Here is a 115,343-nt window from a genome sequence, read left to right as displayed (position 1 = left end):
CCATGCCAAACAGCCTAAAACCAACGGCACATTCAGAGAGAGGAGAAATCATGGCGCTTGAACATGTTTCTCACCCGACCTTTGGCATGCAATTCCACCCAGAATCGATTCTCACTGACTGTGGTCATCAATTGATCCGCAATTTCCTGGAAATCACTCATGCAAAAGCCAGATCCTAAAAGGGCTATATCTCACGCTATCTGCCTCAATGGTCAATGCTTCGTGGATCAAGATAGCCAAGCAGCAATGATATCGGTGACAGACCGAGGTTTGCTGTTGGGAGACGGCCTATTCGAGACCCTGCCAATCCTCAACGGCCACGCACTATGGTGGGAGCGGCATCAGAAACGCCTAGTTAAAAGCGCCAATGAAATCGGCCTCCCCCTCGACACCAAACAAATCACCGAGAGTGTCAAAAAACTATGCGAAATCAGCCAAGGTTCCAATTCTATACTCAGGGTAACAGTCACACGCGGTTCCGGTGGCCGCGGATTGTTGCCAGCACCAAATCAAAGCCCGACCATACTGGCAAGCCTTGCCCCCTTACCCGCAAATTTGGCATATCAAGAGGCAAAACTGATCACCTGCAACATCCGCCGCAATGAGCAGTCACCAACCTCCCGCATCAAAAGCCTGAACTATCTCGATAATATTTTGGCCAGCCAAGAAGCCGAGAGACATGGGGCAGACGACGCCCTGATGCTCAACACCTGCGGAATGGCGACTTGCAGCACAATAGGCAATCTTTTTGCTGTATTTGGCAATCAGATTGTCACCCCGCCCATTTCTGACGGCGTGCTGCCGGGTATCCTGCGCGGTCAATTGCTCGAACATTCCTCAAAGTGGGGCCATGAATTGAGTGAAGATAGCCTGACCTCAGATCAACTAAAAAAGGCTGATGGCCTTTTTCTGACCAACAGCCTTCGTATTATGCGGCGGGTCATCCAGCTGGACGGCCGCATCTTTACCAGACGCGATGCACCCGAAGACCTCATCAGCAATCTTCAAGCCAGAATGAACACCCTAATTTCCATTGAAACCGGCATCACCCTGGCCTGATAGTCGATTAGTCAGCAACCCAATCAGCACAACGTGGCGCGTCATTGTCGCCCCATGGCATAATTGGCACAGTCGAGGTTGAGTTTTTCGGACTTCCTTCGATGAGTTTGTCAGAATAAATCAAATAAACCAACACATTACGGGTCTTGTCGCATCCGCGCACGATACGCGTCTTTTTAAACATAATGGAGCGACGCGTCCGGAACATCTCGTCGCCTTGCTCAAATTTTTCCTTGAACGCAACGGGCCCAACCTGACGACAGGCCAATGAAACATCGGAAGTTTCCTCGGCGACGCCGAACATACCGGAAATGCCGCCCTTTTCAGGCACCGTGAAATGGCAAGCCACCCCTTCAATCAACGGATCATCAATAGCATAGGTTGCAAGCTTGTGGTCCGGTGTCAGGAACTTCCACACGGTGGATTTTTTAAAAATCAATTCCGGGTCATCAGCTGCGACTGCAACCGGAACCCCAAGCGCAGGGATAACAACAGCAAGAGCGAGACAGACGCCCATCAATTTGCGAAACATAGTAATATCCTGTTTTCCAGTCTTGTTCGGGCTTTCTTGGCCCCAATGACCAAGCCATATAAGATTGGCGTGCAATTGGCCGCATTGTATTTGCCTATATCACGGCCCATTGCATAACACGACCAACGCTCTCCACCTTGAGAGATATAAGTCAATTTGCAGCAAATACGACCCTCATAAGCCAGATAGCAGGGTTTTAGTGCATAAAGGATGGCCGCAAAACGCCATACGCGGCTCAACCTTGCAGCCACAATATACCGTCAAAAGCTTGCTTTTTGACAGACACTGGGCTAAAAGCGCGTCAAATATACGTTCTTTTTCGGACGAGTCAGACACATCCCGTTCTGATCCAGATTGACCCGATCACAGCCACAAGTTTCCATTAGGACCCATTTAATGACGACCAAGACCTCCTCCCCGTCCGGGATAGGAGCACAATTGCGCAGTGCCCTATCAGTAAACCAAATCAAGACAGACACTCTCTCCGGTCTAACCGTTGCCCTAGCCTTGGTACCAGAGGCTGTCGCCTTCGCCTTTGTTGCCCAAGTCCACCCCCTTGTCGGCCTTTACGCCGCTTTCATCGTTGGTCTCATCACCGCACTCTTTGGCGGGCGCCCGGGAATGATTTCCGGTGCAACCGGTGCACTTGCTGTTGTTATGGTTGCGCTTGTTGCCAACCACGGTGTCGAATATCTATTCGCTACTGTTGTTCTGATGGGTGTTTTGCAGATTTTCGCAGGGGTGATGCGGTGGGGGAAATTCATCCGCATGGTGCCGCATCCCGTGATGCTCGGCTTCGTCAATGGCCTTGCCATCGTCATTGGCCTTGCGCAACTGGGCCAATTCAAGGTCAAGGATGCTGCAGGCGATTTTGTCTGGATGACCGGCGCACCGCTTTATATGATGCTTGGCTTGGTGTTGTTGACCATGGCCATCATTTGGCTTTCACCCAGACTCACCAAAGCGATTCCTGCCCCGCTTCTGGCCATTCTCGCTGTCTCGCTAATTGTTATTGGCTTTGATCTCAACATTCCACGCGTTGGCGATCTGGCCACGATCGCAGGTGGCTTGCCACAATTCCATATCCCCATGGTTCCGTTTGATTTGGAAACGCTGAAAATCATTTTCCCTTACGCGGCTATTCTGGCAGCGATTGGTTTGATCGAAAGCCTGCTGACCCTCAATCTTGTCGCTGAAATGACGGATACCCACGGGGGCGCATCCAAAGAGAGCATCGCTCAGGGTGCTGCCAATGTGGTCACCGGTTTCTTCGGCGGCATGGGTGGCTGTGCCATGATCGGCCAGTCCATGATCAACGTTAAATCTGGCGGACGCACACGCTGGTCTGGCGTGTCCGCCGCCTTATTCTTGCTCGCATTCATCCTATTCGCATCTGGCTTGATTGAGCAAATTCCGCTTGCCGCGCTGGTGGGTGTGATGTTCATGGTTGTCATCGGAACCTTTGCATGGCGCAGTTTGCAAATCATGACAAAGATCCCGCGGGCCGATGCCTTTGTCATCGTGCTGGTCACAGCCGTCACCGTATATTCTGACCTTGCCGTCGCTGTGATCGTTGGTGTTATTGTTTCCGCGCTGGTGTTTGCTTGGCAAGCAGCAAAACGCATTGACATCCATGTCAGTACCGAAGAGCACGGCTGGAAGGTGTATGAGCTCAGAGGGCCACTGTTCTTTGGCTCAACGGCCAATTTCCATGACTTATTTACCCCAAAAAGCGATCCGGAAGACGTGGTCATCGAATTTAAGGAAGCACGCGTTTGGGACCACTCTGCCTTGCAGGCCATTGATAGCCTCGCGACCAAATACGAAGAAGCAGGCAAAAAACTGCATTTGCGTCATTTGTCGCCTGATTGTCAAAAGCTGCTGAGAAAGGCCAACAAATTCATGGAAGTATCTGTGATTGAAGATCCGCACTATGAAGTAGCCGTGGACTATTCTGAGTTGTTTGGTAACAAAGAAGCACCTGAAACAGACGCTCCAAAAGCGTAAGATCAGCCTTCTGTTCCAATATAAAGCCCCTGACCTGGTATTTAAGGTCAGGGGCTTTTTAAATTCACGAACACAATCAAAAAATACTAGTCTTCGACCAAGGCACCAACAGCCTTATAATTCCCCGAGTGATAAAGCAGTGGCTCGCCGTCCTTATGGCTGATATCAATGACACGGCCGATCAGAATAATATGATCGCCACCCTCAACAATATTTTCCACCTGACAATCAATTTGGGCAAGAGACCCATCAAGAACAGGTGCTCCGCTTTTGCCGCTTCCCCATTTCACATCAGCAAAGCGGTCTTCCACAAAAGAAGCAAAGCGATCGGAAATTTGTTTTTGTGATTGCGCCAGAATATTCACCGCATAGAAACCGCTTTTGCTAAAAATCTCAAGCTGATGCGAACGTTTGTCGAGCGACCACAGAACCAGCGGCGGGTCGAGCGAAACCGAGTTAAAGCTATTGATTGTCAAACCATGTGGTGTGCCAGCTTCATCAAGCGTAGTCACAACAGCGATTCCAGTTACAAACTGCCCAAGGGCTTGGCGAAACTGCTCTTCTTCAATCATCAACTTTTCCATCACGGTGGGAAGGCAAACGGCAAAAACCGCATCAAACTGACCTCGATAGTATAGATGGTCCGTTAATTAATCCTCTCAAAGCACCAAAACCAATGAAGAATCAAAGTGGCACTGCGTAAATGTCGATCATCATTTCCGACACTCATAACCGCAGGTCCCCAACCAGGCGGGCAAAATTTTGAAATCCAATTGCATGGGAAACGCATTGGTGAAAGAAAGAGGCAATAATTTCGCCTTATTCTAGGGTGATTCTGGGCGTTGTCCTGTTAGATTCCCCATCGCGCGATTTTGGCAGGCCAATGACCGGTAAATACACGGTTGCTCAGCAACTGACTTCAAATGGGTTTGGGACCTACAGTATGAAAAGTCGTGCAGTTTTAGCCGGACTAATCCTTGCGTCCTTGCTTGCGACACCCGCAGCACAGGCCCAATCCTCCAGATCCCAAAATGCCAGATATTGCGCAGAGTTAGAGGGGGAGCTGGCCCGACTGCAGCGCTCGGGAAACACACGCTCCAACCGAAATTTCGAAAAATATGATGCTGCCGTTCACAAACAACAGGCACAGATTGACAGTGCCAATCAACGCGCCAAACGCGACAGTTGTTTTGGTGGACGAGGGTTTCTTTTCAAACGGACCCCAAAGGCGACCTGCCCCGCCTTGCTCAAACGCATTGATAAGATGGAGCGCAATCTCGTCGCCTTGCAAAAGAAACGCGGGCGTTACCCTGCACCGTCCGGAAACTCAAATCAATTGAAAGCAAATATTCTGGACCAGTTGGCACAGGCGCGTTGCGGCGAACAATATGAGCGTTTCGCCCAGCCAGCGCCAACAAGACGCCAAGGCCTCTTTGCCAAACTGTTCCAACCCCGTTCAACCGTACGCGAATACAATCAACAATATGATATTCCCGAAATTGGGACCTATCGCACGGTTTGTGTACGTGCCTGCGACGGGTTCTTTTTCCCTGTCAGTTTCTCAACAACAGAAAGCAACTTCGCCCGCGATGACAGTGTCTGTCAGGCCAGTTGTCCAGGCACCTCTGCCGAACTATATGTTTACCAAAACCCGGGTCAGTCAGAAGAAGAAATGGTATCCCTGGGTGGGAGACCCTACCAGTCTCTGGAAACGGCATTTCTGTATAAGAAGCAATATGTTCCCAATTGTTCCTGTCAGGCACCGATTAGCCAGCTGACCGCTCTTACAACAAGCGACCAGCCACTTTCTACCCCCAGAACAGAACAAGTCATGCCCGTCAACAATAGCCCAATTGTGCCACTCCCTCTGCCAAAACAAACGGTGATGGTTGATCCGGACACACTGGCAGTTGAACGCCTCGGCATGACATTCAAACCCTATCGCCCGCCGGAGGTTAGCTCCGACAAGGGCCTTGTTCATACGGCGGACGGCCGCTCAATCAGGATAGTCGGTCCGAAGTTTTTTGGTAACCAAGAATAGGCAAAAACGCTGCCAACTCGGGGCCATGTGACCGACCGGTGAGTGCAACACGCAAAGGCATAAAGAGCCCTTTACCCTTGCGACCAGTCTCCGTTTTAATCGCCGTTGTCCAGCTTTTCCACGTTGTATTATCCCACGGCTCCCTAGGCAGCAATTCTAACGCCTTGGCATAAAAATCGGCGTCGTCCTCAGACAAGGCAATCGCGTCATCAGGCAACCCAACTTCAACAATATCCCACCAGTCTTTCACTTCTGGCAAGCGTTCGATGTTACCGCGCACCGCGAGCCAAAAAGCTTCGCCACCGGTCACAGCCAAACCAGCCAAACGATCAGCAATCACATCATAGTCGGTTTCGTGTAGAATGCGGGCATTGAGATGCCCCAAATCTGCCAAATCAAACTTGGAAGCCGAGCGAGATACTTTGTCCAGCGCGAACAGATCAGCAAGCGCAGCCATATCGGCAAGAGGATGCACCGGCTCTGACGTGCCGATCAAGACCGCAAAAATGGCAACAGACAGCGCCTCATAGCCATCTTCACGCATGGAGCGCAAAGACATCGAGCCAAGCCGCTTGGAGAACCCCTCTCCTGAGCTGCTGGTTAGAAGATTGTGGTGAGCAAAAGCAGGAACCTTGTCCGACAACAGTTCAAACAGCTGGATTTGTACCGCAGTATTCGTCACGTGATCATCCCCACGGACGACCATGGTGACTCCCATCTCGATATCATCAATCACTGAGGGCAAGGTATACAGATAAGTGCCATCACCGCGTATGAGTACGGGATCAGACACGCTATCGCACTCTATGCTCTGCGCGCCGCGTACACCATCGTTCCAGGATACGGTTTTCTGATCCAGTTTGAAACGCCAATGAGGCTTACGCCCTTCTGCTTCATACTCGGTCATTTGTTCAGCAGTCATATCGAGGGCCGAGCGATCATAAACCGGTGGCAGCCCACGCGCCCGCTGGCGTTTGCGTTTGCGATCCAGCTCGTCCGCGCTTTCATAACAAGGATACAAACGCCCAGACGCTTTCAGCTTTGCAGCAACGGCATCATAGGCAGCCATGCGCGCAGACTGTTTCTCGATACGATTGGGCTTGATACCCAACCACTCAAGATCCTTGGCAATGCCCTGAGCAAACTCATCACGGGAGCGCTCTTGATCCGTATCATCATAACGCAGAATAAATTCCCCGCCGGTTTTAAGCGCTAGCAGCCAGTTGATCAACGCAGTACGAGCATTGCCGATATGGATATTTCCCGTAGGTGACGGGGCAAAACGAACGATTTCGGCCATCTGGCAGAATTCCCTTCAGATCAAAACTTACAATTGTGACGAGCGCTTAATCGCGATCCCGAAAGCCATTAGTGATTGGATAACGGCGATCACGCCCAAAATTCTTCGCGGACAGTTTAACTCCCGGCGCTGATTGGCGGCGCTTATATTCAGCAATATAGAGCAGATGCTCAATCCGGTGAACCAACGCTTTGTCGTGCCCCCGCGCAACGATGTCCTCAACACCCATTTCCTTTTCGACCAAACATTCCAGAATGTCATCCAGAACCGGATATTCAGGCAAACTGTCTTGGTCGGTTTGATTCTCGCGCAGTTCGGCTGTTGGCGCCTTGGCGATGATGTTCGCTGGGATCACTTCGCCACGAGGCCCCATGGATCCCGCAGGGACATGTGAATTGCGCCAAGCCGACAGATGGTAGACATGCATTTTATAGAGGTCTTTAATGGGGTTAAAACCTCCGTTCATATCGCCATAAAGCGTGGCGTAACCGACCGACATTTCAGATTTATTGCCTGTGGTGACGACCATATTGCCAAACTTATTAGAAATTGCCATGAGGATGACACCACGAGAACGAGACTGCAAATTCTCTTCCGTCACCCCTTGTTCGGTGCCATCAAACAGGCCAGACAAAGCATTGGCAAATCCATCAACAGGCTCCGCAATATCTACAATATCATACCGCACTCCAAGCGCAGTGGCACAATCAGCTGCATCTTTGAGGCTTTCGTCCGACGTGTAGCGATAGGGCAGCATGACACAATGCACTCTTTCAGCACCCAAAGCATCTACAGCCATGGCCGCGCAAATTGCCGAGTCGATACCACCAGAAAGCCCCAAGACAACGCCGGGGAACCGGTTTTTGTTGACATAATCACGCAATCCCAAGACACAAGCAGACCAAGCACCGGCGTCGCGATCCATCACCGGCTCGATATCACCGGACAGCTGCCATTTGTCATTGAGCCGGCGCACCGTCAAAGGACGTTGGTCTTCAACAAACCCGGGCAATTGCATCGCTAACGAGCAATCACCATTCAGCGCAAAAGACGCACCGTCGAAAACAAGTTCATCCTGCCCCCCCACCTGATTGAGGTAAATCAGCGGCAACTGGGTCTCAACAACCCGCTGCAGAGCCACTTGTTGGCGAATCTCCCACTTATCCAGATTGAAGGGAGACCCATTTGGCACCAGCAAAAACTCAGCCCCAGTCTCCATCAGACATTCACAAACCTCACTGTCCCAAATATCTTCGCAAATCGGAACACCAACGGCCACGCCACGAATATTGATTGGGCCAGGCAAGGGACCGGCTTCAAACACGCGTTTTTCGTCAAACACCCCATAGTTGGGCAAATCGACTTTAAAGCGTACCGCTTTGACCACGCCATCATCGAGCAAACAAACAGCATTGTAGAGTTTGCCGTGTTCAACCCAAGGCGCACCGATCAGAATAGCAGGCGCGTCCCCTTGGGTGAGGACAGCAAGTCCTTCAACCTGTGCACGGCAAGCTTCTTGAAAAGCCGGTTTAAGCACCAAATCCTCTGGTGGATAGCCAGAAATAAACAATTCACTCAGAACCAGACAATCTGCACCCTGCTCCGTGGCCACGCGGTGTGCAGCGCGGGCTTTGTCCGCATTACCGGAAAGATCACCCAAAATGGGATTGAGCTGCGCAAGGCTGAAAACGAGCTTATCGGTCAATGGTATCATCCTGTCCTACCTAGAGCCTGTGTCTGCGGTTTCACATCGCAAAAGGCTCTATGGATACATCCTAGATCCCGCGCAGTGTAAACTGACGCTGGTTTAAGAACAGATATAATGGCAGCGCCTGCGAGAATCCAACGCAAAGTGTGCATGGCACAAATAGCCACCAGTTGCGCACAAGTGAATGCCACTCACCCCGAGCACAAAAGACAACAAAAAAGCCCGACCGTAGGGCCGGGCTTTTGCTTCAAGAGATCCTAACCCTAGGTTCAGAACATTGGCTGATCGCTCTGTTTGCGGCCAGCACGCCCTTTTTTGATATTGTCAGCAATCAGGAACGCCAACTCAAGCGCCTGATCCGCATTGAGACGCGGATCACAAACTGTGTGGTAGCGATTGGACAATTCATCCTCGGAAATAGCGTGCGCACCGCCGGTGCATTCAGTCACATTCTGACCAGTCATTTCCACATGTACACCACCGGGATAGGTGCCTTCGGAGTGATGGACAGCAAAGAAACTCTCGACTTCCTTCAAGATGCGCTCAAACGGGCGTGTTTTGTAGCCGTTGTTTGCCTTAACGACATTGCCGTGCATCGGATCACAAGACCAAATAACCTTGCGTCCTTCGCGCTTAACAGCCTTGACCAAAGCAGGCAAGTGATCAAACACCTTGTCCGCTCCAAAGCGGGTGATCAACGTCACACGTCCGGCTTCGTTTTTGGGATCAAGAACATCAAGCAAATTGAGCAGATCATCCGGCTCCAATGACGGACCGCATTTCAAACCGATCGGGTTTTCAATGCCACGGAAGAACTCGACATGCGCATGATCAATCTGACGGGTACGATCGCCAATCCACAACATGTGGCCGGACGTTGCATAATAATCGCCAGATGTGGAATCAACCCGCGTGAAGGCTTCTTCATAGCCAAGCAACAAAGCTTCATGACTGGTGTAAAAATCAGTCGAACGCAAGCTTTCTGTCGACGCAGGATCAACACCACAGGCGCGCATGAAATCCAATGCTTCGGTGATACGGTCAGCCAATTCCTGATAACGATGGCCTTGAGGGCTATCATTCAGAAAGTCCATGGTCCAACGGTTGACATGATCCAGATTGGCAAAACCACCTTGTGCAAATGCGCGCAGCAAGTTCAGCGTCGCAGCGGATTGGCGATAGGCCTTGACCATATTTACAGGGTCGGGAATACGCGCTTCCGGCGTGAATTCGGTGCTGTTGATGATATCTCCGCGATAGCTTGGCAATTCCAAGCCATCAACGGTCTCCATCGGTGCCGAGCGCGGCTTGGCGAATTGGCCCGCAATGCGGCCAACTTTGACCACCGGCGACGCTGCAGCATAAGTCAGCACAGCCGCCATTTGCAGGAACACGCGAAAGAAATCACGAATATTATCAGGATGATGCTCCGCAAAGCTCTCGGCACAATCGCCACCTTGCAGCAAAAATCCATTGCCCTCAGAGACCTGAGCCAGCTGTTTGCGCAATCTGCGGGCTTCTCCAGCAAAGACCAAAGGTGGATAGGTGGCAAGGCGACCTTCAACAGACTTCACTGCCTCTTGGTCGGGATAATCCGGAACTTGCATAATCGCTTTTGATCGCCAGCTGTCCGGGGTCCATATCTTGCTCATTTTACCCTCTTTCACTTTACTAAGCATATTCACAATCAGACACTTTCCAAATGACGATGCCTGATTGCGACAAAAATATGCGGCAAACACAACTCAGAGCTCTTCAAAGAAAATTTGAATACACTCTGAGAACTGGGAAACCCAGTAAACACAAAAACCGGCCTGATTATCCTAACGTCAAAAGGGCCGATCGAATGGAGTTATACACACCTGCTCTTGGGGTTGCCATACAGATTTGCGCAAAACTATGGAAAAACCCGTCATCCTATGGTCATAAAACCACAAAACAGCGGTATTTTTCCAAACATTATTACGCAGGAGCGATGCGGCGATCATGCAGACCATGATCGCCTTTTGATTTTAGTGAATTTTTCTTTTTGCAGCTTTTGCAGCATAAGGATTTTCACCCTTACGCATCAGCATACGCACCGGCACCGCAGGAATTTTAAACGTAGCCCGCAAATCATTGAGCAAATAACGCGTATAGCTCTCAGGCAACGCATCAGGTCGCGAGCAAAACACCACAAAGGTCGGCGGACGCGCCTTAATTTGGGTTGCGTAGCGAATTTTGATGCGGCGACCTGCCACGCCGGGCGGCGGATGGTGTTTGGTTACATTCAGCAGCCAGCGGTTCAGGCGCGATGTCGAAATGCGCATATTCCAGATTTCGTAGATATCCAGAACAGATTGCAACAAACGATCCAAATTTTTGCCGGTCAAACCGGAAATAGGCACCAGTGGCACGTTGCGCATTTGCGGCAAAAGTCTGGTGGCCTTCTCACGCAATTCGGCAAGTTTTTCCTGCGGATTGTCGACCAAATCCCACTTGTTGAGCGCTATGACGATAGCTCGCCCTTCACGGCCCACAAGATCTGCAATCTGCAAATCCTGCTTTTCAAACGGGATCGTCACGTCAAGCGTCACCACAACCACTTCAGCAAACTGGATGGAACGCAGAGCATCAGATACGGAAAGCTTTTCCAACTTTTCCTGAACACGCGCTTTCTTGCGCATGCCGGCTGTATCAAACAATTTGAATTTACGGTCGTTCCATTCCCAATTCACCGAAATAGAATCGCGCGTAATGCCCGCCTCGGGTCCGGTCAACAGACGTTCTTGGCCAATAATATGATTGATTATCGTTGATTTACCAGCGTTCGGACGACCGACAATCGCAACACGCAGAGGCTTGGTCGGATCGTAAAGTGGTACTTCCGACTCGCCATCTTCGATGCTGACGTTGACCTCTGGGCCATCATCCATGGCCAACAACTGCATTTCTTCGTGCGAGATGCCAAGCTCTTTGAGCTTGATTTCTTCATACTTGACCAGCTGCTCATAGAGCTCGGACATGCCGATACCATGCTCGGCAGACAACGTAACCGGATCGCCTAGCCCCAACGAATAAGAGTCATAAAACCCTGCATCAGCTTTGCGCCCCTCGGATTTATTGGCAAGCAAAATGGTTGGTTTGCCAGATTTACGCGCCACGTTGGCAAAATACTCATCCATCGGCGTGATACCGGCGCGGGCATCAATCATAAACAGAATGACATCCGACATAGCGACTGCTTCTTCGGTCTGAAGACGCATACGCGTTTCAAGAGCATCCTCGCCCGCGACTTCAAGTCCGGCCGTATCAATAATATTGATGGTCATATCACCCAGACGTGCTTCGCTTTCGCGGCGATCACGCGTAACCCCCGGCCGGTCATCCACCAGAGCCAGCTTTTTGCCAACCAAACGGTTGAACAGGGTCGATTTACCAACATTCGGTCGGCCAACGATGGCCACATTCAGTCTCATCACACTTAGTCCAATATGGCGCAATCAAAACCAATATACGCAGGACCGGCTTCAAACAGCACGTCCAGCTTGCATGATTACGCAAAGGGGCAGGTAGAAATCAACGCATTTCTTATGCCCATCAAATAGCACAGAACCCCGGACATGACGAAGCACGTCCGGGGCAATAAGGTAGATCCATATATAGGTCGCTGCAGGCCTAATTAAAAGCGGACAGCTTGCCAGAACCACTCAGCGTGATCAAACGACCACCCACCGCAATCGGAGCAATAAAGACCGGATCATTGATATCTTTTGTCAGTTTGACCTGACCGGACTGCGGGCTCATTGCGGCCAACTGTCCTTCACTGGATGCAAACCAAAGGCTGCCACCGGCAAGCACGGGCCCCGCCCAGCTGGATCTCTTTTTCTTGCTTCTAACGGACGGAAGCTGACTTGACCAGCGAATTTTGCCCGTTTTCCGGTTGAGCGCAATCACGTTGTCATCCAGATCAACCACGAAGACGGTGTTGCCAGACACGGCAGGAGCATGCATTGAACCGATTGACCGATCCCAAACCCGCTCGCCATCCTTGACGCGCAAGGCAACAAGTTTACCACTGACGCTGGCGACATAAGCCACACCATCAGAGACGACCGGACCACCCGCAATAGACGATATGCCAGAAACAGCAAAGCGGCGGCTGCCCTGAACAACACTATCAGACCAGCGCATATCGCCGGTTTTCAAGTCAAGCGCCACCAACTCGCCCGATGAGCCAGAGAATAACACGAGATTGCCACTCACAGCAGGAGACCCCGACCCAATAAGGCCGGCACCTTCAGGGATACCGTTGAATGACCAGATTTCGGTTCCGTCCGATACATTGACAGCATAAATGGAATTGGTCGCCGTCACGGCCAACACTTTTCCGCCAACCACAACAGGCGCACCACGCGCAGGTGCATCCAGCTGGAATGTCCAGAGCCGACGACCCGAGCCGCCTTCCAGCGCAACAAGTTCGCTGAAGCCTGTCGAGGCATAAACGCGCGAACCGTCGATTGTCACAGCACCGCCAGGGGCAATGCCTTTTTCATTCTGAGGTCGCACAGATACAGACCAAACGCGCCCTCCGTTTGAAGCATTGAAAACAGAAACCTTGCCGTCAGGACTATAAACAGCAACCCGACCGCCAATAGAAACCGGACGGGCTCCTGCCCGCTCATCACTTTCGCCACCACTAACAGCAGCATTGGTGCTCCAGATCCGCGCGCCCTGCCCGCTATAGGACACATGCGGTGGATTATTGCCGAGTGGTCCCCCAGCCTGCACCCAAGACGAAAATGCCACAGCACCCGAAATTGATACAGGGCTGGAATCTTCCGCTTTTCCCACAGCAGCATTCTCAAATAGCGTTTTGCGCTCACCTGGCAACTGCGTTTCTTTAGCCTTGAAAGGATTTATGTCTCCCGCAAGGTCCCCCACACTGGAGCATCCCACCAGAGCACCAGCAAGCATGATCACCGCCAAAACCAAAGGTCCTTTGGTCTGACATCCGTTGGATTTGGTGCGGCAATGCGTCATCATTGAGCGGACTCCTTGGAATCGACAACAATTTTTGATCTGATATAGCTGGCATATACTTCAGCTCGTTGCCGAAGCTGCGTTGGCGTTTCTGCGTCGGCGACAACACGATCCGCAATAGGCAGGGCTTCCGCAAATGCTTTGTTTTCCAGATAAGCCAACAGCACAAGTTCACGAGCGGTATGGCGGAAAGCACCGCCATCCATCTGCCCGGACAATTGCAAGATCACATCGTCGGCCTTGCCTTGATCAAGCATCAGGACATTGGCGCGAATCCGAGCCAAATCCTGAATAACGACGTCATAATCGGCATTGTTTGCAACAGATGAGTAGAGCGCGATTGCATCATCAACATCCCCCATTGCAGACTTTTCCGCAGCAATGCGCATTTCAGCCAAGAGGGGGTAACCGCCGAAGCCGGATGTCTTGAGGGTTTCGAGCGCAGCAATTGCCTGTTCCGAATTACCACTGTCTGACAATGCGATCGCTTCGATGAAAGCATCCCCTGATTTGGCTGACTGGGTGGTGCGCCAATAGTCATACCCCTTACTGGCAGCAGTCCCCAGAACGATCAACAACGCAAAACCAATAACGTATGGCCCGAATTTATCCCACATTTTCTTGAGCTGCTCGTTACGCATCTCTTCATCAACTTCACGAATAAAATCGGACTCAGACATTCTTCCTCGCTTACAGCGAAACTGGATTTTTCAATCACATTTCGCATTCATCTTGCTTTTGCACGTAAAGGCTCTGTGACTTATAAAGTCACACAAATTCCAACACGCTATAACACCGAAAAAATTTCGGCAAAACTGCATTTCTTTCGGCGGACATTAACCGGTCCAAAAGCACGACGCAATCACTGCTCTGCGTTTCTGTGAGGATACTGCCCTATAAATGCCTCTACTGCACATTTCCTGTCCAATAGAACAGGTCAAACCCGAGCATTCAGCGCACATATACCCACTTCATTGCTTACATCCATGGGCAATGTGGCAGCAATTGGGTTGCACACAGATATAAGCCCCAACCGTCAACCAAAAAAGCAGCGCTAGAAAAGAGGACTGACATCAAAGGCCCACTCATGCAGCCAAAGCACCATCACCGCATAGAACGCCAGTCCAAGCACAACAGCATAAGCATCATACAGCCAACGCCCCTTGGGAATGGACACCAAGCCAGCTTTAATGCGCTTCTTCAGGGAAATCCGGTAGGAAACAGCAAACAGCAAGAAAAAGCCAAACAGAATAACGTCAGCGAGTGTACCATTGGCGATCAAATGGGAAAACGCCCATATTTTCAAAGCGACAGACAGCGGAGATGTCAGTTTTTCCTTGATCTTTCCCGAAAAGGGAGCCGCAAAAACAAGGATTGAAGCAATCAACATCAATGTTGCCGCCAGATGACGGGTCCAATAAGGCGGATACCATAAATCCACTTCACCGCGCGCTTCAAAATAACCAACAACAATCAGGACGACAGAAACCAGCGCAACCACTCCATGCAGACCGCGATAGCCGCCAGTTCCGAGTTTGGCAATCAAGGAAGCCTTCAAGTCCGGCTTCTGAGGAACCAGATGTATGGCCAAAAACAGAACAATTCCAACAAGCAACATGAACATACGGATCTCCAAATACAGCTAAGCAGACAAACGAACAAAGGAGGCAATCACACTCGTCTCTTTCATTGCAGAAAAGCGGTATCCATTGACTTGCCATAAGTCAATTGTTGAAGCTTCAACTCATGAAATTTTCCCAATCGAGTGACGCTTCAACCTCGCTACCCCAGCCTTCCCAAAAAAACACCACCGATCACCAAAAACCGAAAGCAATTGACCTTCCACAGTATCTAGCCCACCCTATGGGAAAGTTCACCGGGATATTTGTAAGTAAAAACGATCAAAAGCTTCAATCTGTCAAGTAGACCTTCCTGTCTATCAATGCTTTATTGCCAATACCATATCTTTGCAACACGGGAGATATTCATGCCCATTTCGCCGAAGACCGCACTGGATTTATTGGAAGGCAAACGCATCGAAATAGTCGCATCAAGCGACCTATCAAAGGATTCCCGCACTGTGGTATCTCTGGACCAACAAAGTGTCGGTCGCCTGTCTCGAATGGATGCATTGCAAGGCCAAGCCATGGCAGAGGAAGCCGAAAGGCGCCGTGTGCTTGAGTTGCAACGGATTGAGCAAGCTGTCAAACGGTTGGAACAAGGCGATTTTGGCTATTGCATTGAATGTGATGCAGAAATTTCATTAAAGCGATTAGAAATAGATCCCGCAGCATCCCACTGCATAAGATGTGCCGAGTTGCTTGAAAAACAGAAGAAAAAATGAACTGGCGATCCGTCAGGTCTCTCCATGCATTTACTTTAGGCTTTTGAGAAACACAGCCACATTAACTCACCATTTTATGATTTGCATTAAGTGTAATTACGAGCTTTTATAGCTTAAGGTTCATTGGAATAATTCTTGATAATCATCCAATCGGTTCAATTCCATTGACAGGTCCATATTTAGAGGCTTGCCCGCTAGGCATCGGATTTTAAAGCATGAACTGAAAGCACATAGACCATGTTCAATTTGATTGCTCTCAAGCACTTTCAAAGACAGTGTAAATCCTCAGTTCAAGTTTTAACACGCGCTACAGTGGGACTGGTTTGCTCAATCTTTCTTTTGGTATCGGCCAACACAGCAACGGCGGGTACGGTGCGGGTCAAAATCGACATTTCGAGCCAGAAAATGTATGTGTCAGTCAATGGTGGACGCAAGCACAGCTGGTCTGTCTCGACCGCCCGTCGAGGCTATCGCACACCCACGGGAAACTTCCGCCCAACTCGGATGTATAAAAGATATTTCTCCAAAAAATACCATGGCTCTCCCATGCCCTACTCAATTTTTTTCTACGGTGGCTATGCCATCCATGGAACAAATGCCACCAAACAATTGGGCAGACCCGCTTCCCACGGCTGCATTCGCCTGCACCCCAAGAATGCGCGCCAGCTTTTCGCACTTGTTCAGGCAAATGGGCCCAAAAACACCAAGATAACCATTCAAAGATAGTAAAATCTTGATAAAATCAGGCTCCCCGAACCAAGTATAACGAAAGCGATAAACAAGGTTTTCTTAACCAAAACCGCAAGAATATAGCGCCAATTTCGACTTTTCACCTTGCCATTCAATCAATATTTAGCGCGCGCCCTGACAGTGTTCAAAAGGAACCCGCAGCATTCAAATAGGGAGGTTGGACCATGTCATTGAAAATTGTTACATCGTTATTTTTTGTTTTGGCCCTTACTGGGCAGGCGCTTGCCACAACATCGAAGGCACCTGCAGCGGAAACAGATATCAACAAACCCGCCAACAGCCAACCAGCCTTGCGCGGATCATTGACACTGCTTGGCAATTCGGCATCCAAAGACACCAGCATTCCAGAAGCCCCCGTTGTTGCAAGGATTGACATTTCCGAACAGCGCATGAATGTATATGTAAATGGGCTCATTACACACAGTTGGAAAGTCTCCACGGGTGGGCGCGGATATTACACACCACGCGGCCAGTATGCTCCCTATCGCATGCATACAATGTGGCGTTCGCGCAAATATAACAATGCGCCGATGCCCCACTCTGTCTTTTTTCATAAAGGATGGGCCATTCATGGCACCAACGCCATCTCGCGTCTGGGCCGCCCAGCGTCCCACGGCTGCGTTCGATTGCATCCCAAGAATGCCAAAATCTTGTTCAATCTGATCAAACGATCTGGCGGCATGAAAGCAGCCAGCGTGGTCATCTCAAACTAACCCGAATTTTGTCGAACGGCGATCGACTTCCTCCCTTGATCGAACCACCGAGCGACAAATGCAAAGCGCGACCCGGGTTCCTCCCTCGGGTTCGCGCTTTTTCTTTGGTGCGCGGAACAATGAATGTGTCTGAACGCTACAAAACAGGTCTGTCCTTCAGTCCATCAGTCGGAGGAACTGGGCAACAAAAATCCACGTGCAACAGACTCTTCAATGAGCCTTGTCACAAGCCCGTGCAGCAGAGTAGATCCATCAGCAATCACAGCCATGCGCTTTTGCACTTGATCAGCCGTCACACCGTGATGCTTCCAAGAGTGACCGCCCGTAAAGACATTGTGGAGAAATGGCTGCATACGGTCCATCGTGCGTGCAAAGCGTGCGTCTGGACTTTGATGGGCCTCAAACTCATCCCACAATGAACGGAACTCGACCGCTTGCTCCTTTGGCAGCAAACCAAACAAGCGATCTGCCGCTTTCTGTTCACGCTCCTCCTGCCCTGCCTCGGCTGTCGCGTCATACAAAAAGGTATCGCCTGCATCGATCTCAACGATATCATGGATCAGTACCATGCGCAGAACACGCTCAAGACGCACGTCCGGCGCAGCATATTCAGCTAACATCATCGCCATCATCGCCAAATGCCAAGAATGCTCAGCATCATTCTCGCGGCGTGAAATGTCGAGTAAAGGTGTTTGACGGATGATCGTTTTGAGCTTGTCGATTTCTAGCACAAACCGCAATTGATCGGACAGACGAGGCGTTACCGTCTGTCCAATAAGATCAAAAATCTCGTCTTTGGTTTCCGAGCTTAGCATCAACGTTACCTTCCAAACGCAGCACCACCCAAGCACCCAACCCGCGCCACTACACTTGGGCCTCAGGGGTGGCGACAAACAATCCTGTTAGCTTCTTTCAGGAATAAGCCTATTCCCACTCAATGGTGCCAGGAGGTTTGGAGGTGACGTCATAGACCACACGATTGATGCCTTTGACCTCATTAATGATGCGGGTTGCGGCCTTGGAAAGAAAGTTCATATCAAAATGATAGAAATCGGCGGTCATGCCATCAACGGATGTGACCGCACGCAAAGCACACACAGACTCATAGGTCCGGCCGTCGCCCATCACACCAACGGTCTGAACAGGCAGCAGCACAGCAAAGGCTTGCCAGATAACATCATAAAGGCCCGCCTTGCGAATTTCATCAAGATAGATCGCATCAGCCTGACGCAGAATATCAAGCTTCTCGCGAGAGATTCCACCCGGGCAACGAATTGCAAGGCCCGGTCCAGGGAACGGATGCCGTCCGACAAAGTCACTTGGCAGACCCAACTCGCGGCCCAGTGCCCGCACTTCATCCTTGAACAGCTCACGCAGCGGCTCGACCAGTTCCATATTCATGCGTTCGGGAAGGCCGCCCACATTGTGGTGCGATTTGATCGTAACCGAAGGCCCGCCGGTAAAAGACACAGACTCAATAACATCGGGATAGAGTGTTCCCTGCGCCAAAAAGTCAGCTCCACCGATGCTTTCGGCTTCATCTTCAAACACGTCAATAAATAAGCCGCCAATGATCTTGCGCTTGCGCTCAGGATCAGACTGGCCTTCAAGTGCAGTAATAAAGATTTCGGATGCGTCCACATGCACCAGCGGAATATTGTAATGCTCGCGGAACAATGAGACCACTTGTTCGCTCTCATTCAAACGCATCAGGCCAGAATCGACATAGATGCACGTCAGCTGCTCACCAATCGCTTCATGGATCAAAACCGCGGTGACGGAAGAATCAACACCACCGGAGAGCCCACAAATCACCTTCTTGTCGCCGACCTGATCGCGGATTTTTTTGATGGCATCAGCACGGAAATGCGCCATGGTCCAATCATTGGCGCATCCACAAATGTGATGCACGAAGTTGGATAGCAGCTTGGCCCCATCTGGAGTGTGCACCACTTCGGGGTGGAACATCACACCATATTGGCGTTTTTCTTCGTTAGCATAAGCAGCAAAAGGGGCATTCTCCGATACACCAATGACTTCAAAGCCCTTGGGCAATTTAACAACCCGGTCGCCATGGCTCATCCACACTTCGTGGCGGGAGCCGATTTTATCCCAAACACCCTGAAACAGCGGGCTCTTGCCAACGACTTCAACATAGGCCCGTCCAAACTCACGATGATCCGACCCTTCGGCTTTGCCTCCGGATTGGACACAAAGCGTCATCTGACCATAACAAATGCCAAGGATAGGAACACCGGCCTCAAAAATAGCCTGAGGTGCACGCGGAGAATCAATGTCTGCTGTTGAAGCGGGTCCGCCCGAAAGAATCACACCTTTTGGCTTGATCTCATGAAAGGCTTTTTCAGCGCTTTGAAACGGTACGATTTCGGAATAAACACCTGCCTCACGCACGCGCCTTGCAATCAACTGCGTAACTTGTGAGCCAAAGTCAATGATGAGAATTTTATCCGTCATGCGTCTCAATCCTGTCGTTCAAGATGCTCACTTATCTGAGCAATTTCCTAACTTCTTAAGACGAAGCCAGCGCAAAGGCAATCAAACATGTCACGATTGCAAAGAGGTGAGGCAAAAAAGCAATTTTTTCCAGCCTACACGACGAGCGTAGCCGCGTCTGTCCCTCAATGGAGTACAGTGACGCGGGCGATGTCTACAAAATACAAAAATACAATTAGAACCAAAACGGCACCTCAAAGCCAACCCTTGCATGAGTGAAAGCAAGGCGTCCCGAGCAAATCATTGGTCTCGAGGAGAAACTCAGGTCAATGATTTGAGCAGTTGGGACAGGCGAATACGATCTTGGACATTCATACCCTTGAGGAAATCGGACTCCATATCCATCACGCAATGGCCAATTTCAGCGGCGATATCACGCCCCCTTTTTGTGGTTTTGAGAACCACAAGCCGCTTATCCTGCTTGTTCACATCCCGCTTGATCAGCTTTCGGTCCGTCAAACGCTTGGCAGCACGAGAGACGGCAACCGTATCCAATAAGGTGCGCGGCTCAACCTCACGCACAGACACAGCACCATCCCGCGCCAGACTGGCCAGAACTTGCCACTCAGCGACGCTCATATCCCACTCGTCGTGCAAAACCTTGCCGACGCGCCGCGAAATCCCCTGAGCCACTTCCAAGATCCGGTAGGGCAGGAAGTTTTCAAGCGTAAACGCCTCTTCGCTGGCGAGCGCTGTTGCCGGAGTGGAGCGTTTTTTCACTTTTGCAGGCTTGGCAACATCCACTTGAAACGGCCCAACGTCCGCAGCAGGCTTGGGCTGCGGCGGGGCCATATCAGGCAGGGTATCAAACATCGAAACCTGAAAAGAATCGCTGTCGCTCGCCATCACGTCATTTCCTTTGTCATGATTCAAAAAGATCACGACAAAGGAATACTACAGCGGATCAAAAATTTCAATTCACTGGACATGAAATTGAGTCAAGGTGTTGATATAAAAGCACAAGACCAAATTTAACCCTGATGCCGCTCCAAAACACTGAAGAAAAACCCATCAGTCTGAGTGGAGGCTGGAGTTAATGTCACGCTCATCATATCCGATGACCATGGCTGTGGTGCTTCGAGCCCATACAGATCTTGCCAAACTTCACCGGCAGACACCAACTCAAAGTCGGGGTTATTGGCAATGAAATGATAAATCTGATCTTCATTTTCAGCAGCCAGAACCGAACAGGTAATATAAATCAGATAGCCACCGGGGCGAACGAACTGGCGCGCTTGTGCCAAAGCCAGCTGCTGTTCTTCAACCCGTTTTTCCAATTGCTCTTCGGTCAGCTTCCACTTGGTCTCGGGCCGGCGGCGCCATGTGCCCGTACCGGTACAAGGAGCATCCACGACAACACGATCCATACGCCCCATAAGATCATCGAGAGCGCCATCGTTGGGCGTTCTGGTCTGGGCATTACGCACCCCTGCCCGCGTTATCCGGTCCACAATCGGGGCCAACCGCGACGCATTCATATCATAAGCGTAGATCTGACCTTTGTTTTCCATTTGCGCGGCCATCGCCAATGTCTTGCCACCAGCCCCTGCACAAAAGTCCAGAACCTGCTCACCCGCACGCGGATAAATCAAACTGGAAACAATTTGACTGCCCTCATCCTGAACTTCGTAAAAGCCTTTGCGAAATGCTGGATCACCCTGAATATTGGGCTGACGCGAGTCGCCCTTACCGGCAGGAAAACGCAAACACGTCTTGCTCAATTTGGTGGGTTTGGGATCAAAACGGGATAGTTCTTTTTGAACTTTCTCAACGGTAGATTTGAGGGTGTTAACACGGATGTCAACCGGAGGACGGCGAGAGAAAGCCTTGGCTTCCATATGCGCATCTTCCTCAAAGGCTTCAAGAAAAGCCCCTTCAACCCATTCCGGAATATCGCCTTTGACCCAAAAAGGCGCGTCTTTCAAAGATTTTGCTTCAATTGCAGCAACTTCAGCATCGTTCAAAGCCTCAGGGGCATGCGCGTCATCAGCAATGGCAGCGGCCAATTGCTCGGGGCTGTTGTTCCAATCAAAGGCGAGCGTACCAATAGCCAAAGCGCGCGGGGTATCTTCGCCCATGCGCCAAGCAATCGATGCACGAGAGCGCATGGCATCATAAACAATGTTACCAATCGCAGATCGATCTCCAGATCCGGCAAAACGATGCGTTCGCCCCCAATCCTTCAGCGCTTCGGCAACAGGACGTTTACGCCCCTCAACCTCTTGTAGCACTTCGATTGCAGCTTGCAGACGACCACCAAGTTTCATTGTCTTGTCCCAAATTCAGTTCAAATATGCAGAGGCGATGATATAGACGATCAATCAAGATGCGCCAAGCAGAATCTAGAGAAAGTGCGGCATTGTTGCCGATGCACATCAATTGAACCGGAATAGTCACTTCAGTCGTCGAACACTTGCGCTGTTCTTGCTGATCACACGCACAATTTTGCCGAAAAGCAGCGCAGTTGATCCAACAGGCCTTATCCGTTCCAAATCTACTGCAAACACCCTGCCACAGACTTGTGAAAGCCATTTCAAGGAATAGATAAAAAACCCATGGATAATGCCAATCACACATCCCCACCAACCACAGCTCGAATGACTTGTTTCCCGCTCATCTTTCCGTGCTGCCTGCTTCGAAGGGAACTTTTTTTCGTTTCAACCGTTGGCTCTGTAATAACTTCTCAAAGACAAGTCAGCGAGCCCCAACCATGCAAACACCAGAAATTGCGAAAGACAATCCAACCGGATCAGATAGAGTCTTGGCGCGCCATGCCCATCTGGCCCTGCTCTTCATTGCTCTCATTCTGATGTTTGTGGTGCTGCATATCGCACAGACAATTCTGGCTCCGCTGACCTTGGCCATCATCGTTGGGCTGGTTTTTGGTCCACTTGCTGATCGGGTTGAAGCAATTGGCATTCCGGCATGGATTTCGGCGCTCCTCACGGTTAGCCTTTTTATCGCTATCATTGCGATAGCAATTGCAGGCTTTGCCATGCCATTGTCTGAATGGATGGACCGCCTGCCCGTCATTTGGTCACGATTGCAAGCGGAGCTGGTCAATTGGAAGGGTCCCATAGCCGCCATAACCAGTCTGCAAGAGCAGTTCAATGAAATTGCGGGCCGATCATCCGCGGATGTGACAGTGAGCGTTTCCGAGACAAGCACCGTCACACAAGTGGCCTATTTGGCTCCGTCCTTGATGGCACAAATCATCCTGTTTCTCGCAGGGCTATTCTTTTTCACAGCTACACGTCATCAGATAAAAGAGAGCGTGCTTGCCAAACTGACAACAACAAGTCAGCGCAAAAAGCTTGTGAACATGTTCGACACCATAGAAATGCAGGTTTCCACCTATTTGCTGCATATCTCAGGCATCAATTTGCTGTTGGCCGCGGTGGTTACTGGGGCCATGTGGATGATTGGCGTACCGTCCCCTATCCTATGGGGCCTCTTGGCCGGTGTGCTCAATTTTGTAATCTACATTGGCCCCGCAATGATGACCCTGATCCTGCTTGCCGTTGGCTTGGCAGTTTCGAGCCAATTGGGCAGTATTGTAACACCTGCGGCTGTGTACTTGTTAATCAACTTTATTGAAGCGCAATTTCTGACCCCGATGTTGCTGGGCAAGATCACAACGATCAATCCCTTCGCAATCTTCCTGTCACTCATTTTCTGGATATGGCTTTGGGGTCCAGTGGGAGGCTTTGTTGCCGTACCCATCCTTATGATTGGCTATGCGCTCGTCAAAAACAGCCCTCTGATCTCCTCTGCTTTGGCGCCAAGCGATCGCGACCCAAACATTTAAAACCAACAATTCCAAAGCCCAAAAGCAAAAAGCCCAGATTTGATCTGGGCTTTACAGGCATGGTTTCTCAAGGCAGGGCACCCGCGAACAAGCACTTAATCCCGTTCAACAAGCTTTTCGTTTTTAACCTGCCCCCACGCCATCAAGGTGAAGATAGCCGTGCCGCCAATCACATTCCCCAATAAGGCAGGAAGAATGAAGCCCAGAATGGCGTTGGCAAAGGTTTGCTCCCCTGTAACCGCCAAATAGAACACCTCAACACTGCCAGCAACCACGTGAGAAAAACCTGCCAGGGAAATCAGATAGGTAATCACGGAAATCACCAAAAATACGCTGTTCGTCGTCGGCATAATCCAGACCAGAGCCGCGATCAATATCCCCGCAGGAATTGCTTTTACAAACACCTCATACCAAGCATAATCAAACAAATGGTTGGAAATATCGGCAATAATGTCTTTAACCGGCTCGCCCAATGCACTGGTATAAGCCATGAAGCAAGCGGCGATTAATGCTCCAACCAGATTTGCCATAAAAACCACAGACCAAAGCCGGCCGACCCGAGCGAGACCGGATAACGAGAAGGAATGATAAAGCGGGATGACCGTGGTGATGGTATTCTCGGTGAAGAGCTGCATCCGCCCCAGAATGACGAGTAAAAATCCGAAACTATAGCCAAAATTCTCAACAAGCGGACGCCATTCCGTATCCGGCAGATAACGGCGGAACAAGGCAAGCCCCAAAACCGAAAAAGAAATCATCAAACCGCCGGCAATGCCAGACCAGACCAATGAAGAAACGGGGCGGGACAATTCCTCATTGCCATCACGCCGGATCACTTCATAAACCAGCTTTGCTGACAAACGCGTCGCTTCGCGAATTGATTCACGCGTCTGAATGGCCTTGGTTGGCGGTCGTTTCGGGTTTTGTGATCGCATGGACCTGTTCCAAATATAGCTACAGCGGCAAAATCGGTCGATCCAATTTGGTCCGCCTCTGTGAAATGGGAATTATGTTGAGTTAAGGATTGTTTGAAAACACGTTGGGCCACACATCAACAGATATGCGGCCCACTGCGCAGGCTACCTGGCAACCCCGACGTCACGGTCGCTGCTGTAGTCACTTTCAGAATAAGCTCTCTGCGCCTTCAACTGTCCTTCAGTGTAAGGGGTGTAAATATGCAAATCCCCTTTAGCATCTTTGTAAACCGTGAGAGCATCGATATCCATTGCCACTGGTTTTTCGCCAATACCTAAGAAACCACCCACGTCAATAATATAAGCCACCACTTGGCTTTCAGAACTCAGGATCACATCGCTGATTTCACCGATTTCTTCGTCATTGGAACCATAAACAACGGTTCCAATCATATTTTCGGCACTCAGATTGGACTGATCAACAACCAGCAATCCTTCACGATGAATAAGATTGAGTGCTTGACGCATAAAGACGGGCGCCTCGGTCAGCTCCTCCTTAGACGCGTGCAAAACCAAATGACGTTCACCATCCCAGCTCATCCAGCTGATGCGCTTGAAATCGACAGCCACATCTTTCTCGCCAATACCAACAAAGCCACCGACACCGATGATGGCCGCCTTGAATGATCCATCCGGCGCCATCACGAGATCATTGACATCACCCACAGCATCTTTTTCTGGTTTACCCGGCTCATAGGTATAGACCGTCTTCCCCATCAGACTGCTCGCAAGAATCTGGCCAAACTCGGCAGAAATATATCCGCCCTCATTGACAACCATCTGGTCGGTAGTCTCAGAGGAGAAAATATTAAACTGCACTTTTTCCTGCGCTGAGTGTTCGACATCGTTGCTTGCAGCAAAAACAGATGTAGAGACGATAACAGCCAAGGCTGTAGTAGTAATAAAATTGAATTCCATAACAATATTCTCCTACTCCATCTTTTTGCACTACATACAAGCACATACAAAGAGGAAAAAAGTCTTGAAGGACTGCATCCTCCATTCACTTAGACAACGCAGGAGATATAAATATGTTCCATTTATACTTATAGAAATTCAAAAACAGGAAAATAATTTCATTGATATTTCAGAGGGATAGAAATATCAACCGCAATACCTTGTGACGCATAATCAATATGCACACGGCTTCCAACAATCTTATTCAAGCTGCTGCGAATGAGAAGGCTGCCAAACCCTTCTGTTGCAGGCCTAGTTATGCCAACACCGCCAGTTTCACGCCAAAGCAAATTAAGCCAATTGCCTTTTTCAGTGACCTTTTGCTCAATAAAGACCTTCACTTTACCGTCTCTTTTTGAAAGAGCGCCGAAGCGAAGAGCATTGGTTGCAAGCTCATGGAACACCAGTCCCAACGCAACTGCAACATCGGCATTCACCAACACAGCAGGTCCGTTAATCTCAACCTGATTGCTATAATCCTGCGTATAAGGCAAAAGCTGAATTTTAAGCAGAGCATAAACATCTGTATCATCCCATTCTTGATCTGAAAGCAGAGTATGGGACGCGGCCAAAGCTTGGAGCCGCCCGGAAAAAGCTCTGGTGAACTCTTGCGCAGATTGCGTATGACGCATGGTCTGCCCTGCCAAAGACTGGAGAATCGCGAGCATATTTTTTGCACGATGATTCACTTCTCTGAGTAACAGCCGTGTCTTGGCTTCGGACTTTTTGCTCTCGGACAAATCAATAGCAACCCCAAGAACATGCAGAGGTTCACCGTCATCAGACCGCTCAAACACATGCCCGATAATCAGAATATAAGTTCCGTTTTGCAACTGAAACTCGGTGAAAAAATCCTCATCAGACAACAACGCGGTTTGGATCTCGTCTTTCACCCGGCCAATATCATCGGGAATAATCCTCTCAAAGAGGGTGCTTGAACGGAGCTTGTCCTTGGTTTCAAGATCATAAAAATCGAGCAAGCCTTGGTCACAGTCAACCACATCCTCACGCAGATCCCAGCCCCATGTCGCTATGCCGCCCGCCTTGAGTGCCAACGCGTGCCGCATGTTGGCCTGCGACAAGTTAAGTTCGGACAACACATGGTTCTTAGCCGCATGCTTTAATTCATAAAGCGAAGCTGCCAATTTGGAACAACGCGCCAAGACATCCCTGAATCCTGAGCTTGTAACGGGTGCATCATTGATCAAACATAGACTACCGACAGTCACACCATTCACAACCAAAGGCACCCCGCTAACATGGATAGATGCGTTGGTAGAATTGAATTTATGGGTTTCATACTTGAGTATATTTGGCGAAAATGCAGACACAGGAACCCATGAGCATTTCTCCTCAAGACAAGATATGCTGATGAAGTCGGTCAAGACAGCAGAATAAGCTCCCTCTCCGGCTTTGCTCTGATACCAAACATCACGGTCCGTTACGATCGCAACAAACGCAAGCTTGGCTTGTGTTTGTGCCAGCAACATGTCTATCAGGGTATCAAAGTCAGGGTCCCTAAACACATCAGGTCCGACAGACCGGAACACGGCCTCAACACGCGCAGGGTCTTGCACCAAAGCGCACATGTCTTTGGCGAGATACCGTATGGCGATCAATTCTGCTTTGTTTGATTTGAGAGGCAATGCTTTACTCTTTGGTCATGCGATTGATGTGTTTGTAAGAATGGTATCCTATTTGCGATCTTTCAACTGCTTTTCTGGCCCGTCGCAGATGGATAGACAATCAACTGTCTGTGAGGATACGGAATAGAAATACCCGCAGCATCCAAGGCTTCCTTGATTGCTTGCAACACAGCAAGTTTGGTTGAATAGACATCATCTGTGGTGGTCCACCAGCGTGCGCGTAACAACACAGAAGACGCCGCCAAATCGGAAACACCGATATCCGGCTTTTTATCATCAAAAACCGCATCGATCGACTCCACAGCATCGAGAATAACCGATTTTGCCTGTTCCAGATCGGCGTCATACCCTACCCCAATTTCATAATCTGTGCGGATCATGAAATCTTTGGTCATAACAGTGACGGGGTCTTTAAAAAGCTCGCCATTGGGGATGGAAATATCGCTGCCATCAAAGGTTTTCACCCAAGTCGAGCGGGTTGAAACCTCCTGTACTGTCCCCTCAAAGCCACGAAACTGAATCCAATCTCCTGCCACAAAAGGTTGTCGCAAAAGAAGCAAGAGACCAGCAAGAAAATTCTGCAATATATCGCGAAAGGCAAAGCCAATGGCAACCGACCCAACCCCGAGGATCTGCAACAACTCAGCAGCACCGACACTTGGCGCCACGATGGCAACCGACACCAAAAGGCCGACAAAAATAATCACCAACTGCACGATCCGACCAAGTGCGATGCCAACACCGGAAGAAGCCCTCGACGTGAGAATGCGCTTTACAAGCGCCTTCACAATCGATGCGACAACCAACATTAGGATAAAGAGCACCAGTGCAATCACGACTTTGGGCAACATAGAAAAGAAGCCCTCTATCAAACCGTCTACTGTTGCAACAGCTGAACCGAGGTTTTCTGTTACAGCATTTTCATCACTAGGCATATCGAGAGCTCCTTAGTCTGATGGCCTTTTATTTTGTCGCAGACAGAATGCACACAGAAGCGGGACAACGCTCAAGCAAACGACATTTCTCATCTTCGATAATTTGGTCCTCGTGTCTCAACGCACCAGAGCCAGGTTTGTTCCGTAAAACTTAAATATTTTTTCTGCCCGGTTTTTCCGGAACCATTCCCCCGTCAGATCATTGGTTAGGTATCACTCGAACAACAATGGAGATGACAAATGCCAGCCAACAATACAGTAGCAAACAAGACCAAAGCGCCCACTCTTGAAGAACTGGATGGACAGGTTTTACAGATCCGCGACGATATTGCGAGTTTGACAAAAATGCTATCAAATGGCGGCGCATCAAAGGCCGATGAATTGAGCAATCAAGCAAAACAGACTGCTCAGGCTATGGCCGAAAAATCACAAGAAGCCATCAAGGCCCTCAATACAGAAGCAGGTGAACTGGAAGCAAAGCTTATGCTTCAGGTGCGCAAAAAGCCTCTTGCTGCCCTTGGAATAGCAGTCGGCGCTGGTTTTCTGGCCGCGATGCTGGTGCGTAAATAAATGATTGGCCCTCTCTTTTCAATCATTGCAGGACAGGCTAGCACCAAGGTCAAACAGAAGGTCAAGCGCACCTATCAGGACAGCCTGTTCATAGCCTTTGCAGGCTTGGCGTTCCTGACCTGTTACCTGTTTGGCATGGTCGCTGTCTTTGTTGCTCTGATGGAAGAGTACGGGGCAGCGCCGGCTGCACTGGCCCTGTCTGCGGCCTCGCTGATGCTCGGAGCTGCAATGCTCTTAGGGCTCAAGATCATTCGCCATCAACGCAAAAAACGCGACCAACAAGTCCAGACAAATGGTTCGGATATTGTTGCGACCGGAGCGTTGATCGGCGCCTTTTCAAAATCGCCAACCATGATGATGGTTGCGGGGGCAGGTCTTTTGGGTGCCGCATTTTTGCTGCGCAAAAGCACCTCTGATGACCAATAATCCGCCCAAACAAGTACCTCGCGAACATCATCAAAACCACTTTTCAGAAAGGACGAGCTGTGTCTAAGACTAGCGAAATATTGAAATCAGAAACCAAACCGTCAGACATGAACATTGGTTTGAGCGACAAATATCGAAAAGACACCGCAAAAACCCTGTCCGACATCCTGAGTTCAACATATCGGCTAATGATTACCAGTCATATATATCACTGGAATGTTGTTGGCCCCTTATTCAAGCCACTGCATGAGCTGACCGAGGCGCATTATAATGATCTGTTTGCCGCCACGGATGTGATTGCGGAACGGGTTAGAGCGTTGGGCCATCTGGCACCAGCAACATTCTCTGATGTTAGCTCATTTTCCCCCAGTAAACAGAGCGTCAACAACACGCAAGCCGGTGACATGGTCCATGACCTGATTGCACTGCACGAAACAGTGGTCCGTAAAATCCGCAAAACCGCCAGAAAGGCCGGGGATGCAGGCGACATGGTGACCGAAGACATGTTGACAGCTCGTTTGACATTTCATGAGCAAGCTCTTTGGATGCTCCGCTCTGTAATCTCATAACAGATGCACGCCACCCCTTACTAAAACAGCCACACCGGTGGCGGGAGCAAACCATTTTGCTCCCGCATGATAAGAATGCAAGAACAGAGAAACCATTATCATGACCACCACAGTCAAAAATAAAATCGACAGCCTGGTTTCCTCTCCATCACACTCGCGTCAATATATCGTCGAACAGCTCAAACAAATGCTATTTGACGCCAGCGCTGAGTCCACAGCTTTAGCAAAAAGCACGGGAATTGAGGATGACGGACAAGACAACGACCCACGCCTAATCGAGCTTGCGCTTCAAGACCAAGGCGTCGATCCGGCAACGAGCTAGAGCGGATTAACAGCCTCTCTCTGATGCCGTGCCTGTCGTCGCAGATGTCAGACAAAAGACAGGCCAAAACAAAACCCATCCCCCTCATCTGCCAAAAGGCGTGAGGGGGATGGGTTTTTTATGAATCGATATAGAGCAAGCTTAGCTGGAGAAAGCTTGCGAAGTTACAGACGCTGACGTTTCATCCGGCAGATAGCTGGTGTCACCATCCAGTTTCAGCAATTCTTGCAGACGGCTGCGGGCACGATTGACCCGGCTCTTAATCGTGCCAACGGCACAGTCGCAAACCTCTGCAGCCTCTTCATATGAGAGCCCGGATGCTCCCACAAGAACAATCGCCTCTCTCTGGTCATCGGGCAATTCCGCCAGTGCTTTGCTGAAGTCTTGCAGATCCATTCTTCCGTGCTGTTCTGCATGAATAGCAAGATTATCGGTAAAGGCACCGTCGGGATCCTGGACTTCTCGCCCTTTTTTGCGCATCTGGCTATAAAATTCATTACGCAATATCGTAAAGAGCCATGCGCGTAAGTTGGTGCCAGGCTGAAAGCTTGACTGTTTGGCCCATGCTTTCATCACAGTGTCCTGTACCAGATCATCTGCCTTGTCGTGATAATTACACAGCGACATAGCAAAGGCTCGAAGGCTGGGCAGTTGAGCGAGCAAGTCGCGTTTAAAACTGCCAGTCGGAGATTGCACTGAAGCGCTCATTTTTCCTCGGAGGGTTTGCTCGCACGCTCAACTTCATCCAGCTTTTCCAACAGGTCCAGAAACCGGTCTGGTATAGCCTGCTGTTCAGCCTGTGAATAAAGGGCTTTGAGTTTTTGCGAAATAGCATCATTTGGATCGAGCCCACCCGCATTTGGGGCTAAAAGGTCGTCGAAACCACCGGGAGCCGGATCCAATCTTTTATGATTGTTGTTCACCATCTATACGCCTGTCATTTTGTCGTGTTCGTAATTAAAACGCATCAGATCCAAAAAAGTTCCAATCACAAGGAACTTTTTTTTATTTGGTGCGTTTCCCTCTATAATAGCAGTTCAATGCCCATAATGGAGAGGCTTTTTAGATGACGTTATCTACTCGTGTTGCAGCACATCTTCCTTACCTGCGACGATACGCACGCGCAGTAACCGGATCACAATCTTCTGGAGATGCCTATGTGGCAGCAACCCTTGAAGCACTGATCGCCGACACATCCATCTTTCCTGAGACAGGCAATGATAGAGTGTCGATCTACACATTGTTTGCGCATATCTATCGTAGCAGCGCTGTTGATGTGCCTGAAGTGCAATCTCCCTTTGGATGGGAAAGGCGCGCAGCCAAAAATCTGCAAAATGTGTCCCCTGCCGCGCGGCAGGCCTTTTTGCTAACCTCAGTGGAAGAATTCAAACCCGACGACATCGCCACCATCCTTGGTGTGGACGCAAGTAGTGTGTCTGATCTGCTTGCACAGGCTTCGATTGAAATATCGAAACAGGTTTCGACCGACATATTGATTATTGAGGATGAACCCCTGATCGCCATGGACATCGAACATATGGTCGAGAGTTTGGGCCATACGGTGACCGGCATAGCACGCACCCACACTGAAGCCTTAGAGCTGTATAACCAAAGCAAGCCCAAAATGGTGCTTGCTGACATTCAATTGGCAGACGGATCATCCGGTATTGATGCCGTAAAAGACATTCTCAAAGACAGCGACATTCCTGTAATCTTTATCACCGCCTTCCCCGAGCGTTTGCTCACCGGAGAGCGCCCCGAGCCAACCTTCCTTGTCACCAAACCCTTCAACCCGGACATGGTAAAGGCCCTCATCAGCCAAGCCCTGTTTTTCGAACAGAAAGAAGCATAAAAGAACCAGTTTCATTGGAACCAATCTCCGCCCTAACCGTTTATATAATATAGGGAAAAGGAGAAATGAAATGCTTTATTATGCTCTAGTATTCTTCGTGATCGCCTTGATCGCAGGCGTGTTGGGATTTGGTGGTATTGCAGGTGCCTCTGTCGGTATTGCCCAAATTCTGTTCTATCTGTTCTTGTTCTTTCTGGTAGCATCTTTGATTATGCACCTTGTTCGGAGACGATAGAAACGAGTTCAAAATAATTAAAAAACGGCTCCATTTGGGGCCGTTTTTTTATGCAAATTTCAACCACAAGACTCCAATACCTACAGAGCGCGGCCTCCCCTCACACACACCCGCCAATCGATCGTGCAAGCAGACAAAAAAAGAGCCCCCTTACGGGAGCTCCATATTCGCCAATTCTGAGGCGCATCAGTTTTTGGAAAGCCAGCCATCAATTTCCTGATCAACTTCTTCTTCCGCTTTGCCGTAGCGTTCCTGAAGCTTGCCCGCAAGCAGCTTACGATTGCCAGCAATGACGTCCATATCGTCGTTGGTCAACTCGCCCCACTGCTTCTGCACTTCGCCTTTGACCTGTTCCCAATTGCCTTCAATCTGATTCCAGTTCATCATTTCACTCCAGTGTAAATTTGCGTTTCAGATCAATCATCTGATCTATAAGTAAAACGCCTCTACACGTGATTTTGTTCCCTTGTCGAAACAAATTATTTAATTAATTTTGACTGGGCGAGTGCAGCCCGTAAGATCACAAGCAAGCGCGGAAAAGCAGCGAACAGGAAAAGACCCATGCTATTGTCGACCTATCACAAGCCGCTTCTTTTGCTGATCACAGTGCCAGCATTGATATCTCTTGGCATTGGCCTGATGCCCTTTGCGACCCTGCCGCTAGAAGAAATACTGCAAGGCTCGTCCTATTCTCAATTTATCTCTATCCAGACAACAGATCAGGCGCGTTCCCTTCTCAGCGTGATCGCCACGGGAGCCATCACCACTTTAAGCCTGACCTACTCAATTGTTCTGCTTGTGTTCACCCTTGCAGCTGGAAATATAGGCCCGCGCTTGCTCAGGCGCTTTTCATCAGATCTAGTCAATCAAATCACCGCGGGGCTTTTTGGCGGCACCTTTCTCTATTCCATCATTGCGCTCTACAGCATTGACTCAGACTTCGTTCCCAATGGCACCATCTCCGGCGCGGTTATCCTCGCAGCGTTGTCGGTCTTTCAATTGATTTATTTTGTCCGCCATGTGGCAGAGACCATCACGATTGACGATGAAATAGCCAAAATCAGCAAAAACTTGCAACAGAACCTATCAGAATTGGCCGACCAGACGCGTGCAAACCAAGGCCTGCCAAGCCAGAATGAAACGAGCAAAACCACCACCTATAAAGCCCACAGAACGGGATATATTGGCGATATCAACCTGAAACTCTTGATCGAATGGGCGCATAAAAACGACGCTATCATTCATTTCACATGCGCTCATGGAACCTTTGTGCACAAAGGCGACGACATCGCAAAAGTAGATATGCATGCCAATACCGATACGGATTTGGATTGCGAGTGCCTTTCCGGTTTTATCGAGATTGATGATGTGCGCTCTGAGGCAGGAACCATTCAGTTTGAAATAAATCTACTGATCGAAATTGCCCTGAGAGCACTCTCCCCCAGCGTGAGCGATACCTTCACTGCGATTGCCTGCGTAAACAGCCTGTCGGCGGCCTTTGCGGTTATGGCCCGCGAGAATATCCACATTTCAACCCAAGCCGACCACAACGGCGACATTCGCTTGGTTTTGCATGGATTGTCGCTACGCCAATTGTTTGGTCAAGCCTACCACCCCATTCGGCGTGCTGCGACCAATAATATACTCATGGCGCAAGGGCTTGCGCACTCATTGAAGCGACTGTCCCATATCGACAATGATGACCTCTGTGATCTGGTGGCCAAACATAGCCAGCTACTGATTGACCAGATTGAACACTACAAGCCGCTGGCAGCAGACATAGAAAGCGTGAAAGAATTACTGCCGTCGAGACAATCCCCAAAAGACCATAATTGCGATCAATAACAGGAAAAGAGAGATCAAGGTTACATGCGTCTTGGCAAGACATTATGGTCAAACCCGCCTATAAAGCCTTGATTTTGCGTAGTTCTACCAAATTTATAATTTATTTGATCAGTACATGCCCCAATATTTTAAGCATGACCTGTTGGTATGCACAGCAAGACGCCTGAGTGTAGGTAAATCGCTTTGCACGCGTGCCAACATCAATCATAGTGAATAGTCAAATCAACTAGGAACGATCGCCACATGCACCGTCTTCTGTCGCCCATTGTGTTTTGTACCGTTTGTACAATTGGTTTGGGAATGTCCTATACACTGCGTGAAGCAACCCAAACATCCAACCACGCAGAAGCCGAACTCATTGCAGACGAGGCCGTAGACCGGGTTGCGGCGCGGTTGGGTCAGCACATGTCATTGCTCCGCGCGACCAGATCTTTCTTTGCAGCGGGAGATCAGATGGTTTCCCGCGCTCGATTCAATACATTCGTATCTGGGCTGGAAATGGACGAGCATTACCCAGGCGGTCAGGGTATCGGATTTGCAGAGCTGATCAGCAGCGGGCAAGAACAACAGATAGAAGATAATTTAATCAAGAATTACGCCATAGATCGTCCGGTATGGCCCACGACCGATCAACCCCTTAGAACACCCATCACCCTAATCGAACCACTTGATCCTCGCAACAACGCCGCCCTTGGCTTTGATATGTTCCATGAGCCTATCCGTCGAGGCGCTATGGAATCAGCCCTGTTAGCAGGCAATGTGACAGCGACAGGGCCCGTAGAGCTTGTTCAGGAGATCGGGTCCGAAAAGCAAGCCGGATTTTTGGTTTATGTGCCTCTACACCACCCTGACGACAGCATCGATGACACGGAAACAATCCAACCCGAACAACCCGTTAAGGGCTTCATATATTCTCCATTCAGAGCGGGAGACTTTTTCACGACGGCCCTCACCCGAAGACCACTGCTGCCGATCAAGTTAAAAGCTTATGATAAAGAGAGGCCCGAATACCCTCTATATACGAGCGAAGGGTTCGAGGAATCCGAAAGTCAATTTGAATTTCTAATTGACCGCGAGATGGATTTTGCGGGTCGAAAATGGATTTTTGAGATTGGTACCCTTCCCGAGGGAGCATGGACGGTTGAAGACATCACCCCCTATGTGGTTGGTTCGATTTCGATCCTGCTGGCTTTACTACTGGCCTTCATGACACGATCCCAGTTGCGAGCATTGGATTCAGCGCACAAACTTCAGGCCCTCTCGGAGAAAAGCTTGAAAGACAAAGAACTGCTGCTTGGAGAAATGAAGCACCGCATCAAAAACTCAATTGCACGCATTATGGCAATCAGTCGGCAGACTTTGTTGCATTCGGATTCATTGGACGCCTTCTCCACCTCATTTAACGCCCGCCTGCAAGCCATGGCCAACGCGCAGGACGCTTTGACACGATCGCATTGGCAAAGGGCAGAATTGCTGGATCTGCTTGCCAAAGAGCTGGAGCAGGTTTTGGGCGAATACTCCTATAAGGATCAGGTTTCAGGCCCGAAGGTGGATTTGAACGAAGCCACAGCGCAAGCGCTAGGGCTTACATTCCACGAGTTGGCAACCAATGCCTTGAAATATAGTGATGTTGCAAACTCCAAGGACACCCTGTCCGTCACTTGGACCGTGACAGAAGACAACCAGCGTAAAGTCCTGAAAATACTATGGAGAGAAACAAACCAGAAAACAGTAAAGGCCCCAACCCACAAGGGGTTTGGGACCAAGCTTATCGATGCTAATATTTTGGGCGAATTGCAGGGGGAGATTGAGCGCCAATATTCCGAAAATGGCTTGCTCGTCAAAATAACCATCCCCCTTAAAAGCAAAAACAAGAAGAAGCTAAAGTGACCTAGAGCCTTTCGGGCCAGCAAAGAACCAAACAATCAGTCCAATTAGCGGGAAGACCAAAACGCCAAGGGTCCAGAGAATTTTCGACCCAGTGCTGGCGCCACTGCCCAAGATTTTAATCACGGCATAGATGTCAGCGATCAAGATCAATAGACCCAAGATTCCATATTCAAACATATTGCTTTTCCTTTCATCGCTCCGGTCGGGACAAGTCACTCACGAAGCTCTTCATTTCATATTTTCAATGTTGGTAAAGGGTTAGACCGCCACTAGTCGACAATTGAGCGTAGCTCGACCTGACCAATCGCCAGAGCAAAGTTCAGCCCGGTTTGCGTCGACACGCTTAATGGCTGCAAAGCTATCGTCTCACCAGATCCACCCAACAGAACATTGGCACCCAAACCCACACCAACCGTTGTTTGGGCACTCACCCCCCGATAGGTGCCAGCCAGAGCCCCCGGCTCGCGAATATCGGTGGTCGGGGCAAGCACAGCCCACGAAATCACCCCATTGTCGGTGGTGCCGATATCAATGCCGAATTTACTGATCGCCCCGAAATAGGGCTCATCTGACCGAGCGCCGTCGGCAGGTTTAAATCGGCAAGACAAATCTTTGGTCGACTGGAAAACAAAACCACCGCCGCCCTTAACGGCGCACTCAAGAACCCCCACCTCGATACGGTCCACATCAGCAGCCTGCACTGTTGATGTCACTAAGGCCAAAGGCAAAGAGACGGCCATCAAGAATTTGGTCAAGCGTGCCATGATTTGGTTTCCTTCTTTCGAAATCATTTGAGAACAGTGTTTTACTGAAGTCGAATGAGACACCAATCACCGTTCCTATCTTACCAACGGTTGAAGCCGCATTTGGTTCCAATTTTTCCCGTTTATCGAACTGCAGCAATTCAGGATCAGTCACCTTTTGACCGGTTGCCTTTTCCAAGGTCCCGTTCTGCGCGCACATCCTTATCAAGCTTCTCAAAACTCTCGATCACGCCGTCCGTTTCCAGCTTCACATCAGGCACCGCTTGACGCTGATTGCGCACCTGAGACTGATCATTGCCTTGCAATCGATTGTTACCCATTTTGTCTTGAGCAAGATCAGCTTCAACAATGTTTGTATTGTCAGGTCTTGGTGAGTTGATTTTTGTTGTGTTGGACATAGTGTTTCTCCATTTTTCAATGTTCATCGGACCAACGAACGCACTAGAACAACGCGCCAGAGACTGTTTTGGTTCCATTCTGGGGCGGATTACATAGTCCCGAGGGCAAAGCATGCCAGGTCCGACTTGCTCTGGATCCGCAAAACTAGCCATCGTCGGCAGCAACAAAAAAGGCGCCTTGCACAATACAAGACGCCTCTGATTAGCTAATTGTCAGATTGGTGAGCACTGATATTACAGTAACGCCACACCACTCATGGAAAACGCCATTTATGCGCGGTTATGAGCCTTTATACTCCGGCTGGGCTTCGAGCGCTTTCTGCGTCGCATTGATGTAGACCTTCACTTCGCCACCATCATTCTGACGCAAGATTTTCAATTCATCCATAGTAACTGCGATGCGGTGCTCGCCGATACCAAGAAAGCCACCAATATCCAAAATCGCTTTTTCAATTTTGCCTTCATCATTGAGGATCAAGGCATCAATTTCACCAATGTCTTCATCATTGGCACCGTAAACTCGCGCACCGCTCAGATCATCGGTGGTGAGATCGGTGATCACAGCACTGTTCCAGCCGTCACGAACAACATCAGGCGCCATCAATATGGTGCGTTTTGCTTCATCCGTAGCCGCAGCCATTTTATTTTTGGCATCAGTTGCAACGATCGTCATTTTATCTTTGGCGTTGCTCATCGCACCGCTGGCATCATTTGCCAAACCTTCCGCATATTCCTTGACGGATTTACCGGTTTGCGATGCAAAAGTGGCGCCCTCTTCCATGGCCCTCTCAAAGGAAGGTGCATCTGAAAGCATATCCCGATCGGTTTTCACCACCAGAAAGAAATCATCTTCATCGTCAGTTTCATTGACAATCTTGATGCTACTCATATCGACGGCGACATCTTTTTCACCGACACCCAAGAAGCCACCCACACCGAGAATGACTGCCTTGACCTTGCCATCGCGGCCCAGAATGATGTCATTGACTTCGCCAATATCATCCCACTCCTGCTCGGCTCCTTCGTTGACACGGCTGTTTGCATCAAAGGCGTCATAGTCTTTCTCGGCAGAGTAGATGCGCATACCAATGAATTCGGATGCGTAAATATCTTGCACGCCCTGAACGTCATAAGTTGTAAAAGCGGACATATGATCATCCGCAAAAGCTGCAGTACTCAGAAAAAGACTCATAGCGGTTGTTGCAAGAATGCGTTTCATTTGGCAATCTCCTCATGTTGTAAGGTTAGATTTGAAACTGCACGTGACCTTCGAACTCCACGTTCCAGTTATCTAATCAACGATAAACTGGCGAATGGGTTCCTGATTTTATAAAAAAATTTGGAGCTTATTCGCTGGTGTCAGCTCGACCGCTCGGCTAATGCAGGTGATATCACGCACAACGTGAGAGACCTAAGCCTCTGAAATATTTAATTAATTACAAATAAATCACATACATAACGCTGCGCCAATACAAGAGAAAACATCGCCTCTTTAATATCTGCTGTGCCCGATAAACTGTAAAACGAAAAATGCCAACTGCACCATAAAACATGATGCAGTTGGCATTTTTTTACGCGTTCAGACCTTTAGCTCTCTTTTGTTTTGCTCCCAAACAGTCCTCTAACGAAGACATAGAACAGAGGGATCAAGAAGATGCCAAGGAACGTGGCAGAAATTGTGCCTCCAAGGACGCCAGAGCCGATTGCCGTGCGTCCGCCAGATCCTGCACCGGTACTGATCACCAGAGGGAGCACCCCAAGCGAAAATGCGATAGAGGTCATAAGAATGGGACGGAAGCGCTGTCGTGACGCTTCAACGACAGCCTCGAACAGGGATTCGCCAGCGGCCTGTCGATCACGGGCAAACTCAACGATCAAAATCGCATTTTTACCCGTTAGCCCAATCACAGTCAGCAACCCGACCTGAAAGAAGACCCCGTTTTGGAAGCCGCCAAGCCAAGCCCCGAGCAACGCACCCAAAACACCAATCGGCATAGCGAGCATGACAGCAACAGGAATAACCCAGCTTTCATAAAGAGCAGCAAGGCACAAGAACACAGCCAAAAGTGAGAGCGAATAAAGCAATGGCGCTTGATCGCCGGACTGCTTTTCTTCTAGCGACAAACCTGTCCAAGACAAATTATATCCCACGGGAAGCTGGCCAGCGAGACGCTCCATCTCGGCCATAGCTGCGCCCGAACTCACACCGGGAGCAGGAGAGCCCTGAATCTGCATCGAAGGAATACCGTTGTATCGTGAAATTCCTTGCGGACCGAACTTCCAGGATTCCGTTGCAAAGTTGGAAAAAGGCACAAGTCCACCGCTTTTGTTGCGGACCCGCCATTTTTTGAGGTCTTCGGGTGTTGCACGCGCAGACGCTTCGCCTTGTACATAAACCCGTTTGATACGCCCCCGATCAACAAAATCATTGACGTAACGGCCAGCCCAGGCAATGGACAACAATTGGCCCACATCGGTTGCCGATATGCCCATGGCACCAGCTGTGCGCCAATCAATGCTTAGGTTATATTGTGCAGCATCCTGCAAGCCATTGGGACGCACCGAAGCAATCAAAGGACTTGCCGCTGCCATACCCAGAAGCATATTGCGCGCTTCGAGCAATTGCTCATGGCTCTGTCCGTTGCGCGCTTGCAAGTAAAAATCAAAGCCACTGACATTGCCCAATTCAATAACAGATGGCGGCACAATCGGAAAAACCATTGCATCACGTATCTGGCTAAAGGCGCCATAAGCACGTCCCGCTATTGCCTTTACACTTTGCGCTGGAGATACACGCTCGGACCAATCCTTGAGCAGAACAAAACTCATACCCATATTCTGGCCTTGCCCACCAAAGCTAAAGCCAACAATGTCAAAGACCGATTTAACATTCTCAGCTTGGTCGTTGTTGAAATGCTGCTCAATCAGGTTCGTTACCTTCTGTGTCCGCTCAGCAGTCGCCCCGGAAGGGCCCTGAATGAGCGTAAACAGAATGCCCTGATCTTCATCTGGCAAGAACCCAGTCGGTGTTTGCGTGTAAAGCCAACCCATTCCGCCCACAAGCGCCAAATACACGACACCGATGCGCAGTGGCCGACGAATAATCCAGCTCACACTCGACGCATAGCCGCCCTGGGTTTTATTGAGCCCTTTGTTGAACAAGCCAAACAATCCCCGTGAGCTGTGATGGGCATCTTTATTCCTCAGGAGTGTGGCACACAAAGCAGGCGTAAGCGTCAGAGCAACCACAACGGACAGCAACATGGCTGAAATGATGGTGACTGAAAACTGTTGGTAAATAACGCCTGTTGATCCGCCAAAGAAAATCATAGGAGTGAAAACGGCAGACAAAACCAGCGCAATACCAATCAAAGCCCCGGTAATCTGCCCCATGGATTTGCGGGTTGCCTCAACCGGAGAAAGCCCTTCCTCTTCCATGATGCGTTCAACATTTTCCACCACAACAATCGCATCATCGACCAACAAGCCAATCGAAAGAACCATCGCCAACATTGTTAATGTATTGATGGAATATCCAAAGGCTGCAAGAATGCCAAGAGTCCCCAACAGAACGACAGGCACGGCAAGAGTGGGGATGAGGGTTGCTCTCAAGTTTTGCAAAAACAGCAACATCACCAAAAACACCAAAATGATGGCTTCGAACAGGGTTTGCACAACCTCTTCGATAGAAATTTTCACAAATGGTGTCGTGTCATAAGGAACGACATAGCTCACATTCTCTGGGAAAAACGAAGACAGTTCTTCAATCCGCGCTTTCACCTTTGTGGCTGTATCAAGCGCATTGGCTCCCGAAGCAAGACTAATGGCCATCCCGGTCGCTGGCTGACCATTGAACCGCGCAATGGTCTGGTAGTTTTCAGCACCAATTTCAATCCGCGCAACATCTTTGAGAAGAACAAGCCCACCGTCAGTTTCAGCACGCAGTACAATTTGTTCAAAATCTTCCGGCGTATTAAGCAGGGATTGCGCTGTAATTGTCGCGTTTAACTGCTGTCCTTCGACTGTTGGCAAATAGCCAAAAGAGCCTGCCGAAATCTGGGCATTCTCATTGGAAACAGCCGAAACAATGTCGGAGGGTGTCAGCTCATAGGTAGCAAGTTTTGACGGGTCAAGCCAAATACGCATGGCATATTGCGCACCAAAAACCTGCACTTCCCCCACGCCTTCAATGCGGCTGAACTCATCAACCAGATTTGAAACCATGTAATCGGACAAATCAACTTGCTGCAAGGCACCATCGTCGGAGATCAGCCCGATAACCATCAAAAAGCTGGCTGATGACTTGCGAACACGAACACCTTGCCGCTGCACCGGATCAGGCAAAAGGGCTGTCGCCTGATTGAGCTTATTCTGCACCTGAACTTGAGCGATATCGGGGTCTGTTCCCGTTTCAAAGGTCAGGGTAATGCTCGCCTGCCCTGAGGCAGATGACGTTGAACTGAAATAACGCAAGCCATCAAGGCCGGTCATTTGTTGCTCAATAATTTGCGTCACCGTGTTGGCAATGGTTTCTGCCGATGCACCGGGATAGCTTGCATTGATGCTGACAGTAGGTGGGGCAATCGTTGGATATTGCGCCACCGGCAGGGTATAAACCGATAAAAGACCGATCCCCATAATGATAATTGAAATCACCCAGGCAAAGATAGGCCTGTCAATAAAGAAACGCGCCATGGATTCTCTCCGTCTTGGGTTTAATTTTGTTCAGAAACTGGGGCAGCAGATCGTTCTTGAGGTTGAACGGTCGCTTTTGGCGCAATTTTTTGCAAGCCTTCAACAATCACACGATCCCCATCGACAAGACCTTTGCTGACCACCCATTGGGCCCCGTGGGCGCGCAAGACAGTCAAGGCACGTTGTTCGACAACATTGTCCTTGTTGACCACCATAGCAATGGGATTGCCGCGGCGATCTCTCGCCACACCCTCTTGCGGTGCAAGAACAACATTCTGAGCAATGCCTTGAGGCATATCGACTTGAACATACATCCCGGGCAGCAACAACCCATCTGGATTTGGGAAAGTCAAACGCAGAAGAATAACCCCAGTTTGCTCATTAACATGGGGTTCTGCCGCAGTCAGCGACCCTTTAATCTCATAAGGCAAACCATCTGCCAAGGTGACCACAATAGATTGGTCCATCGGCGATGGAGCTTCTGGTTCGGTCTTCAATTTGCGTTGCCATTGCAGCATGGCCGCAGCCGATTCTGTAACATCGACATAAACAGGATCGAGTTTTCGAATGACAGTGAGAGGGGCAGATTGACTGGCTGTTACCAAGGCACCCTGCGTTGTCAAAGACAAACCCACTTTACCAGACAATGGCGCGCGGATGGTGGTCCGGTCCAAATCAATATTCGCCGTAAGCAATTGGGCCTTTGCAACATCAAGGGCAGCTGCTGCGACGGCTTCATTGGACAGGGCTGTATCAACCGTTTGCTGAGAGGTCACTTTGCGATCCAACAAAGCCTTCTGCCGTTTAGAAACTTTTTGTGCGGCATTGAGACTGGCCTGCGCTTGCTTAACCGCGGCTTTCGCAGCGGCGACACGGGCCTGATAGGTCGCTGGATCGATTTTATAGAGGGCGTCACCCAATTCAACACTTGCCCCTTCTTCATAAAGGCGCTCGGTGATGATGCCCGCCACCTGCGGCCGCACTTCAGCCACACCGGATGCAACGACACGGCCGGGCAGTGTGGACGTAAGAGTGATATCCTGAGCTTTCACGGTAACAACCGTCACGCTCGCAGGAGGTCGCTCCTGAGCGACTGCGTTGCCAGTGCACACCACCGCAGAGGCAATGACAACAGCCAAACGAAACAGACGAATGGAGCGAACCGGAGAAAGGCGTGTCATGAAGACCATCCTGAGTGAAATGAGTGTTGGAAAAATGATAAAATCGAACAAAGAAAGTTACCTTCTAGACAAAATTATATATTTTGTAAACCGCATTTTGGTCCACGCTGAAATTCACCTCATGAACGCCTTGTTTCACAACACGCTTATTGCCAAGTAGAGTATTCTGCGTACAACTTTCAGCGCAAAGATGTATATCACCCCTCCCCTGGACCACAATAAAGAATTACCATTCAGCTTCAAAGTAGCCAACTCCCTCCAGGCATCCAAACTAAGCACCCCATAAGCACCTTTAGAACGAAAAAAGCGGAATTCGGGGTTACCTAGAGGAACCTCGAATCCCGCAGAAATCCGCCAATATCAACGATTTAAGACGTCTATCAGCTTGACGTTCCGTAATTGGGTGCCTCACGCGTGATCGTCACATCATGGGCATGACTCTCTCGCAGGGATGCAGGTGAGATGCGCACAAATTTGGCGCGGTCGCGGAAGTCAGCCAAATCTTTTGAACCAGTATACCCCATAGCAGCGCGTAACCCGCCTGCCAGTTGGTGCAACACGGCTGCGACTGGGCCTTTATAGGGCACCTGGCCTTCGACCCCTTCTGGCACTAATTTTAATGTGTCACGCACTTCTGCCTGGAAATAGCGATCGGCCGATCCACGCGCCATAGCGCTAACAGAGCCCATGCCACGATAGGATTTGAATGAGCGTCCCTGATAGAGGTAAACCTCTCCTGGGCTCTCGTCGGTACCTGCCAGCAGAGAGCCAACCATACCGACCTTGGCCCCACCAGCCAGCGCCTTTGCAAGATCCCCAGAAAATTTGATGCCACCATCGGCAATCGTGGGCACGCCTGCATCTTCCGCAGCTCTGGCACAATCCATAACAGCGGTCAGCTGCGGTACACCAACACCGGCAACAATGCGGGTGGTGCAAATGGACCCCGGTCCGATACCGACTTTTACAGCGTCGGCACCCACATCAATCAAAGCCTTGGTAGCGTCAGCTGTCGCCACGTTCCCAGCAATGATCTGGATGGAGCTATTCTCTTTCTTGATGCGTTGAACCACATCTAGGACAGCCTGACTGTGACCATGCGCGGTGTCGACAACCAACGCATCAACCTGCGCATTAATCAACGCCATAGCTTGTTCAAAACCGGCATCGCCAACAGAACAAGCTGCAGCAACGCGCAAACGGCCCTGACTATCTTTACAAGCATTTGGATTGAGGCGGGATTTTTCCATGTCTTTCACGGTGATCAAGCCGATGCAATGATAATTCTCATCAACAACCAGAAGCTTCTCGATGCGCCGCTGGTGCAGCAAACGCTTTGCTTCTTCCTGCTTGACATGCTCGGAGACCGTCACAAGATTATCGCGCGTCATAAGCTCATAGACACGCTGATCTGGATCGGATGCAAACCGAAGATCACGGTGGGTCAGAATACCAACCAGGCGACCGGTTTTTTCACCATCTTTGGTGCCTTCGACAACAGGCACACCAGAAAAACCATACTCACGAGTGAGTGCTTTTGCCTCTGCGACCGTAAAGTCGGGTGTAATCGTCAGCGGATTGACAACCATACCACTTTCGAATTTTTTGACCTGTCGAACCTGCTCTGCCTGTTCAGCACTTGTCATGTTTTTATGGATAACGCCCATGCCGCCGGCTTGCGCCATGGCAATAGCCATTTTGGCTTCTGACACGGTATCCATGGCAGAGGAAAGAATGGGAAGATTAAGTTCGATTTCCTTGGTCAGGTGGGTGGATATACTCACCTCACCTGGCATTACCACGGAATGATCGGGCTGCAACAACACATCATCGAAGGTCAGTGCTTCGCGGCCGGTGGAAGGTTCAAGAATCGTGGCCATGCCAACTACCTCATGAGTTTGGTTCACGCTTACCTGACGAGGTAGAGCAGAAACTCGGTGCCAAAAGGATATAAGTCCCTGTCTCACCCGAATGAAAGAGACAATCGGGGTACGTCCGGAAAGGAACAATTTTGCTAGAAGTTGACGCTGGTGACTACCATGCTTATTGCCACTTGCATAGAGAAAAGATAAAGCATTTCCGTCTTTTCACCGCTTCACTTGCCGGTGCATTTCTGGATTGACAAGAAAAGACCCGATTGTGCGCAACAATCAAAAAGGAGACAACCCTATGATCAAGTCACGCCGATAGCGGCAACTGATCGACGCTCTTTTGGTACCCGATATAAATGCGTGCTAATGATATAGCTTCAGGACATCGGCTTGAGCCGAATTTAACCAGACCACGACCCAGAAAATAGAATATTCTTTTCAAAAACCGAGAGACTCGCAATGACAGACACACCAAGCCATCTCTCGTCTCCCCCGGAAACCCAATCCTGCTGTTCAGCAAGGCATCACGCCGCTGGTCAAGACGTACCTCTTATCAAAGTGCCTGAAGCGCTGGATCTGTTGAAAGTGATGGTGCGTCCCATCCTCGAGCAACAATCCCGCCCCCTTGGCAAAGCACTGGGGCATGTGTTGGCACAGGCGTTAACAAGTCACGTTCCTTTACCGATTAACGATAATTCCGCGGTGGATGGCTATGCCATTCGCCTTTCCGCCCTCAAACAAGCGCCACTTGATCATGACATGCGATCATTGCCCATCGCGGGACGCATCGCTGCTGGTAATGACATCAGCCACATTCCGTCCGACGCGGTTTGCGTGCGTATATTGACTGGCGCGAGCGTGCCCGTGTGGGCCGATAGCATCATCATGCAAGAAGACACTCAATTGTCAGAGGACGGCAACTTTGCCTCATTTTCAGAGTTGCCCACACAAGGCAGCAACATCAGACGGCAAGGCGAGGATGTTCCGCAACGATCCGTTATCATTGAAAAAGGTGCACGGATTGACACCCGTCACATTGCCATCGCAGCAGCATCGGGCAATGCCCAATTGCCAGTTGTGCGCCCCATTCGCGTGGCTCTTCTAGCCACCGGTTCCGAGCTCAACCACCCCGGCGCAGATCTGCCCCCCGGTGGAATTTATGATTCCAACACCCCCATGCTGACTGCACTGTTGAGCCGGGCCAACATTGATCTAACAATCCATCACATGGTTCAGGATAAGTTTGAGACCATCCGCGACACTCTTTCACACTTGGCGGAAAACAATGATTTGTTGGTGACATCAGGCGGCATGTCGGTCAGTGATGAAGATTATATCCATCGCGCGATCACCGCCATTTCCGGGACCTTTGAAGTTCACAAACTACGCTTAAAACCGGGTAAACCTCTAGGATTTGGCAAAGTCAAAAACTGTGTTTTTATTGGCTTGCCCGGTAATCCCTTTGCTGCTCTGGTTGGCTTTTTGCTGTTTGGCACAGCCGCGCTTGATGCACTGGCCGGCATATCATCCAAACCGGCACCGATGCAGGGGGAAGCAGATTTCACCACCCCCAATGGCGGAACGCGCCTTGAATTTGTTCCAGTGCGCATATCTGGCACAAGTGAAAACGGTTTGCCGAAGCTGGATAAGATTGGCCGCGGTGGCTCCGCGCGTCTGCGTCCTCTAATCGAAGCCGATGGTCTCGCCGCCCTGCCGATTGCCAACCAAGGCATTGCCAAAGGCGACAGGCTGGATTTTTATGAATTCCATTGCGCCTTTGAACTGGGTTAACAGCCACAGCAGTGGGATAAAATTGCGCTAGGTCCCTGCAAACATTGCCCTTACGGCACCGGTTTCATCATCAATAAGTAAAATTACCTGTGCCATTTGGGCGCAGCCGGACATGACCTTGATCAAATATCTAATAGGATTTCTTAGCAACATGGTCGTTTAAACCGACGATGCGAGGCTGCCCTACGCCCCGTGCTTTGTCGTGCATAAGCGGAGACCACAAAATGACAGAAGGAACCGCTCGCGCCTTTCCGCCCTATGTCGCTCGTTTCACCCAATTTCTGCCGCTTGCGCCGCTGGAACGCATCATAACACGCGCAGCTGATCGGGTGGCTACCCAGCATCCTGAGTTTTTTGAACGTCTGGATGACTATGCAAACAAGTCTTTTGTTATCGTGCCGACAGACCTTGACTGGATTGCAGGCCTGACTTTTTTCAATGAAACGGTCCAAATTCGCCTGTCCCGCTCGCTAGACAGCTTCCCCAATCGCGACGTCACCGTAAAAGCGCCGTTCCTCTCCCTGCTCAATTTAATGGATGGTGAAGAAGATGGAGACGCTCTGTTCTTTTCACGCGACCTGACCATCGAGGGCGATACAGAAGCCATTTTGGCTCTGCGCAATGCGTTAGACGATGCAGAAATCGACTTTATCCACGAATGCGCTCAAATGGCTGGCCCCCTGAGCAAGCCAGTCGAACGCGGCGGCAAAACCATTCTGGAGACTCTGCGCCACAGCGCTCTAACCCGCAACAATGACGTCAACCACACCGGTGCCCCGATGGATGGCATGTCTGAACCTTTTCCAACCTGAACAAAGACAAACCCAAAAGCATTGAGAGCCGACTGATGACACAGAAAGCTATGGAGCTAGTTTGCCCTGCCGGAACGCCTGCCGCGCTGCGTACAGCTGTGGATGCCGGCGCTGACACCGTTTATTGCGGCTTCCGCAATGAGACCAACGCCCGCAACTTCCCCGGCCTCAACTTCTCCCTCAAAGAACTGCATCAGGGCATCGAATATGCAGCAGAGCGTGGCGCCAAAGTCCTTGTCGCCGTCAACACCTTTGCTCAAGCAGGCAACACAGATCTATGGCGCAAAGCCGTCGATGATGTGGCAAACTCCAATGCCCATGCGATCATTCTGGCCGATCTGGGCATGCTCGATTATGCCGCCCAAGCACAGCCTGACCTGCGCGTACATTTGTCGGTGCAAGCAGCGGCAGCCAACGCCGACATGATCAACTATTACGCCACCGAATTTGGCGTCAAACGGGTGGTGCTGCCGCGTGTTCTGACCGTGCAGGAAATCGAAAAAATAAACGCTGAAATCACCTGCGAAACAGAAGTTTTCATTTTCGGTGGCCTGTGCGTCATGGCAGAAGGGCGCTGTGCGCTTTCTTCCTATTGCACAGGAAAATCACCCAACATCAACGGCGTTTGCTCCCCTCCTGGCTCGGTAAAATATGAAGACCAAGGTGACTATCTCGAAAGCACCTTGGAGGGCATTACCATCAATCAGTATCCCAAAGGGGAAGCCGCCGCCTACCCCACCCTATGCAAAGGGCGCTTTGAGTCTCTTGGTGAAACCGGTTATGTCTTTGAAGATCCCGTCAGCCTCAACGCGGCACACCTTCTGCCGCAATTGCAAAAGGCAGGTGTAACAGCCCTTAAGATCGAAGGACGGCAACGCGGCAAAGCCTATATGGCAAAAGTGGTCAAAAGCTTCCGGCAAGCCGTTGATGCCGTAGCATCTGGAACGAGTGTCGATCTGGACGCCATCTTGGCGCCCCTCACCGAAGGCCAAAAATCCACAAAAGGCTCTTACCAAAAGACATGGCGCTAGGGGAAATCATGGACAAGAACAATTTGAACCCAATGCCCGAACTCACACTAGGCCCTTGCCTATTCAACTGGTCCGAGAGTGACTGGCGCGATTTCTATTTCAAGGTGGCGGACGAGTCCGATTTCGATCTGGTTTATATCGGCGAGCCGGTCTGTTCAAAACGCCTCCCCTTTCGCAATGCGGTGCTACCCGACATTTTGGATCGCATGGAATCAGCAGGCAAAAAAGTTGTAATTTCGACGCTGGCTCTGGTCACCACTAAAGCAGAACGCAAATGCCTTGCCGAACAATGCGATCAAGATATGTGGATGGTCGAGGCGAACGACCTCACCGCATTGGCCTTCCTCAAAGACCGCACCTATGTCATCGGCCCCTATATCAACATCTACAATGAAGCGACCATTCAATCGCTTACATCACGCGGTGCTGTGCGGTTTGTTCTGCCTGCAGAAGTGCCAGCCAAAACCATAGCTCAATTGATTAAAGCAGCCCCTGAGCCAGATTACGAGCTACAGGTGTTTGGCCGCCTGCCGCTTGCCCTGTCTGCGCGCTGTTATCATGCGCGCTTGCACCATTTATCAAAAGACTCTTGCCGGTTCGTCTGTGATCAGGACCCCGACGGTCGAGATGTCAACAGTCTAGCCGGACAACCTTTCTTGGCCGTCAATGGCATCCAGACCATGTCCTATGGCAGTCAGCTGCTTTTGGAGGAATTGCCTTCTCTCGCCAAGGCCGGTGTCAACGCTTTCCGTCTCTCACCACACACCGGCGACATGCTGGGCGTGGCACAAGCGTTCCGTGCGGTGATGAACGGCAACATAGGAGCAGAAGAAGCAAGAGCAAAAATTCAGGACTTGATGCCCAAGCACGCTTTCGTGAACGGCTTCAGTCACGGTGTCGCCGGCATGCAGCAAGTATCAGACCCTTTGGGGCTTTAACGAACGAAAAAAACGAGCAATAAAAAACGGGCACCAGTCATCTGGTACCCGTCATATTAAATTGCACATATGTGTATCCGTCTTACAGTAGACTTCGCTATTGGTAGTCCCGCCAGACCCAGTCGCCACTGTCCTATCGGGGTAGACCAAGCAAAATCTAGTGCAGACGAATCCATTCGCGTGCCTGACGCTGAGCTTTAGAAACGTCGGAGGGAGACATTTCGCATGCCAATTCCTGACGACGTACCGCAGCAGCATCGTTGCCTTTCATTGCAGCCAAGTTAAACCATTTATGCGCAGCAATGAGATCAGGTTCACCCTGTTCACCAATAGAGTGCGACAGTCCCAGCTGAAAGAAAACGTCGCCGGTTGCATCCTGTCCGATGCCATTTAACTCAGTTGCATGAAACTCAATTCTAGCCATTGTTTTAATCCCAATATTATACTCATCGACGCCCTTGCCCGGGCTTTTGAAAGGCAGGCTGACTTGCCTGTCCTGATGAAACCAATGTTGGAAGAAATCTCTCAAATTGACGTAAACAGGCTTGGTTACTGCAATGAGAACAAAAAGTTATGGGGGTGTAAATTTTACACTTTTTCAACCTAAATTTTGGCAGATTTCCGGTAATTTCCAATAGAAATTGAAGACAACATGAACAACTGCGCTAACCTTTCAGCAACCATAGCAAATCTTTTCAACAAACAGATTATAAGGAAGTCCCGCACAGGTCGGACAAATAAACGCAAAAAGCCCCCGCAAGACGAAGCATGCAGGGGCTTATAAAACTGGCAGAAATGCAGCGTTTGTTACCGTGCCCGTTGGTTAAACAGCATGGCTTGAGCGGCTTTATCCTTGGCAAGGTCCATCTTTGCCCGCTCGTCTTTACCAATAGCCAGTCCCTTTTCAACGGCTGGGCGGGCTTTCATCGCTGCAAACCAGCGCTCAACGTTGGGGAACTCGGCGAGATCAATATTCTGGCGCTCATAAGGCACAACCCAACCAACAATCGCCATATCAGCAATTGAATAGTCGCCTGCAACAAAGTCTTTGCCTTCAAGCGCTTTGTTCAACACCCCGTAAAGGCGATGCGTCTCGTCACGATAGCGACGGATGGCATAGTCGATTTTCTCGGGAGCATAGGTCGCAAAATGATGATTCTGACCAAGCATTGGGCCAAAACCACCCATCTGCCACATCAGCCATTGCTCGACCTCAACCAATTCTCGCTCGGGTTTCGGCAAAAAGCGGCCGAATTTGCGCCCTAGATAAAGCAGGATCGCACCAGACTCAAACACCGAGATTGGTTCGCCACCCGGCCCTTCAGGGTCAACAATCGCAGGCATCTTGTTGTTGGGAGAAATAGCCAAAAACTCGGGTTTGAACTGATCACCACTGCCGATATTGATGTAATGCATATTGTAAGGCACACCCAATTCTTCAAGCATAATTGTGATTTTCCAGCCATTTGGAGTTGGCCAGTAATAAAGATCAATTGGCTTTGTCTGCTCGGTCATTTTTGTTCCTAAAATGAAATAAAAAGCCACGTCAGGATGCTGCGGCTGGAATGGACCTCTAATTTAAGACCAATCGGTCAATTATCCAAGCCACGTCACACAGATGTGATGCGACGATTGGGCTGTCATCGGCCGCAGCATATCATAGCAGGCTTTGACGCTATCAAAAAAGGTCGGCCCAAATCTGGATCCGACCTATCATTTATAACCCAATCTGGGCACTAGCCTCAACTTAGAACAAAGGTATTCCGGTGAAATAGGGATGGCCAAATACGAGTGCCACATAAAGTACCGTAGAAATCATCACCAAGCGGATGTCACGCGCCCAACTCCAAGCCTCAGGTGCCGTATAGGCACCGTCACGGCGGTTGATGCCAAAGATTGACACCACAGCCCAGAGCAGCATGCCACCAAAAAGAACCATCGAGCGAGGATCATTATTGACCAACAAATGGCCAATAGCCCATACAGCCACACCTGTCAGCATAGGATGGCGCACCAGCTTACGAATGCGGCTTTGTCCCTTGGCGGCCCCAAACAAAATGATCGAAGCCAGCACAAGAGCATAAGTCGCATGACGCGTCCAAGGGGCGCTATAAAGATCAGCGCCTACGCCAACCGAACGCCAACCAAAAACAATCAAGATCAGAGCGCCGACAATAACCAACGTAAAGAGCCCTTTATACGGCCCCTCACCCACTTTACTAATCGCACCAGCACGTAAATTTGGCATAAAAACCGGGAAGAAATGCGCCACGGTCCAGAGCAGCACGCCCAAAATAAGCATAGTCATTGTTGGTCCTCACAAATGAAAACAGTCACAGCCTTTGCTGGTTTGAGTATCAGGATCCCCCTTAACCCGCAAAACAAATCTGTCTCTCAATATAAAAAGGGAGTGGTTCGGCACCACTCCCCTTATTCATTTTTAATTCGCAACTCTGCTTTTAACTCAAAGCCCGAGTTTTTCTTTCAGGATTTGGTTCACGGCCTGCGGGTTGGCTTTGCCTTGTGAAGCTTTCATCACCTGACCGACAAACCAGCCGATAAGACTCGGTTTTTCTTTGACCTTTTCAACCTGATCGGGATTGTCTGCGATGATCTTTTCAATAATCGCTTCAATTGCCCCAGTATCAGTGACCTGTTTCATGCCTTTTTCTTCAACAATCTTTGCAGGATCTCCGCCTTCGGCCCAGACAATCTCAAACAAGTCTTTGGCGATCTTGCCCGAAATATCACCGGCTTTGATCAGATCAACAATCTTGCCCAACTGATCGGCCGAGACAGGGCTGTCGTCAAGATCAGTGCCTTCCTTGTTCAGGCGACCAAAGAATTCGTTGATCACCCAGTTGGCAGCCAATTTGGGATCACGGCCATCGGCAACTTTTTCAAAGAACTCGGCATTGCGTTTGGATGCCACCAAGACAGATGCATCATAGGGCTTGAGGCCAAAGTCTGTGATGAAGCGCTCACGTTTTTCGTCAGGCAACTCAGGCAGCTCTGCACGCAACGCCTCCACATAAGCGTCATCAAATTCCAGCGGCAACAGATCGGGGTCGGGGAAGTAGCGATAATCATGCGCTTCTTCCTTGGACCGCATGGAGCGGGTTTCGCTCTTTTTAGGGTCGTACAGGCGGGTTTCCTGATCGATCGAGCCACCGTCTTCCAAAATCGCAATCTGACGACGAGCTTCAAAGTCGATAGCCTGACCGATGAAGCGGATCGAGTTCATGTTTTTAAGTTCGCAACGGGTTCCAAGTTCTTCACCGGGGCGACGCACAGAGACGTTAACGTCCGCACGCATGGACCCCTGCTCCATGTTACCGTCCGAAGTGCCAAGATATCGAACGATTGTCCGCATCTTGGTCATATAGGCTTTGGCTTCATCAGCAGAGCGCAAGTCCGGCTTGGAGACGATCTCCATCAACGCCACACCAGAGCGGTTAAGGTCAACAAACGACATGGTCGGATGCTGATCATGCATCGATTTGCCCGCGTCCTGCTCCAAATGCAACCGCTCTACACCGATTTCAACGCGTTCGCCGTCAAGCATATCCAAGATCACCATGCCTTCGCCGACGATGGGGTCTTTGAATTGGGATATCTGATAGCCCTGCGGCAAATCGGGATAGAAATAGTTTTTACGGTCAAACAACGAACGATTGTTGATCTTGGCTTTCATGCCCAAACCGGTACGAATAGCCTGTCGAACACATTCCTCATTGATCACAGGCAGCATGCCAGGCATGGCCGCATCAACGAAGCTAACATGGTTGTTGGCCTCGCCACCGAACTCGGTGGAAGACCCAGAGAATAACTTTGCTTCAGAGGCGACCTGAGCATGGATCTCCATGCCGATAACGACTTCCCAGTCGCCGGTTGCCCCTTTGATCAGTTTGCTGGACGCTTCAGCCATAATTTCGTCCTTAGCTTGGGAGCCTTGATCGCGGCTCCGCTTTCGAATAATCAGCGCTCAGGCGCCAGATGTCTCTGAAGGCTCATCCTTGAGGGCGGCAATCGCCATTTCCTCATAGGCAATATTGACTTCGATAAGGTCTTCCCAGAACTGCATATAAAGATCAGGTGCCAGATCTTGCTCTTCCAATCGGAATAGAACCTTATCCAGCACAGTCCGAACCCGCTCTTCATCGCGGGCCTCAGACGTGTCTTTTTTCAGCTCAGCCATACGACGGACATAGCCATCACGTTCGGCGAACAAATCAATCAAAGCTTGATCAATACGGTCCACTTCTTCCCGAACATGGGCTTTTTCCAAACAGTCTTCAGGCTTACGGATTGCTTCGGTCACGAGACTTACCACCATTTAGCCGGAGCATCCAGGATGCCTGCAGCTTCTTCCAACACACCGGCAGTCCGGAACAGCGTTTCTTCATCAAACGCCTTACCGATCAGCTGCAACCCCATTGGCAACCCTTCAGCAGATTTGCCCGCAGGCACTGAAATACCGGGCAGGCCAGCCATGTTGACGGTCACGGTGAAGATATCATTGAGATAATTCTCAACGGGATCCGTCACTTCTTTGCCAAGCTCAAAAGCAGCCGACGGCGTTGCCGGTGTCAAAATGGTATCGACGGTCTGGAACGCCTTTTCAAAATCCTGTTTGATCAGCGTGCGGATTTTCTGGGCGCGCAGATAGTAGGCATCATAATAACCAGCCGACAGCACATAAGTTCCGATTAAAATGCGGCGCTTGACCTCAGAGCCAAATCCGGCTGCACGGGTCTTTTCATACATGTCAGTGATATCATCACCATTGACGCGCAGGCCATATTTCACACCGTCATACCGGGCTAAGTTCGAAGACGCCTCCGCAGGAGCCACAATATAATAGGCAGGCAATGCATATTTGGTCATCGGCAGAGAAATCTCAACGATCTCAGCACCAGCAGCTTTCAGCCAGTCAATGCCTTGTTGCCAATTGGCTTCCACTTCAGCAGGCATACCGTCAACGCGATATTCCTTGGGAATACCAACCTTCATACCGCGAATGTCACCGGTCAAGGCGGCTTCATAGTCTGGAACAGGCAAATCAACACTGGTGGTGTCTTTGACATCAACCGAGGCCATCGATTTGAGCATAATGGCAGCATCGCGCACGGTGCGAGAGATCGGCCCCGCCTGATCTAGCGAAGAGGCAAAGGCGATCATGCCCCAACGCGAACAACGGCCATAAGTTGGCTTCATGCCAACTGTGCCAGTGAAGGCCGCAGGCTGACGAATGGACCCACCCGTGTCAGAGGCCGTTGCACCAGCACAGATCCGTGCAGCAACAGCAGAAGCAGAACCACCAGAGGAGCCGCCCGGCACCCGGTCGATTTCTTCGCCCGTTGCACGCCAAGGGTTTTTAACCGGACCAAAATAACTGGTCTCGTTGGCAGACCCCATCGCAAACTCGTCCATGTTGAGCTTGCCCAACATAACAGCGCCATCGTTCCAAAGATTTTGTGTCACTGTGCTTTCATATTCTGGCTTGAAACCATCCAGAATATGCGAGCAGGCTTGAGAGCCCACCCCCTTGGTACAATAAAGATCCTTGATACCAAGCGGAATACCATCCAGCGGACGTCCCTCGCCTTTTTCAAGGCGCGCATCCGACTGCGCGGCCATCTCCAAAGCCTTCTCAGGCGTTTTGACGATATAGGCATTGAGCTGATCAGCGTTATCAATCGCGGTGATATAGCTTTTTGTCAGCTCAGTCGCTGTGAAGTCTTTGTTTGCCAACCCGTCGCGGGCTTGGGCAATTGTCAAAGCCGTGAGATCTGTCACGCGGCTATCCTCATCACTTTGCGAGATTATGGGGCAAATCTTGGCCCGTCAAATCCCGACCATCTTCAATTCGGGTTCGCTTGCGGCTGCAGCCAGTGGGCTGCAACCTGACAAATGACAAGGTCTATTCGATGACCTTGGGAACCATGAAATAATTGTCTTCAGACATCGGGGCATTGGCGACGATACGATCGGCATAATTGCCATCCGTGACCGCATCCTTGCGTTTTCTCATTTCCTGATTAACCACAGAGGTCATTGGCTGAACCCCTTCCACATCAACTTCATTGAGCATTTCAACCCAGTTGAGAATGGAGTTCAATTCACCCTTGAGGTTCTCTGCCTCATCTTCTGTAACGGACAGGCGGGCGAGACGCGCCACACGCTTGACCGTATTCTTGTCAATTGACATGAATGCAAGCCTTCCAAATAAAGATCCGGTCTGCGCCCCGATCAATGATTGAGGGCGGCGCAAAAGAACCGGGTCAAAAATGAGTCTTCTCTCACTTACCCACGGCTATAGCACCTCATGACTTTTGGGCGCAACTCCAAGCGCCTCCAGATACTTCGAACGCGTCAATTTTCCCCATTTGCCGAAAAACAAAGCAAAAAATAGAGCATTTAAGAAAAGCAACGCAAGATTGACAAGCCACTGCAAGGCCATCACCATCGCCCTATGAATCTCTTAGCAATCTCGGGCAGTGCCCGCAGCACGTCAACAAACACCGCTTTGCTTCAAACGGTCAGCAAGATCGCGCCCAATAACATCCAGATTTCAGTCTTTGACGGGATTGGACATCTGCCAGTCTTTTCCCCAGATCTGGAAAATATCACCCTGCCACATGGGGTACAACAGTTTGTAGATGCGATCGCAGCCGCGGACGGACTGCTTATTGCCAGCCCCGAATATGTCAGGTCCATCCCGGGCGGCTTGAAAAACGCCATCGATTGGCTGGTATCCGGCGAACATATCGTCGACAAGCCAATTGCCCTCCTGCACGCCTCCCACAGAGGGGGCGACATGCTGGCACAACTGCGCCTTGTGCTCTCAACGGTGAGCCAGAGCTTTGCCACAGATCTATTCTTGCGTTTCCCCCTGATGAACAAAACGCCCCAACAGGTAGAAGACTTCTTTTCAAGTGCTGAGCACCGCCAGCAGGTACAAACCTATTTGGCCAGATATGAAGCATTCTATCAGGCGACCAAGAAACCGGCTTGAGACCAAGTCTCATGGCTTTTGAGGGTTTAAACATTGGATTGTCGCCAGATGCCCCTTAGCATCACGCACCATCTGGAAGGAAAAAGGTGCACGATGCCGGAAGGGGACGCAATGCGCCATCCTAGGCGTAAGCACCGGCGGAATAAGTCAATTCATAACTGTGGCTGTAGAGCTCGAAAACGATACCAAACGGATCTTCCACATAGACCATACGATAAGGTTTTTCATCAGGGAAATACTCACGGATAGGCATACGTTGTTTGCCACCCGCGTCGACAATTTTGGCCAAGAGGCCTTCTATGTCTGGATCTTGGATCGCAAAGTGGAAGGTGCCATGCTGGCGAAAAGACAAGTTTTCCTTGGGTGGGTGATTGCCATCAAACTCAAACAGCTCGAAGCCAATGCGGTCGGCGGTGGCAAGATGCGCAATACGTAGACGTTTCCAGTCAGCACCGAAAACATCGGTGCACATCTGACCGATATCGCTGTCATCTTCAACAATCTCGGTTGGTTCCATAATGGTATAAAAGCCGAGAACGTTGGTATAAAATTGCACGGCGGCATCTAGATCCGGAACAGACAGGCCGATATGCGAAAAAGTCCGAGGTGTCGGTAGCATGATACTTTCCTTTGGTTCGCTTTGTTTATGCAAATTTAGGGCAGCACAATCACTACGTAAAATAATCATTTGATTTACTTTTTATAACGTTTAGTAATAATCCATGCTAAACGCTCAATGGATTGAAACCTTCACCGTATTGGTCGAAATCGGTCACTTCACCCGAACTGCAAAACATCTAGGCATGACACAACCTGGTGTGTCTCAGCATCTGCGCAAACTCGAAGGCCAGATAGGGAAACCATTGATTTCCCGTCAAGGCAAAGGCTTTAGTTTGACCCCTGCGGGTGAAGCGGTGTTTGCCATGGGGCAATCCCGCCGAGTTGAAGAAAACGCTCTATTCGAGGCCGTTCGGCAAGACAACCCCGGCATTGGTGAAGTCAACATCGCCTGTTCAGGAAGCTTCGCCATGCTGCTGTATCCTGAGATTTTCAAATTAATGCAGGCATCTCCAGATCTGACAGTCAGGCTGAAAGCAGCTCCACAAGATGATGTTATTCTGGGGGTGCTTGAAGGACGGTATGATCTGGGTATATCAGACCACCAGCCAAACCATCCCAGGTTGGATACCCACTATCTCGGAGAGGAAGAATTATGTCTGATTGTTCCGCCAGATCGCTTGCCATCACCCGTGACACTTGAAGCGTTGGATGAACTCGGCTTTGTCGCCCACCCGGATGGCTTCGCCTATGCACACGATCTATTTTCTTTGAATTTTCCGGATCACTTTGAAGGCTCGGACACATTGCGCATCCGAACCTTTGTAAATCAAATCAGCCAGATTCCGGCCCCTGTTGCTCATGGCATCGGCTATACGGTGTTGCCGAGAAGCGGCATCGATGCTTATCCTGACAAAGACAAAATCAGCATCATCAGGCTTCCAGAAGGATGTCAGCGAGATCTTTGGATGGTGTTTCGACGCGGGCGTACATTGCCCGCACGCATCAATCGCATCGCAGACCTAATTCACTCGATTGCATCCGGTCTTGAAACCTAGCACTCACCTCGTCAAAAACAGCAGGATACAAAAGCCAAGAGATTTGAATCGGACCTCTGCCAGCTTTTTCTTTCGCCTTTGCCATCAAATATGCTAGAGCGACCCAATCAGTAATTTTGTACTCGACAAGGCCCCTCCCCATGGCAAAAAAGAAAAAACCACCCGTCGATATTCCTCTGACCGAATTGATCGCCGGGCTAAAACCAAGCCAACGATTGCTGGGGCTGGATCTGGGCACCAAGACCATAGGACTGGCAATCTCGGATACAGGTCGAATGATTGCTTCACCGCTGGAAACCATTCAACGCAAGAAATTCATGGCCGATGCTGAACGCCTGTTTGAGATTTGCCTTGAACAGTCTATCGGTGGCTTCGTGCTTGGTTTGCCCTTCAACATGGACGGCAGTGAAGGCCCTCGCGCTCAAGCAACACGGGATTTTTACCATTCTCTACGCGATGTCTGGCGCGAACGTCAGCAACAGCCCATTCCAGTGACGTTTTGGGATGAGCGTCTGTCTACCGTTGCTGTGACACGCACCCTATTGGATGCAGATGCCTCCCGCGCCCGCCGGGATGAAGTGGTTGACAAAATGGCTGCCTCTTTCATTCTACAAGGCGCATTGGACCGAGCCCGTTTTGCCACCGCAGATGAAACGCAAGAATCCAACGCAACCGAAAGCTAGACATCTGCGTCTATTATCAGCATAGCCTCGCCCAAGTCCTCCCGCCGAAAGCCATCACCATGTCTCCAATAGTCGAAGCCATCATTCCCACATTCTTTTTGGTCGGACTAGGACTATATTTGCGCCGCAGCGAACTGGTACCTGAGAATCAATGGGCGGGCCTGGATACGATTTCCTATTGGCTTTTTTTCCCAGCTTTGATCTTCAATTCCCTGTTCCAAGCTGATTTAACGAATGTCCCCATCGATGACATGGCTTTTGTGCTGGTTGCCACTATTATCGTGATGGCGGTACTTTTGTTATCGCTCTATCCGGTCTTCCGTTCGTTTTTCTCCGTCGACAACCCTTCCTACACTTCAATCTACCAAGGGGTACTGCGCTGGAATGGCTTTATGGCGCTTGCTATCGTGCAAAAAGCCTATGGCAACGACGCCATGGCGCTGGTCGCCGTCGCAATGGCATCGTTGATTCCAATCATCAACATCATCATCATTGCCATCATGGCAATTTTTGCGACAGAGAAACGTCCCTCTTTTTCGACGGTGCTGGGCAATATTCTCAAAAACCCCTTCATCATCGCTTCCTTGGCTGGCTTGGCCTTCAATCTTTTGAATATCCCGCTGTGGGGACCAATCGTTTCAACAATCGACGTCACTGGCCGCGCAGGGCTTGCCTGTGCCTTGTTGAGTGTCGGGGCCGGCCTACGCCTCAGACACGCATTTCCACCGGTAAAAGAAGTCTGGTTCGCCTGCGGTCTGCGTCTCATAGGTATGCCCGCAATCGCTTTGTTTTTCTCGGTTTTGTTTGGTCTAAAAGGGCACGCACTGGACGTGGTGATTATCAGCACAGCCGTCCCGACCGCTATGAACAGTTATGTTTTGGCAAAAAAAATGGGCGGCAACGCACCCTTGATTGCCGCGATAGTCGCACTACAAACCCCGCTCTCGGCACTAGCCATTCCGCTTTGGCTAGCGCTGGTCCAAAGTATGAATCTGGGTTGATGGTATTTGACCACTGACAAACCCACATCACAAAAGATGCAGTTTGTGCGTTGCTAGCCCTTGCGGCAATCAAACTTTCCACCTATAGGTCTACTTCTAGCGAAACCCCAAAACGCTAGGATAAAGACGTGGCATTTGCGCACCGCCATCTGCTCGGAATAGCCGGGCTTAATCAACTTGAAATCAATGCTCTTTTGGACCTTTCTGAAGAAGCGGTTGATATCTCCCGACGGATTGAAAAGAAAAAAGTGGCCCTCAAAGGCCGCACCCAAATCAATCTGTTTTTCGAAGCCTCCACCCGCACCCAAAGCTCGTTTGAGCTTGCAGGCAAACGCCTTGGCGCTGATGTGATGAATATGGCAGTGAAAAACTCTGCCGTATCCAAAGGCGAAACCTTGCTCGACACAGCCATGACGTTGAATGCGATGCATCCCGACATTCTGGTTGTGCGTCATGCCGCCGCTGGCGCTCCACAACTGCTTGCCCGCAAGGTCGGCTGTTCGGTGATCAATGCCGGTGACGGCGCTCATGAACATCCGACACAGGCCCTGCTCGACGCGCTCACCATCCGCCGTCACAAAGGCACATTGCAAAATCTGGTGGTTGCCATTTGCGGCGACATTCTGCACTCCCGCGTTGCACGATCCAACATTTTGTTGCTCAATGCCATGGGAGCGGAGGTCCGGTTGGTCGCTCCCTCCACTCTATTGCCTGCAGACGTGGAAGCACTGGGTGTCAAAACCTTCCGCGACATGCGCAAGGGCCTTGATGGCGCTGACGTGGTGATGATGTTGCGCTTGCAGCTCGAACGCATGAACGGCGCTTTTGTGCCTTCTATCCGCGAATATTTTCACTTCTATGGTCTGGACGAAGAAAAACTAAAATATGCGCATCAAGACGCCATCGTCATGCACCCCGGCCCTATGAACCGAGGTGTAGAAATCGATAGCTCGGTGGCGGATTCTGGCCGTTCGGTTATTCATGAGCAGGTTGAAATGGGTGTTGCCGTACGCATGGCCGTCATCGAAACGCTCGCCAAAAACAGCCTAGAGCTTGGCCCTGAAGATCTGGATTAAGAGGGAAATGACCATGTCAGAACGACAACAAGCAGCCTTCGCCCTCACCAATGTGCAATTGCTCGACCCATCAACCGGCCTTGAAGAGCACGGCGCAATCCTGATCGAAGAAGGCAAGATCAAAGCCATCGGTGCCAATGTTGCAGGCCAACTGCCCACCGATATCCTGCGTATTGACGGCGGCGGTAAGATTGCTGCTCCCGGCCTTGTTGACATGCATGTCACAACCGGCGAACCCGGTGCAGAACACCGCGAGACCCTGAAAAGCGCCAGCAAAGCGGCGGCCGCCGGAGGTGTCACCTCTATTGCCTGCATGCCGGATACCGATCCGGTAATCGACGACATCGCACTGGTAGATTTCATCACCCGCCGCGCCCGCGATACCGCTCGCGTTCATGTCCACCCCTATGCTGCCATGACCAGAGGCCTTGCCGGCAAGGAAATGACCGAAATCGGCCTGATGTTACAAGCAGGAGCCGTGGCGCTCAGCAATGGTCGCAAAGCCATTACCAACGCCCAAATCATGCGTCGCGTGATGACCTATGCCCATGATTTTGATGCCTTAATCGTCCATCACCCAGAAGATCCCGATCTGGTTGGCAACGGTGTAATGAATCTTGGCGAAACCTCGACACGCCTTGGTCTACCCGGCATACCCGCCGAAGCCGAAACTATCATGGTGGCCCGCGACATTCGCCTCGCCCAACTCACGGGCTGTCGTTACCACGCCGGACAGATTTCCTGCGCGGAAAGCCTTGAGATCATTCGGCGCGCCAAAGACAAGGGGCTGGATGTCACCTGTGGTGTATCCATCAATCATCTGACGCTGAATGAAAATGACATCGGTCTGTATCGCACCTTCTACAAAATGTCGCCGCCACTGCGCTCGGAAGACGAGCGGCAAGCCATGATCGCCGGTGTCGCGGATGGCACCATAGATGTGATTGTTTCGGCTCACGATCCACAAGATGTCGATACCAAACGCCACCCCTTTGCGGAATGTGCCGACGGCGCGGTTGGTCTGGAAACCATGTTGGCTGCTACCATGCGGCTGGTCCACAACGATCAATTGACGTTGATGCAAGCCTTCAAAGCCCTATCAACAACACCGGCGTCCTTGCTCAGATTAAAAGCAGGCAGTCTCCAACCGGGTCTTCCTGCGGATGTGATCCTCTTTGATCCGAACGAGCCGTGGGTGATGGATCGGGACGACCTAAAATCACGTTCAAAAAATACAGCCTTCCACAAGGCACGCTTCTCTGGACGGGTTTTGCAAACATACGTTGAAGGACAACTGGTTCACCACTACGATCCCAAATAAGTAACGGCCCGAAGAATCACTCGAAGGTCGGCCCATACATTGGTCCGACCTTCGCATTAGGCAGACCTTTACATCAGGGAGACGAACAAAATGCCCGATCCAATCAGCTGGAGCCACTCCCTGCCCTATTTCTTCGCCGCACTGGCGTTTGGCTATCTGTTGGGGTCAACACCTTTTGGTTTGATCCTGACCAAATTAGGCGGCCTGGGCGATGTGCGCAGCATCGGCTCAGGCAACATCGGCGCGACCAATGTCTTGCGCACAGGCAACAAAAAGCTGGCCGCTCTCACTCTTCTGGGCGACATGCTCAAAGGCACCTTTGCCGTGCTCATCGCCGCGGAATGGGGCAATGAGACCGCCAATCTGGCAGGTGTCGGAGCCTTTCTTGGCCATCTCTTTCCCTTTTGGCTTAAATTCAAAGGTGGCAAAGGTGTAGCAACTTATATTGGTGTTTTGGCTGGCCTTTTCTGGCCCGCCGCTTTGCTTTTTGGCTTCATTTGGCTCGCAGCAGCCTACATCACCCGTTATTCATCGCTGTCGGCCTTGATCGCCAGCGCCCTGATGCCCTTCGCCCTGTTCGGTTTTAGTGAATGGCAATTGGCAGAACTATTTGCGGTCTTGTCGGCTATTCTTTGGGTCAAACACAGAGCCAACATCAATCGATTGCTGAATGGAACCGAGAGCCGGATCGGCGGCAACAAAAAGACATCCGAAGCGACCGATGGCGATGGTCAGGCAGAGCCACCCGAAAGCAACGCATCATGACAACGGATCAGCAGGACATGCTGACCAATATGGCTCCTGACCAAGCCCTTTCAAACGGACATTCCTCGGATCTCAATAGCCAGAACCATGGATCCGGGTCACAAGATCAGTATCTGACAGACCGCCAACGTTTCAATTGGCTGCGACTCATTCGCTGCGATAATGTTGGCCCAGCAACCTTTCATGACCTTTGTGCCCATTTTGGATCAGCAGAGAAAGCACTTGATGCCCTGCCTACCCTGTCCCGACGGGGCGGTGCCAAGAAATCCGTTCGCATAGCCACACAACAGGATGTTGAAACGGAATGGAACCAAATTTACCAAGGCGGAGCGCGGCTGGTGGCTTTGGGTGAACCGGACTACCCTCAAGACCTCGCACATATCCACGCCCCACCGCCTTTGCTCACGATTGTGGGAGATGGTCAATGGTCTCACAAAACGGCAGTCGCCATTGTAGGATCACGCAATTGCTCTGCCAGCGGACTCAAGCTGACACAAAACATTGCCCGGGATTTGGGGCAAAAGGGCATCGTGATTGCATCCGGTCTCGCCAGAGGCATTGACACGGAGGCCCACAAGGCGAGCCTTTATACAGGCACCATCGCGATTGTCGCGGGTGGTCTCAACAGAATTTACCCCAAGGAAAACATCAAACTCGCCCACGCGATTGCAGAAAACGGTTTGTTGGTCTCCGAAATGCCTTGGAATTGGCAGGCCCGCGCGCAGGATTTCCCTCGTCGAAATCGCATCATCTCTGGTGTGGCAGCTGGGACATTGGTGATTGAAGCCGCTAAACGCTCAGGATCGCTTATTACCGCGCGCTATGCTCTGGAACAAGGACGTGAGGTTTTTGCGATCCCGGGGTCCCCCTTGGACCCGCGTTCTGATGGAACCAATCATTTAATTAAGCAAGGCGCCTGCCTTGTATGCGAAGCGGATGATATTCTGGCAGCTTTGCCCAACCATACACCATCCCTCAAATATCAACCGCCTTTGCTGCGAGAAAACGCAAGCAGCTCCGAACCGTTTGATTTTGAAGACGCGTTACCGGTTAAATCGCGCGATCGCTTCATTCAAAGCCTCGGACCGACCCCGATCGCCATTGATGAGCTTGTTCGGCAATCTGGCGTGAGCCCAAGTCAGGCGCAAATCATTCTGCTTGAGCTGGATTTGGCAGGAAGACTGGAGCGACACGGCAATCAAGCCGTCTCACTCAAGCCCTGACTGGCAGCCAACAGTCGGTCCCCACAGCTGCATATACGGTAATTGGTCGCTGCTCGACCCGCAATCAGCGCCGACCGGCAGGGCGAATTTGTTGAGATAATTCCATCGCTTCTATTTGCGCCATTTCAAGCAAATATACCAACATCGTCAAATTCTCTTGTCGCGCCATCTGGGTCAATTCTTTCAAATGGGCATATACGTAATCGGCGGTCTTTGTCTCCGATCCGCTAACGTCTGCTTTCGCTTTTTGAGGCACAGCTCTCTCCAAATACATAATTGAACGAGCGATGGGGCAAGCCCAGTCACTGCTGGTTGCAATTACAATACACCCAACAATTACGATTGTATATAACCAATATATATACAAATGGTTGTATTTTGAAAAATACCCGCCTTGTGCGAAAGACAAAATATCTCAGCAGAATATGCGCACTGCCCTTGACCTTGGTGTGGGAAGTCGTCATGTGACAAGGAGCAACTTTAAAAGAATCAGAGAAATTTACCACCAACCGACCACAACCTCCCATGTCTCTGGTGCGGAATGGTGTGAGATGGACAGTACGGGGTTCACATGGACTTAGTAATCGTTGAGTCACCAGCCAAAGCAAAGACCATCAACAAGTATTTAGGCAGCAATTATAAGGTTTTGGCTTCTTACGGCCACGTCCGAGACTTGCCCTCAAAGGACGGTTCTGTACTGCCAGATGACGACTTTGCTATGACTTGGGAGGCCGACGCAAAGTCAAAAAAGCGCCTCTCCGAAATCGCAACTGCCGTCAAAGAATCTGACCGCATCATCCTCGCGACTGACCCCGATAGAGAGGGAGAAGCCATCTCTTGGCATGTGTTGCAGGTGTTGAAAAACAAACGCGTGCTAAAAGACAAACCGGTTGAGAGGGTTGTGTTCAACGCGATTACAAAAGAATCCATCCTTGAAGCCATGAAGCATCCTCGCGAGATTGACACACCACTCGTTGATGCCTATTTGGCCCGCCGTGCGCTTGACTATCTCGTTGGCTTTACTCTGTCGCCGGTGCTCTGGCGCAAATTGCCCGGAGCACGGTCTGCCGGACGTGTACAATCTGTTTCTTTGCGCTTGGTTTGTCAGCGCGAAGAAGAAATTGAACGCTTCATTCCTCAAGAATACTGGTCTGTTCTGGCTGATCTTCAAACCGCAGCGGGCGCTGACTTGCAAGCGCGCATCGTGGCGGTCGATGGCAACAAACTCGCACGGCTGGACATCACCAACGAAACACAAGCCTCTGACATCAAAAAGCTGGTCGAACAAGCCAATCTGTCTATCCGCTCTGTTGAGGCCAAACCCGTCAAGCGCAATCCCTTTGCGCCCTTCACAACATCAACGCTGCAACAAGAAGCATCACGTAAACTCGGATTTGCGGCTGCCCGCACCATGCAGGTAGCTCAGAAACTATATGAAGGCATCACACTTGGCGGCGAGACCACCGGCCTGATTACCTACATGCGTACAGATGGCGTGGAAATCACTCCTGAAGCCATTGGCCCCATTCGAAGCACGATCGAGTCCGAGTTCGGTAAAAACTATGTGCCTGATAAGCCGCGCGTATATACAACCAAAGCGAAAAACGCACAGGAAGCGCACGAGGCGATCCGCCCAACCGATGTTGCCCGCCACCCGAAACAGATGGCGCAATATTTGGATGAAGAGCAGCTCAAACTCTACACCTTGATTTGGCGCCGGACCATGGCCAGCCAAATGGCTTCGGCCCAGATGGAACGCACCACGATTGAGATCGCAGCCAAAGATGGTTTACGCAGCGCAGATCTGCGCGCAACGGGTACGGTTGTGCGATTCGACGGCTTTCTTGCCCTCTATACCGAGAGCAAAGACGACGACGAAGACGAAGAAAGCAAGCGCTTGCCCCCCGTGAGCCAAGGGGAAGCTCTCAAGCAAAAAGAGATCACCGCCACTCAACACCACACCGAACCACCTCCACGCTACACCGAAGCTACGCTAATTAAGCGCATGGAAGAGTTGGGCATCGGTCGCCCTTCCACTTACACGGCCACCTTATCGGTGCTGCGTGATCGCGGTTATGTGGTTCTGGACAAAAAGCGTTTGATCCCAGACTCCAAAGGGCGTCTGGTGACTGGCTTCCTATCAAACTTCTTTGAACGATATGTGCAATATGATTTCACGGCTGATCTGGAAGAAAAGCTCGATCGCATTTCCTCGGGTGAGCTCCAGTGGAAAGACGTGCTACGTGAATTCTGGATTGAATTCTCTTCACATGTTGACGGCACCAAAGAGCTGCGAGTCAGTCAGGTGCTTGATACCCTGAACGAAGTGCTCGCCGCCTATGCCTTTCCCCCCAAGGAAGAAGGTGTCGACCCGCGCAAATGTCCATCGTGCGAAACAGGTCAGTTGAGCCTCAAAACCAGCCGCTATGGCGCGTTTGTCGGTTGCTCCAACTATCCTGAGTGCGGGTTTACTCGCCAGTTGAACGCAGATGGCAACGGTCAAGACCAAAATGGCGCAGACAGCGGACCCAAAGTTCTGGGCACCGATCCGGAAACAAATCTGGAAGTCTCGTTGCGCACGGGCCGGTTCGGACCATACGTTCAGTTGGGCGAAGATAAAAAGCCACCGCGCTCATCGATCCCCAAAGGCTGGGAACTGGACAGTATTGATCTGGAACGCGCCTTGAAGCTGCTCTCCTTGCCGCGTGATGTTGGACCACATCCTGAAGATGAAAAAATGATTCAGGCAGGACTTGGCCGTTACGGTCCCTTTGTGCTGCATGCAGGCACCTATGCCAATTTACCAAGCGTTGAAGACATTTTCACAGTTGGGCTCAACCATGCGGTCAGTCTGTTGGCTGAAAAACGTGCCAAAGGCGGCGGTCGTGGTGCAGCACAAGTCCTCAAAGAACTGGGCGAACATCCTGATGGCGGTGCCATTGCTGTTAAATCTGGTCGCTATGGCCCCTATGTCAATCATGGTAAAATCAATGCTACCCTACCCAAAGATATCGCCCCTGAAAGTGTGACTTTGGAACAGGCGCTGGAAATGATCGCAGCCAAAGCAGGCGCAAGCCCGAAAAAGAAAGCTGCCGCCAAAAAACCAGCCACCAAAAAACCCGCGGCAAAAAAAGCAGCCTCGAAAAAGGCTCCTGCTAAAAAGACCGCAGCTAAGAAAAAACCAGCAGCAAAAGCTGCGCCCGAAGGAACCGAAGAAACCTGAGATTGATGGTACCATTCCTCCGGCCTCGCGACTGTATAGAAAGACCTGCACGTGATACGTAGACGCAGACCCACAAGTGAGGACGGCCTTCCTTCCAAGGAAGACGTGCTTGCCTTCATTGCCGAAAACCCAGGCAAGGCAGGCAAACGCGAGATCGCGCGCGCATTCAACATCACCGGAGGCGCCCGCATAGGCCTCAAGCGTTTGCTCAAAGAACTGACCGAAGACGGCCATATTGAGAAAAATCGCAAACGATTGGTAAAAGCGGGCGAATTGCCTGCGGTTGGTGTCTATCGCATCACCGAGAGAGACCGTGACGGCGACCTCATCGGCGTACCTGTCAACTGGGAAAGCGATGATAACAGCCCACCTCCCAAACTGCTGATTGAACCGGATAAAAAATCCAAGGCAGTGCCGGGCGTGGGCGACCGCGTATTGGCAAAGCTGATTGACAAGGATTTTGAACAGTTTGAAGTTCCCGGCGTCAGGCAAGCGGTTCGCGTTATCAAAATAATGCCCAAGCGCGAGGATTCGATCCTCGGCATCTACCGGCGCGATCCGATCAACGGCGGCGGCCGTCTTGTGCCCATCGACAAGAAAACCCGCGAAGTGTCTATAGACGATTCAGCTAGAGGCGACGCGCAGGAAGGCGACCTAATCGCGGTTTCCATCACCCGTTCGGGCCGTTCAAAAGTGCCGCGGGCCCATGTGCGTGAAGTGATTGGCCCGATGGCGTCTGAGCAAGCTGTCAGCATGATATCCATTCACGCTCTGGGTATTCCCTATATTTTCCCCGATGCGGTCATCCAAGAAGCCGAACGCGCGACCCAGCCCGGCCTGATGGGCCGAGAAGACTGGCGTGACGTGCCATTGATCACCATTGATCCGGCAGACGCAAAAGATCATGATGACGCCATCTATGCCGAGCCAGATACCGACGCAAACAATGAAGGCGGCACCATTGCCTATGTCGCGATTGCCGACGTAGCCCACCATATCCGACTTGGCTCCAAGCTCGACGAAGAGGCCCTCAAGCGCGGCAACTCGGTCTATTTCCCGGACCGCGTTGTGCCGATGCTGCCCGAGCGTATCTCCAACGATCTCTGCTCGCTGAAAGAAGACCAAGATCGCCCGGCCCTCGCTGTGCGCATGATTTTTGACAAGAACGGCCAAAAAAAGCGCCACACTTTTCATCGGGTGATGATCCGCGTCGCTGCTGGAGTGTCTTACAATCAGGCTCAGAGCGCCATTGAAGGACAAACAGACGTAAAGACGGCAACTATCCTTGACACTATCCTCAAGCCCCTATGGCAGGGATATGAGACCCTCAAGGCCGGACGCGACAATCGCGAGCCCCTAGAGCTGGACCTTCCTGAACGCAAAATGCTGCTCAAGCCTGATGGCACCATCGACCGTGTGTTTGTGCCTCCGCGTCTGGACGCCCATAAGCTGGTCGAAGAATTTATGATACAAGCCAACGTGGCTGCAGCAGAAACGCTGGAGAAACACAAACAAGGTCTTGTTTATCGTATCCACGACAACCCCTCTGCTGAAAAGCTGGAAGGCCTTCGGGAATTTCTCGCCTCGCTGGACATCAATTTACCCAAAGGTGGCAACCTGCGCCCCTCGATGTTCAATACCATTCTGAAAAGATCAGCCCAAACAGAACAGGCCCACCTTGTCAGTCAAGTGGTCCTACGCAGCCAAGCACAGGCTGAATATAATCCTGAGAATATCGGACACTTCGGACTAAACCTGCACCGCTATGCCCACTTTACCTCCCCAATCCGTCGGTATGCCGATCTGATTGTCCATCGCGCCTTGATTGCGGCATTGAAAGTCGGCGACGACGGGCTTCCGGCAGGCTTCGAAGGGCGCTTGAGTGATATCGCATCGCACATTTCCACAACCGAACGCCGCGCCATGTCAGCAGAACGCGATACCAAGGATCGTTTGATTGCCGCTTTCTTGTCTGACCGCGTTGGAGCCACTTTCCAAGGGAAAATCGGCGGGGTTACGCGTGTGGGGCTGTTCGTACAGCTCACAGACACCGGTGCGGATGGCTTCATACCAGCCTCCACTCTGGGGCATGATTATTATGTTTATGACGAAGCACACCACCAAATGATAGGGGAAGCCACTGGCGAAACCTTCCGACTTGGTGATAGCGTAGAAGTCAAATTGGTAGAAGCAGCGCCTCTTGCAGGGGCCCTGCGCTTCGAAATGCTCTCAGAAGGACGCAAGCACCCCAAAGGACGGCCAGCACGCCTCTCTCCAAAGAATGGACGCGGCATGGCCAACAAAAAGGGTGCGGGCAAGAAGAAACCAGGCACAACACGCTCAAGAAGCAAAAAGGGACGTGGCCACTGAGAATATCAAGCGACAGGAACAACAATTGCTGGCATGCCATTGGATATTGATTAGGAGATCTGACCTTTGACGAGCCTTGCCCTGAATACGGTTTCGATTGAAACCAAACCCCACAGACCAGTGCTAGCGGCTATGCTGCAAGGGTGCATGGGGCGTTGTCCAAATTGCAAATCCGGCCGCCTATTTAACGGTTTTTTGGCGATCACACCCAAGTGTAGCCATTGTCATGAAGACTATTCCCATCACAGAGCCGACGACGCACCGCCATATTTTACAATTTTCATTGTCGGCCACATTGTCGTTTCGCTTTTGATTTGGTCCGAGATCACCTTTAAACCGGCCTTATGGATACACATGGCTATTTGGATCCCCATTACCATTGCCATGTCGCTGGCTTTCCTCAGGCCAATCAAGGGCGCCATCGTTGCATTGCAATGGGCCAATTATATGCATGGCTTTGACCCGAACGCCGAGCCTGACCTGCCTGAAGCGTAAAACCGTCTTCCTGTCATACTTTTTGTCCGCTCATACTTGCGAAATGACTTATGCCCACACGATCATCAAGCCCGCCGATCCCGCATCCCGAGCTGACAGCAAATGCGGCTAATTTTCACGACAAGAATCAGCCAACAACGCGCCCCAAGGATGCTGCGACACTGATCATTCTGGATCGAGAGCATGCAGAGCCTAAGATCCTTATGGGCCGCAGGCACATGAAACACCGCTTCATGCCGGGGAAATTCGTTTTCCCGGGTGGCCGTCTTGATGCAACAGATCGTTTTGTCCCCTATGCCAGCGACCTGCATCCGCATGTGATGGAAAAACTAAGGTATCAAGCCAAAAACGGCAACAGCGATACTCGTATGCGCGCGTTGGTGATGTGTGCCGTTCGTGAAACCTATGAAGAAGCGGGCCTGTTTCTAGGCACCAAGGGAACAGACAAACGTTTAAAAGGGGGAGATTGGGAAGCATTCAAGGAACGCGAAATATTACCCAACCTTGCGCCTTTCCGATTCATTGCCCGTGCAGTCACCCCTCCGGGGCGCACCCGCCGGTTTGACACGCGTTTTTTCGCTGTCGACTCGGCCCACATAGCAGCGCGCTTACCCGAAGAGACAGGACCAACAGGTGAACTGGAAGACCTGCATTGGCTGACGATTCCGGACGCCTGCAATCTAGATTTACCACGCATAACGCTGGAGATCTTAACGGAACTGGAAGCCCGACTCATACGAGATCCGGACTTCACCCCCAAAGAACCAACGCCTTACTTTTACATGATTGGTAAATCGATGGTCAGGGCCGAAATATAAAATGGTCCGATCTGAGCCATTCAGCGACCAAAATCGTGCCTATTGAGGCATCTACTTTAACTTTGCGTCGATAAACACAGTTGCACACTTGACAATAGGCCAGCTTTGACTAGTTTGTCGCTTCGAAACAGGTTTTTTTGCTGAGCAGGTAGCTTACCCCTCAGCGCATCTTAGACCCGGCAACGATCGGAACGCCCTTTGGCTTCCCCCCTGTTTGCGGGTCCAATAGACGGATGAGTTACTATGGCTAAGGCAACAACAATCAAAATCCGCCTGGTCAGCACCGCTGACACGGGTTACTTCTATGTCACCAAGAAGAATTCCCGCACTATGACCGAAAAAATGGTTCAGCGGAAATACGATCCTGTGGCCAAGAAACATGTTGAATTTAAAGAAGCTAAAATCAAATAAGCTTTCTTTCAGCAAAGTTTTAGAAACCCGCTTGTTTTTTACAAGCGGGTTTTTTTGTGCCCAAACTTTTGTTTTCTTTGTTCCCCATTCTTTTTGAATTCGGCTCAAAAGCCTGAATACAGCCCAACCATGCACTCACAAATCACAAATGGTCCCTGCTCTCTACACAGCATTAGACAGACTCTAACGATATTGATTTGTTGAAAGAAAAAACCGGAAATGCATCCAACAGACAAAATCCCTTGGCCGTTTCAAACAGTGATAGTGGGAATTGTTTGGAAAAGGATGGCCGGTTCAGCTGCAGACCACTTTGAGGAGGCCACTCTTGCTGCTTCTGAACCGACCAAGCCCTACGGGCTCAGGAGATGCGGCGGACCTGAGTTTTCCGCAGGGGAAAAATTGATAAAAACTGGGGGTACTAAAAACGCGCAACAAAGAACTACGCAGCACAATTGCTCATCCCCATTTCACAACGCACAAGACAAACCTAACAAAAGCGGCGACAATTTCAACGAATTGTTTAACCAAACGTTAGGAAATACAAAAAATGATGAAGAATTAAGGTAAATCCGTTCAAAATACGAAGGATTCCTACTTGTATTGGCGAGAAAACGCTCACAATGCGGCCCTATCCGCAGTTCTAATCCAGATTCGGCTTAACTATTGATACGCACAAACGCGTATTTAAGCCAGAATCAGTTAGAAACGGCGTAATCAAGCTTTGTGTTATTATGCGCGTTTTAAAAATGGGCTTTGAAACTTGAAAAGAAAAAAGTTGAAGCGCACTTCAAAAAAATGGATTACGCAGCAGCATCGCCAGAAGAAACCACACGGTTGCGGCCTTCTTTCTTGGCATTATAAAGTGCTTGATCAGCTTTTTTCAACATCACATCTTGTGACTCTTCACCGTTCAGCGTCGATGCTAACCCAATTGAGACTGTTACATCGATCATTTGGCGACCCTTGTGAATGATGAAAGGCTTCTCGGCAACTTTCTTGCGAATGCGCTCCGCCACCACCATAGCCAAAGAATGATCTGTGTCGGGCATAACCACGACGAACTCTTCGCCACCATAGCGGCACACCAGATCAATACCACGCGTATTCTGACGCATCCGTTGCGAAAATTCCCGCAAGACCTCATCACCGGCATCGTGCCCATAGGTGTCATTCACTGATTTGAAAAAGTCGATATCCAAAAGCAAAACGGACATTGGCTTTTGCTTTTCTTGCGCTGCCACCAACAAAGAATTCAAATGCGATGTCATATAGCGCCGATTATACAGTTTAGTCAGCCCATCCATAATGGCCAATTCCATTGTATGCTGGACAGACTCCCTCAAAGCATCGGTATAACGTTTACGCAAGACTTGCGTGTTCATACGAGCAAGCAACTCATTCCTGTCGACAGGCTGCCGAATATAGTCATTCACCCCCAAATCGAGGGCACGCATGATCCTCGCCTGTTCGCTTTCATCGGCCAAAACGAGAATAGGCAACATACGGGTCGTTTCCAATGAGCGCATTTGCGCACAAAGCCTCAGAGCATCAAAAGTACGCATACTCAAATTGACCAGCACACAATCAAAATTCTCGTCTGTGCAACGTCTGAGCGCCAACTGTGGGTCGTTTTCAAGAAAGAGTTCAAATTTCCCCCGCACTTGCTTGCTGACGCGCTCAGCATTTGACCGCATATCGTCAACGAGCAAAATCTTGCCGCCCTCCTGATGCATCAAACGGTCCAAAAACGCACCATCGTCCAGGCCCATTTGCTCGGAGGTATTGGCACGAGAACGCAGTTCATCAGTCATCATCTTAATGCGAACGAGGCTTTTGACGCGGGAAATCAGCGCCATATCATTAACCGGCTTTGTCAGAAAATCATCAGCACCGGCTTGCAGGCCCGTTACACGATCGCTCACTTGATCGAGAGCAGTCACCATCACCACAGGGATATGCATGGTCTTTGGATTGGATTTGATGCGACGACAGACTTCAAAGCCATCCATCTCGGGCATCATGACGTCCAACAGAACAATATCCACCATATTCTTGTCTAGAATATCCAAGGCTTCAGCGCCACTATAGGCGCACAAAACATCGAAATAGTCAGCCATCAAACGTGCTTCAAGAAGCTTCACATTGGCTGCAATATCATCAACGACAAGAACACGCGCGGACATACAAATTCCTCAAATCGGCCTTATGCATCACCTGCGTAGGTGCGCACGGTCTCAATAAACTTTGCGACAGAAATCGGTTTGGACAAATAGGCTTCGCAACCACCCTGACGAATCCGTTCCTCATCGCCTTTCATCGCGAATGCCGTAACCGCAACAACAGGAATCGAACGCAGATCATCATCTTCTTTCAGCCACTTGGTGACCTCAAGACCCGATACTTCAGGCAGTTGGATATCCATCAAAATCAGATCGGGCCGGTGATCGCGAGCCAAATCCAGCGCTTCCAGACCATTTCGTGTGCCAATGGTGTCATAGCCATAAGCTTCAAGCAGGTCGAGAAACAGTTTCATATTCAGCTCGTTGTCTTCGACAATGAGTATTTTTTTGGCCATGTTTCCGTCCACAGATCGGAGGTGTGTTTGACAGACATGATCCCACAATCGAATAGATCTGGGCTTCTGCATCAGATGCGGTATTATCGCTTGAAACATCTATACAGATCAAACCTTTCAAAAGGACAAACACAGTCGATGAATATCAATCACTCCGGCCAATCCTTTGAAACCGCAGAAGCTATTGCCATCAAAGCATTAGGCTATTTGTCGAGCGATACCGATCTGATGGGAAGATTCTTGTCACTATCAGGCCTTGATACCTCGGATTTACGTGCCGTGGCGTCGGAGCCGTCCTTTTTGGCTGCGATTCTCGACTTCATTTTGACAGATGATTCTCTGGTATTAGCCTTTACCAGCAACAACGGTTTGGCGCCCGAAGACGTAGTGATCGCCAAAGCCAAACTTGACCCCATGAGTATGGCATCAACCGGCGCATATTAACCAACATTCCGCCATCTGGATAAATCTCGATATGTCGCACCAAGGCGGTGCAAGCAACAGTGATCTGATATGAGCACAGCGCAACAGTTTCTTTGCCGTGATTGCCTTATGGATGGCGATGGGGCGCCCAAACGATGTCCTCATTGCGGATCGCCCCGGCTGCTGTGTCATGCAGAATTGCGTGCCCTGTCCATTGCCCATATCGACTGCGATTCTTTCTACGCTTCCGTTGAAAAACGAGACAATCCCGAAATTCGTGACCGGCCCGTGATCATAGGAGGAGCGCAACGCGGTGTGGTGTCCACGGCCTGCTATATCGCGCGCATTCGCGGCGTCAAATCCGCCATGCCAATGTTTCAAGCAAAAAAGCTTTGCCCCGATGCGGTGATCATTCGGCCCGATATGAAAAAATACAGCAAAGTCGGTCGCCAGATCAGAACCGCAATGCAAGAGCTGACCCCACTGGTGGAACCTTTGTCCATTGACGAAGCTTTTCTAGATTTGACGGGAACAGAACGCCTGCACCACGCCTACCCAGCCATGACCCTTGCCCGCTTTGTGCATTCGGTCGAAAAAGAAATCGGCATTTCCGTGTCAGTGGGACTGAGCCACAACAAATTCCTCGCCAAAATCGCATCTGACTTTGAAAAACCGCGCGGATTTTCCTTGATCGGTAAGCAGGAAACCCTTGCCTTTCTCAAGGACAAACCAATCTCGTTGATCTGGGGAGTTGGCAAGGTGTCTCAAAAGAAATTAGCCATGGAGGGCTTTCACACCATCGGGCAATTACAGACCGCCGATGAGACCGAGCTTGCCAAACGTTTCGGCTCGCTCGGATTGCGACTTGTAAGACTGGCTCGAGGGGAGGATCACAGAACGGTTTCGCCTCGCTCGGAAACCAAGAGCATCAGTTCAGAAACCACCTTCAACACCGATCTCTCAAATGCAGAGGATCTGTTGCCTATCTTACGGCGCTTGTCAGAGGACACAGCAAACCGCGCCAAAAAGGCAAATCTGGCAGGGCGCACCATTACGCTGAAACTCAAAAACCCTCAATTCAAAAGCATCACCCGCAGTCGCTCGCTGTCCGACCCGACCCAGTTGGCCGACAAAGTTTATTCGATTGGCAAGGACATGCTGCTTAAAGAACTGGGCAGCGGACGCAGTTTCCGCCTCATCGGCATTGGCCTGAATGAACTGCATTCAGCCGAGTTTGCCGATCCACCAGATTTGGTTGATGCACAAGCCGGTAAACGCGCCCAGGCAGAAAAAGCCATCGACAAACTGAGCGAAAAATTTGGCGGTAAAATGGTTGAACTAGGTCTTACCATGAAGGCCAAACTCAGCCCCGACAAGCCCAATACAAACCAACATCCCCCTATCCACTCGGCACAAAAACCCGATGAAGACAGCGGCATCAACTAATCATGCGATTGGCGACAGTCCGGTTGAGGCAATAGTTCCAAATCGGTCACCGTGGCATCCAGAGCATAGTCTCCAAAATCAAGATATAGATCACTGTTGACCCCGTTTTCATACAACTCGGTCGATATTTCATACAACGGCGTCATGTCTTCGGCTTGCTCCCCTACGATGAAATAGGCAATGGTGACTGGCCAATGTCGCTTGCCTTGCATAAGCGCAAGAGCGCCGGTCTGGTCTGGTCCGATCCTTTCACGACCAATAGAGGCGGTTGCATGGTAATACTCCCCAACTCTGTCAGCACCATCAAACAAATAGGCAGACACAATTGTCTCACCACCCTTCGCAGCTGCGATCATTGCGCGTAAATACCCCATCGGAAACAAAGCCTTGTGAGGTAAAACCAGCTCCTTTTTTACCGGTTCCTTCATGGATAACTGAGTGCTTTCCCCTGCAGATTCAGCCGAACCGCGCAAAGTTTGACGCAGTTTCTGGTTCAACAAGCGGCGAGTAGCAAACTGAAACCCCTCTCCTTTCGGGCTTTCAAAACTGGCCAGCTGGACATCCTCCAAAGCCATCTCGCCTTCCGTCAATTCTGATGATGTCACCAGTCTTTGGGTCATTGAATAGCCGTCGCAGACGTCCCCCGTCATCTCGTACACCATGCGACCAGACAAAGAAAACAACGATGCGGGCTGCGCCACTCCACTCTTTTTGTCACTGAGTGCTATTTCATAGACAACGCGATGCGGTGCCAACACCTGCACCTCATGCTCGGTCTGCGCCTGCACAAAACTGCAACAACACACGAGAAGAAATCCGGCAACGAAGGAACGTTTAAAAAGCAATCTCAAAATCAAACCATGAATATAAGCGGCAAGCCGCCAAGGGTGAAATAGTTACTGCCAATCTTGGCCTGAAATGCGTGTGCCAGACAAGGTTTTTCTGGCAATGCCCACCACGGTCACCTAAAAGTGGAAATCAAGACATAAAGGGCTGTTGCCCGTTTATTACATCCCACAATTCAATTTAAAATCCCACGGAGAAACCTCATGTCAGGCATTATTGAAGCCAAACTTTCAGAACTCGGAATCACACTGCCAGAGGCAGCAGCCCCTGCCGCCAACTATGTACCGTTCGTTAAAACCGGCAACCAGCTATTCATTTCAGGTCAAATTCCGATGAACGCTGACGGCATCCAGTTTCAGGGGAAATTGGGCGATACCATGCAAACCGCCCAAGGTGCAGACGCCGCCAAACTGTGCGCAATCAATCTCATTGCTCAAATGAAAGCGGCCACTGGCGATCTGGATAAAGTCGCTCGTGTCGTCAAATTGGTCGGTTTTGTCAATTCAACCGGTGATTTTTCCGAACAACCTGCGGTCATCAATGGCGCTTCCAACTTCATGGTTGAAGTGTTCGGTGATAAAGGTCGCCATGCGCGTTCAGCAGTCTCTGCAGCGTCACTGCCATTTGGTGTGGCTGTTGAGATAGAAGCCATTGTCGAACTGAGTTAAGCCTGATAGCGTCGGTATCTGTACTAAGACATTTCAAGCGCTATTGAATGCGCTTGAAATGTCTCTACATGTTAAAACAAAGCGTTGTCTCAACCACTTTGGACATCCAAAGTGTCAAAGCAACACTCTCGTTTATTGTGCAGTTGATTCGGCAGGTCCCCATGCATCAGCAAGATCTCAAATGGTTGACAAAACGTCCCATTGCCCACCGTGGATTTCATAACAAATACAACGGAATAGTCGAGAATTGCACGCAGGCTTTTGAGAAAGCAATTGCCCACGACTTTTCTATTGAGCTGGATGTTCAGATCACCAGCGATGGCAAGGCAGCTGTTTTTCATGACTATAGTCTGGATCGCCTCACCAACGGCAGCGGACGTGTTGACGAGCACTCTCTGGCGGCATTGTCCAGCATCGCTTTCAAGCACGGATCCGATCGTATCACCGAACTTTCTGATCTGTTGGTTCAGGTGGCAGGCAAGGTAGCTCTCATCGTCGAGCTCAAAACGCCAAAGGTTGCTGATGGTCGCCTAGAGAAAGCCGTCGCGGATGCTGTGCATGGCTATGACGGACCGCTGGCTTTGATGAGCTTTTCGCCCGCAATCGTTCAAAACTTGATCCCCATGACCAAGCGTCCACGCGGCATCGTGTCTTGTAATTATTTTCGTGACGAGATTGGTCATGATTTAAGCGATGAGAACCGCTATCAAGCAACGCATTTGCTGCATGCCAAGCACAGCCAGCCGAATTTCATTTCCTATTGCATAGAGGACTTCCCGACCCCCAGCGTTGATGTCTTCAAAACAGTTTATGATATGCCATCGATATGCTGGACCACAAAAAGCGCAGAAAGCCACATCCACGCTCTAAAATATTGTGATCAGGTCACGTTTGAGGGTTATAATCCTGACGAGGTGACCTAAATCTCTGTAAATGTATAGTTTTCTAAGGATTCTACATGCCTGATACATCTGGCTATCAGCTGCATATCATCCATTCCATTCGTGAAATTGGTGAAGCCGCGTGGAATGCCTGTCTTGGTGACACCCTAAGCCCAACCAAAGCCAACCCCTTTCTCTCCTATGCCTTTCTAGAGGCACTGGAGCTGTCTGGTTGTGTTTGCGAACAAACCGGATGGTTGCCCCATCACATGGCCTTGAGGGATGAAACAGCACAAACTCTGGCTGTTTTGCCGCTGTATCTCAAATCACACAGCCAAGGTGAGTATGTTTTTGACCACGCCTGGGCTGATGCACTGGAACGCTCCGGAGGCCAATATTACCCCAAGCTGCAAAGCGCTATCCCCTTCACCCCCGTCAACGCCCCCAAAGTGTTGGCTCGCAAGGGCATCAACCTCAGCACAGCCCTCGCCGCAATGGCCAACGGTATGCAGCAACTCTGCGAACGTTATCCAATATCATCATCCCACCTGACCTTTTTGCCAGAGGATCAAAAATCCGAATTTGAAAAACAGGGGTTTCTGGTACGCAGGGACCAACAGTTCCACTGGGTGAACGAAGACTATGAAAGTTATGATGACTTTCTGGCGCAACTGTCCTCGCGAAAACGAAAAAATATCCGAAAAGAGCGCAAAACTGCACAAAAGCACGGACTGATCATTCGGCACAAACAGGGCAGCGACATCACCGAAGCCGACTGGGACGCCTTCTATGACTTCTATATGGATACAGGGGCACGTAAATGGGGGCGTCCCTATCTTAACCGCGCCTTTTTCTCCCTCATCGGCGAGCGGTTGGCAGACAAGATCCTGCTGATCATGGCCTATGACAATGACACACCGGTTGCCGGGGCTCTCAATTTTATTGGTGGAGACACGCTGTATGGACGATACTGGGGCACTGTGGGCGACTATCCTTGCCTGCATTTTGAGCTCTGCTACCATCAGGCTATTGATTGGGCGATTGCGCATAAAATGTTGTGTGTCGAGGCCGGCGCACAAGGCGAGCATAAACTGGCACGCGGTTATATCCCGCAAACCACATGGTCAGCCCACTGGATTGCTCATCCCGCTTTTCGTGAGGCTATCGACGACTATTTACAACGGGAACGACAGGCGGCCGAGGCCGAACAGGACTTTCTCACCACACTATCGCCTTTCAAAAAGGGTGATGCATAGCAATCCGGCCGATCCGCTGTTAGACTCACAAAAACCCTAGTCCTTTTGCAAAAAACGGAACCGACCAATGACAACGCCCGCCTATGCTTCTGAGAATATTTTTGCCAAGATCCTGCGTGGAGAAATCCCCTCGCATAAGGTCTATGAAGACGACATGACCGTCGCAATCATGGATATCATGCCCCGTGCGGACGGCCACACCTTGGTAATCCCCAAGAATGCCTCACGCAATATGCTTGACGTCGCCACCGAAGACATCAATGCGGTCATGGCAACCACACAAAAGATTGCCCAGGCTCAGATGATCGCGTTTGAAGCCGATGGCATCACCATTCAGCAGTTCAACGAAAGCGCTGGTGGGCAGGTCATATTTCATCTGCATATGCACATCATTCCGCGCAAGGAAGGCGTCTCCCTGCGTCCACATACCGGCGATATGGCCGACGGCGACCTTTTGGCCCAACAAGCTGAAAAACTGCGCGCTGTTTTGGACAAAATGTAAGACCACCAATCCAGCCCAACAAACACACAAAGGCCCTCACGAGGGTCTTTTTTGTTTAAACGCCAAACAACATTGAAAGCCCCACCAGACTGCTTCCACCCACCGCAACGGCAAGCAGAAGATTGCGCCAAAGACTGAAATACAACCCCAGAGAAAGCCCAACAGCAACCAGACGAATCCAGACAGGCACATCTTGCAAGGCCCCGCTGGGAAACAAGATCAGGCGCATAATTACGCCAGCAACCAGCGCATTCGCAATCGCACGGGCCAGCAAAATCCACTCACTATCATCACGCAGCCGCCCGGCAAAGCTCACTCCCAACCAGCGCCAAACATCGGTAGGCAATGTGCCCGCCAGAATGATGAACAGATAGGGCCACCAAGGGGCATCAAAAGCACCAAACGTCAGGGTCATAACCGTCGCCTCCCGACATAACCGATGGCATAAGCCGCAAGCCCACCCACCAATCCGGTCCAGATCAAATCCATCCCCGGTGTCAGCAGCGCAAAAACAGGTCCGAGCGCATAACCGAACACCAGAGCAAGGCGATCTGACACCAACCGCGCCGCACTAGGCAAAGTCAACATAAAATAAAGTGGTGTCGTTAAGAACAAAGCGGCCGCGACGATCGGCGGCACCACCCCTGCGATGCCATACCCCAAGGCTGTGACACCGGTATTTATGATCGAAAGTGTCAAAGCGAACCCTGCATAAAAAGGGACACGTGCATAGCGCGGCAGCTCTGGCAATTTTTGCATACCGAACACCCATGAGGTGACAGCTGTGACATGCGACAGTCCATAAAGTTTCCAGGCAGGCGTGTCTTTGTCTCGCAATTCGGGAATAAATGCGACAATCATCGGCATAAGCCGCACAGAAGCAAGCGCAACGGCGGTAGCAATAGCGGCAAGGCCTGCTCCGGACACAATCCCACCAACCAACACAACCTTGCTTGGCAAGGCCCACACGCTGATCGTCATCACCATCGCATGCACAATATCAATGCCGCTTTCCCGCGCAAATCCACCAAACCCCAAAAAAGACAAACAAAGCACTAGCGCCGGAGTGGATAGCAAATGGCGCATGCCTTGGCGATACCAAACAAAACCCGAAAGCCGCGGCTCGACTTCTTCAGATGTTTCTTTGTGGGGAAATTCTAAATGAGACATAACAGGTCTTTGACTATTAGGGAGTCTCCAACCTGTCACATCTCACGCGTTAGAACAATTCTCAAACGAACCAAGCGTCAAAAGCATGAAATGAGCGCAAACATAGCGCACTCACCAACGCCAGAATGCAGGCATAAAAATCGCCAAGCCGGATAAGATTTCAAGCCGGCCCAGAATCATCTCCAATGACAACAGCCATTTGGCGATATCCGGTAGTGAGGTAAAATTGCCCGCAGGCCCGATGATTTCGCCCAACCCCGGCCCCACATTGGCGATGGCTGTAGCCGATGCACTGACGGACGTGATGAAATCTAGACCGGACATTTCCAACAGCACTGCAAAGACAGTGAAAGTGGCGAAGAACAAAAACACCAGACACATCGTTGAAGCAGCCATGTCATTGTCTACGACCTTAAGACCGTACCGCATCGGCACAACCCGATCAGGATGGACCATTTTGGCCACAGCATCTTTGATCACCAACCAGGCAACAACGAACCGGAATTGCTTAAGCCCCCCTGACGTGGAACCGGAACAAGCGCCAAAGAAAGTTAGCCCCAAAAAGATCGCCCAGAACAGAGGGCCCCAAAGCTGATAATCGCCAGAGGCAAACCCTGTGGTGGTTACAATGGAAATGACATTAAACAGACTAAGAACCAAATCCTCAAAGCCCGTATCAGGATGCAACGCTTCCTTGGCGGCAAACACCAGCAGGGTCGCGAAGATCACCCCCCTTACATAAAGGGCAATCTGTGGGTCTTTGGGTTTGTCAGAAGCAAAAAAGCGCAACATATACAGAAAAGGCAGACCACCCAAAAACATAAAGAAGGAAGCCGCCAACAGAATGCCCATGCTATTGAAATGCCCCATTGAGCCATCAGATGTAGAAAATCCTCCCGTAGAAACGGTGGTCATCGCATGGTTGATGGCCTCAAAGAATGTCATGCCCAATAGAAAATACGATACGGCACAACTGACGGTCAAAACAAAATACACCAAGGCAATCTTGGCAGCAAAATCACGAATGCGGGGATAGGGATTATCGCTCTGTTCGGACGATTCGAGAAAAAATAACTTCTGTCCCCCCGAGCCCAACATAGGCAAAATGGTCACACTAATGGCGACGATACCCAAGCCACCGATCCATTGCATGAAGGATCGCCAGAACAACAAGCCCGGGGCCATGGTATCCAAGCCACTCAGAACCGTTGACCCGGTGGTTGTTAGCCCCGAAACTGTCTCGAAAAATGCATCCACAAAGCTCAAGTGGAGCGACGAAAAATATAGCGGAAGAGAGGCAAACAGGCTGACCAGAATCCAGATGCCATTGACGAAAAGAATAGCCTTGCGAACATTCCACTCCCCTTCCTGACCACGCATAGCCAGAAAAAGCGCAACGCCAAAACCAACCGAAATGGAACCACCACCGACGAAGACGAGCCAATCGTCATGAAAAAAGGCCAAATCTATTGCCGCGGGCAGGAACATCAGCCCACCAAGCGCAGCAATCAAAATCCCAAGTGCAGAGAGCAAAGGGTCACCTCTTTTTTGCGGTCCAACCAATCCGCGCCATTGGAACAGATTGCTAAGTGATCGGGAACCCGAGGGAAACCAGCAATCGCAAGGGGCTGTGTCTTTGCTACGTATATATGCGCCAGCACAGCCCAGTTCGGCGGACAATACTCTGCTTATAATACAAAATAAAGGGATTGAATGAATATCAGTTATGCAAACACGAGCATTGCGCAAGCACAAGTGATGAAAAGCATCACGGCCTGTGTCTTATCACCAGAGCCATTTTGCGAGTCCTTACTCGCCCCCGCGAAAGCGTTGAAAAACGAGCGTTATCAATAGCATATAGCCTGCTGCCAGAGTCAGAATATTCTTAAGCAGCTCCATGCCGTCAGCTTGCCCTGTAGCCGGATCGATCAGACTCCCAAAAACCCCGTTGGGAAAAGCTGCCCGCATCGTCGCGCTTGCACCCATCAGGGAAACAATTGCAAAGGCGAAATATAGAAGCAAGATTTTTAACCAGTAGGGCAGATTAGGAAGCATCAGCATAATGAGGTGCCGGAGATGTGTCCGGCACCCTTTCCTTATTTTTTATCAACTTTGGCAACGCGCGGCACTGAGGCCTTTTTCTTTGCAGCCGCACGGACAGCCGGTTTTTTAGGCTCTCCATCCGACTCCCCGTTACCAGTAGACTGACTGGTCGCCTTTTTGGCAGGAGCTTTCTTCACGGGTGCCTTTTTGGCTGCAGCAGCTTTCTCAGGAATAGGCGGTTGATCCTCAATGACGGTCAGGAACAATTTTTCCATATTATCAAGATCAATATCCACCCGTACGGTGCCGCCTTTTATCAGCTTGCCAAACAGAATCTCGTCGGCCAAAGGCCGCTTGATATGCTCCTGAATGATCCGTGACAATGGCCGCGCTCCCATTTTGGGATCATAGCCTTTTTTGGCGAGCCACGCCGTTGCCGCTTCAGTCAGTTCAAACATCACACCACGGTCGGCCAACTGCGCTTCAAGCTGCATAACAAACTTGCGCACCACCTGATGCACCACATCAGTGGGCAACGCCCCAAACGGAATGACCGCATCAAGCCGGTTGCGGAATTCCGGTGTGAACAGCTTGTTGATGGCCTCCTCATCATCGCCAGATCGAGCGTTATTGGTAAAGCCCATCGCTGGCTTATCCATTTCAGTTGCGCCGGCATTGGTGGTCATAATCAGAATCACATTACGGAAATCGACTTTTTTGCCGTTGTGATCGGTCAGCTTGCCATGATCCATCACCTGCAACAAAATATTAAACAGATCAGGATGGGCTTTTTCCACCTCATCGAGCAAAAGTACACAATGCGGATGTTGATCGACACCATCGGTCAACAAACCGCCCTGATCAAAACCGACATACCCGGGAGGCGCACCGATCAACCGTGAAATGGTATGACGCTCCATATATTCTGACATATCAAAACGCAGCAGCTCCACACCCATCAGATCTGCAAGTTGTCGGGCCACTTCTGTTTTACCAACCCCTGTGGGACCGGAGAATAAATAGTTGCCGATTGGCTTTTCTGGTTCACGCAGTCCTGCCCGCGCCAGTTTAATCTGGCTTGTCAAAGCGTCGATAGCCTGATCCTGACCATAGACCATACGCTTGAGATTGGTTTCCAAGCTAGACAACACTTCCTTGTCATCCTTGGACACAGTCTTGGGCGGAATTCGGGCCATAGTCGCGATCGTGACTTCGATTTCCTTGGCCGAAATGCTTTTGCGGCGACGCGACACAGGCAGCAATTGTTGCGCGGCCCCGGTCTCGTCAATCACATCAATGGCTTTATCCGGCAGCTTGCGGTCATGAATATAACGCGCCGACAGCTCAACGGCCGATTTGATGGCGTCATTGGTGTATTTAACGCTGTGATAGTCTTCAAAGTATGGTTTCAGACCCTTAAGGATATCAATCGCATCAGGAATAGACGGCTCGTTGACATCAATCTTCTGGAACCGGCGCACCAAAGCACGATCCTTCTCAAAAAACTGACGGTATTCTTTGTAGGTCGTAGACCCCATACAGCGCAAATTGCCAGCAGACAACGACGGCTTGAGTAGGTTCGATGCGTCCATTGCACCACCAGATGTAGCACCAGCACCGATCACCGTATGGATCTCGTCTATAAACAGGATCGCCCCATCATATTCTTCAATTTCCTTGATCACCTGTTTCAAGCGCTCTTCGAAATCGCCGCGATAGCGTGTGCCCGCAAGAAGGGTGCCCATATCCAAAGAGAAGATGGTCGCGTTTTTCAAGACATCCGGCACTTTGTTTTCAATAATGCGTTTGGCCAAACCTTCAGCAATGGCTGTTTTACCAACACCGGGATCACCAACAAAAAGTGGGTTATTTTTTGAACGGCGGCAAAGCACCTGAATCGTGCGGTGGATTTCCGTATCCCGCCCGATAAGAACATCGATTTTACCGTCACGGGCCTTTTCATTGAGGTTGACGGCATAGGCCTTCAACGCTTCGGTTTTACCGCCCGTTTTCTCTTCATCATCATCCAGATCAAAGTCATCATCGCTGTCATCATCGGCGCCGGAAATAGGCACGCCTTCGGACATTCCTGGAGTTTTAGCAATACCGTGCGAAATATAATTGACCGCATCGTAGCGGGTCATTTCCTGATCATGCAAAAAGAATGCAGCATGGCTTTCCCGTTCAGCAAAAATGGCAACCAACACATTCGCGCCCGTCACTTCTTCGCGTCCCGAAGATTGCACATGAATGACCGCTCGCTGAATAACCCGCTGGAAACCTGCGGTGGGCTTAGAATCCTCGCCTTTTTCCTGCACCAAATTGGTCAACTCATTATCGACATAATCGGTCAGGCTGGTTTCCAACAAGCGCAAATCAACCCCGCAGGCACGCATAACCGACGCCGCGTCGCTGTCTTCGATCAGCGCCAAAAGCAAATGTTCCAGCGTCGCATATTCCTGAGAGCGCTCGTTGGCAGCCATAAGAGCTTTATGCAGGGCGATTTCAAGACTGTTAGAAAATGATGGCACTGACGTTCCTCACTTCTTTTCCATAATGCATTGCAATGGGTGCTGTTGCTGATGCGCAAAGTCCATCACCTGACTGACTTTGGTTTCCGCAACCTCGTAGGTAAACACGCCACACTCCCCCACCCCATGGTGATGGACATGCAACATGATGCGAGTCGCATCTTCCCGCCCCTTGTTGAAGAAAGCCTCCAAGACATGAATCACAAACTCCATTGGGGTGAAGTCATCATTCAATATAAGCACCCGATACATATTCGGCCGTTTTGTCTTGGGCTTGGCCTTTGTGGCAACACCAACGCCTTCATCTTCATCTAGGCGACGAATATCTTTACTCATTGCTCAGACTGTCTCCACAACTTTCTCGGACCAACGCCGAGCATTTGATTGGCAACCAACCACCATGCTCACAAATCTCAAAAACCATCAGCGCTCGCCACAATCTTATTACGAACATAGGCAAATATTAGACCAAATTGCAGATGTTCACCATTCAGTTTCATTATGTAGGCACAATTCACCGACATTGTAAGGGCATAAGTAGACATATCCAAACCCCCTGTAAGCCTTTTCTTTCTTGAGATCTGTCAAAGGCTTGGCAAAAAACTTTAACCATTGGGTCGTACTTTTTTTTCGCAATTTGCATTTCGGCTTGGAGTTTTTACCTTTTCCTAACCGAGTCTCATTAATGTTGATCGCAAGGAAACGTTAGGCATAAGTTTGCCTAACTATGTACAAAAAAGGCGCGCAGTATGCCGCCATCAGAGTAAACACTCAAAGGACGTCACGTGTATAGAGTAGCGTTCCAAGCCGTAAGGCGCTTCAGGTTTGCGCGTCCCGCAATCCTAGCAGCAGTTGCAATTTGTCTCACCTTTGCTCCTTTGGGGTCATTGGGCAAAGCCAATGCAGCAGCCAATAAATATGCAGCGTATGTGATTGACGTGAAAAGCGGCAAAGTGCTGTTTTCACGCAACGCCACATCTCCGCGTTATCCTGCTTCGCTCACCAAAATGATGACCCTTTATATGGTCTTCGAGCGGCTGGAAAATGGCAAGCTCACATTAAACTCCCGCTTTAAGGTGTCTAAATATGCCGCCTCGCGTCCCCCCTCCAAGCTAGGCCTGCGGGCAGGTAGTTCGATTCGTGTGCGAGATGCAATTTATGCACTGGTCACCAAATCCGCAAACGATGTTGCAACCACTGTGGCGGAGAATATCGGTGGGTCTGAGGCAAAATTTGCAGCCATGATGACAGACACAGCACGTGCGCTGGGCATGACGAGGACCACCTTCAAAAATGCATCAGGTTTGCCAAACAGCAAACAAAAGACAACAGCAGCCGACATGGCCCTGCTGGGACGCGCTTTGCAAGATCGTTTCCCCAAGCAATATAAGTATTTCAGCACATCAAGTTTCAAGTACGGCAAACGTCGTTATGGCAATCACAACAAATTGCTTGGCCGCGTTAAAGGTGTCGACGGAATCAAAACCGGATACACCCGTGCATCGGGCTTCAATCTGGTGACAAACGTCAAAACACGTGATCGCCATATTGTTGCCGTTGTCATGGGCGGAAAATCTGGCCGCAGCCGTGACAATCACATGAAGTCGCTGATTGCAAAATATCTGTCCAAGGCCAAAACGGGTAAAAGGCAAACAGCATTGGTGGTGCCGCGTGCAGGAACCGCATCAAAAGCCAATTATATCCAGCTGGCAAAGTCAATTCGCCTGCCAAAAGCCAAAACCCTTGAAATTTCCCAACCGCTGGCAATGGCATCCTTGGCTCCGAGCATTCCTGCCTTTCAACCGGCGTCGTCTGCACAAATGGCCTATGCCAATCCAATCAATCTGGCGGCTCTTCCACGCGAAAATCCTGCCAAACCAGATCAGCAAGCCACAGCATCAATCCCCGTCAGTCCAAAGCCACGGATGACCACAGCAGCTCTTGCAATGCCACCATTGCCGCGTGCAGCCAATGATCCGGTTGGAGATCTTTCCACCCACTCGCGAGCGTCGTCGACACAAGTGGCACCAAGTGGATGGCACATTCAATTGGGCGCAGCACCGTCCTTGGCCGCAGCAAACAAAATCCTGTCCCAAGCACGCGCTAAAAATAAACGTCTTCTTCTCGCTCGGGTCAACCATACCGAGACGGTGGAAAAGAACAATGCAACCCTGTATCGCGCACGGTTCACTGGCTTTGAGAGTAAATCATCCGCCCGTGACGCCTGCAAGATCCTACAGAAACAGAAATTCGCCTGTCTGGCGCTCCATCCGTGAGTTTAGTTGAGTATTTGGAGATCAGCCATGTTTTCGCAGCAAGACAGCCTTGGCCGCATTGATCTTGGTAGCAAGAAAAGTGGAGCCCCCCTGGTCAGGGTGAACCCGTTTCATGAGGCGCCGATGCGCAGCAACAATTTCCGCGTTGCTGGCACCCGCAGAAAGACCAAGAACCTCATAGGCTTCCTCTTGGGTCATGGGGCCAGAGTCCGACGCGCGTCCTTCCCCCGCAGTCGTATCCGTATCGAATGCCTCTCTCCAATCGGCTCTCCGGCCGTCAAGATAGGCTTCAAGTAAATCGCGGCTTTCCTTGTCGCTTCGTATCTCGTCCCAGAGGCTGACCAGTTCAGCCTCTGATAAACTATCCAGTTCTTGGCCTTCATAAGTGCCCGCCAAAACCCGTCCGATAATAATACCGGTGTCGTGATCGAGCGTCATTTCCAAGGCAGCCGTTCGAACGGTAGAGCCGCGTCCCCCGGCGCGGTCAGCACCGGCACCGGCAGGCTTGCGGCCAAACATCGCCCATGCCATCGCGGCAACTGGCATCGCAATAAACCATTGTCTGCGAAACATCAAAAAAACCGCAAACAGTCCCAGCGCTCCCCCAACCAAACGGTAGCCGAGTTGGGCGACATCAGAAGGCCGTGCATGAGCTGCCCAACGTGCCAACATATAAAAACCCGTAAACAATAGAAATCCGGCCAGAAGATAGGTCATCATTTCACCAATTCTTGAGTAGAACAAAGCCAGACACGCATTTCGGCGCTTGCTTATTCGGTCTGTAAGGTCTCTTTGCCGCGCAAAGAGTACTATCAAGCGGAAACAAGTTCCGCACATCTCAGGTCAGTTTGGGCAATTGCTTCTGCAAGTCTTTTGGCAGTCTGGTTGCATCCCGTCCAGCAGCTGCATAGGCAGCAATTCCCTTCAGATAGGCCGCAAGCTTATCTTTGGCACTGGGATCAAACTGACCATAGGCCCCGCCAGTCAGACGTGCAATTTCCTTGAAGATTGTGGCGGCAAGCCCGTCATTGCCTTCCTGAAAGACAAACACCGGTATGCGCTTGAGCGCGATGTCACCGGCCAACCCCACAATCACATCAGGGTTTTCTTCCAGAGAATCACCGACAAAAACCACAGCGTCAATATGGGTCTGCCCTGCTTCATTTTTGATATGTTGAAGGATACGTCCAAGCTGTGTGCGTCCTGCGCGACAATCAAACCGTTCCATCCAACGCACCATGTCATCAGAAGTGCGTGTCCAGCGGCTTGCACGGCATTCTCCCGTGCCCCGAAAATAGACCAGCTGTGTCGCCAGACCACCATGTTCAGCAGCAACAGAAAACATTTCGCTTTGAAGCGAGCAAGCCACATCCCACATCGGTTGCCTGCTCATCGTAGCATCAAGTGCAAACATCAAGCGTCCTGTTACGGGCGATAAGCCTTTGGCTTTTTGCGCCTGCCGAACAATCTTGGTTTTGGCCAGAAATGCAGAGACATCCCCCTTGCCCCCTTCAGAGGACAAGTCTTTTGCGGCATTTTCAACCAATTGATCCCGCTTGTCTTTCATATGTCTTTGCGCCTCCACCCACGTCCAGCCCGTCACAATTCACAAGCCTATTCCATCTTCATTATGTGGGTCAAAAAATCAAAGAGGCAAGTCGCAATGCTCTTCACAAAAGCGCCATTGGCCTTATAGCAGCCCCAGATCGGCCAACTCACGGCGAAACGCCTCAGGCAAGTCGTTAGCGGTGCGCAAAGGATCAATGTCACGCGGCGCGTCAGAGACCTTGAGATATCGCCAGCCTTGAAAGGCCCGTCGGGGTTGGGATTCGGTGCGCACAAGCGTCGGATCCATGACGATTTGGCAACGGCCTATGCCATCTTCACCGCGTATAGCGCGAAGATCAACGATCTTTTGGCGTGCCAATATCATACCCTTGATCACCCAATAGAGTGATCCTCCATCTAGAATCTCCTCGCGACGTTTAGGGGTCATGCGCGTGGTGTGTATCTGCTCACCCGCCTCTCCGTTCAAAGCACTCAGCTGCTGCCGAAGAATAATTCGCTGTTCCAGATCGTCGACGCTGTCAACGCCGACACACAATTTGATGATATGTACTGTCATAACTTGGTCCATATCATGCTGTTTACTTGTGATAAAGCAAACAGCACTTTTCGTTAAAACAGACAATGGATTTATGCACATTCTGCTATAAATTCGCTATAACAAAATAAACCAGTCTCATATGGATTGGATTGGAAGGAAGCGATTTATGCGTATTTTTGTAACTGGTGGCACGGGGCTAGTCGGGACAGGCGTGGTTAAAGCCCTGTTGGCAAAGGGCCATACAGTCACCACTCTTGCAAGATCCGAGCAAAGCGCAAACATTCAAACTCAACTCGGCGCAACTCCTGTGCGAGGCAGCCTGACATCCCCCGACAGCTGGGTTGGTGAAGCTCTCACCCATGACGCCTTCATTCATGCAGCAGCAACTTTTGATAGTGATATGGGCGACGTAGACCATCATCTGGTCAAGGCTTTGCTAAAGGCTGCCGAAGCACTGCCTGTCGAAAAGACCATTCCGTTTATTTATACCGGAGGCTGTTGGCTCTATCCTGAAGCACCGGTTATCCCGATCACAGAACGCCACGTTCTGGAACCACTTCCAGAATTTGCCTGGATGCTCGATAGCATAGAGCAACTGCACAGCTGCCCCAATTTCCTCCTAACAGTCATTCACCCTGCACGGGTCGTCGACAAAGGACGCGGGTTCATTGCAGATTATGCCAAGGAGCTTTTGGAGAACGGCGAAATCATCATAGTGGGCGCAGCCGACACCCATTTCCCTATCGTACAAAGTGACGATCTTGCAGATTTATATGTTCGGGCCCTAGAGCATCGGGGAGACGGCCTTCTGCTCAACGCAACAGCGATAAAGAGCGCGACAGCTCAAGACATTGGCAAACAGGTTGCCCAAGCGCTTAACAAACCGTACCAAGCCAACATCATCACGGTACAAGAAGCACAAAAACGGTTTGGTAACTGGGCGTCAGGCTTTGGTAGGTCTCAACGCATGCAAGCAGATCGTGCCCATGATAAGCTCGGCTGGTCGCCGCGATACACCAGCATTGAAGATCTGGTGCGCATATCTCTCGAGACATGATCAAGAAAAATGATCCAAGATATCACCAAAATGGGCCGATTATTGCGGCCCATTTTTCATTATAGGCTCTAGGCAGCCGCTTCAGCCTCATCGTGCAAGCTAACGACAGCAAACCCCTCTCCCACCTGATCCCCTTCCTTGGCAGATACTTTTGACACGACGCCATCAGTCGGAGCCACAACGCTGTGCTCCATCTTCATGGCCTCGACAATGAACAGCCGGTCCCCTTTGGCAACGGACTGACCTTCCTGAACAAAAACAGCAATGACTTTGCCATGCATTGGCGCGCCAATCTGTCCCGAGCCACCTTCTTCCTCGTGGTCATAATCTGGCAAGTGAGCGCGATATTGCCGCCCGTTGGCCATCAGTAAAAGGCCATCAGCATTCTCAATGATAGAGACCTGATCTGTGGTCTTTGCCCCTTCAACCATCAAGCCTGCCACCCCAAATTGAACTGAGTGCATCTGTTCAATCCCATCAACCACAATCGGCAAATATTGTGTGCGCCCCCGCCCCAGTTGAAAGCCGTCTATGGCATCCCAAGCGGATGATCTTTCATTGCTACGCAACTGGCGCATGGCATAAGCAGATCTCTGGCGGGCGGACAATAGGGTTTGCAAAGCCACGGCACCGACAAGCGTTTGCATGTTATGATCGGGCGCGATCAGGGCATCCAGGCGCGCATCAATAAAGCCGGTATCAAAGTTTTCCGAGACGAAATCAGGGTGTTGAACCAATGCCGCCAAAAATGCAGCATTGGACTTGGGTCCCGCCACCACACTGTGCCGGAGGACATCAGCCAGCTTAGACAGGGCAACTGCACGGGTTGCCCCATGCACAATCACCTTTGCGATCATCGGGTCATAATGGGGTGAAATAACATCGCCTCCTTCAACACCTGTATCGATTCGCACACCTTCTCCCGCATGAAAGGAAAGCCCCAACAGCTTGCCTGTTGAGGGCAAAAAGCCATTTTCGGGATCTTCCGCATAGAGTCGGGCTTCAACCGCATGCCCAAACAGAGGAATGGCATCCTGAGCCAAGGGCAATGGTTTGCCATTGGCTACATCAAACTGCCAAGCCACAAGATCCTGTCCCGTAATGACCTCCGTGACAGGGTGTTCCACTTGCAGACGCGTGTTCATCTCCATAAAGAAAAAGCCATCCTCTCGCAGGCCCGACGAACCATCAACGATGAACTCAACCGTGCCCGCCCCGCGATACCCAACAGCAAGGGCTGCTTTGACAGCTGCTTGCCCCATTGCAGCGCGCACATTATCAGTCATGCCCGGTGCGGGGGCCTCTTCAATCACTTTCTGGTGACGGCGTTGTAACGAACAATCTCGCTCATGCAGATGCACCGCATTGCCATGACTGTCAGCAAAAACCTGAATCTCAATGTGCCGCGGGTTTTTCACGAATCGCTCAATCAGCACATTCGCATCCCCAAAAGCATTGAGCCCCTCACGCTGAGCAGATTCCAATGCTGTAACAAAATCCTCATCCCGCTCAACCAGACGCATGCCTTTGCCGCCACCGCCAGACACTGCCTTAATCAACACCGGATACCCGATAGAGCGCGCTTGCTGCTGCAAAAACACAACGTCTTGATTGCTGCCGTGATAGCCCGGAACCACCGGCACTCCGGCCTGATCCATCAGGGTTTTTGCCCGATCTTTCAGCCCCATGGCGCGGATTGCGTCCGCGCTAGGTCCAACAAATACAATGCCTTGTGCCTCGCAAGCCTCAGCAAAGGCGGCATTCTCTGACAAGAAACCGTATCCGGGATGGATCGCATGCGCCCCGCTTTGCTGCGCCACCGACAGCACTTTTTGAACATCTAAGTAGCTTTGGGCAGCAGGAGCAGGCCCAAGATGCCAAGCTTCATCCGCCAACCGCACATGCAGCGCGTTGGCGTCAGCATCAGAGTAGACAGCAATTGTGCGCAATCCCATGGTCCGCGCCGTTTTGATTACCCGGCAAGCAATCTCGCCACGGTTGGCAATCAACACACTCTCTATCATACTGCCTTCTCCCACTCGATCTCTGTTTGACCCAATTCTGATCCGAATACAGAGATCAAAACTGATAAGTTGCTAAAATTATTTGTTAAAAATGAAATCAATTGACGTAAAAGTCAATTATAAAGAAGTTTCATTTTTTCGTTCTCTGGCGTGTAAATTTGGACATTTTCAAGCTCACGCCCTTCAGACCACAAGGGGCTTGACTAAATATTCGAATATACTAAATTAGACAAGTCTAATTCGACAGTCTACCAAAGCAAGGCTGGCCCATACATCATCCCACACCACAGGGCCATCTTGCCGAGGCAGACTGCAAAACACGGGATGAACCATGGCGGCAGACCCATCAATTGAGGCGTTGGCAGATCAAGCCAATGAAGTTGCACGATTGCTCAAGCTGCTTGGCAATAGCAATCGCTTGCGCATTCTTTGCCAACTGGTTGATGGTCCGGACAAATCTGTCAATTGCCTTGCAGAACGGCTGCAAATCAGCCAAAGCGCCCTTTCCCAACATCTAGCAAAAATGCGCGAGGATGGTTTGATTACGGGCCGTCGCGACGCTCAAACCATTTATTATTCCCTATCCAATAGCAACGCTGAACAACTGCTCTCTGTTCTCAAGGATCTCTATTGTGATACAGACGGCAAGCCTCGTCAGGCAGGCAAAACGAAGCCGAATTGATACCAAAGGACTTGCGAAAAAATGGCAAAGAAGCAGATCGTCAAACAGATCAACCATGACGAAGCAAAGAAACTGTTGAACCAAGGAGCGGTTCTAATTGATGTGCGCGAGTCGATGGAGTTGATGAGTAAAAAAGTGCCTTCAGCGCTGCATCATCCTCTGTCCGGACTCAACGGCCCCATTGACACAAAAGATGCAAAAGCGGCTATTTTCTTTTGTGCGTCTGGTGCACGAACCAATGGCTATGCAACCAAACTGGCCAGCTCGGTCAAATGCGATGCCTACATGTTGACCGGAGGCATACATGCGCTGTCCCGCATGGGTGTCCCGACAGAAGGCAGCGGCGGCATGTTTAAACTGTTCGGCATTGGTGCGATTTTGCTAATTGCAGGCTGGGCCACAGGCATCATCCCAGGCACCTGACAGCAAACTATAGTGAGCACAAAAGGGCCCAAAGTCATGGCCCCTTTGTCTTTTCAATCAAAGCTTACATGCGGAAGACGCCAAAGCGTGTTTCCGGCACCGGCGCATTCAGCGCTGCAGAAAAGGCCATTCCCAACACGCGTCGCGTTTCGGACGGCGTAATAATGCCATCATCCCAAAGCCTTGCTGTCGCATAATAGGGATGACCTTCTTCTTCAAAGCGGCTCTGAATTGGCTCCTTAAAAGCGGCCTCTTGTTCAGAAGACCATTCCTCCCCCGCCGCTTCCAGATTGTCGCGCTTAACGGTCGCCAAAACGCTGGCGGCTTGCTCTCCACCCATCACTGAAATGCGACTGTTGGGCCAACTAAACAGAAACCTTGGGCTATAGGCGCGGCCACACATGCCATAATTGCCTGCCCCATATGAGCCACCAACCAACAGAGTGACTTTGGGTACTTGGGCACAGGCGACGGCGGTTACCAGTTTGGCCCCATCCTTAGCGATACCTCCAGCCTCATAGTCACGCCCGACCATAAAGCCGGTGATATTTTGCAAAAACAACAGCGAAATACGACGCTGACAGCAGAGCTCAACAAAATGAGCGCCTTTCTGAGCACTCTCAGAGAACAAAATCCCATTGTTGCCTATAATGCCAACGGGAATGCCATGGATATGCGCAAACCCCGTTACCAATGTTGTTCCGAAGCGTGCCTTGAACTCGTCAAACCGCGAGCCATCCACCAGTCGAGCAATCACTTCACGGATATCATACTGCTTTTTGAGATCCACCGGCACGATACCATTCAGCTCAGCTGTATCATAAAGCGGTTCGGCTGGTTCACGCAGTTCAATATCGACATCTTTGCGGATATTGAGATTGGATACAATGGAACGCGCCAGTTCAAGCGCGTGGGCATCATTGAGCGCGTAATGGTCCGCCACACCAGAAACCTTGGTATGCACGTCTGCACCACCTAAGTCTTCAGCTGACACCACTTCGCCTGTTGCCGCTTTGACCAACGGAGGACCTGCCAAAAAGATGGTCCCCTGTTCGCGTACGATGATGGTTTCATCCGACATAGCAGGCACATAAGCACCACCAGCGGTGCATGATCCCATCACAACTGCAATTTGCGGAATACCCATGGATGACATGGTTGCCTGATTAAAAAAGATTCGGCCAAAATGCTCTTTATCAGGAAAAACATCTGTCTGTTGCGGCAGGTTGGCGCCGCCAGAATCCACCAGATAAATGCATGGTAAGCGGTTCTCTTGCGCCACTTCTTGTGCCCGCAAATGCTTTTTCACAGTCATGGGATAGTAAGTGCCGCCCTTGATCGTTGCGTCATTGCAAACAATCATACACTCGCGGCCTTCTACGCGCCCAATCCCTGTGATCAACCCTGCTCCATGAATTGCAGCATCATACATTTGGTTGGCGGCTAGCGGGGACAGCTCCAAAAACGGCGCTCCCGGATCGAGCAATTGCATCACGCGATCACGAGGCAATAATTTTCCTCGGGACAAATGCCGTTCGCGGGCCCGCTCATTGCCACCTTGTGCGGCCGCTGCACGCTTCGCATCGAGATCGGCAACCAAAGACAACATTTCGTCTCTGTTGGACATAAAGTCTTCAGACTCAGGACGAATGTCCGATCGAAGCACAGCCATTGTCTTCCCCCTTCTTACCTTGCCTGAACCGTTATTCGATCCATCCGCAAGCAGCTTAAAATCCGTTTATAATCGTGGGAAGACTATACACAACCACCAGAAATAAATAAAGAATTTCTAAGCATGTTACGTTAACTGCTTTAGTTGAACACAGACATTAAGACGGAGACACCATAATATTGCAATGTGGGAATTAGCAAAAATTCATAATCAGATTCAAAGACACTTCAGAGCGATTTGAAAAGAGGCAGGATTCCCAATAGTTCAAACGGGATCTGAAATCTCGTTGATATCCACTTCGCCACCAGCCGCGAGCCAAGCGGAATAGCCACCCTCAATGTGGGCAACTGGAGCCAAACCCATTCGCTGCATTTGCTGGGTGGCCAAAGCACTGCGCCAACCACCAGCACAAAAGAAAATATATTTCTTGTCTTGGGCAAAAACGTCACGATGATAGGGACTTGTAGGGCAAACCCAAAATTCCAGCATGCCACGAGGGGCATGCACAGAGCCGGGAATACGCCCAGACTTATCAAGCTCTCGAATATCGCGAATATCGATAAACACACAGGTCTCGTCATGCAAAAGAGCCTTGGCCTCTTCAACAGTCAAAGTTTCAATCTCGGCCTCAGCTGCATCAAGCAGCTCTTGGTAGGTTATAGAAATCGTCTGCGTCATATATCCATCCCTTTTCGCCAAACAAGTTAGCAAACAGATCGTCTAAAATGTCCAAGGAAAAAGCAAGCATAAAAAAAGCGCGGGTTACCCCACGCTTTTTTGAACATCCAAACACCCCTAACAGGGAGGTTTGTTTAACCTGCTACGATCGCAGCCGTATCAAATGCTCCAAAGAAGTAAACGATCACGAGTAAAGCGCCTAGCGCCAAAACCGCTTTCATTGTGACACCCCAACAAGAAACGTCGATTTCGTTGTCCATGTAACCTCAACTGTCACTGATAATAAATTACCACGCGCCTTACGACCGTAGCACTTGCGGCATTAATTAACGCCTTGGAAACACTTAAGCAACCAATAAGGCATGCAATAGGGACATGTCAGCTAGTGACTTCAATTCCGCCATAAGAATCAATAGACTAGCAAATTATAAAAATGTGCGTATTGTGGCAACTTCGTGACAATTCGTTAACAGCAACGCACCGCCACCCATTTCAAGGGAATTTAATATGAGGAGATACTTATGATTCCGTTCTCCACCCTCGATATCATCGCCATTGTATGGTATGCGGCCTTCTGGGCGCTATTTTCATTCGTCGTGGACCACTCCCCCTTAAGCCACCGCAACCTATCACATTTGATGAACGGACACCGCCGCCGTTGGGTCAAGAATATGGCAAACAGAGATTTGCGTATGATTGACACGGCCATTATTACAGGTCTGCAAAATGGCACAGCATTCTTCGCATCGACCTCACTGTTGGCAATTGGTGCCGGATTTGCTTTGCTCAACTCAACAGATCTTGCGTTGCAGGTTACCCGTGATTTGTCTTTGCCGGTCGAGACCACCAGAGCACTTTGGGAAACAAAAGCCCTTAGCTTGATCTGCATTTATGTCTATGCATTTTTCAAGTTCGGTTGGGCATACCGCCTTTTCAACTACACCTCCATATTGATCGGAGCGCTTCCCTACCACAAATCCACCAGTCCAGAGGACATGGAGATAGCGATAGAGCAGGTAGCAGAAATCAATTCTCTAGCCGGTCGTCATTTCAATCTGGGCCTGCGCGCATTCTTCTTCTCTCTTGCCCTGTTTGGCTGGTTCATCCACCCTATGTTGCTGATAGCTGCCACAACCTTTGTCGGTATGGTTCTTGTGCGACGTCAGTTTTTCTCACGTTCACAAAAGCTTGCCACCCGTCTACTCCCCTAGACAGAGCGAACCGATAGCCATTTTAATCGAACCATCAGGATTTGACCTGATAGGGAAAATGACGTTAGAAGGAAGAGCGTGATCTTTTACGCTCATACCCTCCTGCTAGGTTTCACACAATGCGATCACCCACGATACGCAAACCAACCGCGGTTGATTTGGCACTGATGTTGTTTCTGACCATTGTCTGGTCGTCTTCTTTTGTCGCAATCAAAGTTGCAGTGCCCCAAACAGGGCCGGTTTGGCTGGCCGCCATCCGTGTCTGCATTGGCTTTGCCGTACTGTTACCGTGGGCGTTCTATCGCGGCTTTATGCTGCCAAAGTCGGCGAAAAACTGGGCATTTCTGGTAGCCATTTCCCTATTCAACGTAACCCTGCCTTTTCTGCTCATCTCCTGGGCCGAATTGACAGTATCAGCAGGCATGGCCTCCCTATTGTTGGGCACGGGGCCCCTGCTTGCCCTTGTTCTCAGTCATGTGACTACCGAAGACGACAAGATCAATCGGTTCAAGCTGATGGGAATTGCACTCGGGTTTTCTGGGATTGCTCTGGTGGTCGGGCGAGAAGCTCTCGCTCATATGAACAACGGAATTCTTGCACAGCTAGCCATATTGGGCGCTTCACTGTGTTACGCCCTATCGGGCGCCATGATCAGACAAGTCAAAGACGTGCCACCCACCCGCTTGGCGACGCTCATATTAGGCTTGTCATCTGTGGAGCTCATCGCACTTGGCCTTGCGCAAGGGCTCCCCGATTTCACCGCCATTGCCGCCGATGGCTGGGTCAGCCTCATCTTCTTGGGCTTACTCCCCACCGGCCTTGCCACCATTCTGCGTTATCGGCTTATTTGGGCGGTAGGGGCAAGCTTCTTTGGCTTGGGCATGAATCTGATTCCCATATTTGGCGTCATCATGGGCGCTATTTTGCTCTCAGAACATGTCCCATTGACCACTTGGTTGGCATTGGGCCTGATCATAGCAGGCCTGTTGGTGGCACGGATGCCACCACGCGCCAATAAATAGGAGCAATCAGATCCATCAAGCGGATCGCAAGCGACCCTCTTACATCAAATCAAGATATTTGGCTTCAACAAAGCCGATTTTGCCAGCAGCTTGCACTTCACAAACGCGGTTTTTCAGCATAGAGCGACGCTTTGAAAGCGAACCATAGGCCCAATCTCGAAAATTGAACTCATTGCGACACCAGCGCATAACGACACCTTCGGTGCCTTTGCTCAGGGTTGCTTTAACAGCAGAATTCGTTTCAATGGCAACCCGCATCTTGGCATCCGATTTGACCACATAGATCGTGTCATACGGGCTTTGCGCCCCCTGAGCCAAACCGACACCCGGTGCCAGAACCAAACCCGACAGCAAAGCCAATCCAATCCATTTTCCATTCAAAAGACGCATGCCACATTCCTTCATTGTTGAACCTCATTATGCCAAAAACAGCTCCGCCATAAAGGCGAAAGCGTGACCAGGCCCAAGACACACCAAGAAGCCCACAAAAAAGGGCCGGAAAAACCGGCCCTCATGACGAAAAACACACTACCCTGAGCTTTCTCCACTGTCGTTGGTCTCACGCTGTGGCGTTGAACAATTCACGCCCGATCAGCATGCGGCGGATCTCAGACGTACCGGCACCGATCTCATAGAGCTTGGCATCACGCAACAGGCGACCGGTTGCATAGTCGTTGATATAACCATTGCCGCCCAATATCTGGATAGCATCCAGAGCCATTTGAGTGGCTTTCTCCGAAGCAATCAAAATGGCACCCGCAGCATCCTGACGCGTGGTCTCTCCGCGATCGCACGCTTGTGCCACCTGATAGACATAAGCACGACAGGCGTTCATATTGACATACATGTCGGCGATTTTACCCTGCATCAACTGGAACGTGCCAATCGGTTTGCCAAATTGCTGACGCTCGTGAATGTAGGGCAGTACCACATCCATACAAGCTTGCATGATGCCCAACGGGCCGCCGGAAAGCACAGTGCGCTCATAGTCCAGTCCGGACATCAACACACGCACACCTTTGTTCAACGTGCCAACCAGATTTTCTTCCGGCACTTCGCAATCCTCAAACACCAATTCGCCAGTGCTTGAGCCACGCATCCCCAGTTTATCCAGCTTTTGCGCGACTGAAAAACCCTTAAAATCCTTCTCGATCAGGAAGGTTGAAATGCCTTTGGAACCAGCGCTTGGATCTGTCTTGGCATAGACCAGTAGCACGTCAGCATCTGGCGCGTTGGTGATCCACATTTTAGAACCATTGAGCACATAACGATCCCCCTTCTTTTCGGCCTTCAATTTCATAGATACCACATCCGACCCAGCGCCGGGCTCAGACATGGCCAGAGACCCGACATGTTCGCCTGATATCAACTTGGGCAAATAGCGCGCCTTTTGCTCCTCGTTGCCATTACGATTGATCTGATTGATGCATAGATTAGAATGTGCGCCATAGGACAAGGCAACGGATGCGGACGCACGGGACAATTCTTCAACCGCCACCACATGCTCTAGATAACCCATACCGGCTCCGCCATGCTCTTCCGGCACGGTGATCCCCAACAGGCCCATCTCACCCATCTTGGTCCACAGCGAACGTGGGAACGCATCGTTGCGATCAATATCGGCCGCGATCGGGGCCAATTCAGCTGCAGCAAAGCTGGCCACTGCGTCGCGCAGCATATCTGCTGTTTCACCCAAATTAAAATTAAACATCGGAGCTTGGTTTGACAGGCCCATTATTTCCTCCCTAGATCTACTTGCCCACTCAAATGCGAGTGCAGATTGTTTTTCATTTTATGATTGTCTTGATGAACGATACTCATGCTTCCATCCCCTCCATCCGCATCAAAGTGAAGAGGCCCGTCGCCACATGAGTCTGAGTGCCATTTTGCAGGCCATAAACATCACTGGCGCAAATGGTGAGTTGCTTGCCTGACTTGAGCACACGCCCCCGCGCCACAAGGGTTTCGCCTTGCGCTGGACTGAGTAGATTGATTTTGAATTCGCTGGTTAGAACCCCATCGCCTGCAGCAAATAGGGAATAGGCCGCATAGCCTGCGGCCGAATCTGCGATGGTGGAGGTCACGCCGGCATGGAAATAGCCGTGCTGCTGCAATAGATCCTCACGTGCAGACAATGCAATATCGACCTGCCCCGGCGCGATATGGCTAATTGTGGCTCCCATACTCTGCAGAAAGCTTTGGTGAGCATAGGAATCTTGGACTCGCGCCCTATAGTTTTCGTCCCGGATCCTAAATTCAGACAAACGACCAGCCCCCATCCCCGATTAATGCAAAAGCATCAATCGGCTTATTGATGAGGTCAAACGTCGAAAAAATCGCGTTTAGCTATCACTACTCAAGACAGAAAGACGGGACCGACAGGTTTCTTCAACCGCATCAAGTTCCTCAATGGTCTCTTGAATATCTGCCAGCTTCTGGCGCATGTCCTGTCGGCGTGCCTCAATCTTTTCAATCAACAGGTTCAACTGTCCTGCTTCTCCCGGAGGCTGCCGGTACATATCGATCACATCACTGATTTCATCGAGAGACAACCCCAACCGCTTACCACGCAAGATTAACTTGAGTCGTGTTCGGTCACTTGGGCGATAAAGGCGCTGTCGCCCACGCCGCACAGGTTTGATCAATCCTTCGTCTTCATAAAAACGCAAGGTCCGAGTGGTCAACCCAAACTCGTTGGTCAGTTCAGAGATAGTCAAATAGTCAGCCATTGAGCCTCCGAGCTCCAGTATTGGGGCAAATTACGTAAAAGTCAATAGAATCTGATTTATGTATTAAATACAAAAATTTAATACCTTAGACCAATATTCAAAAGACCCAAACCACTATGAATTAACAACCGCGTCATTGGGCCAAATGCCTCCAGTCGCTAATTCAACAACATTGTTAAAAGGATCGCGGAAATAAATGCTCTCGCCCCCTAAGGGCCAGTGCACATGACTTTCAATGTCCACGCCTTCCGCTTTCAAATAAGCCATCCAGTCTGCAAGCACTTTGATCTCGATGCGAAAAGCAAAATGACTGGGGCCATCAGACCGATGACCAGGTACTTTTTCGCCACGGATCCACAAATCCTCATCACAGGTGCCACGCAAGAATACAATCAAGGTCTGTGCAGGCGCAACATTGTAGGCATGAAGACGGTCTCCTTCTATCATGCGCTCAAAACCGAGAAGTCCATGATAAAACGCATGGGAGAGAGCAAGGTCATCCACATAGACCGGCGTTTCCAAGATGCCCTTAATGCTAGGCCGCATGCGTTTTTCCCTCCCTGCAACGTTTCAAGCGCCCTCAAGATACATGAAATCAAGACGCAGGCCGACGTCAGCATTTCTGAGCCTTCAGAAATAACCTGTTCATTCACAAACTGTCTAGAGGAGACATAAAATCTCTCGGTTTGATGAGACCGCGCTGCCCGCTGCGGCCTACAACAATCCAAACCACCAGCCCGCAAGGCCGAGAAATGCAAAGAAGCCAACAACATCGGTGACAGTCGTTATAAAAACAGAAGAGGCAATCGCCGGGTCAATACCCACTTTTTGCAAACCAATTGGAAACAAAATGCCCGCAAGCCCCGCGAAGAACAGATTGACGATCAACGCCGCTCCAATAACGATTCCTAACTCATAATTGGAAAACCAAAGCCAAGCCACAACGCCAAGAATAATGGCAAAAGCAAAGCCGTTAAGAACGGCGACGTAAACTTCACGCGAAACAACGCGCAACACGTTGAAACTATCCAAATCCTGCATCGCCAACGCGCGTACAGCCACGGTCATGGTCTGGGTCGCAGCATTCCCCCCCATAGAAGCCACAATGGGCATCAAGACAGCAAGGGCCACCATCTGTTGAATGGTCGTATCAAACAGCCCGATCACCGACGACGCTAGAATGGCGGTCACAAGATTGACCGACAGCCAAATAAAGCGAGACCGCATCGTTTCAAGAACCGTATCAGTGATTTCTTCGTCGCCAACACCACCGAGACGTTTGATATCTTCGTCGGCTTCTTCATGGATAACGTCAACGATGTCATCAATGGTGATCACACCAACCAGACGTTCACCCTCATCCAGAACCGCAGCGGACAGAAGATCGTAACGTTCGAACAAACGGGAGACATATTCTTGATCCTGACCCGCCTCGACAAAAAGGCGTTCTTCATGCTGAATTTCAGAAATCTTGGTGGGCCGCCGCGACCGCAGCAACGTGTCAAGCGAGACACTACCAAGCAACCGGTGCCCGGGATCAATCACGAAAATCTGGTTGAACTCATCCGGCAGATCCTGAGTTTCGCGCATATAGTCGATGGTCTGCCCCACCGACCAGAAGGGAGCAACAGCGATAAATTCCGTTTGCATCAAACGGCCAGCAGAATCCTCTGGATAGTCCAGAGATCGTTTCAGCTGTATCCGATCCAGGGCAGGCAGAGCGGCCAGAATTTCTTCCTGATCCTCCTCTTCCATGTCCGCAAGAATGACAATCGCATCATCAGAATCGAGTTCACTGATTCCTTCGGCAACACGTTTATTTGGCAAAGCTTCGACGATTTTCAGGCGTAGAGAATCATCCAGCTCCGTCAGGACCGTAAAGTCGAAATCATCGGCAAGCAGCTCAAGAAAGTCGATACGATCCCTTGGGCTCAACGCCTCGATGATATCACCAAGGTCTGCTTCGTGAAGGTCCTGCGTGAGGCTGATCAAATGATCGCTATCGCGCTGCTCAATCGCATCATCGATGAGCTTGAACAACTCTTGGGAAATCATCCCGCGCTCATCACGCACTTCAACCCCTTTAAGCGTGCCGGAATAGTCAAGATGGTTTTCTTGCACCTGTTATCCTCACATTTACTAAGGGTTGATGATCACACGAACTGTTGTGCCGCAAACCAACCTACAACATCAAGCTCGTTTTCCAAACAGAGGAGAATTATACGTATATTTCGAAAAATGGCTCGAGGATGATAGATTCCAGTCCATCGCAGGCGATAATTACGTGTCCATCACAAGTGGTTTCTGACAGATTGGCACAAAGAAAACGGTTCAAATGCTATGCATTTGAACCGTAAACAAGATTTCAGCCAAACAGTAAACGTGATTCTTCAAACCATTCAGGTCAATGCCCTTTCTGCAAAGCCAAAAAGGCCTCGCATTTTTCCTCTCTCTTGTCCGGTGACAACCAAAACCCGTGCTTGATTTGATGGTTTCCAGCAGCCAGAGATAGGCTAAAGCCGGGCACCAACGTCCGCGGCGACAGCATATTGCTATTCACCCGTCCGCAGGCAATCGATTGACGCGGTAGATCATCCATCGGCAAGATCCCTGACAGAGCGTTTTCACCATTCAAAAGGATCGCCTGATGTGCATCGGCAGGGTCAAGGCGCTCAGCCTCGCGATACCACTGATTGACCGCAAAGCCGGTCTCAACCACCTGTGTGGGAACCGAAAGTTCAAAGGCATGGCTGCGTGTGAACAGGCCATCCCCAACAACCTCAATTTTGGTTTCAACCTCCAAGGCACCCGTCGACCAACGCACAGTCAAATTGTCATCAGCCACACAAACATCGAGATTTTTCTGACGCATTTGCCAGTTTGCGCCGTCGTCAAAACTGAATGCCAGCAAGTTGTCGCCAAATATGCCCATATTGGCATATTGCAAACTGCCAACATCAAATCCACAGACCGTTGAGTAGGCAAATTTGTTGTATTTATCCATTTGCAGCCATGTGTGAATTGGAGCTGCAAAATGGGAAATAGCATGGCCCTCAACGCGCTGAACCAAACTATCCGCATGCGGCATAGCATAGACAGAGCGAAGGTCATCCAATGGCTCTTCATCCGCCTGCCAGAAGTCAGAAGCCTCATCCAGCGCCAGTGGCATAAAGGCTTTCATGGCCCAATAGGGAGAGGTGGGAGAATTATAATCCTCACACACCATCAAGCTGGGATAGGCAAAACCGCGAGACAGAATCCCATCAGACCGAAAGATCGGACGGTCACGCCAGACACGCAATTGCCGCGCCCACACCCCCTTTATCTGACCAATGGACAATGGACGTTCGCCCGATACAGCCAGCATGCCCCAATAAGCCGCTGTTGCGAACCGATAGGTCAGCGACCGCCCCTGTATCATTGCTTCACCATTATCAGCAAACCAGTGACTAAAGGGAACAGCAAACTCACTTGCCCGCTTGCGAAACAGTACCGAGAATTCATCTAGCTGATCACCTTTCAGCCAGCCATAAAGCATCCCATAAAAATGCATTGCAAAGCCGCCATAATGGTCAACCGCTTTGCTGCCGCCATCGCCATACCAGCCATCGCCGCGATACCAATCGGCCAGCTGTTGCAGATGTTTGTGCTCTAGTGCTAGATCAACGATATCACCCCGCCCGATCCGCTTCAGCCCCTGCTGCACAAGCACCGTAAAAAACAGCCAGTTGTTTTGCGACATCGGGACTTTTTGCATAGCAGAAAGCCAGTTTACCAAATGTTCTTGCGAGGTTTCGGGCAACTGGTCCCAGCCTTCGTTGGGCAACGCCGCCAACAAAAAGCCGATGGCAGCCATTTCCACGGCCCGTTGATCTACATCGCCAATAGCCCCCCAAAAACGGGGATGCTCAGGATCAACGCCTTCACAGATGGCGCGTTGAAACAACGGCCAATGCGAAAAAGCTCCCCCGCCCAAAGCCAATGGCACCAAACCCCACAATGGCCGGACAACACCTTCCAGTGAGCTGGCCCGCATATCAAATTTCGCCGCCCCCTCTTCCAAATCGAGAGCCGCCCCACCGCGATCCAGAAAGGGTATCAACGGCTTATTCAGAGCACGGGCCGCATCTTGAAAATCGGCACGGGATCGCATTGGGTTATCGGAAAATCCGTCAAGGCGAAGAGACATCACAAGCTATCCATAAATTGAAGACAATCGGGCTCGCCAACAAAAGACGAGCCCTATTGAAAAAACCTGCGCCAGCGGGAGGAAAACTGACGCAGGCTGTCCAGACTAGACGCCAAACAAGCGAGGCAACGTCAAGGACAAAGCTGGAATAAAGGTAATCAGGAGCAAACCTGCAATCTGCACCGAGAAGATAGGCAACAAGGGCCGTATTACCTTCGTGATTTTCTCTCCGGACACACTACAGGAAACAAACAACACGGTGCCAACCGGAGGTGTCACCACGCCCATCGACAGATTGTAGACCATGATGATACCAAAATGCACAGGATCCACACCAAGCTCCATTACCACCGGGAAGAAAATTGGAGTGAAAATCAGCTGTGCGGGAGCCATATCCATGAACACCCCAATCACCAACAATGTGATGTTGATCAGCAGCAAGATAACATATTTGTTGTTTGATAGACTGGTCAGGAACTCGCCAATCGTATCGGGAATGCTCGCAAAGGTCATGCTCCAACTCATCAGGTTGGAGCAGGCAATCAGAAACAGGATGACACCTGTAGCCGCCGCGGTATCCAACAAGACTTTATAAAGCACCTGAGGCGTCAACCGACGATAGACCAATGCCAGCACCAAGGAATAGAATACCGCAATGCCAGAGCCTTCGGTCGCGGTGAAGACACCAAAAATAATACCGCCAATCACCACAACAACCAGGAGCAAACTCGGCGCCGCCATCGCAAAAGAACGCGCCATTTCGCTCATACGGAAGGGGCTTTTATCAACTGAATAGTTCCGATTTTTTGCATAGATATAGGCAACTGCCATAACGCTGACACCCATGATCATCCCCGGAACATAACCAGCCAGAAACAGAGCAACAATTGAGGCACTGCCACCGGTAATCAAGGAATAGACAATCAGCGCACCGGACGGCGGAATGAGCATACCGCAAGGAGCGGAAGCCGCATTGACCGCAGTGGTTATGGCCATATCATATTTTTCTTCTTTGGCGATCGGCGAGACGATACCGCCAATTGCAGTGGCCGCAGCAATGCCCGAACCAGACAGTGAACCAAACAACATATTGGCCAACGTATTGGTCTGCCACAAACTGCCGGGAATGCGTCTGCCAAACAACATGGCAAAATCAATCAACCGTCGGGCAATACCTGCTTGGTTCATGATATTACCGGCCAACACAAAGAAGGGCAGAGCCAGAAATCCGAAAGAATCCAGGCCGCTGAATAATTTCTCGCCCATGGTCGAGAACAGCACTGAAATATCAACCTGCAAACTAAGGGTCAGAATACCAGAAAAAGCCAACCCGACGGCAATGGAAGTGCCCAAGAACAACAAGGCAAATAAGGTGCCAAACAATACAACAGTCGAAAACAGTTCAAGATGCTCATCAACCCAGAACATATATGTCTCAGAAGCACGGAACAGGCTCGCCAGATACAGGACCAAGGACAACAACACCACCATCCCGATCAGATCAATAATCTTGGATGAACCCTGTTTAAACAACGTATATATCAGCAAAAGCTGAGAAATGCAGATCAATACGCCGGCAATCAGCAGCACACTCTGCAAAGTGCCCATTGAAAGATGCAGCATCGGCGTTCTGGTCAGCGCATTGGCAAGGATAGAATTAAAACCACCCCACGCCAACAAAGCACCAAACAACAGCGTCAAAGAGGCATTGAACAACTTAAGGCGATCACGGTTCTTCGGCTTCAAAGCGTCAACCAACAAAGGCAAATTGAGGTGCTTGTTGAGCATAAAGCAATATGCTGACCCCAGAACACCAAGCCAGATCAGAGAGAAACGCAACATTTCGACGGATAGGCTGCTAGGGGCATTAAAGAAATAGCGCGCTATCACCTGATAAGAAATCAGAATGGCCATGAAGCCCAGAAGGACGGCAAGCACCACTCCAACGCTTTTTGTCAACAACCCATAACCGGGCACGGTAACGGCATTGTCTGCCAAATCGTGATTTTGCGAAGTGGTTTCAGGGGCGGATTTGGTCTTGTTTTGCATCTTGGTCTTCCCGACAAACAGGGGCAAGCGCAGTCTTCACCCCGACCATATATGTGGAGGGATGAGGCGGCCAATCGGCCGCCTCAAATTGGTTTCCAGCTGAAATCCCAGTGTAATAACTGGTCAGTCCTCTGGCTAAACCTTAGTCGAAGGTCCGGCCTTCAATTTTAAAGATCGCACCCAAAAGCGCAGCTTTGTCAGCATCTTTCATAGCATCTTTATACATAGGCACGACAGATTCCATCAAAGGACCTTTATCGATTTCCACCACGGTGACGCCCATTTTGTCAACGGCCAACTTCAGGTCACGCGCTTCACTGGCATCGGCCCATTCAATTGAACGTTTGGAAATCTCAGCAAAAATCTCGTTGATGGTTTCGAGGTCTTCTGCAGAAACGCTTTTCTGGAATTCCAAGCTGGTGACCACAAAATCGGTCAGACGTGTCTGTTCGGTTTTCAGCGCATATTTGGCAACTTCACCAAATTTCGCGGACCACAGACCGGCCAAACCACCCTCGGCACCATCAACAACACCCTGTTGCATAGCGGAATAAAGTTCACCGAAGGAAAGAGGCGTTGGAACCGCACCGAAGCGGGAGAGCATGTCGATATAGGTTTCACTGCTCATGGTGCGCAGTTTTTTACCCTTGATATCAGCCACACTGTTGATTGGAGTGGTCACATACAGCGAACGGAAGCCACTGGACAAGAAACCGAGAGGCGCAAAATTATGCTTGGCAGCCGCATCGAACAAAGCCGCACGAACACCGGCATCGGCCATGACCTTACCATATTCCTCTGAAGACCGGAACACGTAAGGAAGGTTCACGACGCCATAGGCTGGGATCACATTTTCCAGAGCAGCGCTGTTGACCAACCCAACATCCACCACACCTTTTTGGATTTGCTGGAAATAGTCCAGTTGATCACCCAAAACGCCGTTTGAAAAGACTTTGAACTTGACGCGACCGTCAGTTTTCTCCGCCACCGATTTGGCAAATTCCGAGATCATTTCGCCTGCTGTGCTTTTTTCCTGCACATTGGTCGCGATCTTATAGGTTTTTGCCATCGCACCAGTAGACATAACGGCCAACACACAAGCCAAGCTCAAGATTTTTCGCGAAACTTTCATTTTTTCCTACCCTTTACGACTGTAAATTTCTGATCGGGAACAATTTGGCGCGTGCAACAGCAAAGACAAAGCATTATTCACCCAAGTCTCTAGCATCACATTTCATATAATAAGCACCATTATTTGCCCTCACAATCCGCCAATATCACCCCGTGATCCGTTTAGCAGATTGTCTCAAATCTAAACTCTGCACAGATGAAACGTCAACATAAATTTTCTCTATTGACGAAATTTTCTTTTTTTACGAAAATACTCCCAACAGACAGTTTTGGAGATTTCTGATATGAACGGGCTCAACAATCCATATTTTGCACAAGAGCTATCAGTGCATACTGAAGACAGGTACGATCGGGCCTTAAAGCGATGTGTGGACCGACTGCACGAGCAAATGGCAACGATTGGTTTGCGCAATCCCAAAATAGGCACGGATGGCAACAAGTGGATTTATTGTGACGGCCCCGACTGGGTGATGGGCTTTCAATCCGGACAATATTGGCTGGCCTATCAACTCACCGGAGATGCTGCCTTTCGCAATGCAGCACAAGCACGCCGTCCGGAATATCGCAAAATATTAGAAAATCACCGTTTCCGAGACCATGATCTAGGGTTCCAGTTCTCGCTACACTCCGTTGCAGACTGGCTGATGACCGGCGACAAAGAAGCCCGTGACATGGGACTTTCTGCAGCATTTGCGCTGATATCCCGTTTTCGCCCGGAAGGCGGCTATATTCAAGCTTGGTCGCCCTTTGGTGCAAACGACCCCGAACGGGCCAAGTTCACAAATGGCCGCATGATTGCTGATACGATCCAAAACTTGGCTTTGTTGCATTGGGCCCACAAGGAAACAGGCATCGCGGACTATCGTGACATAGCACAGATACATGCCCAGACATCCGCTGATCATCTGGTGCGCGCCGACGACACCACCTTCCACACCTATCTATTTGACCCCGCAACAGGTGAGCCAATGCGTGGTGAAACCCATCAGGGGTATGCTGACAATTCATGTTGGGCGCGCGGACAGGCATGGCTGATGCATGGTTTCACGCAGTGCTATGCCTATACAGGCGACAAACACATGTTGGATATGGCACGCCGTGTTTGCTCCAAGGCCGAAGCACTGCTCGGCACAGACTCAGTACCGGTTTGGGATTTTTCATTAGCCTCTCATGAGACCCCTCATCTTGACAGTTCAGCCGCCGCCGTAATGGCCGCAGGTCTCTATTTGCTGTCGGATCAAGATATTCCAAATGAAGAATCTGACCATTGGAGAGCTTTTGGCAACCGGTTATTGGATGGATTGCTTGAAACCTGTGACCTCACCACAACAGAAGGCGCACAAGGATTACTGGCCCATGGTGCAGCCCATGTTCCTGCAGGGCGTTGTGATGCCATGTTGCCCTATGGAGACTACTATTTCATAGAAGCCTTGATGCGCTCGCAAGGTCATACGCAATTTTTCTGGTAATTGTGTCGACGCTTCCATATAACCACATGACGAAACTTTCGTTGACCTACGAAATATGTCGACACCGTGGAGAAGACACCTATGGACAAAAAATCGCAAACCACACCGACATTGAAAGATGTGGCTGCCGCGGCCGGTCTTTCGGTAGCAGCCGTGTCCAAGGTTTTCAATAATAGAGGCGGCGTCAGCGCCGCCAATCGTGCTTTGGTTGCAAAAATAGCCGAAGAACTTGGCTATAGCGGCATCAGCGGACGGGGGGCTGCTGCCACGGGGCGCATTCGGTCTGCTGTCGTCGCAACGATGGACAGATATGTATCCAACGACGCTTTCTATGGACAAATTATAGACGCGATTCTGCAAAATGCTCGGGCAGAAAAAATAGACATCGATCTCGCAATATTCACCCCTAGAGACATTGCGCATCGCGATTTCAGCCGATTGCTTTCTTCTGCCGCCGACGCGATTTTCCTTGTGGGATTGGACGACACCGCAGTCATCGACGCTGTGCGTAGCATTGGCCGCCCTGCCGTCCTTGTCAACGGCATGGATACACACATGAATCTTTCCAGTGTTTCCCCAGACAACTATTTTGGCGGTAGAGACGTCACACGCAGGCTTCTCGAACTCGGACACACTGAAATACTTCATGTCACCCATCTGTATCGTGAATCCCTCAAACGGCGCATGATGGGGTTTCGCGAAGCAATGGAAGATGCGGGTTTGGACTTTTCCAAACAACGCCATATCTGTGATGTCGGCTCCCCCGATCAACTCAGCATGGCATGCTGTGATGTTGTGGCTGGCTTCCTTAAAAACAGCAATCCAAGGCCCACTGCAATTTTTTGCGCCAACGACATGGTAGCCTTGGGCGTTATACGTGCGATCACCACCATAGGTCTCACTGTCCCAAACGACATCTCAGTGGTTGGCTTTGACGGCTTGACACTCGGTGCGCACGCCTCTCCCCCCCTTAGCACAATGGAAATTGATGGCCCGGAAATGGCCTATCAGGCAGTCCAATTGCTATTGGAACAAGCACAAAACGAGCCCAAAAGCGCCCGCCGCCTCAGCCTTGGCGTTCGCTTCATTGATCGGGAAACCACCGCACCCCACCCTTCCAAAACCCTGTAGACCAAACATCGACCCCATCAAGCCGTATTTAGCAATCAAATCCCCTCAAAAGCCGACTGCATCGCCTGAAAAATTCGCCCCCCAGCGCGCCCTTGCCGCGCCGACATGCGAGCGGGTTTCTTTCCTCATTACAAAAAACTGAGAATCAGGGCCGCACAGACGATGAGCCCTTCCGATTAGGCATCGCGAAATCGAACAGCGGTAAGTAAGTATAAACCCTGAAATCCGATTTTATGGAGCACTAACGAAGTATTATCTGCGAAAGGCGATATTACCCAAAAGAATACCACTGCAAACGAGCATTTTGGATGCAGGTCGCATTTGAAACTCGGGCGATCACTTGGCAAATAGTGAGAAAATCTCAATGAGTACACATTTTACGAAACTCAACAGATTCACGTTCCGCGTGATGGCACTGCTGATTGCGTTGGTTACTCTCTCAATTTTTGTGATGGCGACCCTGAGTTACACCAAACTCTACGAAGCAAGCGAGGTCAATGCAGCGATCCGCATTGATCGCGCAGCAAGGGCGGCAGCATCTATCTTCAGCCATAGTCTTGCGAACGAATTTGTTATCGAAAGAGATGAATCCGGGCGTCCCGAGGCCATTCGTATTTTGGCAGCGTCCTCTGAAAAGGCCTTAACGTTTCGCAATGAGCACGATAGTCTTCTCAAGGAAATAGGCTTGACCAATCAGGGGGCAGCCAACCTTTTTAAACTCAATCCCAATACGCAGAAATTTGACCGGTTCGCTACAACATTTCGAAATCCAGATGGCTCCATGCCTCCGCCAATGTCTCTCTCCAAAGGGCATCCGGCCTATGATGATCTCATGGCAAACCGGCCTCATATCGGTGATGTTCCGGTCATGGGGCGATTGCGACTTGCGTATTTAACGCCCATTCAATCGCCTGACGGCACGGTATCAGGAGCGCTGGCCGTTGACGTTGGGTGGGTTGATGATCTTCACACAGCGCGCCTTGAGCTTCAGACATTGATTGCAGGTTCCGCGATTGCGATCCTCATGCTCGTTGTTGGACTTGGCATCTGGAGGATGACTGCTGAATTGCAGCCACTCAAGAAGCTAGCCAATTTTGCCAATGACCTAGCATCTGGCAACAACACAAACACAGTGCCCTATACACAACGTTCTGACGAAGTTGGTGCACTTGCTCAGGGTCTGTCCCGTGTTGTCGACATTCAGCATGAACTTGCCTATTTGGCTTACACTGACAAATTGACAGGTCTGGGCAATCGTAGTCGCTATTTGGCTGATCTTAACAAGGTTGCCATCGAGGTGAAGACGAACAAATGCGAATGGGCGCTTTTACACATCAACCTGGACCGCTTTAAGGATGTCAATGTTGCCTTCGGTCAATCGGGCGGAGATACGCTGTTAAAGCAAGTCGCATCGGCTATTAAGGAAACTGCTGGCGACCAAGCCTCGATATCACGCCTCTCAGGCGACCAATTTGCCGTTTTAGTGCCACTAAAACAAAAAGTATCCAGTCATTCTAGGGTATGCAGCGCCTTGTTAATCCGCCTGAACAAACCCTTTAATTTGGGGCCAACAGACCTGCATTTGAGTGCATCCTTAGGCGTAGTTCGACTACCCCAAGATGCAGTTGGTGCAGAAGAAGCGCATTTGAAAGCCGACCTCGCTTTGCGCAAGGCAAAGGACGATGGTGGGAACTGTTGCGCGGTCTTTGTTGAAGAAATGTACATGCATGTGCAAAGTCAGATCGAGCTAGAGCGCAATTTGCGCGAAGCAATTATAAACCGAAGGATTATACCGCATTTTCAACCCCAAATCGATCCATCAGATAATAGCTTGACCGGTCTGGAGGCGCTTGCGCGCTGGCACGATGAGACCAAGGGAATGATTTCACCGTCCGAGTTTATTCCGGTTGCGGAATCCAAAGGGCTAATCGTAGAACTCGGTTCACTAATTCTGGATCAAACTTGTCGTCAGGCACGCGACTGGGTAAATGTCGGTTTCGATTTCAAACATCTCTCGGTCAATGTATCACCAATTCAGCTCTTGCAGCCTGACTTTGTGAACGTCGTTCGCTGCGCACTAGAGCGTTACCAGCTGTCCGGACAGCATATTTGCCTCGAAGTAACGGAAAGCCTTTTCGTGGAGCAGGACGAAGGCCGCATTCGTGCAATTTTTGGCAAACTAAAAGCCCTTGGTGTTTCTCTTTCTCTGGATGACTTCGGATCGGGATATTCGTCTTTGGGCTATCTCAATCGGCTTCCCTTTGATCAGCTAAAGGTTGATCGAAGCTTTGTCATGAATGTTGACAAGGATGTTCATAATCAAAAGCTATTGGCTGGTATTGTGACACTTGGTCAAGGTCTCGGTTTGAGTATCGTAGCCGAAGGTGCTGAAACACGCGAAGAGGTAGAATGCGTTGCCAAAATTGGCTGCAATTCCATTCAGGGCTACTTCCACGCAAAACCGATGGTAGCCGCTGATATTCCGCAGGCAGTTGAAGCAATTTTCGCATTGGGTCAAAAAATAACTAAAAAGCGCGCCTAACAAAAAAGCAAACGCACAAATAAGCTTAACTGCCAATAAAGCCCCCAAAAATCATCAATGGCCTTGCGAAAATCTGGGATTTTCAAAAAAGGCGCGGCCGAGTTTATTGTTGGAAATTTAGTGCGAACGACCGAAAGCGGAAAAATGCGCAAGGCATATATGCTCTAGGATAAGAATTCACATATATGTTTCATTTGAGGGAACATTCCATGCCGAATCAAGATCTAAAGTTACACAGCCCGTCTACTCTTCGTAATCGAGACCCCATACTTGAGCTGTTGCGCGATGTTTTGCCTGAAAGCGGTACGGTGCTGGAAATCGCCAGTGGGTCGGGTGAGCATATTCTCCATTTCGCATCCTCGCTTCCAGCCTTGACATGGCAACCTTCAGATCCCTCTCCGCAGGCGCGTGAATCGATACAGGCATGGTCGCAGGAAGAAACCCAAAACAATCTCTTACCGCCACTTGATATCGATACAACAAGTGAAACATGGCCTATCGAATATGCTGATGCGATGATAGCCATTAACATGGTGCACATCAGCCCTTGGGCTGCGACTCAGGGTTTATTCAAGAAAGCTGGCAACATTCTTCCATCCGGAGGAACGCTCGTTCTTTACGGCCCATATCGACAAGAAGGACGACCATTTGTCGATAGCAACGCTGAATTTGATGCCTATCTGCGCGCAAAAAACCCCGCTTGGGGCATTCGTCAGGTGGAGGACGTGATAAATGCGGCCAACCAATATGGTTTGACTCTAACTTCAATCGTCGAGATGCCCGCAAACAATTTGAGTGTCGTATTTTGCCACACATGACCTCAATAATAGCGGCCCATCGTCAATCATAGCCATAAGATAGCTAAACAATTTATCTACGATGGCCAATCAGCATTGTTTTAAAACACCGTGCCAAGAAAGCCCTAACCGCTGCCCCAATTTAAAATTTCAGGGACCCGTAGAGCTGTCTAGATAGCCGCCGCCATGTTCGCCTTTCAAGAAGGGCAACATCATTCAATTCGATGAATAAATGTGCGCAATATACTATTTAGCAACAAGCATCCTCCCCCACCCTCTGGTAAATTTTTAAA

111 protein-coding genes and 1 pseudogene (1 of these 112 running past the window's edge) are annotated in these 115,343 nt (G+C 50.4%); 50 read left to right on the top strand and 62 right to left on the bottom strand.

Translation table 11 applies throughout. The features are described from left to right. On the top strand, positions 1 to 179 hold the 3' portion of the coding sequence (locus tag C0081_RS08495) for an anthranilate synthase component II (protein WP_101533390.1). 406 nt of this gene lie to the left of the window's left edge; 179 of the gene's 585 nt are visible here — the last part of the coding sequence; its start codon lies off the left edge, out of view; it ends in the stop codon at positions 177 to 179. Then, complete coding sequence (locus C0081_RS08490; protein ID WP_101533389.1) at positions 160 to 1,059, top strand: aminotransferase class IV; 900 nt, start codon at positions 160 to 162, stop codon at positions 1,057 to 1,059. The genes C0081_RS08495 and C0081_RS08490 overlap by 20 nt, the downstream gene beginning before the upstream one ends. A gap of 7 nt (positions 1,060 to 1,066) precedes the next feature. Here the strand turns inward: C0081_RS08490 and C0081_RS08485 are convergent, their stop codons facing one another. Beyond that, complete coding sequence (locus tag C0081_RS08485) at positions 1,067 to 1,591, bottom strand: CreA family protein (protein ID WP_101533388.1); 525 nt, start codon at positions 1,589 to 1,591, stop codon at positions 1,067 to 1,069. Between the two features lie 396 nt (positions 1,592 to 1,987). On the opposite strand from C0081_RS08485, the gene C0081_RS08480 reads away from it, so the two are divergent. Beyond that, complete coding sequence (locus tag C0081_RS08480; protein WP_101533387.1) at positions 1,988 to 3,598, top strand: SulP family inorganic anion transporter; 1,611 nt, start codon at positions 1,988 to 1,990, stop codon at positions 3,596 to 3,598. A gap of 86 nt (positions 3,599 to 3,684) precedes the next feature. On the opposite strand, the gene C0081_RS08475 is transcribed toward C0081_RS08480, so the two are convergent. Next, on the bottom strand, positions 3,685 to 4,170 hold the full coding sequence (locus C0081_RS08475) for a flavin reductase family protein (protein ID WP_210200445.1): 486 nt from the start codon (positions 4,168 to 4,170) through the stop codon (positions 3,685 to 3,687). Between the two features lie 371 nt (positions 4,171 to 4,541). Between C0081_RS08475 and C0081_RS08470 the strand changes: the two genes are divergently transcribed. Further along, positions 4,542 to 5,639: a DUF2865 domain-containing protein gene (locus C0081_RS08470; RefSeq protein ID WP_180966812.1), complete on the top strand. Its 1,098-nt coding sequence runs from the start codon at positions 4,542 to 4,544 to the stop codon at positions 5,637 to 5,639. On the opposite strand, the gene gltX is transcribed toward C0081_RS08470, so the two are convergent. From gltX to C0081_RS08430, 8 genes and pseudogenes are all read right to left on the bottom strand, one after another. After that, positions 5,599 to 6,939: a glutamate--tRNA ligase gene (gltX, locus tag C0081_RS08465; RefSeq protein WP_101533384.1), complete on the bottom strand. Its 1,341-nt coding sequence runs from the start codon at positions 6,937 to 6,939 to the stop codon at positions 5,599 to 5,601. The two genes, C0081_RS08470 and gltX, sit on opposite strands and share 41 nt — an antisense overlap. Positions 6,940 to 6,985: 46 nt before the next feature. Next, complete coding sequence (locus tag C0081_RS08460) at positions 6,986 to 8,653, bottom strand: NAD+ synthase (protein WP_101533383.1); 1,668 nt, start codon at positions 8,651 to 8,653, stop codon at positions 6,986 to 6,988. A 61-nt stretch (positions 8,654 to 8,714) separates the two neighbouring features. Beyond that, positions 8,715 to 8,852 (bottom strand): annotated as a pseudogene (locus C0081_RS23850) (DUF2834 domain-containing protein); the annotation flags it as partial. 64 nt (positions 8,853 to 8,916) lie between these two features. Further along, on the bottom strand, positions 8,917 to 10,299 hold the full coding sequence (locus C0081_RS08450; RefSeq protein ID WP_101533381.1) for a class II 3-deoxy-7-phosphoheptulonate synthase: 1,383 nt from the start codon (positions 10,297 to 10,299) through the stop codon (positions 8,917 to 8,919). Positions 10,300 to 10,659: 360 nt separating this feature from the next. After that, a complete protein-coding gene (gene der / locus C0081_RS08445) occupies positions 10,660 to 12,105 on the bottom strand; it encodes a ribosome biogenesis GTPase Der (protein WP_101533380.1) in 1,446 nt (481 codons plus the stop codon). A 199-nt stretch (positions 12,106 to 12,304) separates the two neighbouring features. Then, a complete protein-coding gene (locus C0081_RS08440; protein WP_101533379.1) occupies positions 12,305 to 13,672 on the bottom strand; it encodes an outer membrane protein assembly factor BamB family protein in 1,368 nt (455 codons plus the stop codon). Continuing rightward, a complete protein-coding gene (locus C0081_RS08435; RefSeq protein WP_101533378.1) occupies positions 13,669 to 14,349 on the bottom strand; it encodes a DUF2659 family protein in 681 nt (226 codons plus the stop codon). Before C0081_RS08435 ends, C0081_RS08440 begins: the two co-directional genes overlap by 4 nt. 374 nt (positions 14,350 to 14,723) lie before the next feature. Further along, a complete protein-coding gene (locus tag C0081_RS08430) occupies positions 14,724 to 15,293 on the bottom strand; it encodes an NnrU family protein (RefSeq protein WP_101533377.1) in 570 nt (189 codons plus the stop codon). 363 nt (positions 15,294 to 15,656) lie between these two features. On the opposite strand from C0081_RS08430, the gene C0081_RS08420 reads away from it, so the two are divergent. The 3 genes from C0081_RS08420 (at position 15,657) to C0081_RS08410 (ending at position 17,476) form a co-directional block, all read left to right on the top strand. Continuing rightward, a complete protein-coding gene (locus C0081_RS08420) occupies positions 15,657 to 16,013 on the top strand; it encodes a TraR/DksA family transcriptional regulator (RefSeq protein WP_101533375.1) in 357 nt (118 codons plus the stop codon). A gap of 237 nt (positions 16,014 to 16,250) precedes the next feature. Continuing rightward, the gene (locus tag C0081_RS08415) at positions 16,251 to 16,739 is read left to right on the top strand and encodes a L,D-transpeptidase (RefSeq protein WP_101533374.1); all 489 of its coding nucleotides are present in this window, start codon (positions 16,251 to 16,253) and stop codon (positions 16,737 to 16,739) included. 188 nt (positions 16,740 to 16,927) lie between these two features. Further along, a complete protein-coding gene (locus C0081_RS08410) occupies positions 16,928 to 17,476 on the top strand; it encodes a L,D-transpeptidase (protein WP_101533373.1) in 549 nt (182 codons plus the stop codon). Positions 17,477 to 17,640: 164 nt separating this feature from the next. Here C0081_RS08410 and C0081_RS08405 read toward each other — a convergent pair whose 3' ends face one another. From C0081_RS08405 to C0081_RS08390, 4 genes are all read right to left on the bottom strand, one after another. Beyond that, entirely contained in the window at positions 17,641 to 18,291 is a 651-nt protein-coding gene (locus tag C0081_RS08405) for an HD domain-containing protein (protein WP_101533372.1), read from the bottom strand. Between the two features lie 109 nt (positions 18,292 to 18,400). Continuing rightward, complete coding sequence (gene guaA / locus C0081_RS08400) at positions 18,401 to 19,951, bottom strand: glutamine-hydrolyzing GMP synthase (protein WP_101533371.1); 1,551 nt, start codon at positions 19,949 to 19,951, stop codon at positions 18,401 to 18,403. A gap of 300 nt (positions 19,952 to 20,251) precedes the next feature. Further along, a complete protein-coding gene (locus C0081_RS08395) occupies positions 20,252 to 20,836 on the bottom strand; it encodes a MarR family winged helix-turn-helix transcriptional regulator (protein WP_101533370.1) in 585 nt (194 codons plus the stop codon). Positions 20,837 to 20,961: 125 nt separating this feature from the next. Then, complete coding sequence (locus C0081_RS08390; protein ID WP_101533369.1) at positions 20,962 to 22,257, bottom strand: RsmB/NOP family class I SAM-dependent RNA methyltransferase; 1,296 nt, start codon at positions 22,255 to 22,257, stop codon at positions 20,962 to 20,964. Between the two features lie 443 nt (positions 22,258 to 22,700). Here C0081_RS08390 and C0081_RS08380 point away from each other — a divergent pair, with 443 nt between their 5' ends. Then, positions 22,701 to 23,798, top strand: a complete 1,098-nt coding sequence (locus tag C0081_RS08380; RefSeq protein WP_210200444.1) for an AI-2E family transporter — start codon at positions 22,701 to 22,703, stop codon at positions 23,796 to 23,798. Positions 23,799 to 23,893: 95 nt separating this feature from the next. Here the strand turns inward: C0081_RS08380 and C0081_RS08375 are convergent, their stop codons facing one another. From C0081_RS08375 to C0081_RS08360, 4 genes are all read right to left on the bottom strand, one after another. Beyond that, on the bottom strand, positions 23,894 to 24,733 hold the full coding sequence (locus C0081_RS08375; RefSeq protein WP_101533367.1) for a formate/nitrite transporter family protein: 840 nt from the start codon (positions 24,731 to 24,733) through the stop codon (positions 23,894 to 23,896). Positions 24,734 to 24,877: 144 nt separating this feature from the next. Beyond that, positions 24,878 to 25,690, bottom strand: coding sequence for a PRC-barrel domain-containing protein (locus tag C0081_RS08370; protein WP_101533366.1), 813 nt, complete (start codon positions 25,688 to 25,690; stop codon positions 24,878 to 24,880). A 158-nt stretch (positions 25,691 to 25,848) separates the two neighbouring features. Beyond that, entirely contained in the window at positions 25,849 to 27,375 is a 1,527-nt protein-coding gene (locus C0081_RS08365; protein ID WP_101533365.1) for a sensor histidine kinase, read from the bottom strand. Positions 27,376 to 27,437: 62 nt separating this feature from the next. Then, a complete protein-coding gene (locus C0081_RS08360; protein ID WP_101533364.1) occupies positions 27,438 to 28,310 on the bottom strand; it encodes a mechanosensitive ion channel family protein in 873 nt (290 codons plus the stop codon). Between the two features lie 240 nt (positions 28,311 to 28,550). Here C0081_RS08360 and C0081_RS08355 point away from each other — a divergent pair, with 240 nt between their 5' ends. The 4 genes from C0081_RS08355 to C0081_RS08340 all read left to right on the top strand — a co-directional run bounded on the left by C0081_RS08355 (position 28,551) and on the right by C0081_RS08340 (position 30,197). Then, a complete protein-coding gene (locus C0081_RS08355; protein WP_101533363.1) occupies positions 28,551 to 28,880 on the top strand; it encodes an ElaB/YgaM/YqjD family protein in 330 nt (109 codons plus the stop codon). After that, positions 28,881 to 29,306 (top strand): hypothetical protein, encoded by a 426-nt coding sequence (locus C0081_RS08350; protein ID WP_101533362.1) that lies wholly within the window; start codon positions 28,881 to 28,883, stop codon positions 29,304 to 29,306. A gap of 59 nt (positions 29,307 to 29,365) precedes the next feature. Further along, on the top strand, positions 29,366 to 29,875 hold the full coding sequence (locus C0081_RS08345; protein ID WP_101533361.1) for a Dps family protein: 510 nt from the start codon (positions 29,366 to 29,368) through the stop codon (positions 29,873 to 29,875). Positions 29,876 to 29,975: 100 nt separating this feature from the next. Further along, positions 29,976 to 30,197, top strand: a complete 222-nt coding sequence (locus C0081_RS08340) for a hypothetical protein (RefSeq protein WP_101533360.1) — start codon at positions 29,976 to 29,978, stop codon at positions 30,195 to 30,197. 141 nt (positions 30,198 to 30,338) lie between these two features. On the opposite strand, the gene C0081_RS08335 is transcribed toward C0081_RS08340, so the two are convergent. Together C0081_RS08335 and C0081_RS23685 are read right to left on the bottom strand one after the other, a co-directional pair. Beyond that, positions 30,339 to 30,905, bottom strand: a complete 567-nt coding sequence (locus tag C0081_RS08335) for a sigma-70 family RNA polymerase sigma factor (protein WP_101533359.1) — start codon at positions 30,903 to 30,905, stop codon at positions 30,339 to 30,341. Next, positions 30,902 to 31,123, bottom strand: a complete 222-nt coding sequence (locus C0081_RS23685) for a NepR family anti-sigma factor (protein WP_180966811.1) — start codon at positions 31,121 to 31,123, stop codon at positions 30,902 to 30,904. The genes C0081_RS08335 and C0081_RS23685 overlap by 4 nt, the downstream gene beginning before the upstream one ends. Before the next feature lie 140 nt (positions 31,124 to 31,263). On the opposite strand from C0081_RS23685, the gene C0081_RS08325 reads away from it, so the two are divergent. Together C0081_RS08325 and C0081_RS08320 are read left to right on the top strand one after the other, a co-directional pair. Further along, the gene (locus C0081_RS08325) at positions 31,264 to 32,049 is read left to right on the top strand and encodes a response regulator (RefSeq protein ID WP_101533358.1); all 786 of its coding nucleotides are present in this window, start codon (positions 31,264 to 31,266) and stop codon (positions 32,047 to 32,049) included. Positions 32,050 to 32,119: 70 nt separating this feature from the next. Then, positions 32,120 to 32,284, top strand: a complete 165-nt coding sequence (locus tag C0081_RS08320) for a DUF1328 domain-containing protein (protein WP_101533357.1) — start codon at positions 32,120 to 32,122, stop codon at positions 32,282 to 32,284. 186 nt (positions 32,285 to 32,470) lie between these two features. On the opposite strand, the gene C0081_RS08315 is transcribed toward C0081_RS08320, so the two are convergent. Beyond that, positions 32,471 to 32,668, bottom strand: coding sequence for a CsbD family protein (locus tag C0081_RS08315; RefSeq protein WP_101533356.1), 198 nt, complete (start codon positions 32,666 to 32,668; stop codon positions 32,471 to 32,473). 177 nt (positions 32,669 to 32,845) lie between these two features. Between C0081_RS08315 and C0081_RS08310 the strand changes: the two genes are divergently transcribed. Together C0081_RS08310 and C0081_RS08305 are read left to right on the top strand one after the other, a co-directional pair. Further along, the gene (locus C0081_RS08310) at positions 32,846 to 34,129 is read left to right on the top strand and encodes a DUF2254 domain-containing protein (RefSeq protein ID WP_101533355.1); all 1,284 of its coding nucleotides are present in this window, start codon (positions 32,846 to 32,848) and stop codon (positions 34,127 to 34,129) included. A gap of 243 nt (positions 34,130 to 34,372) precedes the next feature. Next, positions 34,373 to 36,019, top strand: coding sequence for a CHASE domain-containing protein (locus C0081_RS08305; RefSeq protein WP_101533354.1), 1,647 nt, complete (start codon positions 34,373 to 34,375; stop codon positions 36,017 to 36,019). On the opposite strand, the gene C0081_RS08300 is transcribed toward C0081_RS08305, so the two are convergent. From C0081_RS08300 to guaB, 7 genes are all read right to left on the bottom strand, one after another. Continuing rightward, positions 36,011 to 36,196 (bottom strand): PLD nuclease N-terminal domain-containing protein, encoded by a 186-nt coding sequence (locus tag C0081_RS08300; RefSeq protein WP_101533353.1) that lies wholly within the window; start codon positions 36,194 to 36,196, stop codon positions 36,011 to 36,013. The genes C0081_RS08305 and C0081_RS08300 overlap by 9 nt on opposite strands. Positions 36,197 to 36,288: 92 nt before the next feature. Next, a complete protein-coding gene (locus tag C0081_RS08295; protein ID WP_245417890.1) occupies positions 36,289 to 36,783 on the bottom strand; it encodes a DUF992 domain-containing protein in 495 nt (164 codons plus the stop codon). Between the two features lie 146 nt (positions 36,784 to 36,929). Beyond that, positions 36,930 to 37,181, bottom strand: a complete 252-nt coding sequence (locus tag C0081_RS08290; protein WP_101533351.1) for a hypothetical protein — start codon at positions 37,179 to 37,181, stop codon at positions 36,930 to 36,932. 280 nt (positions 37,182 to 37,461) lie between these two features. Beyond that, the gene (locus tag C0081_RS08285; RefSeq protein ID WP_101533350.1) at positions 37,462 to 38,400 is read right to left on the bottom strand and encodes a PRC-barrel domain-containing protein; all 939 of its coding nucleotides are present in this window, start codon (positions 38,398 to 38,400) and stop codon (positions 37,462 to 37,464) included. 368 nt (positions 38,401 to 38,768) lie between these two features. Continuing rightward, entirely contained in the window at positions 38,769 to 41,876 is a 3,108-nt protein-coding gene (locus C0081_RS08280) for an efflux RND transporter permease subunit (protein ID WP_101533349.1), read from the bottom strand. Between the two features lie 20 nt (positions 41,877 to 41,896). Then, positions 41,897 to 43,057 carry an efflux RND transporter periplasmic adaptor subunit gene (locus C0081_RS08275; protein ID WP_101533348.1) on the bottom strand — a complete coding sequence of 387 codons (1,161 nt, stop codon included), beginning with the start codon at positions 43,055 to 43,057 and terminating at the stop codon, positions 41,897 to 41,899. Positions 43,058 to 43,437: 380 nt separating this feature from the next. After that, positions 43,438 to 44,937 carry an IMP dehydrogenase gene (gene guaB / locus C0081_RS08270; protein ID WP_101533347.1) on the bottom strand — a complete coding sequence of 500 codons (1,500 nt, stop codon included), beginning with the start codon at positions 44,935 to 44,937 and terminating at the stop codon, positions 43,438 to 43,440. Positions 44,938 to 45,387: 450 nt separating this feature from the next. Between guaB and C0081_RS08265 the strand changes: the two genes are divergently transcribed. The 4 genes from C0081_RS08265 to ubiV all read left to right on the top strand — a co-directional run bounded on the left by C0081_RS08265 (position 45,388) and on the right by ubiV (position 49,500). After that, entirely contained in the window at positions 45,388 to 46,719 is a 1,332-nt protein-coding gene (locus C0081_RS08265) for a molybdopterin molybdotransferase MoeA (protein WP_101533346.1), read from the top strand. Between the two features lie 224 nt (positions 46,720 to 46,943). Next, positions 46,944 to 47,531, top strand: a complete 588-nt coding sequence (ubiT, locus tag C0081_RS08260) for a ubiquinone anaerobic biosynthesis accessory factor UbiT (RefSeq protein WP_180966810.1) — start codon at positions 46,944 to 46,946, stop codon at positions 47,529 to 47,531. A 50-nt stretch (positions 47,532 to 47,581) separates the two neighbouring features. Then, positions 47,582 to 48,562 carry a ubiquinone anaerobic biosynthesis protein UbiU gene (gene ubiU, locus C0081_RS08255; RefSeq protein WP_101533716.1) on the top strand — a complete coding sequence of 327 codons (981 nt, stop codon included), beginning with the start codon at positions 47,582 to 47,584 and terminating at the stop codon, positions 48,560 to 48,562. 8 nt (positions 48,563 to 48,570) lie between these two features. Then, a complete protein-coding gene (ubiV, locus tag C0081_RS08250) occupies positions 48,571 to 49,500 on the top strand; it encodes a ubiquinone anaerobic biosynthesis protein UbiV (RefSeq protein ID WP_245417889.1) in 930 nt (309 codons plus the stop codon). Positions 49,501 to 49,657: 157 nt separating this feature from the next. Here the strand turns inward: ubiV and C0081_RS08245 are convergent, their stop codons facing one another. From C0081_RS08245 to gatC, 7 genes are all read right to left on the bottom strand, one after another. Then, complete coding sequence (locus C0081_RS08245; protein ID WP_101533344.1) at positions 49,658 to 49,924, bottom strand: SEL1-like repeat protein; 267 nt, start codon at positions 49,922 to 49,924, stop codon at positions 49,658 to 49,660. A 383-nt stretch (positions 49,925 to 50,307) separates the two neighbouring features. Next, positions 50,308 to 51,015: a glutathione S-transferase N-terminal domain-containing protein gene (locus C0081_RS08240; RefSeq protein ID WP_101533343.1), complete on the bottom strand. Its 708-nt coding sequence runs from the start codon at positions 51,013 to 51,015 to the stop codon at positions 50,308 to 50,310. 232 nt (positions 51,016 to 51,247) lie between these two features. Beyond that, positions 51,248 to 51,808: an NnrU family protein gene (locus tag C0081_RS08235; protein ID WP_101533342.1), complete on the bottom strand. Its 561-nt coding sequence runs from the start codon at positions 51,806 to 51,808 to the stop codon at positions 51,248 to 51,250. A gap of 156 nt (positions 51,809 to 51,964) precedes the next feature. Then, positions 51,965 to 53,428 (bottom strand): Asp-tRNA(Asn)/Glu-tRNA(Gln) amidotransferase subunit GatB, encoded by a 1,464-nt coding sequence (gatB, locus tag C0081_RS08230; protein WP_101533341.1) that lies wholly within the window; start codon positions 53,426 to 53,428, stop codon positions 51,965 to 51,967. 57 nt (positions 53,429 to 53,485) lie between these two features. Next, positions 53,486 to 53,836: a chorismate mutase gene (locus tag C0081_RS08225; protein WP_101533340.1), complete on the bottom strand. Its 351-nt coding sequence runs from the start codon at positions 53,834 to 53,836 to the stop codon at positions 53,486 to 53,488. Beyond that, on the bottom strand, positions 53,827 to 55,299 hold the full coding sequence (gatA, locus tag C0081_RS08220) for an Asp-tRNA(Asn)/Glu-tRNA(Gln) amidotransferase subunit GatA (protein ID WP_101533339.1): 1,473 nt from the start codon (positions 55,297 to 55,299) through the stop codon (positions 53,827 to 53,829). The genes C0081_RS08225 and gatA overlap by 10 nt, the downstream gene beginning before the upstream one ends. A gap of 124 nt (positions 55,300 to 55,423) precedes the next feature. After that, positions 55,424 to 55,711 (bottom strand): Asp-tRNA(Asn)/Glu-tRNA(Gln) amidotransferase subunit GatC, encoded by a 288-nt coding sequence (gene gatC / locus C0081_RS08215; RefSeq protein ID WP_101533338.1) that lies wholly within the window; start codon positions 55,709 to 55,711, stop codon positions 55,424 to 55,426. Between the two features lie 264 nt (positions 55,712 to 55,975). Here gatC and C0081_RS08210 point away from each other — a divergent pair, with 264 nt between their 5' ends. Beyond that, positions 55,976 to 56,518, top strand: a complete 543-nt coding sequence (locus C0081_RS08210; protein WP_101533337.1) for an NADPH-dependent FMN reductase — start codon at positions 55,976 to 55,978, stop codon at positions 56,516 to 56,518. A 121-nt stretch (positions 56,519 to 56,639) separates the two neighbouring features. Here C0081_RS08210 and C0081_RS08205 read toward each other — a convergent pair whose 3' ends face one another. Next, entirely contained in the window at positions 56,640 to 57,137 is a 498-nt protein-coding gene (locus C0081_RS08205) for a lactoylglutathione lyase family protein (RefSeq protein WP_101533336.1), read from the bottom strand. A gap of 103 nt (positions 57,138 to 57,240) precedes the next feature. Here C0081_RS08205 and C0081_RS08200 point away from each other — a divergent pair, with 103 nt between their 5' ends. From C0081_RS08200 to dprA, 7 genes are all read left to right on the top strand, one after another. Further along, on the top strand, positions 57,241 to 58,134 hold the full coding sequence (locus C0081_RS08200; protein ID WP_101533335.1) for a LysR family transcriptional regulator: 894 nt from the start codon (positions 57,241 to 57,243) through the stop codon (positions 58,132 to 58,134). A 140-nt stretch (positions 58,135 to 58,274) separates the two neighbouring features. Further along, complete coding sequence (gene ruvX / locus C0081_RS08195; RefSeq protein WP_101533334.1) at positions 58,275 to 58,817, top strand: Holliday junction resolvase RuvX; 543 nt, start codon at positions 58,275 to 58,277, stop codon at positions 58,815 to 58,817. A gap of 59 nt (positions 58,818 to 58,876) precedes the next feature. Further along, entirely contained in the window at positions 58,877 to 59,818 is a 942-nt protein-coding gene (locus tag C0081_RS08190) for an AEC family transporter (RefSeq protein ID WP_101533333.1), read from the top strand. 128 nt (positions 59,819 to 59,946) lie between these two features. After that, positions 59,947 to 60,894, top strand: coding sequence for an aspartate carbamoyltransferase catalytic subunit (locus C0081_RS08185; RefSeq protein WP_101533332.1), 948 nt, complete (start codon positions 59,947 to 59,949; stop codon positions 60,892 to 60,894). Positions 60,895 to 60,907: 13 nt separating this feature from the next. Continuing rightward, positions 60,908 to 62,215 (top strand): dihydroorotase, encoded by a 1,308-nt coding sequence (locus tag C0081_RS08180; protein ID WP_101533331.1) that lies wholly within the window; start codon positions 60,908 to 60,910, stop codon positions 62,213 to 62,215. 90 nt (positions 62,216 to 62,305) lie between these two features. Continuing rightward, complete coding sequence (plsY, locus tag C0081_RS08175) at positions 62,306 to 62,980, top strand: glycerol-3-phosphate 1-O-acyltransferase PlsY (protein ID WP_101533330.1); 675 nt, start codon at positions 62,306 to 62,308, stop codon at positions 62,978 to 62,980. After that, a complete protein-coding gene (gene dprA / locus C0081_RS08170; RefSeq protein ID WP_245417888.1) occupies positions 62,977 to 64,203 on the top strand; it encodes a DNA-processing protein DprA in 1,227 nt (408 codons plus the stop codon). The genes plsY and dprA overlap by 4 nt, the downstream gene beginning before the upstream one ends. A gap of 64 nt (positions 64,204 to 64,267) precedes the next feature. On the opposite strand, the gene C0081_RS08165 is transcribed toward dprA, so the two are convergent. Further along, on the bottom strand, positions 64,268 to 64,459 hold the full coding sequence (locus C0081_RS08165; protein WP_101533329.1) for a hypothetical protein: 192 nt from the start codon (positions 64,457 to 64,459) through the stop codon (positions 64,268 to 64,270). Between the two features lie 315 nt (positions 64,460 to 64,774). On the opposite strand from C0081_RS08165, the gene topA reads away from it, so the two are divergent. The 6 genes from topA to C0081_RS08130 all read left to right on the top strand — a co-directional run bounded on the left by topA (position 64,775) and on the right by C0081_RS08130 (position 72,087). After that, positions 64,775 to 67,426 carry a type I DNA topoisomerase gene (gene topA / locus C0081_RS08155; RefSeq protein WP_101533327.1) on the top strand — a complete coding sequence of 884 codons (2,652 nt, stop codon included), beginning with the start codon at positions 64,775 to 64,777 and terminating at the stop codon, positions 67,424 to 67,426. 51 nt (positions 67,427 to 67,477) lie between these two features. Continuing rightward, a complete protein-coding gene (gene rnr, locus C0081_RS08150) occupies positions 67,478 to 69,796 on the top strand; it encodes a ribonuclease R (protein WP_245417887.1) in 2,319 nt (772 codons plus the stop codon). A 66-nt stretch (positions 69,797 to 69,862) separates the two neighbouring features. Further along, positions 69,863 to 70,291, top strand: coding sequence for a DUF983 domain-containing protein (locus tag C0081_RS08145; protein WP_245417886.1), 429 nt, complete (start codon positions 69,863 to 69,865; stop codon positions 70,289 to 70,291). 50 nt (positions 70,292 to 70,341) lie between these two features. After that, positions 70,342 to 71,109: an NUDIX hydrolase gene (locus tag C0081_RS08140; protein WP_210200443.1), complete on the top strand. Its 768-nt coding sequence runs from the start codon at positions 70,342 to 70,344 to the stop codon at positions 71,107 to 71,109. Positions 71,110 to 71,352: 243 nt separating this feature from the next. Continuing rightward, positions 71,353 to 71,520, top strand: a complete 168-nt coding sequence (gene rpmG / locus C0081_RS08135) for a 50S ribosomal protein L33 (protein WP_101533324.1) — start codon at positions 71,353 to 71,355, stop codon at positions 71,518 to 71,520. A gap of 219 nt (positions 71,521 to 71,739) precedes the next feature. Continuing rightward, the gene (locus tag C0081_RS08130; RefSeq protein ID WP_101533323.1) at positions 71,740 to 72,087 is read left to right on the top strand and encodes a hypothetical protein; all 348 of its coding nucleotides are present in this window, start codon (positions 71,740 to 71,742) and stop codon (positions 72,085 to 72,087) included. 233 nt (positions 72,088 to 72,320) lie between these two features. Here C0081_RS08130 and C0081_RS08125 read toward each other — a convergent pair whose 3' ends face one another. Both C0081_RS08125 and C0081_RS08120 read right to left on the bottom strand, forming a co-directional pair. After that, a complete protein-coding gene (locus C0081_RS08125) occupies positions 72,321 to 73,703 on the bottom strand; it encodes a PleD family two-component system response regulator (protein WP_101533322.1) in 1,383 nt (460 codons plus the stop codon). Positions 73,704 to 73,723: 20 nt separating this feature from the next. Beyond that, entirely contained in the window at positions 73,724 to 74,095 is a 372-nt protein-coding gene (locus C0081_RS08120) for a response regulator (RefSeq protein ID WP_101533321.1), read from the bottom strand. Positions 74,096 to 74,233: 138 nt separating this feature from the next. Between C0081_RS08120 and C0081_RS08115 the strand changes: the two genes are divergently transcribed. Next, the gene (locus C0081_RS08115) at positions 74,234 to 74,539 is read left to right on the top strand and encodes a DUF3572 domain-containing protein (protein WP_101533320.1); all 306 of its coding nucleotides are present in this window, start codon (positions 74,234 to 74,236) and stop codon (positions 74,537 to 74,539) included. A 69-nt stretch (positions 74,540 to 74,608) separates the two neighbouring features. Then, a complete protein-coding gene (locus tag C0081_RS08110; protein ID WP_101533319.1) occupies positions 74,609 to 75,964 on the top strand; it encodes a DNA polymerase IV in 1,356 nt (451 codons plus the stop codon). Here C0081_RS08110 and C0081_RS08105 read toward each other — a convergent pair. Next, positions 75,961 to 76,722, bottom strand: a complete 762-nt coding sequence (locus C0081_RS08105; protein ID WP_180966809.1) for an EipB family protein — start codon at positions 76,720 to 76,722, stop codon at positions 75,961 to 75,963. The genes C0081_RS08110 and C0081_RS08105 overlap by 4 nt on opposite strands. Before the next feature lie 291 nt (positions 76,723 to 77,013). Here C0081_RS08105 and C0081_RS08100 point away from each other — a divergent pair, with 291 nt between their 5' ends. The 4 genes from C0081_RS08100 (at position 77,014) to C0081_RS08085 (ending at position 80,117) form a co-directional block, all read left to right on the top strand. After that, entirely contained in the window at positions 77,014 to 77,478 is a 465-nt protein-coding gene (locus C0081_RS08100) for a RidA family protein (RefSeq protein WP_101533317.1), read from the top strand. 161 nt (positions 77,479 to 77,639) lie between these two features. Continuing rightward, entirely contained in the window at positions 77,640 to 78,401 is a 762-nt protein-coding gene (locus C0081_RS08095) for a glycerophosphodiester phosphodiesterase family protein (protein WP_180966808.1), read from the top strand. Between the two features lie 35 nt (positions 78,402 to 78,436). Next, the gene (locus C0081_RS08090; protein WP_101533315.1) at positions 78,437 to 79,615 is read left to right on the top strand and encodes a GNAT family N-acetyltransferase; all 1,179 of its coding nucleotides are present in this window, start codon (positions 78,437 to 78,439) and stop codon (positions 79,613 to 79,615) included. Between the two features lie 67 nt (positions 79,616 to 79,682). Next, positions 79,683 to 80,117, top strand: coding sequence for an HIT family protein (locus C0081_RS08085; RefSeq protein ID WP_101533314.1), 435 nt, complete (start codon positions 79,683 to 79,685; stop codon positions 80,115 to 80,117). Positions 80,118 to 80,172: 55 nt separating this feature from the next. Here C0081_RS08085 and C0081_RS08080 read toward each other — a convergent pair whose 3' ends face one another. The 6 genes from C0081_RS08080 to clpS form a co-directional block, all read right to left on the bottom strand. Continuing rightward, the gene (locus tag C0081_RS08080) at positions 80,173 to 80,532 is read right to left on the bottom strand and encodes an AzlD domain-containing protein (protein WP_101533313.1); all 360 of its coding nucleotides are present in this window, start codon (positions 80,530 to 80,532) and stop codon (positions 80,173 to 80,175) included. Then, positions 80,529 to 81,287 (bottom strand): AzlC family ABC transporter permease, encoded by a 759-nt coding sequence (locus tag C0081_RS08075; protein WP_101533312.1) that lies wholly within the window; start codon positions 81,285 to 81,287, stop codon positions 80,529 to 80,531. The genes C0081_RS08080 and C0081_RS08075 overlap by 4 nt, the downstream gene beginning before the upstream one ends. 111 nt (positions 81,288 to 81,398) lie before the next feature. After that, positions 81,399 to 82,820 carry a TrkH family potassium uptake protein gene (locus tag C0081_RS08070; protein WP_146006427.1) on the bottom strand — a complete coding sequence of 474 codons (1,422 nt, stop codon included), beginning with the start codon at positions 82,818 to 82,820 and terminating at the stop codon, positions 81,399 to 81,401. 276 nt (positions 82,821 to 83,096) lie between these two features. After that, positions 83,097 to 83,348, bottom strand: coding sequence for a hypothetical protein (locus tag C0081_RS08065; protein WP_101533310.1), 252 nt, complete (start codon positions 83,346 to 83,348; stop codon positions 83,097 to 83,099). Between the two features lie 35 nt (positions 83,349 to 83,383). Next, positions 83,384 to 85,861 carry an ATP-dependent Clp protease ATP-binding subunit ClpA gene (gene clpA / locus C0081_RS08060; RefSeq protein WP_101533309.1) on the bottom strand — a complete coding sequence of 826 codons (2,478 nt, stop codon included), beginning with the start codon at positions 85,859 to 85,861 and terminating at the stop codon, positions 83,384 to 83,386. A gap of 9 nt (positions 85,862 to 85,870) precedes the next feature. After that, complete coding sequence (gene clpS / locus C0081_RS08055) at positions 85,871 to 86,197, bottom strand: ATP-dependent Clp protease adapter ClpS (protein WP_101533308.1); 327 nt, start codon at positions 86,195 to 86,197, stop codon at positions 85,871 to 85,873. Between the two features lie 449 nt (positions 86,198 to 86,646). On the opposite strand from clpS, the gene C0081_RS08050 reads away from it, so the two are divergent. Continuing rightward, positions 86,647 to 88,137 carry a D-alanyl-D-alanine carboxypeptidase gene (locus tag C0081_RS08050; protein WP_245417885.1) on the top strand — a complete coding sequence of 497 codons (1,491 nt, stop codon included), beginning with the start codon at positions 86,647 to 86,649 and terminating at the stop codon, positions 88,135 to 88,137. A 21-nt stretch (positions 88,138 to 88,158) separates the two neighbouring features. Here C0081_RS08050 and C0081_RS23680 read toward each other — a convergent pair whose 3' ends face one another. From C0081_RS23680 to C0081_RS08035, 3 genes are all read right to left on the bottom strand, one after another. After that, on the bottom strand, positions 88,159 to 88,857 hold the full coding sequence (locus tag C0081_RS23680; RefSeq protein WP_280952863.1) for a DnaJ domain-containing protein: 699 nt from the start codon (positions 88,855 to 88,857) through the stop codon (positions 88,159 to 88,161). Positions 88,858 to 88,975: 118 nt separating this feature from the next. Beyond that, the gene (locus tag C0081_RS08040; protein ID WP_101533307.1) at positions 88,976 to 89,704 is read right to left on the bottom strand and encodes a hypothetical protein; all 729 of its coding nucleotides are present in this window, start codon (positions 89,702 to 89,704) and stop codon (positions 88,976 to 88,978) included. A 123-nt stretch (positions 89,705 to 89,827) separates the two neighbouring features. Continuing rightward, positions 89,828 to 90,262: a DUF1489 family protein gene (locus C0081_RS08035; protein WP_101533710.1), complete on the bottom strand. Its 435-nt coding sequence runs from the start codon at positions 90,260 to 90,262 to the stop codon at positions 89,828 to 89,830. A 148-nt stretch (positions 90,263 to 90,410) separates the two neighbouring features. Between C0081_RS08035 and C0081_RS08030 the strand changes: the two genes are divergently transcribed. Continuing rightward, on the top strand, positions 90,411 to 91,301 hold the full coding sequence (locus tag C0081_RS08030; RefSeq protein WP_180966807.1) for an NAD-dependent epimerase/dehydratase family protein: 891 nt from the start codon (positions 90,411 to 90,413) through the stop codon (positions 91,299 to 91,301). A 68-nt stretch (positions 91,302 to 91,369) separates the two neighbouring features. On the opposite strand, the gene C0081_RS08025 is transcribed toward C0081_RS08030, so the two are convergent. Further along, positions 91,370 to 93,325, bottom strand: coding sequence for an acetyl/propionyl/methylcrotonyl-CoA carboxylase subunit alpha (locus C0081_RS08025; protein ID WP_101533305.1), 1,956 nt, complete (start codon positions 93,323 to 93,325; stop codon positions 91,370 to 91,372). Between the two features lie 331 nt (positions 93,326 to 93,656). Between C0081_RS08025 and C0081_RS08020 the strand changes: the two genes are divergently transcribed. Continuing rightward, a complete protein-coding gene (locus C0081_RS08020; RefSeq protein WP_101533304.1) occupies positions 93,657 to 94,007 on the top strand; it encodes an ArsR/SmtB family transcription factor in 351 nt (116 codons plus the stop codon). Positions 94,008 to 94,028: 21 nt separating this feature from the next. Beyond that, the gene (locus C0081_RS08015; RefSeq protein WP_101533303.1) at positions 94,029 to 94,430 is read left to right on the top strand and encodes a rhodanese-like domain-containing protein; all 402 of its coding nucleotides are present in this window, start codon (positions 94,029 to 94,031) and stop codon (positions 94,428 to 94,430) included. A 64-nt stretch (positions 94,431 to 94,494) separates the two neighbouring features. On the opposite strand, the gene C0081_RS08010 is transcribed toward C0081_RS08015, so the two are convergent. From C0081_RS08010 to C0081_RS23675, 3 genes are all read right to left on the bottom strand, one after another. Next, positions 94,495 to 96,102: a carboxyl transferase domain-containing protein gene (locus tag C0081_RS08010; RefSeq protein ID WP_101533302.1), complete on the bottom strand. Its 1,608-nt coding sequence runs from the start codon at positions 96,100 to 96,102 to the stop codon at positions 94,495 to 94,497. A gap of 264 nt (positions 96,103 to 96,366) precedes the next feature. Further along, positions 96,367 to 96,780 carry a rhodanese-like domain-containing protein gene (locus tag C0081_RS08005; RefSeq protein WP_180966806.1) on the bottom strand — a complete coding sequence of 138 codons (414 nt, stop codon included), beginning with the start codon at positions 96,778 to 96,780 and terminating at the stop codon, positions 96,367 to 96,369. A gap of 134 nt (positions 96,781 to 96,914) precedes the next feature. Next, positions 96,915 to 97,040 (bottom strand): hypothetical protein, encoded by a 126-nt coding sequence (locus tag C0081_RS23675; RefSeq protein ID WP_280952862.1) that lies wholly within the window; start codon positions 97,038 to 97,040, stop codon positions 96,915 to 96,917. Positions 97,041 to 97,301: 261 nt separating this feature from the next. Between C0081_RS23675 and C0081_RS08000 the strand changes: the two genes are divergently transcribed. Together C0081_RS08000 and C0081_RS07995 are read left to right on the top strand one after the other, a co-directional pair. Then, a complete protein-coding gene (locus C0081_RS08000; protein ID WP_101533301.1) occupies positions 97,302 to 97,991 on the top strand; it encodes a DUF599 domain-containing protein in 690 nt (229 codons plus the stop codon). A 119-nt stretch (positions 97,992 to 98,110) separates the two neighbouring features. After that, the gene (locus C0081_RS07995) at positions 98,111 to 99,013 is read left to right on the top strand and encodes a DMT family transporter (RefSeq protein ID WP_101533300.1); all 903 of its coding nucleotides are present in this window, start codon (positions 98,111 to 98,113) and stop codon (positions 99,011 to 99,013) included. Between the two features lie 39 nt (positions 99,014 to 99,052). Here C0081_RS07995 and C0081_RS07990 read toward each other — a convergent pair whose 3' ends face one another. From C0081_RS07990 to dctP, 9 genes are all read right to left on the bottom strand, one after another. Further along, positions 99,053 to 99,403: a hypothetical protein gene (locus C0081_RS07990; protein WP_146006426.1), complete on the bottom strand. Its 351-nt coding sequence runs from the start codon at positions 99,401 to 99,403 to the stop codon at positions 99,053 to 99,055. A 169-nt stretch (positions 99,404 to 99,572) separates the two neighbouring features. Further along, positions 99,573 to 100,748, bottom strand: coding sequence for an isovaleryl-CoA dehydrogenase (locus tag C0081_RS07985; RefSeq protein WP_101533298.1), 1,176 nt, complete (start codon positions 100,746 to 100,748; stop codon positions 99,573 to 99,575). 82 nt (positions 100,749 to 100,830) lie between these two features. Further along, positions 100,831 to 101,196 carry a PaaI family thioesterase gene (locus C0081_RS07980; protein WP_245417884.1) on the bottom strand — a complete coding sequence of 122 codons (366 nt, stop codon included), beginning with the start codon at positions 101,194 to 101,196 and terminating at the stop codon, positions 100,831 to 100,833. 159 nt (positions 101,197 to 101,355) lie between these two features. Continuing rightward, a complete protein-coding gene (locus C0081_RS07975; RefSeq protein WP_101533296.1) occupies positions 101,356 to 101,742 on the bottom strand; it encodes a MerR family transcriptional regulator in 387 nt (128 codons plus the stop codon). Positions 101,743 to 101,856: 114 nt separating this feature from the next. Next, a complete protein-coding gene (locus C0081_RS07970; RefSeq protein WP_101533295.1) occupies positions 101,857 to 102,288 on the bottom strand; it encodes a VOC family protein in 432 nt (143 codons plus the stop codon). Positions 102,289 to 102,456: 168 nt separating this feature from the next. Next, positions 102,457 to 103,863 carry a magnesium transporter gene (gene mgtE / locus C0081_RS07965; protein WP_245417883.1) on the bottom strand — a complete coding sequence of 469 codons (1,407 nt, stop codon included), beginning with the start codon at positions 103,861 to 103,863 and terminating at the stop codon, positions 102,457 to 102,459. Between the two features lie 283 nt (positions 103,864 to 104,146). Next, the gene (locus C0081_RS07960; protein ID WP_101533294.1) at positions 104,147 to 105,931 is read right to left on the bottom strand and encodes a DUF2264 domain-containing protein; all 1,785 of its coding nucleotides are present in this window, start codon (positions 105,929 to 105,931) and stop codon (positions 104,147 to 104,149) included. 105 nt (positions 105,932 to 106,036) lie between these two features. Then, entirely contained in the window at positions 106,037 to 107,980 is a 1,944-nt protein-coding gene (locus C0081_RS07955) for a TRAP transporter large permease (protein ID WP_210200442.1), read from the bottom strand. 142 nt (positions 107,981 to 108,122) lie between these two features. Further along, complete coding sequence (gene dctP, locus C0081_RS07950) at positions 108,123 to 109,112, bottom strand: TRAP transporter substrate-binding protein DctP (protein WP_101533293.1); 990 nt, start codon at positions 109,110 to 109,112, stop codon at positions 108,123 to 108,125. A gap of 283 nt (positions 109,113 to 109,395) precedes the next feature. On the opposite strand from dctP, the gene C0081_RS07945 reads away from it, so the two are divergent. The 4 genes from C0081_RS07945 to C0081_RS07930 all read left to right on the top strand — a co-directional run bounded on the left by C0081_RS07945 (position 109,396) and on the right by C0081_RS07930 (position 115,071). Then, complete coding sequence (locus tag C0081_RS07945; RefSeq protein ID WP_101533292.1) at positions 109,396 to 110,580, top strand: glycoside hydrolase family 88 protein; 1,185 nt, start codon at positions 109,396 to 109,398, stop codon at positions 110,578 to 110,580. 81 nt (positions 110,581 to 110,661) lie between these two features. Then, positions 110,662 to 111,711, top strand: coding sequence for a LacI family DNA-binding transcriptional regulator (locus tag C0081_RS07940; RefSeq protein WP_101533291.1), 1,050 nt, complete (start codon positions 110,662 to 110,664; stop codon positions 111,709 to 111,711). Between the two features lie 364 nt (positions 111,712 to 112,075). Continuing rightward, entirely contained in the window at positions 112,076 to 114,253 is a 2,178-nt protein-coding gene (locus C0081_RS07935) for a bifunctional diguanylate cyclase/phosphodiesterase (RefSeq protein ID WP_245417882.1), read from the top strand. 209 nt (positions 114,254 to 114,462) lie between these two features. Then, complete coding sequence (locus C0081_RS07930) at positions 114,463 to 115,071, top strand: DUF938 domain-containing protein (protein WP_101533290.1); 609 nt, start codon at positions 114,463 to 114,465, stop codon at positions 115,069 to 115,071. The last annotated feature ends 272 nt before the right edge of the window (positions 115,072 to 115,343 follow it).

The organism is Cohaesibacter celericrescens (assembly GCF_002866925.1).
Classification (GTDB): domain Bacteria; phylum Pseudomonadota; class Alphaproteobacteria; order Rhizobiales; family Cohaesibacteraceae; genus Cohaesibacter; species Cohaesibacter celericrescens.
The sequence above is the reverse complement of the archived record's forward strand: the minus strand, read 5'-3'. Positions and strand labels throughout refer to the sequence as shown.

Bases quoted from the DNA above. Each gene is read 5' to 3' on its own strand.
- C0081_RS08490 (WP_101533389.1), top strand. From the start codon at position 160: ATGCAAAAGCCAGATCCTAAAAGGGCTATATCTCACGCTATCTGCCTC.
- C0081_RS08485 (WP_101533388.1), bottom strand. From the start codon at position 1,591: ATGTTTCGCAAATTGATGGGCGTCTGTCTCGCTCTTGCTGTTGTTATC.
- C0081_RS08480 (WP_101533387.1), top strand. From the start codon at position 1,988: ATGACGACCAAGACCTCCTCCCCGTCCGGGATAGGAGCACAATTGCGC.
- C0081_RS08475 (WP_210200445.1), bottom strand. From the start codon at position 4,170: ATGATTGAAGAAGAGCAGTTTCGCCAAGCCCTTGGGCAGTTTGTAACT.
- C0081_RS08470 (WP_180966812.1), top strand. From the start codon at position 4,542: ATGAAAAGTCGTGCAGTTTTAGCCGGACTAATCCTTGCGTCCTTGCTT.
- gltX (WP_101533384.1), bottom strand. From the start codon at position 6,939: ATGGCCGAAATCGTTCGTTTTGCCCCGTCACCTACGGGAAATATCCAT.
- C0081_RS08460 (WP_101533383.1), bottom strand. From the start codon at position 8,653: ATGATACCATTGACCGATAAGCTCGTTTTCAGCCTTGCGCAGCTCAAT.
- C0081_RS08450 (WP_101533381.1), bottom strand. From the start codon at position 10,299: ATGAGCAAGATATGGACCCCGGACAGCTGGCGATCAAAAGCGATTATG.
- der (WP_101533380.1), bottom strand. From the start codon at position 12,105: ATGAGACTGAATGTGGCCATCGTTGGCCGACCGAATGTTGGTAAATCG.
- C0081_RS08440 (WP_101533379.1), bottom strand. From the start codon at position 13,672: ATGATGACGCATTGCCGCACCAAATCCAACGGATGTCAGACCAAAGGA.
- C0081_RS08435 (WP_101533378.1), bottom strand. From the start codon at position 14,349: ATGTCTGAGTCCGATTTTATTCGTGAAGTTGATGAAGAGATGCGTAAC.
- C0081_RS08430 (WP_101533377.1), bottom strand. From the start codon at position 15,293: ATGTTCATGTTGCTTGTTGGAATTGTTCTGTTTTTGGCCATACATCTG.
- C0081_RS08420 (WP_101533375.1), top strand. From the start codon at position 15,657: ATGCCCATTTCGCCGAAGACCGCACTGGATTTATTGGAAGGCAAACGC.
- C0081_RS08415 (WP_101533374.1), top strand. From the start codon at position 16,251: ATGTTCAATTTGATTGCTCTCAAGCACTTTCAAAGACAGTGTAAATCC.
- C0081_RS08410 (WP_101533373.1), top strand. From the start codon at position 16,928: ATGTCATTGAAAATTGTTACATCGTTATTTTTTGTTTTGGCCCTTACT.
- C0081_RS08405 (WP_101533372.1), bottom strand. From the start codon at position 18,291: ATGCTAAGCTCGGAAACCAAAGACGAGATTTTTGATCTTATTGGACAG.
- guaA (WP_101533371.1), bottom strand. From the start codon at position 19,951: ATGACGGATAAAATTCTCATCATTGACTTTGGCTCACAAGTTACGCAG.
- C0081_RS08395 (WP_101533370.1), bottom strand. From the start codon at position 20,836: ATGGCGAGCGACAGCGATTCTTTTCAGGTTTCGATGTTTGATACCCTG.
- C0081_RS08390 (WP_101533369.1), bottom strand. From the start codon at position 22,257: ATGAAACTTGGTGGTCGTCTGCAAGCTGCAATCGAAGTGCTACAAGAG.
- C0081_RS08380 (WP_210200444.1), top strand. From the start codon at position 22,701: ATGCAAACACCAGAAATTGCGAAAGACAATCCAACCGGATCAGATAGA.
- C0081_RS08375 (WP_101533367.1), bottom strand. From the start codon at position 24,733: ATGCGATCACAAAACCCGAAACGACCGCCAACCAAGGCCATTCAGACG.
- C0081_RS08370 (WP_101533366.1), bottom strand. From the start codon at position 25,690: ATGGAATTCAATTTTATTACTACTACAGCCTTGGCTGTTATCGTCTCT.
- C0081_RS08360 (WP_101533364.1), bottom strand. From the start codon at position 28,310: ATGCCTAGTGATGAAAATGCTGTAACAGAAAACCTCGGTTCAGCTGTT.
- C0081_RS08355 (WP_101533363.1), top strand. From the start codon at position 28,551: ATGCCAGCCAACAATACAGTAGCAAACAAGACCAAAGCGCCCACTCTT.
- C0081_RS08350 (WP_101533362.1), top strand. From the start codon at position 28,881: ATGATTGGCCCTCTCTTTTCAATCATTGCAGGACAGGCTAGCACCAAG.
- C0081_RS08340 (WP_101533360.1), top strand. From the start codon at position 29,976: ATGACCACCACAGTCAAAAATAAAATCGACAGCCTGGTTTCCTCTCCA.
- C0081_RS08335 (WP_101533359.1), bottom strand. From the start codon at position 30,905: ATGAGCGCTTCAGTGCAATCTCCGACTGGCAGTTTTAAACGCGACTTG.
- C0081_RS23685 (WP_180966811.1), bottom strand. From the start codon at position 31,123: ATGGTGAACAACAATCATAAAAGATTGGATCCGGCTCCCGGTGGTTTC.
- C0081_RS08325 (WP_101533358.1), top strand. From the start codon at position 31,264: ATGACGTTATCTACTCGTGTTGCAGCACATCTTCCTTACCTGCGACGA.
- C0081_RS08320 (WP_101533357.1), top strand. From the start codon at position 32,120: ATGCTTTATTATGCTCTAGTATTCTTCGTGATCGCCTTGATCGCAGGC.
- C0081_RS08315 (WP_101533356.1), bottom strand. From the start codon at position 32,668: ATGAACTGGAATCAGATTGAAGGCAATTGGGAACAGGTCAAAGGCGAA.
- C0081_RS08310 (WP_101533355.1), top strand. From the start codon at position 32,846: ATGCTATTGTCGACCTATCACAAGCCGCTTCTTTTGCTGATCACAGTG.
- C0081_RS08305 (WP_101533354.1), top strand. From the start codon at position 34,373: ATGCACCGTCTTCTGTCGCCCATTGTGTTTTGTACCGTTTGTACAATT.
- C0081_RS08300 (WP_101533353.1), bottom strand. From the start codon at position 36,196: ATGTTTGAATATGGAATCTTGGGTCTATTGATCTTGATCGCTGACATC.
- C0081_RS08295 (WP_245417890.1), bottom strand. From the start codon at position 36,783: ATGGCACGCTTGACCAAATTCTTGATGGCCGTCTCTTTGCCTTTGGCC.
- C0081_RS08290 (WP_101533351.1), bottom strand. From the start codon at position 37,181: ATGTCCAACACAACAAAAATCAACTCACCAAGACCTGACAATACAAAC.
- C0081_RS08285 (WP_101533350.1), bottom strand. From the start codon at position 38,400: ATGAAACGCATTCTTGCAACAACCGCTATGAGTCTTTTTCTGAGTACT.
- C0081_RS08280 (WP_101533349.1), bottom strand. From the start codon at position 41,876: ATGGCGCGTTTCTTTATTGACAGGCCTATCTTTGCCTGGGTGATTTCA.
- C0081_RS08275 (WP_101533348.1), bottom strand. From the start codon at position 43,057: ATGACACGCCTTTCTCCGGTTCGCTCCATTCGTCTGTTTCGTTTGGCT.
- guaB (WP_101533347.1), bottom strand. From the start codon at position 44,937: ATGGCCACGATTCTTGAACCTTCCACCGGCCGCGAAGCACTGACCTTC.
- C0081_RS08265 (WP_101533346.1), top strand. From the start codon at position 45,388: ATGACAGACACACCAAGCCATCTCTCGTCTCCCCCGGAAACCCAATCC.
- ubiT (WP_180966810.1), top strand. From the start codon at position 46,944: ATGACAGAAGGAACCGCTCGCGCCTTTCCGCCCTATGTCGCTCGTTTC.
- ubiU (WP_101533716.1), top strand. From the start codon at position 47,582: ATGGAGCTAGTTTGCCCTGCCGGAACGCCTGCCGCGCTGCGTACAGCT.
- ubiV (WP_245417889.1), top strand. From the start codon at position 48,571: ATGGACAAGAACAATTTGAACCCAATGCCCGAACTCACACTAGGCCCT.
- C0081_RS08245 (WP_101533344.1), bottom strand. From the start codon at position 49,924: ATGGCTAGAATTGAGTTTCATGCAACTGAGTTAAATGGCATCGGACAG.
- C0081_RS08240 (WP_101533343.1), bottom strand. From the start codon at position 51,015: ATGACCGAGCAGACAAAGCCAATTGATCTTTATTACTGGCCAACTCCA.
- C0081_RS08235 (WP_101533342.1), bottom strand. From the start codon at position 51,808: ATGACTATGCTTATTTTGGGCGTGCTGCTCTGGACCGTGGCGCATTTC.
- gatB (WP_101533341.1), bottom strand. From the start codon at position 53,428: ATGGCTGAAGCGTCCAGCAAACTGATCAAAGGGGCAACCGGCGACTGG.
- C0081_RS08225 (WP_101533340.1), bottom strand. From the start codon at position 53,836: ATGGTGGTAAGTCTCGTGACCGAAGCAATCCGTAAGCCTGAAGACTGT.
- gatC (WP_101533338.1), bottom strand. From the start codon at position 55,711: ATGTCAATTGACAAGAATACGGTCAAGCGTGTGGCGCGTCTCGCCCGC.
- C0081_RS08210 (WP_101533337.1), top strand. From the start codon at position 55,976: ATGAATCTCTTAGCAATCTCGGGCAGTGCCCGCAGCACGTCAACAAAC.
- C0081_RS08205 (WP_101533336.1), bottom strand. From the start codon at position 57,137: ATGCTACCGACACCTCGGACTTTTTCGCATATCGGCCTGTCTGTTCCG.
- C0081_RS08200 (WP_101533335.1), top strand. From the start codon at position 57,241: ATGCTAAACGCTCAATGGATTGAAACCTTCACCGTATTGGTCGAAATC.
- ruvX (WP_101533334.1), top strand. From the start codon at position 58,275: ATGGCAAAAAAGAAAAAACCACCCGTCGATATTCCTCTGACCGAATTG.
- C0081_RS08190 (WP_101533333.1), top strand. From the start codon at position 58,877: ATGTCTCCAATAGTCGAAGCCATCATTCCCACATTCTTTTTGGTCGGA.
- C0081_RS08180 (WP_101533331.1), top strand. From the start codon at position 60,908: ATGTCAGAACGACAACAAGCAGCCTTCGCCCTCACCAATGTGCAATTG.
- plsY (WP_101533330.1), top strand. From the start codon at position 62,306: ATGCCCGATCCAATCAGCTGGAGCCACTCCCTGCCCTATTTCTTCGCC.
- dprA (WP_245417888.1), top strand. From the start codon at position 62,977: ATGACAACGGATCAGCAGGACATGCTGACCAATATGGCTCCTGACCAA.
- topA (WP_101533327.1), top strand. From the start codon at position 64,775: ATGGACTTAGTAATCGTTGAGTCACCAGCCAAAGCAAAGACCATCAAC.
- C0081_RS08140 (WP_210200443.1), top strand. From the start codon at position 70,342: ATGCCCACACGATCATCAAGCCCGCCGATCCCGCATCCCGAGCTGACA.
- rpmG (WP_101533324.1), top strand. From the start codon at position 71,353: ATGGCTAAGGCAACAACAATCAAAATCCGCCTGGTCAGCACCGCTGAC.
- C0081_RS08130 (WP_101533323.1), top strand. From the start codon at position 71,740: ATGCATCCAACAGACAAAATCCCTTGGCCGTTTCAAACAGTGATAGTG.
- C0081_RS08125 (WP_101533322.1), bottom strand. From the start codon at position 73,703: ATGTCCGCGCGTGTTCTTGTCGTTGATGATATTGCAGCCAATGTGAAG.
- C0081_RS08120 (WP_101533321.1), bottom strand. From the start codon at position 74,095: ATGGCCAAAAAAATACTCATTGTCGAAGACAACGAGCTGAATATGAAA.
- C0081_RS08115 (WP_101533320.1), top strand. From the start codon at position 74,234: ATGAATATCAATCACTCCGGCCAATCCTTTGAAACCGCAGAAGCTATT.
- C0081_RS08110 (WP_101533319.1), top strand. From the start codon at position 74,609: ATGAGCACAGCGCAACAGTTTCTTTGCCGTGATTGCCTTATGGATGGC.
- C0081_RS08100 (WP_101533317.1), top strand. From the start codon at position 77,014: ATGTCAGGCATTATTGAAGCCAAACTTTCAGAACTCGGAATCACACTG.
- C0081_RS08095 (WP_180966808.1), top strand. From the start codon at position 77,640: ATGCATCAGCAAGATCTCAAATGGTTGACAAAACGTCCCATTGCCCAC.
- C0081_RS08090 (WP_101533315.1), top strand. From the start codon at position 78,437: ATGCCTGATACATCTGGCTATCAGCTGCATATCATCCATTCCATTCGT.
- C0081_RS08085 (WP_101533314.1), top strand. From the start codon at position 79,683: ATGACAACGCCCGCCTATGCTTCTGAGAATATTTTTGCCAAGATCCTG.
- C0081_RS08080 (WP_101533313.1), bottom strand. From the start codon at position 80,532: ATGACCCTGACGTTTGGTGCTTTTGATGCCCCTTGGTGGCCCTATCTG.
- C0081_RS08075 (WP_101533312.1), bottom strand. From the start codon at position 81,287: ATGTCTCATTTAGAATTTCCCCACAAAGAAACATCTGAAGAAGTCGAG.
- C0081_RS08065 (WP_101533310.1), bottom strand. From the start codon at position 83,348: ATGCTGATGCTTCCTAATCTGCCCTACTGGTTAAAAATCTTGCTTCTA.
- clpS (WP_101533308.1), bottom strand. From the start codon at position 86,197: ATGAGTAAAGATATTCGTCGCCTAGATGAAGATGAAGGCGTTGGTGTT.
- C0081_RS23680 (WP_280952863.1), bottom strand. From the start codon at position 88,857: ATGATGACCTATCTTCTGGCCGGATTTCTATTGTTTACGGGTTTTTAT.
- C0081_RS08040 (WP_101533307.1), bottom strand. From the start codon at position 89,704: ATGAAAGACAAGCGGGATCAATTGGTTGAAAATGCCGCAAAAGACTTG.
- C0081_RS08035 (WP_101533710.1), bottom strand. From the start codon at position 90,262: ATGACAGTACATATCATCAAATTGTGTGTCGGCGTTGACAGCGTCGAC.
- C0081_RS08030 (WP_180966807.1), top strand. From the start codon at position 90,411: ATGCGTATTTTTGTAACTGGTGGCACGGGGCTAGTCGGGACAGGCGTG.
- C0081_RS08025 (WP_101533305.1), bottom strand. From the start codon at position 93,325: ATGATAGAGAGTGTGTTGATTGCCAACCGTGGCGAGATTGCTTGCCGG.
- C0081_RS08020 (WP_101533304.1), top strand. From the start codon at position 93,657: ATGGCGGCAGACCCATCAATTGAGGCGTTGGCAGATCAAGCCAATGAA.
- C0081_RS08015 (WP_101533303.1), top strand. From the start codon at position 94,029: ATGGCAAAGAAGCAGATCGTCAAACAGATCAACCATGACGAAGCAAAG.
- C0081_RS08010 (WP_101533302.1), bottom strand. From the start codon at position 96,102: ATGGCTGTGCTTCGATCGGACATTCGTCCTGAGTCTGAAGACTTTATG.
- C0081_RS08005 (WP_180966806.1), bottom strand. From the start codon at position 96,780: ATGACGCAGACGATTTCTATAACCTACCAAGAGCTGCTTGATGCAGCT.
- C0081_RS23675 (WP_280952862.1), bottom strand. From the start codon at position 97,040: ATGGACAACGAAATCGACGTTTCTTGTTGGGGTGTCACAATGAAAGCG.
- C0081_RS08000 (WP_101533301.1), top strand. From the start codon at position 97,302: ATGATTCCGTTCTCCACCCTCGATATCATCGCCATTGTATGGTATGCG.
- C0081_RS07995 (WP_101533300.1), top strand. From the start codon at position 98,111: ATGCGATCACCCACGATACGCAAACCAACCGCGGTTGATTTGGCACTG.
- C0081_RS07990 (WP_146006426.1), bottom strand. From the start codon at position 99,403: ATGCGTCTTTTGAATGGAAAATGGATTGGATTGGCTTTGCTGTCGGGT.
- C0081_RS07985 (WP_101533298.1), bottom strand. From the start codon at position 100,748: ATGGGCCTGTCAAACCAAGCTCCGATGTTTAATTTTAATTTGGGTGAA.
- C0081_RS07980 (WP_245417884.1), bottom strand. From the start codon at position 101,196: ATGGGAGCCACAATTAGCCATATCGCGCCGGGGCAGGTCGATATTGCA.
- C0081_RS07975 (WP_101533296.1), bottom strand. From the start codon at position 101,742: ATGGCTGACTATTTGACTATCTCTGAACTGACCAACGAGTTTGGGTTG.
- C0081_RS07970 (WP_101533295.1), bottom strand. From the start codon at position 102,288: ATGCGGCCTAGCATTAAGGGCATCTTGGAAACGCCGGTCTATGTGGAT.
- C0081_RS07960 (WP_101533294.1), bottom strand. From the start codon at position 105,931: ATGTCTCTTCGCCTTGACGGATTTTCCGATAACCCAATGCGATCCCGT.
- C0081_RS07955 (WP_210200442.1), bottom strand. From the start codon at position 107,980: ATGCAAAACAAGACCAAATCCGCCCCTGAAACCACTTCGCAAAATCAC.
- dctP (WP_101533293.1), bottom strand. From the start codon at position 109,112: ATGAAAGTTTCGCGAAAAATCTTGAGCTTGGCTTGTGTGTTGGCCGTT.
- C0081_RS07945 (WP_101533292.1), top strand. From the start codon at position 109,396: ATGAACGGGCTCAACAATCCATATTTTGCACAAGAGCTATCAGTGCAT.
- C0081_RS07940 (WP_101533291.1), top strand. From the start codon at position 110,662: ATGGACAAAAAATCGCAAACCACACCGACATTGAAAGATGTGGCTGCC.
- C0081_RS07935 (WP_245417882.1), top strand. From the start codon at position 112,076: ATGAGTACACATTTTACGAAACTCAACAGATTCACGTTCCGCGTGATG.
- C0081_RS07930 (WP_101533290.1), top strand. From the start codon at position 114,463: ATGCCGAATCAAGATCTAAAGTTACACAGCCCGTCTACTCTTCGTAAT.